The sequence below is a fragment of the Pseudogemmobacter sp. W21_MBD1_M6 genome, from assembly GCF_052119585.1.
Classification (GTDB): Bacteria; Pseudomonadota; Alphaproteobacteria; order Rhodobacterales; family Rhodobacteraceae; genus JBGQOJ01.
Map to the genome: position 1 here is coordinate 732289 of NZ_JBGQOJ010000001.1, position 115343 is coordinate 847631.

The window sequence follows — 115343 nt, forward strand, 5'->3', positions numbered from 1 at the left end:
AAATACAACAACACAAGCGGCAAACAGACCCACCACAACAGCGCATATGCAAAAAGCACAAACCGAAGCCTGATGGACGGGAACCGCTTACGCATCTTGTGCCTCGGTGTCGGGAAGCAAGGACAAAAGCCTTACTGCCAGATCATCCGCCACCGTAAGCCTGCTGACCGCCAGACGCTTCGCGCTCGAACCGGTTTCGACCAAATCAACCGCCCCAAGCGCCTTGATCAAGTCCGGCACGTCATTCACCTGATGCGACGCGCCCGCCTTTGCGAAATCCTCATAGTCCGCCGCAAAATTCGCCACATTCGGACCGTGCAGGATGGCGGCGCCAAAATGCGCAGGCTCCCACGGGTTGTGGCCACTGACCGGACCAAACGACCCACCCATGAAAACCACAGGGCAAAGCCGATACCAAAGCCCCATCTCGCCGAAACTGTCTGCCAGATACACAGCGTCGCCCGGTCCCGGAACCTCGCCCAGTGATCTTGCCGCAACGCCCAGACCCAAGGCGCGTGCCGCGTCTTTGATACTGTCGGCCCTGACCGGATCCCGGGGGGCCAGAACCAGCAGACTGTGTGGGTCCGCTGCGAACAACCGCGCCTGTGCAGCCAACACGACCGCCTCGTCCTCCTGATGGGTAGAGGCCGCGCACCACAACCTGCGCCCCTCGACCGCACGCCCTGTCCGCCCCCGCTCCTCTGGTTGGTCCGCAAGCACTGGCGCAGACGCCTTCAGTGATCCGGTGACAGGAACAGGGGCCACCGCCCCGAGTGCCTCAAGATACCTGGCGCTATCCCGATCCTGGGCAAAAATCATCGAAAATCGCTGGTACAGAGCCGCATATACCGACCGCACGCGTGCCCGCGACGCATAGGCACCGGCGTTCATCCGGCCATTGACCAAAGCCAAAGGAATTCCCCTGCGATGGGTTTCAACCACAAGGCCGGGCCATATATCCTGCTCGGCCCATATCGACAGATCGGGGCGCCAGTGATCCAGAAACGGCCGCACAAACGGCATGGCGTCCAGCGGTAAAAACTGATGCTGCGTGCACGGCGGCGCGTTGCGTGCAAAGACCTGCGCCGAACTTCTGACCGATGACGTTACAAGGAAATGCAGGTCGGGGCGCTGTTTCGCCAGCGCCAGAATAAGCCCGCGCAGGGCAAGAACCTCTCCCAGCCCCACGGCATGCAACCAGATCAAAGGCCCATCGGGGCGCGCCAAACCGGCTTCTCCCAGCTTTTCGCGCCACCGCGCAGGGTCCTCTTTGCCGCGTCCCAACCTGCGCCGCAACGCCACGGGCGCAAGCGGCACAAATGCGTAAGTTGCGGCGATATAGAGACGCAAAAGCCACTCGTCTGGCAGGAGCCTAGCCAATGTCGTGGAACTCTTTCTGCAACCCGCGCCCCCAGAAACCGGGGTCTTGCAGAATTTCGACAAACCGATCCGCCGCCCGCCCTTCGCCAAACGCCGTATGGCTTGGATACCGCTTGCCCCATTGATCGTGCAGGAACGCAGCAATTGCGGCGCGATCGCGCGCCTCGGCGGTAAAGATCGACGGAGCAACCGCGCGGTTTGTCTGCCGCGTCCCGATATCAAGCGACGGAATTCCGATGAATGGTGCCTCGCGCACACCCGCCGAGGAATTCCCCATCATCACTTGTGCGTTCTTCATCAACTCGGAAAAATGCGCGAACCGCATCGAGGGCAAAACCCTGAATTTGTCCGCCGGAAGCGCGTTGATGACAGAAAAAATGCCCTCTGACCCCGGATCATTGTTTGGCGCGATCAGCACAAAATTCCGCCCCGACGCCTCTAGCGCGCCAAAGCAATCCTGCGCCTGCAGCAGCATCGTATCGGCCTCGGATGTGACCGGATGAAACACACAGATCCCGTAGTCCGAAAACGGGATGGAATAGTGGCGGCGCACATCCTCTATGCTGACACCTGACGGTTGCGAATGGAAATCCAGTTCCGGCGAGCCTATGACGTGAATGCTTTCCGCAGGTTCTCCCAACGTCATGACGCGCTGCGCCGCCTGTTCTGACGACACAAAATGATGGCTTGCCAGCTTGGAATTGCAATGCCGGAAAATCTCGTCGATCGTGCCTGAAACCTCGCCGCCCTCGACATGTGCGGACCGAACGTAGTTCGTGGCCGACACCAACGCACAAGCCAACGCCTCGACCCGGTCCCCATGCACAATCACAAGATCAGGACGGTGTTCCGCCAGATAGTCGGAAAACCCGATCACCGTCTTGGCAAGGATCATATCCTGCGGGTCACCGATCCGTTGGTTCAAAAACTCGTGGACCGTTACACCCTGCGTGCGGTGCACCTCGATCTTGGTCAAACCATAGCGATCAAGCATGTGCATGCCCGTGACAAAAAAGGTCACCTGAAAACCGGCGTCGCGTGCGGCCACCGCCAAGGGCTCTAGCTTGCCAAAATCGGCCCGCGTGCCGGTGACGAAAAGAAGGGACTGGGTCATGCTACTCCGCATTTTTTCCCGGACATTAGCCTTGGGGGCCGATGAAGGCAATTGTATCCGCGTGGACATTCCGCATCGGCACATTTAACGTAGCGCGATGATCAAAACGGAGACAGCCAAAGTGACCCAGGACCGTGTCGTAATCTGCATGAAATGGGGCAGCCTTTATCCGGCCTCCTACGTCAACGTCCTGTTCGCGGCCGTAAAACGGAACGTCAGTCATCCGGTGCGTTTTGTCTGCCTGACAGAAGACCCCAGCGGTCTGGCCGAAGGGATCGAACATTTTCCAATCCCCGATATGGGGTTGGACGAAAGCCATTGGAAAAAAGGCGGCTGGGCCAAGCTAAGCGTTTTCGGGAAAGACCTGTATGGTTTGACCGGTCGCGCGCTGTTTCTTGATCTGGATACCGTCGTTTGTAGCAGTCTCGAGCCGTTTTTCGAGGCCGAAGCACCCATCCTGACCATAGATGAAGGCGCGACGTGGAAAAACGATCCGACCGCACCGCAGCTTTCCAACACCAGTGTTTTTGCATTCACTCTGGGGGCAGAGCCTGAAATCCTGGAAAAATTCCTTGGCGACCGGGATGCGATGGTCGCGAAATACCGGATCGAACAAGTCTATCTGCAAAACGAGGCGAAATCGGTGTCCTTTTGGCCCGACCCTTGGGTTGTCAGCTTCAAATACCACCTTCGCAGGCCCGTGGGGCTGGGCTTCTTTCTTGCCCCGTCAAAGCCTGATCCGAAAACAAAGATTGTCGCCTTCCACGGCGTTCCGCGCCCGATCGACCTGGTCCAGCCGGGTTGGTGGGGCCAGTTTCCGCATATGGGACGCGGAAAAGTGGATTGGATGGTGAAATACTGGAACGGCGTAAAAAACTAAGGCCGCAACAATGTTCAGTCCGCGCGCGCTCAATTTCCCACGCAAGTATCTGCTGCAAGCGCCCTTTGGCATTGCGCTGAAACTCACGCGCCGATCAGATCATATGGTTCGCCAAAGGGTTGCGGGCAAGCACATCGCAATTGTTGGAAACGCGCAAAGCCTTCTGCAAAAACAACACGGGGCCGAGATCGACGCCGCAGACATCGTTCTGCGCCTGAACAAGGGGTCTGTCGTCAAACCGCTGGCGCAAGGGACGCGCACCGATATCCTCGGGTTGTCGGTTGATTACACAAGCGCCGAAGTCGACGAACTGTTCAATCCGGACTTCATCATCTGGCTCACGCCGAAACTGCGCCACTTCCGGCTGAAGGCCTGGCACCATCTGCGCAAAACCGCGTTCTACCGTCACTGGTATTTTTTCAGGGACAGAAACCTGTTGGGCCGCCGCCCCTCGTCCGGGTTCATGATCACAAGCTATCTGCTGCGTCTGGATTGCGCCGCCTCTATCACGCTTTACGGGTTCGATTTCGGCGCGACCGACACCTTTTACAATCCCGAAGGTTACGTCACCCCGCACCACTACGACACGGAAGAGCGGCAGATGCGGGCCTTTGAACAAGCCGCCCGCATCACCATTCGCTAGCCGTCCAGATCGGCCCATTTCAACTGGGTGTTCCGCGTCACCGCGCGGGTCAGCCGCTTGCCGATGACCTTGTCGAAATCATAGCCCGCAATCTCTCCCGATCCGGGGCGGCGCGCCCATATATCCGCCTCTTCGATCACATGTCCCGCCGGCAAATCGCGGTCTGCAACCACACTGGCGCGGGCAAAGCGATAGACCGCCTCTTCCGACGCGGTGCGCTGCTTGGGGTTCATCAGCGCCGTGTGGATCTCGCGGCTGCGATCAATCAGGAACCGCAGCTCTGCGGGGTCCATCGAGCAAATGATGTCCGGCCCGATCCGGTAACGGCTGTCTGTGTAATGCCGTTCCAGGATCGACGCGCCCAACGCAACAGAGGCAAGCGCCATTTCCGGCCCGATGGAATGATCCGAAAACCCGACAACAGCCTTTGGAAAGGCGTTCTTCAGGTCGGTCACACCCTGAAGCGACACAATTTCAGGTGGCGACGGGTAAAGATTGGTGCATTCCAGCAGCGCATATTCGATGCCTGCGTCTTCCAGAATGGCGACGCTGGCCCGAACCGAGTCGATGGTCTGCATGCCCGTCGACATGATAACGGGCTTGCCCATCCGTGCGATGTGGCGGATCAGCGGCAGGTTGTCCGCCTCGCCCGATCCGATCTTGAAGGCGGGCACGTCGATCTCGTTCAGGAAATCGGCGGCCGCGCGGGAAAACGGCGTTGAAAGATAGATCATACCAAGGCTCTCGGTATAGGTCTTTAGCGCAATCTCGTCGTCACGCGACAGCGCACAACGCTCCATCACCTCCCAGATCGACACATCGGCGTTCGGGGGAAAGATCTGCTTGGCTTCCTCGGTCATCTCGTCTTCGACGAAATGGGTCTGGTGCTTGACACATTCGCATCCCGCATCGCGTGCGAGGCGAACCATGGTCTTTGCGACCTCCAGATCACCACCGTGGTTGATCCCGATTTCGGCGATAACCAACGGCGCGTGGGCTGGTGAAACGTCTCTGTTTCCGATCCTCATCCTGCTCTCCTGCGGACTGCTTGCAACCCTTCGGGTGTCGCATTGAACCGTCCGATTTGCAACGTCCCTCGATTTTGACCGGGCATAGTATGGATTGCGGCGAACCCGTCGGGCATGACATATAGACGGCAAAGCCAGAACGAGGACGATGTGACCAATTTTCTGTATCAGAACGACCTGCCCGATGACCTTGATCTTGGCCCTGTCGTCGCTATCGATTGCGAAACCATGGGTCTGAACCCGCACCGTGACCGCCTGTGTCTGGTGCAGATGTCTTGCGGCGACGGTCATGCGCATATGGTTCAGGTCGCAAAGGGCCAGACACAGGCGCCGAATCTTTGCCGCATGCTGGCCGATCCCGATGTTCTGAAACTGTTTCACTTCGGCCGTTTCGACATCGCCGCGATGTGCAATGCCTTCGGCACGGTCACGACCCCCGTCTATTGCACAAAAATCGCGTCAAAGATGATCCGCACCTATACAGACCGGCACGGGCTTAAAAACCTGCTGGAAGAACTACTGAAGGTCGACATATCGAAGTATCAGCAAAGCAGCGATTGGGGTGCCAAGACCCTGACGCAGGCGCAACTCGACTATGCCGCCTCTGACGTTCTTTACCTGCACAGGCTGCGCAAAGAGCTGAACATCCGGCTGGAGCGCGAAGGCCGCATGGCGCTTGCCCAGTCCTGCTTCGACTTCCTGCCAACCCGCGCCCTGCTTGACCTCGAAGGCTGGCCGGAAATCGACATTTTTTCTCATTGATCCGCACCAGAAGGCCAGACATGACCAACACTTCGTTCCTGGAAACAGGCCGCGCCGTCATCAACCAAGAGGCGCAGGCACTGACGCGTCTTGCCGAAACGCTGGGCGAAGGTTTTGCCGAGGCGGTGCAGCTGTTGCTGGATGCCAAGGGGCGCGTGATTATCTCTGGCATGGGGAAATCCGGCCATATCGCGCGGAAGATCGCGGCAACTCTGGCCTCCACCGGCACGCCCGCACATTTCGTTCACCCCGCCGAGGCAAGCCATGGTGATCTGGGCATGATGGCGCAGGGCGATGTAACGCTGATGCTGTCCAACTCGGGCGAGACACCGGAACTCGCCGATATGATCGCCTATACCCGCAGGTTCAACATACCGCTGATCGGCGTCGCCAGCCGCAAGGACAGCACACTGATCCGCCAGTCCGACGTCGCACTGATTTTACCCCAGTTTCCAGAGGCCTGCGGGACGGGCGTTGTCCCCACAACCTCCACGACGATGACGCTGGCCCTTGGCGATGCGCTTGCCGTTGCCCTGATGACCCACCGCAAATTCACGCCCGAAAAATTCCGTGATTTCCATCCCGGCGGCAAACTGGGTGCGCAATTGTCCAAGGTCCGCGACCTGATGCACAGCGGCGACAGCCTGCCTGTTGTCACCACAGGCAGCCCGATGAGCGAGGTTCTGCTGACCATCAGCCAAAAGGGCTTTGGCGTGGTTGGCGTGACGGATACGGATGGTAAACTGTCAGGTATCGTGACCGACGGCGATTTGCGTCGGCATATGGATGGCCTTTTGTCGTTGACTGCGGAACAGGTAATGACACCAGATCCCCGCACCATCGGCCCCGACTCTCTGGCCGAGGTGGCGGTTGCACTGATGAACGAGCGAAAGATCACCTGTCTGTTTGTGGTAGAGCCGAAAGGCAGCAAGCTGGCCATCGGCATTCTGCACATCCACGATTGCCTGCGCGCGGGCGTCGTTTAGCGGATGGCGAAATATGACAACGGATATTCGCGGTTTGTGGCTTGGGTAAAGATCATCCTGCCACTGGTCGCGCTTGGCCTGTTGTCTACGATGTTCCTACTGTCACGCAAGGTCGATCAATCCGACGTGATCCCCTTTTCTACTGTCGACGTGGACCAGATTGCGCGGGAACAACGCATCGGATCGCCCAGATACTCGGGTGTCACGCTGGACGGCGCGGCAGTCTCTGTCGGGGCGGACACGGCAAAGCCTGATCCAGACAATTCCCAGATCGTGACCGGCACAAAGATGACTGCAAGGATCCAGACCAAAGAGGGCGTCGAATTCGACCTCAAGGCGCTGAACGGCATCATAAATACCAGCATCGAATCCATCACCCTGCAAGGCGATGTGGAAATGCTGACATCCACCGGTTACGTCATCCAGACTGACGGAATCAATGCAAAGCTGGGCGTCGGATCATTGACCAGCAACAGTTCCGTCAGCGCGACAGGGCCATTGGGCACACTTGACGCGGGCTCTATGTCGCTGACGACGATAACGGGAACAGACGGCGAGTATCTTCTTGTTTTCAAGGACGGCGTGAAGCTGGTATACGATCCGAAAGAATAAAGGAAACCACTGTGCTTGATCCTCGCGCTTATATTTTGGCCGCCATACTGCTGGCAGCGCCGGGTGCAGGTAATGCACAGGGAACCGCAATCGAATTTGGCGGCCTCCAGCAGGACCCCACAGCCCCGATAGAGGTTGTCGCGGACCAGCTTCAGGTCAACCAAACCGACGGAACAGCGATTTTCACCGGAAATGTCGTGATCGGGCAGGGAGAAATGCGTCTTTCCGCCGCCGAGGTGCTTGTGGTCTACGCCAAGGCCGTCGAGGGCGGCGACCAGGGCAAAATCTCGCGGATGGAAGCGACAGGCGGCGTGACGATCGTGAACGGAACCGACGCGGCCGAGGCAGAAAAAGCCAGCTATTCGGTGGAAGATGGCCTGATCTACATGACGGGCGATGTCCTGCTGATGCAGGGCGAAAATGCGCTTACGTCCGAGAAAATGCGCATCGACCTTACGAATGGCGCCGCGATCATGGAAGGGCGCGTGAAAACCGTTCTTCAGTCGGGCGGAAACTGATGTCGCCCAAACCCGAATTGACCCTGTCCGAAGGCGACGTCGGCCTTCGGGTCGTCAACCTGCGCAAAAGCTATCGCAAACGTCCCGTGATCCGCGACGTCAGTCTGTATCTGGGCCGCGGCGAAGTCGTTGCCCTTCTTGGTCCGAACGGGTCAGGGAAAACGACCTGCTTTTATTCGATTGCCGGCCTCGTGTCGCCCGAAGGCGGGCAGGTCGTGATAGACGGGCGTGACGTGTCCCGCCTTCCGATGTATCGCCGCGCAAAGCTGGGGATCGGATATCTTCCCCAAGAAGTGTCGATCTTTCGGGGCATGAACGTCGAGGACAACATCGCCTCGATCCTCGAGATTGCCGTTCCGGACCGACACAAGCGCCGCGAGCGGCTTGAAGAATTGCTGTCCGAATTTTCCATCGGCCACCTGCGGCGTGCCTCTGCGCTTGCCCTGTCAGGAGGCGAGCGCCGTCGCGTCGAGATTGCGCGCTGTCTGGCCGCAGACCCCAAATATGTCCTGTTGGACGAACCTTTTGCCGGCGTGGACCCCATTGCCGTCGGCGAGATCCGATCGCTTGTGGCCGACCTGAAAACGCGCGGCATCGGGGTTCTGATTACCGATCACAACGTCCGCGAAACGCTGGAGATCGTCGACAGGGCCTATATCCTGCACGATGGAACCGTCCTGATGAGCGGAACAACCGACGAGGTCGTTCAAGACGAAAACGTGCGCCGCGTTTACCTTGGGCAAGGCTTCAGAATTTCTTGATAATTCAAGCACCTATGCGCCGAAAAACCACTGAGATTGCCGCCGGGGCACGCCAGAAATCGTCATAGAATTGCGACTTCCAGTTGACATCATACCGGGATTCGACGCCAAATACAAAGAATGGAAAACGACATTCTCATCGTTCGAGCGGTGGAAATCACTACCCGCTCCCCGCGCGCCCGGTGCCTCCGGACTGCACAAAGAACATCAAAGTTTATTCCGGCCTTAAGCTTGCATGTTGCAGGATACACAGGCTTTCCACTCCAGACCCTTAGGGAGGTATGATGCGATACCAGATCAGCGGACGACAAATAGATATTGGCGAAGCTCTGCAAACGCATGTGAAGGATCAGCTTGGTACGGTCATGGCGAAATATGCCGGACGTCCAACCGAGGCTGTGATCATCTTTTCCCGTAACGCGCATGAATATGTGTGCGAGGCGACTGTGCATCTTTCCACCGGCTTGACCGCGCAGGCAAAAGCGCACGCCACGGAAATTTACGCCGCATTCGATTCCTGCGCCGACAAAATGGAAAAGCAATTGCGCCGCTACAAGCGCCGGTTGAAGGACCACCACAAAGACCGGTCACAGCCTGTTGAACTTTCGGGCGCTTCCTCGTATATCCTCGCCGCAAGCGAAGGAATGGAAGAGTCGGACAGCGATACGCTTCAACCCATGATCATCGCAGAGATGGAGACAAAGATACCGTCCATCTCTGTCGGCGAAGCGGTCATGCAGATGGAGATCGGTGGCGCACCGCTTCTTGTGTTCCGGAACGAAAGACATAGCGGTGTGAATGTCGTATACCGTCGCGAAGACGGAAATATCGGCTGGATCGATCCGCGCAATACGAATTAACGACCACGCTGATGGTCGAAAGCGAAAGCAGAGGCCAATGGAACTTTCGAGCATTCTAAAGCCCGACGCGATTAAAGTCATAAGCAATGTGACCAGCAAAAAACGTCTCTTCCAGGAACTGGGAGAGATGGCTGCCCACTGCTACGGAATCAACTCGACAGCCGCAATCGAGGCGCTGTTGGAACGTGAAAGTCTGGGCCCGACGGGAGTAGGTCACGGGATTGCCCTGCCCCACGCCAGAATAGAGGGGTTGGACAATGTTGTCGGGGCCTTCGTCCGGATCGAGAAGCCTCTGGATTTCGATTCTGTTGACCGTTTGCCGGTCGATCTGGTTTTTGCTTTATTCGCGCCCCTGAATTCTGGCGTAGAGCACCTGAAAGCGCTGGCTCTGGTGTCTCGCACCATGCGGAATGCCGCGATTTGCGCAAAGCTACGCGCGAACAACGAACCCGCGACACTGCACGCCGTTTTGACAGACGCGGCAACATCGCAAGCAGCCTAGGCCCAGCGGTTAAATCCCAACATGACATAGTCGCGCTGGTAAACATCGCGCACGGCATCCTCGATTTCTGCGTCATAGAAATGCGCCAGCTCAAATGGATGGCCCGTGGGGACATCCCGCAATTCAGGCGATGCGACCCCGACGTCATGCGCCAGATACGCCAACCCCTCTACCAGCGCATCTTCGCGAAGAACCACATCTGCCGGCGCAAAATTGCCCATACCCTGAAGAACCTGCACCTGATGTGACCATGCGGCATCCACGCGGATATTGGTCTGCCCAGCCAAATTCGCCTTTATGAACGACAGGAAGGCCAGAAAGGCCGCGCGGTGCTGTGCCAGATCATAATCCTCGCCCACGGCTCCGTCGGGAATCGGCAAATCATGTGCACGCCGCAACGTCGCCCGTATCTCGGCAAAGGATCCGGGGCCTGTGTTCAGGATCTGATCGCAAAAAACCGCATGCGCACGCGGGACCGGATGTCTTAGAACGGTAAACCGACGGTGTCCGGGCGATTTGCGCATCCATTGGCGCAGGGTCGCCTGCGTGAAATTGCCCAAAGGCGCTGCCCCCTGCCCGACCTCGGACAACCAGCGATGCACTTGCGCCTCAGGGCCCCCTTTGACCGGCAAGAAAAGCAGCGGCGCCCCCGCCGCCGCAACATATGTCGGAACGGCTGCCCCCCTGCGTGGCTCGAAATTCGGCGTCCGCCCCAGATCGAAATGATCGACGCGCGCCAATGCGGTCTGCATCTCGGCAAAGTTCAAAACCTTGTCTTCCAAGGCTGCCGGATTCTGTTTCTTCAGCTTGGTCGAAGCCGTTTCCAGTTGATGTGTTTCACCCAGATACTTGGCAAGGCCGTTGAGGACCGCGACATCCTGAATATCTTCGTAGGCGACATAGAACGCCGTCTGACCCGTTGTTTGCAGCCCCTGCAGCAACCGCAGTTGAAACCGTTGCAACTGCGCCAGGTGCCCCTGGAACTCCTCGGCATCAAACCGGATCTGCGCCGATTTCTGGTGCTTCATGTTGGTCAGCTTCCACTGACCTGTCGCCGCCGCGATCTTCCACGATACATAGCTTTCGACCGGATTGCGCGTCAGAATGATTTTTGCGCACCGCGGATCGGTCAACAACTGATCCAGAACGCGCGGATCATGGTCGTGGAAAAACCGGAAACCGGGCAATCCTTTCGTGTTGGCCTTCAACACAGACAGCAACCGCACTGGATCGGCATCACGCATGGCCTGTGTAAAGCCGTGGATATCGGTCGTGTTGGGATACCCCATGAAGTGCGGATTATACGCCTCGCCGTGACATTTCAGCCCCGGAAATTGATTGATGTTTTCCTCAAGAAAATTGGAACCCGTCCGCATTTCAGCAAAGACGACAAAGCAATCAAAACGTCGGGTCATAAAATATTACTTCACCAGATAGGGTTTACGCCGCTTCGTCTGTGGCAATTGCAGGTCTGATTCAACCGGGAAATCACCCATCAAATGCGGATGCATACCCTGATTTTTCAAATTCTGCAGGAATTGACCAAAGCCCTTAAGGTCGACCATTTTCGGGGCCTCGGTCAGGCGCCTGAATGTCTTGGGCGCGATTTCATCCATGATAATCTGAAGCGGCTCCATCGGGGCCTCGATAAAGTCCGCCATGCTCCATATCCGGATTCGCGCCTTGGTATAGGGCGACCGCAGAATATCAAGATGGCTGCTTTCAACCTTCTGGTAATAGGCCGCAGCCTTGCGCACCTCAGAGAAATTCTGGTTCCACTTGAAAAGCGACACGGCCCATGCGCCCGTGATCACAGAGATCTGCGCATTCGGGTCCATCGCCATGAACCAGTTGATGTCCTGATTGTCCTTCGGCCCGAACTGAAAGCACTGGCGCTCGCCGCGCGTGTTCCAGATCAGGTTCGACAGGAACACCTTGGGGTCATAGTCGCGCTGCTTCGCGCTATCCGACAACCCCCCGCTGTAAACGGACTGGCGGCCCGCGAACTCTACCTTTTCCGGAGCGAACAAATGCCCGTGCACACGAGAACCGGCAGCCTTTGCCAACCAGGGCTCGAAGTTCTCGAAGATATCGCTGAACCCTTCAAAAACCGAATAGGGTGCGCAGGTCTTGCCATTCTCCCACCCGTCCCTGGGATAACGGCTTTGCATATAAAGCCCGGCACGCCCGCGCGTCCGACGCTCTAGCGCCTTCGCGAAAATGCGGTCAATTTTCCCCGGATTCGGCTCTGTGTTGTTAAGCGAACCATCCGGCCCTGCCAGAAATGTTTCGTACAGTTTGTTGGCCTGCGGCCAGATTTTGCGCGCGACAAAGCAATCCGATCGGCGCAAGAGCTGTAGATGGTCGTCGTAGAAAATATGTGGCTTTCCCTGAAAATCGAACTTTGACAGCGTCAAAGAGCGACTTTCAACATTGGTCGAATACATCCGAACCAATGTCTGGAAATAGGATTCATCGGGAATCCAGACTCTTTTGAAATAGGCATCGTACATCGGCCTGTCCTGGTCTTCCAGAATCGCCGACAGCGTCTGCCGCGTCAGGCACCACCATTGAGAGCCAAGATGTGGAACGATGCCTTTCGGTATCTTCCGCCGGAACCGGACCATACGTTGCAAGGCGACATAGCGGTCAAAGAGATTTCTGTTCTTCTTCCATGAAAACGGAAACCGCAGCGTAAAGCGTTCCGCATCCAGCCCGCCGACCGTCCATGGAACATCGTCGGTGGTCGCACTTTCGATGAAATCCGTGCGCGGGCGGGCCTCAAGATAACTGACCATCTCGTGGACCGGGCGCAGCGGCAAACAAGAGCCGGACGACAAAAAGACATGGCCGACATCAGGAAAGCCCGCCAACATAAGCTCTGAGGCCGCTTGCGCCGCAGCCACCAAAGACCAGGTTCCCCATTCACATTTGAACCGCGTCGAGAATTTGACGTTTGCAAGGTCTGACAGGGATTTGGCAAAAGCGTTATATTGATCCCGAGGCACCCGCCGATCCACATGGATCACAACAGGGCACCCATGCGTCTCCCAATGCCGCGCAACCTGTGCTGCGCGATCCAGGTCCGCATGGACAAGCATGACAATCCCGATCGTCAAAACATCCCCTTCACGCCCAGTTTCCCTTGGACATTAGCCCCAAAATCTCTAGTTGGCGCCAGTTTATATATTTCTCTGACCATTTGCACCAAAGATCGGGGTCGCTTTTCAGTGTCGCATGGTAATTCTTGTATTCATGGCTATTGGCATAGTGCTGCCCGCGATCCAGTTCTTCTGCCGATTTTGCCGCAAAGGTATCCAGAAACTTTGCGTGCAAAAGACAGCCAGACGCCTTTTCCCCGCCCCATTCGTCATAAACCTGATTCAGACCGCGCGGCAAAAGCATATGGGTTGAACTGACATAGGCATAACTGCGGTCCCATTTTACCAACGGGATTTTATTCAGGGCCGGTGCGCGTTCAGGCTCGTCCGCAAAGAAGACGCGCGACCTTGGGCCACCCTGTATCCACAGGTTCCCGAAGCTTGCGTTCCTTTGGATGGTGTAGTTGCCGCTGTCGAACCAGGATGCAATCTCAAGCGGATCCTGGCCTGACCTGTAGGGCACATCGTCCAGCCGCCCCTTGGGATACATATCCAACAGCATCGCGCTGAACGACTTGATCGAGGACGCATCCAGCCAGTCCGTCAGCGCGCGAATGGAACGCGTATCACAAAATGGATAAACAAGAAATTCATCCACATCCACCACAAGGCTCCAATGGCCATGCGCATGCTTCATCTGAAGGTAGTTCAGCCAGTCAACGCCAAAGCGCGACCGCTTGTAGCTGTGGTTAGTCGTGAACAGCGACACATCCGGCTGGTCCGCCAAAAACTCTCTCGACCCGTCGTCAGAGCCGTTATCAACCATCACAAAATGGGTTACACCCTTTTCGCGGTAATAACGCAGGAAATAAGACAGCCGGACCTTTTCATTGCGCAGCGTCGAAAACACAAGAATATCATCGCGTTTGATCTGGCTGGTCCGATCATTGACCGCCGTCAATTCGCGACGCTTGCGTAACGCACGAATGCGCCATCGTTTCCGCTGAATTCTCAGACGATATGAAGTTAAAAGGCCCAATATACTCCCAACTCACGACACGCGGATGTCATGCGGATATCACGTCATCTTTAAGAGCAGGTTGAAATGGTTTTCCCATGTCGGAAGATCAGGCGCAGATCGCGCTTTCAGGTCCGGTTGTTTCACTGCTCGCTTTTTTTTCGCAAAGTCTCTTACGATTGTCTCCCAAAGATACCTGTCGTTTACCTCTGCGTAAACGGGGATATTCCCTAATATCTCCCTGTAAACACAAAGATCACCGCAAATAACGGGCACGCCCGCTGCAACGGCCTCTATCGGAGGCAGGCCAAAGCCCTCGGCAAAGCTTGGAAACAGCGCCCCGGCAGCCCCCGAAAGCAAGGCCGCAACAGCCGCGTCGGGCAGATTGGGCACCTCGAAAACCGTTCGCCCCATAAAGGGCAGGGTATCAAGCCTGTGGAACACATCCTCGTTATTCCACCCCCGCTTACCAAGGATGAACAGCCGTGGAATATCCGCAGGGGCCATCGTGGCCTCGAAGGTGGTCCAGACATCAAGAAGCAGCGCATGGTTCTTTCGCGGCTCTATCGTTCCGACATAGACGAAATAGGGTCTGTCCAAGGGCAATTCGGGCGGGATCAGTGCCGCATTCGCCGACATCACCTCTATCCCCAGATGCGCCGTAATGCCTTCGGGAATGGTCCCGTGATGCCCGAACCAGCGCTCTGCGTCGCGTCGGGTTTCCTTTGAATTATAAATCACCAGGTCGGCGTATCGTGCCGTTGCCTGCATCTTTTGCCGGAATTCTTCCGTGACGCCCGCACGCGTGAATTCGGGGTAATCCAATGGGATGGTATCATGGATCATCACAGAGATCTGACCACCGGGGATTGCCCGGACAGCGGCCAGCACCTCTTCATTCAGGTTGCTATGCCCAACACTGATATACCGCGTCCCCGCTGGCACAGCCCGCTTCAGCATCCCGCCAAGGCGCCAATGGGTAGACCGGGCAACGGCGCGCTTGCGCAGCGCATGGGTGACCTTCCATTTGGGATCGCGCAGAAACCTGAACCATCCGGTGGCAGGGCGTTCACCGCATTCACCAAGCGCGTCTTGCAATACAGCGCCCGCTGTCCGGTCCAGCAACAGAAACCCGAAACTGGTTCGCGCCAACAGGAACAAAGGCTCTGTTTCGGCCAAGAAGGCCCTTAAATACGCAAATTCTACCCGGTCCACACCGGTCATCCGCCCACGTCCAACGCCCGACAACAGCCGCGTCACATCAAGAATACGCGCTGCGGCGCTACCCGTCATAGTGACCGGATTGGTGCCAGCGCCACGCATCGGCGATCATCACCTCCAGCGTTGATCTATGTGGCACCCAGCCCAGCTCTTGCTCGGCGCGGACGCTTCCTGATACCAGTTTGGTGCAATCTCCGGCCCGCCGCTCGCCCTCGACAAAGGGCACCGCGCGGTTGGTCACGATGCGACTGTGGTCCATCACCTCGCGCACCGAAAACCCCTTGCCCGTCCCAAGGTTGAACACCCGGCTCGGCTTGCCGTTTTCCAGCCACTTCAGGCCCAGAACATGCGCATCGACCAGATCCATCACATGGACATAGTCGCGAATACATGTGCCGTCAGGGGTGTCATAATCTGTGCCAAACACCGTCAAGGCCGGTCGCTTCCCCTCAATCGCATCCAGCATTAACGGCACCAGATGCGTTTCCGGTTGGTGAAACTCTCCGACCTCGCCGTCGGGGTCGGCACCGGCCACATTGAAATACCGAAAGATCACATGCCGCAATCCGTGGCTTTGGCCAAAATTAACCAGAATATCCTCAATCGCCCGCTTGGATGCGCCATAGGCATTAATCGGCGCCTGAACACAGCTTTCGTCAAGCAACACATTGTCCTGCTCGCCGTAGGTCGCACAAGTTGATGAAAAGACAAAGTTCAGACACCCCGCCTCGACCGCAGCTTCGATCAAGGTCAGCGACCCCATGACATTGTTGCGCCAGTATTTCCCCGGCTGCTGCATGCTTTCGCCAACCTGACTAAGCGCTGCAAAATGCATCACCGCCACCGGTTCATACACCGCAAACATATCGTCCAGCCACGCGCGATCCAGCAAATCGCCTTTTTCCAGCGGGCCAAACTTAACGGCCTCGACCCAGCCTGTCACAAGACTGTCCAGGGTAACCGGCGTAAACCCCGCCATTTTCAATGCTTTACAGGCGTGCGAACCAATATAGCCCGCCCCGCCTGTCACCAATACATTCGCCAAGTGTCACCCGCCTGTTGCTATTCAGCCGCCTTCTGAACGGACATCATATCGCGCAAATATGCGCCAAATTCCTCGCGCAGATCTTCGCGACCCAGACCGAACGCAACGGTCGCCTGCAAGAAACCCGCCTTCGATCCGCAGTCGAAACGCTGCCCACGAAAGCGATAGCCATACACCGGACGCTCTGCCGCGATTTCCTCGGCGATGGCATCGGTCAACTGGATCTCGCCACCAGCACCACCCTTCATCCGGTTCAAATTCTGCAAAACCTTGGGTGTCAGAATATAGCGGCCAATCACTGCAAGATTGGATGGCGCAGTTCCGGCGGTAGGCTTTTCCACCATGCCCTTCACTGAAACCATCGCCCCCATGTCGTCCTTCACATCCAGAACACCATACGAAGACGCCTTTTCCGGCGGAACCTCCATCGCGGCAACCATACAGCCGCCCGTTTCCTGATAGGCCTCCAGCATCTGCTGCAAGCACGGTTTTTCAGCCGCAATCACATCATCGGGCAGGATCACCGCAAACGGCTCGTTGCCGATCATCCGCCGCGCGCACCACACCGCATGGCCAAGCCCCAGCGCCTTGTGCTGGCGCAGATAGGCGATTGCGCCGCTGTCCATGTTTGTCGATCTCAGCATTTCCAGCAGCTCGTCTTTACCGCTTTTGCGCAGCGAACTCTCCAGTTCGGGCGCGCAGTCGAAATAATCCTCAAGCGCGCTTTTCCCGCGCGAGGTAACAAAAATGAATTCCTTGATACCGGCGGCACGCGCCTCATCAATCGCATATTGAATCAACGGCCGGTCGACCAGGGTCATGATCTCTTTGGGGATTGATTTCGTCGCGGGCAAAAACCGGGTGCCAAGCCCTGCCACCGGGAAAATTGCCTTCGTTACTTTACGCTTCATTACAAATCCTCGGTGCAAAACATTTCACAACACAACACCCATATGGCCACTGCATTTCATGTCGACCGCTCGTTTATAGCCGTCGCCATCCCTTTGTTAGGAGAATATCTCAAATTTTTCCCCTCGCCATTCGTTCTTTACGACCAATCAGCAATCAGTTTCCATCGTTGTTTTCCTGCAACCTGCGCACCGCGCCCACCCGCGCAATTTCGGCTGCAAGCCGCGCGCGAAAACCGCAGAGTCGAAACATCGGCTGCGATCGGTCAGATCGGCCAAACAAACCGCCACGCTGCTCCCAGTATCCGTCAGGGTGAAACCGGACACTGTGGAACAACGCCGTATGACTAAAGATGAAAACAGAGACTAAATCACCGCGATTTACCCTTTCTGCGGCGGTTTTCCGCAGCGCCCGCCTTTGCCAGATGCGTCCCGCCACAACAATCGACGCGCCCGTCGCCCCTGTCCAGTTGAACCGCAGGAACGCGGGCGGCGCACCGGAAAGGGCGGTCAGCGGGGCAAGCGGCCTCTTTTCACCTTCGGAAAACCCGCTCTCAAGACCGGCAAGTATTCGCCGAACGTCGCGCGGCTCCAGCCGTCCATCGACCATGTATCGCACAAGGCGCCTGCGCTGGGTGCTTCGAAATACGGCAAACGCCGCATCGCGTTGATCCGGCGCCGCATGTTTGCGCAGGAATGCGGCAAAACTTGCGCCGATCTCGAACAGATCACGCGGCGCGCGGTTTTCGCGGCGAAACCTATTGGCCGCAAAGCCGTGATGCACCTCTGCCAAAGGCACAATGGCCGTCTTGTGTCGCGCCGCGGCCAACCGAAGATTGACGTCCGTTTCATCCAGATAGAACCGGAAAACAGGGTCAAACCCGCCGATCAGGGCCAGAACAGAACGGCGGAATGCACAATTCGTCCCTTCTGTCTTTATGCCGGAACCGGGCTGGCCCGTGACAACCGTCGCGCCATCGGCCCCGACATCCAGCGGCACCGACGCACCCGTCCCATCGACGCCTTGCGCCCGCCATTGATAGGAAATGCCGTTTCGGCCCCGAACGTAACCGCCTGCGGCCATCACCTCGGGGTCAACAAAGGGCGCGACCAGATACGACAGCCAGGTCGGCTCCGGCACAGCGTCATCATCAAGGAATGCAACAACATCACCCGCAGCAGTCTTGATCCCCGCGTTGCGCGCGGCAGAGATATTGGCCTCGTCAAATGGAACCAGCTTTATCCGCCCGCCAAGCCCCGCATCAATAGCCGCAGCAATACCCTTGGGGTCGGCGACCAGCACAATCTCGAATGACGGATACAATAGTTGCGCGGTCCCGGTCAGACAGCGCGTCAATGCGGCGGGCCTATCCCGACTGACAATGACAACGCTGACCGGGATCGTAGGCGTCACTCGGCCCCCATTTCCGCTAGCATAGTCTCTAGTTTCGGCACATCCTCGGGGTTGTTCAGCTCCCAGAACTGGCGCCCGCGCGCCTCGACCTCGACGCATAGAACCGGGCGCTCCTGTTCCAGAAACCGCAACTGTTCCAACCCTTCAAGCCGCTCCAACGGGCCGGTGGGCCAGCGAGGATAAGCCGCCAGCGCAGAGGGCCTGTAGGCATAGACCCCGACATGGTGGAAAACCGGCGTTTCGGCATCATCGGCATAGGGCTTTCCCGTGTACGGAATCACCTCTTTCGAGAAATACAGCGCCTTTCGGTCCTGCCCGAAAACAGCCGTTGTTCCTCCCACGCGCCCGGCGCGGCGGTCCGACAGAAACCCGTTCAACGCCCGCCCGTCGCAGCGCAGAACCGGCGTCGCCACCTCGGCGGTAGAATGCGACCGCAGCCCCTCGATCAACTCTTCGACAAACCATGGTGGCGTCAGCGGTGCATCGCCCTGAAGGTTCACGATGATATCGAAGCCGCCGCCCAGCGCATCGAACGCTTCTGCGCAACGCTCTGTGCCATTGGCGCAGGTTTCCGATGTCATGACGACCTCTGCGCCGAACGCCTCGGCGGCATCCTTGATCCGCAGATCGTCGGTTGCCACGACAACACGGTCGGCGCCACGCACCTGCATGGCGGCATCCCAGGACCGACGGATCAGGCTTTTCGACTCGCCCGTGGCACCAGTCAATTCAACAAGCGGTTTGCCGGGGTAGCGGGTAGAGGCAAATCGGGCAGGGATGGCGATAAGAACAGGCATCAGGCCTCCTTCAGGGCAACGCCCGGTGCATAGGCGATAAAGAACGGGTTGTCGTACCCCTCTTTGCCATAAGTCAAAGGCATGTGATTATCGAAGCGCACCACATGGCCGCCCGCGCCGCGCAACACGGCATCACCGGCGGCGGTATCCCATTCCATCGTGCGGCCAAGCCGCGGATAAAGGTCCGCCTCGCCCGTCGCGACGAGACAAAACTTCAGCGAAGATCCCGCACTGGTCATGTCCTTGACGTTATATTTCCCGATGTAGTCATCCGTCGCCTGATCGCGGTGCGACTTCGATGCGACGACCATCAGCGCGCCGTTGTCCGGCATCGCCACGGCCATCCGGGCAGTCGTCCCGATCCGATTTTTGTCCAGATCGCCCGTCTCCTCGACTGAGGCGCCACCGGCATCCGTATAGAACAGCCGGCCCCGTGCAGGGGCATAAACCACGCCACGCAGCGGAACGCCGTTCTCGACATAGGCGATATTCACCGTGAAATCGCCGCGCCGCTGCACAAACTCTTTGGTGCCGTCCAACGGGTCCACAATGATAAAGTTCGGTGCCTGCAAACGATGCGATGCCGCCTGCTCTTCGGTAATCAGCACCACATCGGGAAATGCGGCCTTCAGGCCCTGGGTGATCAGCGCATCGGCCGCTTCGTCGGCTGCGGTCACGGGGCTATCATCGGACTTGGACCGGACGTCGAAATCATCAGAGGTATAAATCTCCATGATTTTGTCCCCTGCTTCCAGTGCAAGGCGGCGAAATACCGTCGTCATTTTCTCGAAGTCCAAACCAATTCTCCCGGTACGCTGCAAGATGTTCATGCAGTCATTGAAAAAAACCCAGTTGTTCATTATCATCTGCTACGAACGGAACGGCAAGATTTCCGTCGTAAAAAGCCGTCATTCGAATAGAGTCAGGTGTCGCAGGCCATGTTTCAAAGAACTCCTCGGGTGTCAGGCATCTATGCCGCCGCAAGTCTGGCGGAACTGATTTATCACAGCACCGTCAGAAGCATCCGCAAAAGCAGCGGCAATGCGTTTGTGGGGCTGTTGATGAACGTCAGTCAGACCATCGTTCTGGTTATCACCTTCTATGTCATGTTTACGGTTCTGGGCCTTCGGGGCAACGCGATCCGTGGCGATTTCCTGCTTTACATCATGACTGGCATCTTTCTGTTCATGACACACTCAAAGGCACTGGGGGCCGTCATGGGGTCAGAGGGACCGACCTCGGCGATGATGAAACACGCCCCGATGAACACGGTCATAGCCATATCCTCTGCCGCGCTTGGCTGCCTTTACACACAGCTTTTGTCGGTCTTTGTTGTGCTGTTCCTGTATCACGTCGCCTGGACGCCCGTTCATATCGAAGACCCGATCGGGGCGATCGGCATGATCTTGCTGTCATGGTTCACGGGCGTCGCAATCGGCATGGTCTTTCTTGCCGCAAAGCCCTGGGCTCCGGGCTTTTTCGGTCTCGCCGCCAGCATTTATTCGCGCGCCAACATGATCGCCTCTGGCAAAATGTTTCTTGCGAACACCCTGCCGCACTGGATGCTTGTCATGTTCGACTGGAATCCCCTGTTCCACACAATTGATCAGGCCCGGGGGTTCACCTTTATCAATTACAATCCCCACTACAGCTCTGTCTCCTATCCGGTCTACGTCGGCATCACGCTGTTGATGATCGGGCTGATGGGCGAATTCTTTACGCGCAAACATGTCTCGCTCAGCTGGACTGCGGGGCAATAGATCAAACCGCAACCCTTAGCGTCAGGTTGATCCGCCCGCCCTTCGGCAATAGCTGCGACGAGGCAAATCGTGTCCTGTCAATCCCGTGATAGGCCAGCCTTGCGTCGCCGCCCATGACAACCACATCGCCTGACCCAAGCCAAAGAGACTCTGTCGTGCCGCCCCGCGTCACATTTCCCACACGAAACAGCGCGTCATCCCCCAGGGAAATGGAAACCACGGGCCAACGGAAATCCGCCTCGTCCTTGTCCTGATGCAGACCCATGCGCGCGCCCTCGCCGTAGTAATTGACCAGACAGCAGTCGGGGTCGCGGTCCACACCCGAAACCATCCGCCACACATCAAGCACCGGCTTCGGGATCGGCGGCCAGGCCGTGCCGTTCGGATGGTGCGTCGTATAACGATAGCCGGTTCTATCCGCATGCCAGCCAACGCGCCCCGCCGAGGTCATCCGCACACTCATCGGCTTGCCGTAGGGTGTCTGCGGCGAAAATAAAGGCGCTGCGGCAACGACATCACGCAGGCATTCGACAATCCTCGCTTGCCCCGCCGGATCAATCGCGCCTTTGAAAACGGAAAATCCGCGGATCAGCATATCGGGTCTTTTCGGCAATTCCGGCATATCTGCCCCCAAATAATCCAAAATGATTCAATTTTTATGACCAAAATCCCCCCTTGTTCCCCGAAGGGCGACTTGCAGGCCGCATACCCTCTCCTTATATACCCCAAGAAGCTGGAAAGGGGCGATGCCCCTGACCTTTTTGGGATTGGGTGAGGGGTGCCGTTTATGGGCCCTTTGCCTACAACATCGCCTAAGCAAGAGGGTTTTAAGCATGGCTAAAGTCATTGGCATTGACCTGGGGACCACGAACTCCTGTGTCGCAATCATGGACGGCTCGCAGCCGCGGGTTATCGAAAACGCCGAAGGTGCGCGCACGACGCCGTCGATCGTCGCGTTCAAGGACGGGGAACGTCTGGTCGGTCAACCGGCCAAGCGTCAGGCCGTCACCAACGCCGAAAATACTATTTTCGCAGTAAAACGCCTGATTGGTCGTCGGTATGACGATGCCGATCTGGCAAAAGACAAAAAGAACCTGCCGTTCGAATTGGTCAACGGTGGCAATGGCGATGCGTGGGTTCAGGCATCGGGCGAGAAATACAGCCCCAGCCAGATTTCTGCCTTTATCCTGCAAAAGATGAAAGAAACCGCCGAAAGCTATCTTGGCGAAGAAGTGACACAGGCCGTTATCACGGTGCCTGCCTACTTCAACGACGCACAGCGTCAGGCAACGAAAGACGCGGGCAAGATCGCCGGCCTCGAAGTGCTTCGTATTATCAACGAGCCGACAGCCGCTGCGCTTGCCTATGGCCTGGACAAGAAAGAAACCAAAACCATCGCGGTCTATGACCTTGGCGGCGGCACGTTCGACGTGACCATCCTTGAAATCGACGACGGCCTGTTCGAGGTGAAATCCACCAACGGCGACACCTTCCTCGGTGGCGAAGATTTCGACATGCGCATCGTCAACTATCTGGCCGACGAGTTCAAAAAAGAGAACGGCGTCGATCTGACCAAAGACAAGATGGCCCTTCAGCGTCTGAAAGAAGCCGCTGAAAAAGCCAAGATCGAGCTGTCGTCGGCCAACCAGACCGAAATCAACCAGCCGTTCATCTCAATGGATAGCAAATCCGGTCAACCTCTTCACCTGGTGATGAAGCTGACCCGCGCAAAGCTGGAAAGCCTTGTTGCAGACCTGATCAGGGCCTCGATGAAGCCTTGCGCTGCCGCGTTGAAGGACGCCGGCCTGAAGGTAGGTGACATCGACGAAATCGTTCTGGTCGGCGGGATGACCCGTATGCCGCGCGTCGTCGAAGAGGTGACAAAGTTCTTCGGCAAAGAACCGCACAAGGGTGTGAACCCTGACGAAGTTGTTGCCCTTGGCGCGGCCATTCAGGCCGGCGTTCTTCAGGGCGACGTCAAAGACGTGGTTCTGCTGGACGTGACTCCGCTGTCGTTGGGCATCGAAACGCTGGGTGGCGTGTTCACCCGCCTGATCGACCGAAACACAACGATCCCGACCAAGAAATCACAGATATTCTCGACGGCCGAAGATAACCAGAATGCCGTGACGATCCGGTGTTTCCAGGGCGAGCGCGAGATGGCGCAGGACAACAAGATGCTGGGCCAGTTCAATCTGGAAGACATCCCACCCGCACCGCGCGGCATGCCCCAGATCGAGGTCAGCTTCAACATCGACGCCAACGGCATCGTAGAGGTCAGCGCCAAAGACAAAGGCACAGGCAAGGAGCACCAGATCACCATTCAGGCATCCGGCGGCTTGTCCGATGCGGACATCGAAAAGATGGTACGCGACGCGGAAGAGAACGCAGAGGCCGACAAGGATCGCAAGGAGCTGGTCGAAGCCAAAAACCAGGCTGAAAGCCTGATTCACTCGACCCGCAAATCGATGGAAGAGTATTCCGACAAGGTTGACGCCTCGACCATCGAAGCGATTGATCTGGCCATCGGCGCCCTTGAAGAGACCATGGAAACCAATGATGCCAGCAAGATCAAAAGCGGCATTCAGAACGTGACCGAGGCCGCCATGAAGCTTGGCGAAGCCATCTACAAGGCAAGCCAGGATGACGAGGGCGGCGCCGACGAGCCGCGCGGTGTTGACGACGATATCGTCGATGCCGACTTCGAAGATCTGGGCGACGACACGCGCCGTTAAAAGCGTTCGGAAATAATGTGGTCGGCGCAGGTTTTCCCCTGTGCCGACCGCTGTGTTTCCGCAAGGAGAACGACGGATGGCAAAGCGCGATTATTACGACATCTTGGGCGTCAAAAAGGGCGCCTCGCCGGATGAAATCAAAAAGGCCTATCGCCAGTGCGCAAAGGACTTTCACCCGGACCGCAACGCGGACAACCCGGATGCGGAATCCAAGTTCAAAGAAGCGAACGAGGCATACGAGGTTCTAAAGGACGCCGATAAAAAGGCGGCCTACGACCGATATGGCCATGCTGCCTTCGAGGGCGGAAATGGTGCCAGCGCCGGGCATCGCGGCGGTCAGGGCGATTTTTCCTCCGCCTTTTCCGATGTGTTTGACGACCTGTTCGGCGACTTCATGGGCGGCCAGCGCGGCGGCGGCGGGCGCCAACGCGCCACACGCGGGTCAGACCTGCGCTACAACCTGCGCATCAACCTCGAAGAGGCGTTTGCAGGCCTTCATAAAACCATCAACGTCCCAACGGCGGTCGCCTGCGCCTCGTGCAGCGGCACAGGTGCCGAAAGCGGGGCAGAGCCGACAACCTGCCCCACATGCTCTGGCATGGGCAAGGTCCGCGCGCAGCAGGGCTTTTTCACGGTCGAACGCACCTGCCCCACCTGTAGCGGCAATGGCCAGATCATAAAAAACCCTTGCAAGGCCTGCGGCGGTGCCGGTCGCACAGAAAAAGACCGCGCCCTGTCGGTCAACATCCCGGCCGGCGTCGAAACCGGCACCCGCATCCGCCTGTCCGGCGAGGGAGAAGCCGGCCTGCGAGGCGGTCCAAGCGGCGATCTCTACATCTTCATCGAGGTGTCAGAGCATCAGTTGTTCCAGCGTGACGGTGCCAATCTGTATTGCCGCGTGCCGGTCAGCATGGCCGACGCAGCCTTGGGCGGCGACATAGAGGTGCCGACAATCGACGGCGGTCGCAGCCGAGTCAAAATCCCTTCGGGCAGCCAGTCAGGCCGCCAGATGCGCCTGCGCGCCAAAGGAATGCCCATGCTGCGCGGTGGCGGATCAGGTGACATGTTCATCGAACTCGCGGTTGAGACGCCCGTGAACCTTACCTCGCGCCAAAAAGAAATCCTGCGGGAATTCGACAAGCTGTCAGAAGACAACAACCCCGAATCCTCCAGCTTTTTCTCCAAGGTCAAGAATTTCTGGGAAGGCATGAAAAGCTAATCCCGTTTGCCACGGCGGGATTAACCTTAAATTCAGCGAATCGCGGCACCGTCACCCTATGACACAGCATCGCCATTTCGCCGAAGCCCCCTTTCCCGGGTTTGATATAGCGGGTCCCGCCATCGGGGCCCGCACCGCGCTTTCCCCAGATTTCCACAGCGACCACCGCAAACGCCTGCGCGACCGTTTCATGGACGGGGGCGCACAGGCGATGCCCGACTACGAACTTCTGGAACTGGTCCTGTTTCGGGCCATTCCCCGGCGCGATGTAAAACCGCTTGCCAAAACCCTTATGCAAACCTTCGGTGACTTCAATCGCGTCATCTCTGCGCCCGCCGCGCGGCTGCGCCAGATTTCCGGCGTCGGCGAAGCCGTGGTGCAGGAATTCAAAATTGTCGAGGCCGCCGCACACAGGCTCTCCCGCGCCAAGATCATGCAGCGCAACATCATTTCCAACTGGGATGCCGTTCTGGACTACTGCCACACGACCATGGCGCACCGCGAGACCGAACAGTTCAGGGTGCTTTTTCTTGACCGCAAGAACGTGCTGATCGCGGATGAGGAGCAGGCAAAGGGCACGGTCGATCACGTTCCGGTCTACCCGCGCGAGGTCGTCAAACGCGCATTGGAACTGAACGCATCGGCGATCATCCTTGTCCACAACCACCCCTCTGGCGATCCGACGCCTTCAGATGCGGATATTGCGATGACCGCCCAGATCAACAAAGCCTGCGCGGCGCTTGACCTGACCCTGCATGATCATTTGATCGTTGGAAAATCGGCAGAGCTCAGCTTCCGTAGCGCGGGATACCTTTAACGCACCCAGATCTCCACGCGTCGGTTGATCTGACGCCCCCAGTCGGTATCGTCGCAGGCCATCGGCATCGCCTCGCCAAATGCCTCTGCTGTCAGCGTCAACCGCGCAGGATCAGCCGTTGCCGCCGCAATCCTGACAGCCTCGCGCACAGCTTCGGCGCGTTTCCTTGCAATCCCCAGGTTGGCCGCTGCATCGCCCAGACCGTCGCTAAATCCGACAAAAATCAATTCGCGCTCGTCATAGATCCCCGTCTCCAACGCCTGCGCCAGCAACAGAACATTCGAGCGGGATTGCGCGTCAAGGTCTGTCGCCCCGCCCTCGAACCGGAATGTCGTCGTCAGGCGTTTCGCCGACCTAAGGGTGTCCACCATGCGCTTCAAATCGTCCAGCGACACCTCTGCCCCCGCGCCTTCGATCGCGTTGGCCAACCGCTCTCCTTGTGCGGAAACCGGGATATCCAGCGGGCCCTCGTCGACAAACCCGGCGCGGCGAATGACCAGTTGCGCTGCCGGTGATCGCAGATACTCGAAAAATGCACGGACAATTTGCGGCTGGCGTCGGGCTGGCGTATACAGAAACAGCGGTGCGGTCAGGGGGTAATCCTCTGATTTCAAAGAGGCATAACTTGCCGCAGCCGGAAACCCGCAACTTCCCCGCAATGCCAGAATTCGGGTATTTCCCGTTTCGGAATAGGTGCTGATCCCTATCGCAAAAGGATCGGCCGCAACCGCGTCGGCAAGGTCGGATTGTGTCATGTGCCGAATGACACCCTCGGAACTGGCCAGCCCCGCCGCCCGCATGACCCGCGCATCGAAATCCTGCGCCGTTCCAGAAGTTTCCACCGGAAGGTGCAGCATAATCGGCGCATCCATCGCGCCAAGATCGGCCCAGTTCGAAACTTCGCCAGAAAAGATGCGCCCCAGATCGACCATCGCCATGCTCCGAACGGGATTCCCCGCAGCCACCACCGGAACCAGCCCGTCCAGCGCCACAATCCGCCCGCGTGCGGCTGCCCGCAAGTCGCCCAACCCGGCATCCAGCGCCAGCGCCAGTTCGACCGGGTTAGGCTCGCGCAGCGCCATTGCGATATCAGCCTCGTTTGCAAGAAGGTCGGCAAATCCCTCGTCCGTATTCGTTAACCGAAATCCAAACCGCGCAACATCATGCCCGGACGCCGCGTCTCGCAGAATGTATCTGAACCGGATATCGTCTTGCACGACCCGCCGCACCAATAGCCCTTCTGTTACCGCGAAAGCCTCGATCAGCGCTGGCAAAAGAACCTCGCCCATGGACGCCGCGCCGGACAGGGTCAGTTCGGCCACGAACGCTTGCAGGTTCGGGCATCCGGGTCCGGCACAGACGACTCCGCTGCCGTCCAACGTCAGCTCTCCGTAAACGCTATCGACACGGTAGAATTCCCCGTCATAGCCCAGAAGCGTGCCGTTGATCGAAAGCGAGCCATCGCGCGACGTCAGCGTCACATCCTGCGAGATCGCCGGACACGCAAACGCCGAAAGGAAAAGTACGGCGAAACCCGCCGCACGAAAAATGGCCATACGATTGTCCGAAAATAATTTCAGTTCTGGGCGATCTTCAGATCTCTAAGCACATTTTTCAATACAAGAAAATCACCGATAGCGTCGCACTCTGGCATCGAAAGCGTCAGATCAATCACCGACACCGGGCCATAGCCTGTGGTCTGCAGCGATTGCGCATCGACCTCTCGCGCGCAATTATAGGCCGTAATCTCGGCCTCTATTCTGATCCGCACTGTGCCGTCTTTCCTGATTTTACCCGTGGGAAAGGTATAGACTTCGGCCATGTTCGGGTTCGGTGCCGTCTCGTCGCCAAGCCGCGTCAAGAACCCACCGCGCGCCGTCTCGGCAAACACCGCAGTGCGCGGCGCATTGATCCAGACATGCCCGTCATCCTGATACCCCGCCCCGAATTCCAGTGCGTGCAATTGTAGGCCCGACAAGCCAACCCACTGCACCGCCACTCTGTCGAACAGCGCCAGATCCGGCACATCCACTGTCGCGGTCGCCTCGTCGTCATCCGCAAACCGCGCGACAAACCGTGCCGATGTCGTCAGCGCTGGCATGTCGATAACCAGCATTCCTGCCGCCGAAACCTGCAATGTCGCGTTCAGGCCCGCGTGTGACACCGTCACCCACTCCCCAAGATGGCAAGGCGCAGACAGGGTCAGCGACACCATAGCGGCGCTGGTTTCCCTGGCCGACAATTCTGGTTCACAGGACAGCCCATAGGGGCTTAGCGCCCCCTGAACAAACGGTGCCGTGGCAGCGCCGTCAACACGGGCCAGACGCGCGCCCAGATTGCCCGTGGCGCCAAGCAGCGCTGGCTGCATCGCCTCGGCGGGTGGGCGCGGCAACACCATGGCACCCGGCGCCGTAGCCGGATCAACAGGCGGGACCGCCTCTGTTTTCAGTGCAACCAAGGTAACCGCAGTCACGTTGGCAATCATGCCAGAGTCAGGGTTCGGCTGTGGAACCGGCGAAAGCTCGGCCGACACCACCGGCGCGCTTCCCGACAATCGGGCCGTCAGGACATCGCCATTCTGCATCACATATCCAGTCGAAGCAGCCAGAATAAAGGCGCTTCCGATTGTCATAAGCTTTCGCTTAACTTGCATGATCGCCTCCAGCGCATGGTCAGACATTCGCCAGAGTATGCCTTGGAAAGGTGCCGTGGCGTACATGCCATAGCGGAAATAGATCAATCTGCGGCGCAGCGACCACAGATTTCCAGATATGGGGCATACCAATCAGTTGCCTACTCTATTTAGGGCTAAATCGGCCCTAAGGTGCTGTAATATATGCCTTTTTAAAACCATATTCCACAATAACAAAAAAGCCCCCCAAGATTCGGAGGGCTTTTTCTTAGAGTATTGTAAGGGAGTTAGGCCAAGCGACCGTGGCAATGCTTGAATTTCTCGCCCGAACCGCAGGGGCATGGATCATTGCGGCTGGGGTTGCCCCAGGTCGTATGGTCATGCTCGTCAAAGCCGGGTGCCGCCCCTTCGGGTTGCTGTGCCACCGCCGCCGAAACTGGCTTGCCTTGCGCTGCCTCCTGCTGGGCCAACATCTGGCGCATCATTGCGTCTTGCTCGTCCTGCGTCAGCGGCCGGATCTGCGCCAGCTTGCGGGTCACATCCTCGCGCAGGTCGTTCAGCATGCCCTCGAACAACTGAAAGCTTTCCGTCTTGTATTCGTTCAGCGGATCGCGCTGCGCGTAGCCACGGAACCCGACGACAGACCGAAGATGCTCCAGCGTCACCAGATGCTCGCGCCATTTGCCGTCGATGGTTTGCAGCAGGATCTGCTTTTCGATCATCCGCATGTTCTCGGGGCCGAATTGCGCCGCCTTGGCCGCCATCATCTCGTCCGACGCTTTCTCAAGCCGTTCACGCAGTTCGGTGTCGTCAACGCCCTCTTCTTCGGCCCATGCCAGAACCGGCACGTCGATGCCCAACCGTTCGATGCCCGCAACATACAGGCCCTCGGCGTTCCACTGGTCGGCGTAGGATTTGGCCGGAATATACAGATCGACCAGATCATCGACCACCTGATGGCGCATGTCCTGCACGATTTCAGCCAGATCTTCGGCTTCCATAATCTCGCGACGCTGGCCAAAGATCACCTTACGCTGGTCGTTCATCACATCGTCGAACTTCAGCAATTGCTTGCGAATGTCAAAGTTGCGGCCTTCGACCTTGGCCTGTGCTTTTTCCAGCGATTTGTTTACCCAAGGGTGCACAATCGCCTCGCCCTCTTTCATGCCCAGCGAGGACAGAACCTTGTCCAGACGCTCTGACCCGAAAATCCGCATCAGGTCGTCTTCCAGCGACAAAAAGAACGACGAGCGACCGGGGTCGCCCTGACGGCCAGAACGGCCGCGCAGCTGATTGTCGATCCGGCGGCTTTCGTGACGCTCTGTCGCCAGAACAAACAGGCCACCCGCCGCCAGAACCTTTGCCTTTTCGTCGGCATGTTCCGCCTCGATCCGCGCACGCACCTCGTCGGGGTGCAATGCGGGGTCGGCGGCGATGGCATCCAGAACCTTCATTTCAACGTTGCCGCCCAGCTGAATATCGGTTCCACGACCCGCCATGTTCGTGGCGATGGTCACCGCACCGAACTTGCCGGCATCCGCGACGATCTGTGCTTCTTTCTCGTGCTGGCGCGCGTTCAGAACATTGTGCGGAATCCCCGCATCGGTCAGCAACCCGGCAAGGAATTCCGACTTTTCAATCGACGTCGTACCAACCAGAACCGGTTGACCCTTTTCATGGGCCTTCTGGATCGCCTTGACCACGCCGTCATATTTTTCCTTGGCGGTGCGATACACCTGATCGTGCTCGTCCACGCGGGCAACGGGGCGGTTCGTCGGCACCTCGACAACGCCCAGTTTATATATCTCGGCAAATTCCTCGGCTTCGGTCGTAGCCGTTCCGGTCATCCCGCCCAGTTTGTTATACAGGCGGAAATAGTTCTGGAAGGTCACAGAGGCCAGCGTCACGTTTTCGGGCTGGATATTCACGCCTTCTTTGGCCTCGATCGCCTGATGCAACCCATCCGACAACCGCCGCCCGGCCATCATCCGGCCAGTGAATTCGTCGATCAGCATCACTTCGCCGTCGCGGACAATATAATCCTTGTCCTTATGGAACAGCTTGTGCGCCTTCAGGCCCTGATTGATGTGGTGGACCAAAGTGGTGGATTCAGGATCATACAGCGACTGACCTTCGGGCAGGATACCAAGCGCAGACAGGCGCTGCTCCAAAAACTCGTTGCCCTCTTCGGAATAGGACACGCTGCGGGTCTTTTCATCCATCGTGAAATGTTCGTCCGTCACCTCGGGGATCACGGCATCAATCGTCTTGTAAAGTTCGGACCGGTCCTGCGACGGGCCAGAGATAATCAGCGGCGTCCGCGCCTCGTCGATCAGGATCGAATCCACCTCGTCCACGATCGCAAAATTGTGGCCGCGCTGGTTCATCTCGGACAGGTCAGACTTCATGTTGTCGCGCAGATAATCGAATCCCAGCTCGTTGTTCGTCGCATAGGTGATATCGGCGGCATAGGCGGCCTTCTTTTGGGCCTCTGGCATCTGCGGATACACAACGCCCGTCGTCATCCCCAATGCGCTGTAAACCTTGCTCATCCATTCCGCATCGCGTTTCGCAAGATAGTCGTTGACGGTCACAATGTGCACGCCCGCGCCTGTCAGCGCGTTCAGATAGGCGGGAAAGGTCGCAACAAGGGTCTTGCCCTCGCCGGTTTTCATTTCGGCGATATTGCCCTGATGCAGGAATATGCCGCCCATCAACTGCGTGTCAAAGGCGCGCAAACCCAAAGCGCGGCGCGCAGCCTCGCGGCAGTTGGCAAAGGCCTCCGGCAAAAGTTCGTCCAGGCTCTCGCCGCTTTTCGCCCGCTCGGCCAATGCGGTGGTTCGCTCTATAATCCCGGCGTCCGATAGCGTCTCGAACTCTGGCTCCAGTGCGTTGATCTTTTCAATCAGCGGACGGGTGCTCTTGATCTTGCGATCGTTCGGCGTGCCAAAAACCTTTTTGGCGAGTGTTCCCAGACCCAGCATATTTTCTCCGCTTTTCGCGTATTGACATGATCGTGTGAGAAGGATGCCTTGCTCGCCCCCGCGCCCCGCCGTAAAACAACGGGAAATGGCGGCCCAAGGCATCTTCGGACCCTTTGGCGATGTAAGCGGCTGCCTCCATAGTGTCAACGTCGCGGGGCCTCGCGGCCTTCGGAGGATTAAAAAAGATGTCTAAACGCAATACTTTCGTTCTTGGTGCCACACTTTCGCTTTTTGCCGCATTTCCCGTGTTTGCCGCCGAAATCACCGCGGATACCGTCGTTGCAACCGTCAACGGCGAGGATATCACAGTCGGTCACATGATCGTGGTGCGCAGCCAGCTGCCAGAACAATATCGCGATTTGGCCGATGACGTGCTGTATACCGGTATTCTGGATCAGCTGGTGCAACAGACCGTTCTGGCCCAGTCGCTGGGCAAAGACCTGCCAAAACGCGCTGTCATCGCTCTCGATAATGAGCGCCGCGCACTTTTGGCGGGCGAAGTCATCGACGGCATGGTGTCGCAACCCGTCAGCGACGAGGCCCTGAAGGCCGCCTATGACGAACGCTTTGCCGCCGAGGCACCAACCAAAGAATTCAATGCCTCGCATATCCTTCTGGAAACCGAAGAAGCCGCGAAGGAGGTTCGCACATTGCTGGATGATGGCGCCGATTTCGCCACACTCGCCAAAGAGAAATCGACAGGCCCATCCGGCCCGAATGGCGGCGAACTGGGCTGGTTCGGCCCGGGCATGATGGTCAAGGAATTCGAAGACGCCGTCGTAGCACTGGAACCTGGCCAGTTGTCGCAGCCCGTGCAGACCCAATTCGGCTGGCATATCCTTAAGCTGAACGAGACCCGCATGAAGGACGCGCCCTCGCTGGACGAGATGCGCGAAGAGCTGACGGCAGATATTCAACGCCAGACCGTCGAGTCGTCGATCGCCGCCATGACAGAAAAGGCGACCGTCATCCGCACGGACGCTGCGGAAATTGATGCAGCTGCGCTCAAAAACCTCGATCTTCTGAACAACTGAATTTCAAGAATTGGACTGACGGCCATGGCCAAAGATAAAAAAGTCAAGAAAGACAAGATCAAGGCCGTCAAGACAAAGGACGGAAAGACGGGAAAGACCGTCAAGGTCACCGCGATCAAAGAGAAAATCGTCTCTCCGCTGGCACCCAAGGGCGGCTTTCCCCAAATGCCGATCATCGACGGCGTCTCGTTTTCAGCCGTCGCCGCCGGTGTTCGCTATCAGGGTCGCCGCGATGTTATGATGGTGCGCCTTGCGCCCGGCACCACGATCGCGGGGGTTTTCACCCGCTCGTCCACCCGCTCGGCCCCGGTGCTGGACTGTCAGGCGAAACTGGGCAGCCCCTCCGATCAGGGCGCCGCGATCATCGTGAACTCGGGCAACTCCAACGCCTTCACGGGCGCGGGTGGCGTCAAGGCGGTTCAGGCCATCACCGGAGCCGCGGCAGACATCCTCGGCATCCCCGAAAACCGCGTCTATTCCGCCTCGACCGGCGTTATCGGCGAACCGCTTCCTTTTGACCGGATCACCGCAAAGCTGGCCGAACTGCGCGACACCCTGACCGCCGACAGCATCGCCGATGCCGCTGCGGCCTTCATGACCACAGACACCTTCCCCAAGGGCTGCTGCGCGACGCTGCAGATTGACGGCAAAACCGTCAACATCGCGGGCATCGCCAAAGGCTCCGGCATGATCGCGCCCGACATGGCGACAATGCTGGTCTACATCTTTACCGACGCCGCCATTCCGCAACCGACCTTGCAAAAAATGCTGTCGGCCCTCACCGACACCACCTTCAACTGCATTACCGTCGACAGCGACACATCGACCTCTGACAGCCTGATGCTGGCCGCGACCGGCACCAGCGGGGTCACGATCAAGGACAGCCGTTCCAAGGGCTACAAACCCTTCGTCGAGGCGCTGAACACCGTCATGCTGGACCTGTCCCATCAGGTGATCCGCGACGGCGAGGGGGCCACGAAATTCGTAGAGGTTCAGGTCACCGGCGCCGACACGGCACAGGACGCCCGCAGGATCGCCATGGCCATTGCCAATTCACCGCTGGTGAAAACCGCGATTGCCGGCGAAGATCCCAACTGGGGCCGCATCGTCATGGCCGTGGGCAAGTCCGGCGCAAAGGCCGACCGCGACCTGTTGTCGATCCGGTTCGGCGATGTTCTGGTCGCGGAAAAAGGCTGGCGCGCGGAAAGCTATAGCGAAGAGGCCGCCGCCACGCACATGAAGGGCGACGACATTGTTATCGCGGTCGATATGGGTCTGGGCGAAGGCACATCAACGGTTTGGACCTGCGACCTCACCCACCGCTACATCGACATCAACGCCGACTACCGGTCCTGATCGGTGAGAATTCTCCTTGTTTCGGCGGTTGCCCTGATCGACGTTGACGGAAGGGTGCTGCTCGCGCAGCGCCCCGAAGGCAAGTCGATGGCCGGTCTGTGGGAATTTCCGGGCGGCAAGGTCGAACAAGGCGAATCACCTGAAACTGCCCTTATCCGCGAGCTGCAAGAAGAGCTGGGCATCAACACGTGGTCCAGCTGCCTTGCCCCGCTGACCTTTGCCAGCCACAAATACGACGACTTTCATCTTCTGATGCCGCTGTTCGCCTGCAGGAAGTGGGAAGGCACCCCGCGATCGAACGAGGGGCAGGCCCTGAAATGGGTGCGCGCGGCCGACCTGAAATCTTACCCGATGCCGCCCGCAGACATCCCGCTGATCCCGATTCTACGTGATTGGCTCTAGGCACAAGGCGTACTGGGCCAATCGTCCGCTCACCCATGGCGCGGGCTGCCATATGGTTGCGGTCTCATCCCAATGCCCCACCGCTTATCGTAAGATGATGCGATAACTTCGTGATTGCTGTCTATATTTGCGCTATGGTGGAAGGGTTGATGCTCATCCTGGGGAGGAAAGAGATCATGCTGCGAACGATTCTGATAGGGTCCTGCGTTTCGGTGCAGGGAACCTTCGTAAGAATGCTAGAGAATGGCCGGATGGTCATTCGCGTCGGTGACAAGGAGTTTGTCGGCACAGCAATCGCGCCAAATACGACCAAAGTCGCCTGAACGTTGATCATTAAATAGTTAAGGGGCAACGCCTTTCGGCATTGCCCCCTTTTTTTGTCCAAATGCCACCCGTGTTACAGGTTGCGTTCGACTTCTTCCCGCTCGAAAATCTCGATGACATCACCAGCGCGAACATCGTCGTAGTTCTCGAATGCCATACCGCATTCCTGACCGGACTGGACCTCTTTGACCTCGTCCTTGAAGCGCTTCAGCGTCTTCAGTGTGCCTTCGTGGATCACAACGTTGTCACGCAGCAGGCGCACACCGGCAGAGCGGCGCGCGACGCCTTCGGTCACAAGACACCCGGCAACCTTGCCGACGCCGGAAACCTTGAACACGTCCTTGATCGAGGCATAGCCGATAAAGTTCTCGCGAACCTCGTTCGACAACAGACCGGACGCCGCCGCTTTCACATCGTCCACTAGATCGTAGATGACCGAGTAATAGCGAATTTCGACACCCTTCTGGTTCGCGGTCTGACGGGCAGAGGCGTTGGCCCGAACGTTGAAGCCGAACACAGGCGCACCGGATGCTTCGGCAAGGCCGATATCCGATTCCGTGATCGCGCCCACACCGGAATGCAGGACGCGCACGCGCACCTCGTCGTTGCCGATCTTTTCCATCGCCTGAACGATTGCCTCGGCAGAACCCTGCACGTCGGCCTTCACCAGAATCGGAAGTTCGTTAACGCCTTTGTCAGTCTTGGCTTTCGCCATCAGCTGTTCCAGCGTAGTCGCGGCACCGGCTGCGGCGCGCTTTTCCTTGGCCGCATGCGCACGGTATTCCGCGATTTCGCGCGCTTGTGCTTCGGTTTCGACCACGTTCAGAACGTCACCGGCTTCGGGTGTGCCGTTCAGGCCAAGAACCTCGACCGGAACCGACGGGCCAGCTTCGGCAATTCGGTCGCCCTTATCATTGATCAGCGCACGCACCTTGCCCCACTGTTCGCCCACGACAAAGATGTCGCCTTGGCGAAGTGTGCCGTTCTGAACCAGAACGGTGGCAACGGGGCCACGACCCACGTCAAGCTGCGCTTCGATCACTGCACCCACGGCAGCCCGGTTCGGGTTCGCCTTAAGATCCAGCAGTTCGGCCTGCAGCGCGATGTTTTCCAGCAATATATCAAGGCCCTGACCTGTAACGGCGGACACTTCCACATCCAGAACATCGCCTGACATCGCCTCGACCACAACAGAGTGCTGCAACAGATCTGTCCGCACTTTGGTCGGGTTTGCCGCAGGTTTATCAACCTTGTTGATCGCCACGATCATCGGCACATTCGCCGCTTTCGCGTGGTTGATCGCCTCGATCGTCTGCGGCATCACAGCATCATCTGCAGCCACAACCAGAATGACGATGTCCGTCACCTGCGCACCGCGCGACCGCATCGACGTGAACGCCGCGTGACCGGGGGTGTCAAGGAAGGTCAGCAACGCGCCGTCGTCCGTTGTCACCTGATAGGCGCCAATGTGCTGGGTAATACCGCCCGCTTCGCCGGCAACAACCTTTGCGTTCCGGATCGCATCCAAAAGCGAGGTCTTACCGTGGTCAACGTGACCCATAACGGTAATCACAGGAGGACGCGAAACCAGATCCGCATCCGAATCTTCCTTTAGCGCGATAACATGCTCAACGTCGGCATCCGAAACCCGGACAACCTTGTGGCCGAACTCTTCGATGATCAGCTCGGCAGTATCCGCGTCGATCGCCTGATTCTGTGTCGCCATGATGCCATTCTGCATCAGCGCCTTCACAACATCTGCAACGCGCTCTGCCATCCGGTTGGCCAGCTCCTGCACGACGATTGTCGGCGTCAATTTGACGTCGCGCACAACCTTCTCGCGCTCTTGCGTGCCCATCATCTTGCGGCGTTCGCGATCCTGCTTGCGCTTCATCGCGGCCATCGACCGGTGCCGGCCAGCATTTCCCGTCAGCGCCTCGTTCAGCGTCAGCTTGCCGCCACGGCGGTTGTCTTCGCGTGCCTTGACCGGCTTGGCGGCGCGGTCGCGCGCTTCGGCTTCGCGGTCGGGCTTTCGTGCGACCAAAGCAGGCTTTGCGCTGCGGGGGGCATCGGACATGTCACGGCCCGCAGGGATCGCCACGTCATCCGCCTTCGCAGGGGCATTCGCGCGGGCCACTTTGGCTTTTGCGGCCTCGGCGGCTTCCGCCTCTTTAAGTCGTTGCGCCTCTTCGTCTTCGGCCTTCAGGCGCAGACGCATTTCGCGCTCGCGCTCTTCTGCCTCTTTGGCGTCGATCTCGGCACGGCGATTGGCGCGGTCTTCGGCGCGCTGCGCCTCATCCGCTTCGCGCGCGGCCTGATCTTGTGCTTCGCGCGCTTTCGCGGCTTGCAGCGCCTTCAGGCGACGCTCCATCTCGGCATCGGTGATGCCAGCGGGCCGCTTGGATGGATCACCAAGCGCCGGATTGGATCCAGTTGTTGTTTTCCCCGCACCGGGTTTGGGAACGACAACGCGCTTGCGTTTCGTTTCTACAACAACGCTTTTGGTCCGTCCGTGGCTAAAGCTTTGCTTTACCTGACCGGAACGAGGGCCGCCGCCCAGACCGAGGGGTTTTTTGCCGTCAGTATCACTCATGTGGTCTTCGTACCCTTTCCGGCGGACATTCCGCCGTCGTTCTCGCGCAAACCCGAGAGCTTTGCTGCTTCCTCTACAACACGTGTCGTGAGTCCACCAGCCGCGAGCGCGCCATGTATCACATTTTCCCGCCCAAATGCCAAACCCAATTCTTGCGCCGTCAAAACGCCGATATAGGTCTCTTCGCCATTCGGTGCGCGAAGCTTCGTTTTTCCTCTGTCAGATCCGTCCGAGGCCTGCATCAGCACGACCGCGTCACCCGACACCAACCAACCTTTGACCTTTTCGTAACCGCAAATCGCCAGACCTGCCTTGCGGGCCAATGCGATCAACTCGACAACCCGCCGGGTCATCATCGCCTCGACATCGTCCACCAGACCTTCGGGCACCTTGACCGGCTGCTTGGCCGCGCGGGAAAACAAACCTTTCCCCGCCGCCTTGTCCAACGCTTTGCGGCTCGCCGCGACCCAGATGCCGCGACCTGGCAGTTTGCCCAACAGATCGGGCACAACCTGCCCGTCAGGCCCCACCACGAACCGGATCAGGCCACCCTTCGGCTGAACCTCTCCCGTGGCGATACAACGCCGTTCGGGGTCATCCCGTTCCTTGGTTTGACCACCGCGGGTCAATGCGCGCGCCCGAGACCTGCGATCAGGCCTCGGTCTCCTCGTCGTCTGCGATGTCGTCGACTTCGACGTCAGCGGCTTCCAACTCGGCGGGATCAACCCAGCCCAATTGAATACGGGCCGTCATCACGAGGGTCTGCGCCTCTTCCAAAGACACGTCGAATTTCTCCAACACGCCATCGTCTTTCTTGCGCTCGCCCTTTTCCGTGGTCCAGCCACCGGCAAGTTCCCAATCCGCGCAGGTCGCGAAATCTTCAAGCGTCTTCACGCCATCCTCTGCCAGGGCTTCAATCATTTGGGGTGTCAGGCCGTCGAATTCAATAAGGCTTTCCTCGACACCCATTTCGCGGGCGCGATCCAGTGCCTTCTTGTTTGCGGCTTCCAGATAATCGCGGGCACGGGCCTGCAATTCGCCGGCGGTGCCTTCATCGACACCGTCGATAACCAGCAGTTCATCCGCCTCGACATAGGCCACTTCCTCGAGGCTGGTAAAGCCTTCCGACACCAGAAGCTGGGCAAAGAACTCGTCCAGGTCCAGCGCATCGACGAACAACTGGGTGCGCGATGCGAACTCTGCCTGACGGCGCTCTGATTCTTCGGCCTCTGTAACGATGTCGATGTCCAGACCGGTCAACTGCGATGCAAGGCGCACGTTCTGGCCACGGCGACCAATCGCCAGCGACAGCTGCTCGTCGGGCACAACAACCTCGATCCGGTTGGCTTCTTCGTCAATCACAACCTTGGACACTTCCGCAGGCTGCAACGCGTTCACAAGGAAGGTTGCCGCATCTTCGTTCCATGGAATGATGTCGATTTTCTCGCCCTGAAGCTCGTTCACAACGGCCTGAACGCGGCTGCCGCGCATACCGACGCAGGCACCGACAGGATCAATCGAATTGTCATGCGAGATAACCGCGATCTTGGCGCGCGAACCGGGGTCGCGGGCCACAGCCTTGATCTCGATGATGCCGTCATAAATCTCGGGCACTTCCATTTTGAACAATTCCGCCATGAACTGGGGGTCGGTCCGGCTCAGGAAAATCTGCGGGCCACGGACTTCGCGACGCACATCCTTGATATAGCAACGGATACGGTCGTTCGGGCGATAGCTTTCGCGGCCGATCTTGTCGTTCCGGCGCAGAATCGCCTCGCCACGGCCCACGTCAACGATGACATTGCCATATTCCTCGCGCTTGACCTGACCGTTGATGATCGTGCCCATGCGGTCCTTGAACTCTTCGTATTGACGGTCACGCTCTGCTTCGCGGACCTTTTGCAAGATCACCTGCTTGGCCGACTGCGCAGCGATCCGGCCCATTTCCACGGGTGGGACTTCTTCGGAAATCTCTTCGCCGATCTGTGGATCAGCGCGATAGGCCTTCGCCTCCTTGACGGTCAGCTCTGACTGATGATTCTCGACCTCTTCGACAACCGTGCGCACGCGGGTAAATGTGGCGCGGCCGGTCTTGCGGTCGATGTGAACACGGATATCCAGCTCGGACCCGTAACGCGACTTGGCCGCACGGGCGAGGGATTCTTCCATCGCCTGAACAACCAGTTCGGGGTCGATCATCTTTTCGCGGGCAACAGCCTCGGCTGTTTGCAGCAGTTCAAGCTGGTTTGCACTGGTAATCGCCATGGTCACTCCTCCTCGGAAGCGTCGGTGGTTTCGTCGTTTTCAATCTCGTCGAAGTCGTCTTCGTTCACGATGCCCGCCGCCTTGCGCTGGCGCAGCATTTCCGAAATCAGCTCGTCCGTCAGGACAAGCTTCGCGTCCGACAACCAGTCGAATTTCAGACCTATGGTGCCTTCGGCGATGTTGATCAACACCTCGTCACCCTCGGCGCCGACCAGTTCGCCTTTGAACCGGCGGCGGCCGTCAATCATCTCGCTCGTCTCGATCTTGACCTCATAGCCCTGCCACAGGTCGAAATCCTTCAACCGGGTCAGCGGCCTGTCGATGCCGGGGCTGGACACCTCCAACGTATAGGCATCCGAAATCGGGTCTTCGACATCAAGCGCGGCAGAGACCGCCGTCGAAATCTTTGCGCATTCATCCACCTCGATCCCGCCATCGGGACGCTGTGCCATGATCTGCACGGTTTTATATTCGCCGCCCATCAGACGCACACGCACCAGTTCGAACCCCATGCCCTCGATCACGGGCAACAGGATTTTCGCAAGCTTGCGGTCGACGGCCGCTTTGGCAACTAGATCGTTGTTCATTTTATCCAAACGCAAAAAAACGGGCTCGCGGCCCGTTCATTAAGATCGGTGGAGCATCGGTTGTGGAGGCCGACGCGCCGCTGTTGAAAGGGGATATAGGCTGAAACACCCGAGTCTGCAAGCGTGCAAATAATCTGCACGCCTTGTGCATCGTTTGTGCGTGTGATGTGCGCCCCCGAAACGCAAAAACGCCCCGCCTTGCGACAGGGCGTTTCTTGTAAGGCAAACGGCGTCGGCTTACGCCATCCACCACCGCTCTGCCATCCGGCCATTGTCCATCTGCCACAGGTTTCCGACCGTCTCGTCGTGCCCGATCTTGGTCGACAGCGCCTGCACATAGTTGGCGAACATCGGGATGATCGCGCCGCCGTCATCCCGCAGAATCTGCTGCATCTCGTGGTATTGCTCGCGGCGTTTGTTGGTGTCCAACTCGGCCCGCGCCGACAGCAACAGCTCTTGAAAGCGCGGATGGTCCCACTGCGTATCATTCCAGGGAACGCCCGCTTCGTAGGCCGTCGCGAACATCCAGTCCTCGGTTGCGCGGCCGGAAAAGTAGCTGGCGCAGAACGGCTTTTTCAACCAGACGTTCGACCAGTAGCCATCGGCAGGTTCCTGCACCACATTGATGTTGATACCCGCCCCCTTGGCGCTTGCCTGATACAGTTGCGCACCGTCCACAGCACCATTAAAGGCCGCGTCGGACACGCTCAGATCAACATCAAGCGAGGTCAAACCCGCCTCTTTCAGATAGAATTTGGCCTTATCAAGGTCATAGGTCAGCGGCTCTATGTCCTTGTGATAATACTGGTTTGCCGGTCCGATCGGGGTGTCATTGGCGGCAAGTCCGTGGCCTTGCAGGATCTTGTCGACCAGTTCCTGACGGTTGATCCCGTATTTCAGCGCACGACGCACATTCACATCGTCGAACGGCGCGACCTTGGTCAGCATCGGAAAGGTGTAGTGCTGGTTGCCGGTCACCTCTTGAATGACGATCATCGGATTGGCCTTCATCAAAGGCTCTGTCTTGAAATCAATGCGATTCACCGTATCGACCTGACCCGTCATCAGCGCATTCATCCGCGCCGTGGAATCGTTGATCGCGATGTATTCCAGCTCGTCGAACCAACCGGCGGTGCCGTCCTTGTAGTGGCTTGCAACCCGCTTGCCGACAAAACGAACACCGGGATCGAACGAGACGGTTTCATACAGACCCGTGCCGATGCCCTTGGCAATCGCCTCTTCGATCATGCCGGCCGGATACATCAGGATGTGATAATCCGACATCAGATAGGGAAAGTCGGCGTTGCCAGCGGACAGGGTGAACTGCACCTGATGGTCGGTGATCTTTTTCATCTCCGAGATCGCCGCGACAATCGGCTGCGCCGCAGATTTCGACCCTTCGGCGGTGTGCATCGCCAGCGATTCCAGCACGTCATCCGCACCGAATGGCTTGCCGTTATGGAATGTCACGCCCTGCCGCAGGTTGAATGTCCAGGTCTTGGCATCCGGCGTCGCCTCCCAGCTTTCGGCCAGCTCGCCCTTCAGCGCACCATCCGCGCCAACCTCTGTCAGGCAGTCGAACACAGCGCCAAGTGAGCAGGCGATCATGAAGATGTCGGAATGGGTGCGACCGTCAAAACTGTCCGACGTGTTTGCCCCGTTCAGACCCGCCCGCAGGCGTCCACCCTTTTTGGCCTGCGCCCGCAACGGCAGTCCCGTCATGGCCAAAACGCCCGCAGCGGCACCTGATTTCAATAGTCCGCGTCTGCTAATCTGTGACATATGATCTCTCCCGTGTTGGTTGCTGTGTCGCGGGTTTGCCCCGCTTTTCGTTGACCCCGTTCGGGGGCGTTCGTTCTACATCCTGTTCAAAGCCGCGTCGCCGATGTTGTCTGCGCCGCGCTCATTTAACAGATTTGTCAGCCAGTCGGGGTCCATCTCGGGGACCGAGCTAAGCAACAATTCCGTGTAGGGGTGATGCGGCGGCGTAAACATCTCGCGCTTTTCACCCAGCTCTATCACTTTACCATCCTTCATCACGACGACCTCGTCTGCAATGGCTTTGACGGTCGCAAGATCGTGAGTGATGAACATATAGCTTAGGCCCAGCGTGTCCTGAAGCCGCGCCAGCAGCTTCAGAATACCCTCGGCAACCAGCTGGTCCAGCGCCGATGTCACCTCGTCGCAGATGATGAATTTAGGTTCCGCCGCCAATGCACGGGCGATGCCGATGCGTTGCTTCTGGCCGCCGGACAATTCCGAAGGCAGGCGATCAAAATACACCGACGGTTCCAGCTCGATCTCCTCCAGCAGGCTCTCGACCCGCCTGCGCCGCGCCGCGCCGGTCAACCCCATGTAGAACTGAACCGGACGCCCGATAATTTCGCCGATCGTCTTGCGCGGGTTCAGGGCGGTGTCGGCCATCTGGTAAATCATCTGGATCTGGCGCAGCTGCATCTTGGACCGTTTGCGGTAATCCAGCGGCAGAACCTGACCCTCGAACTCTATCACGCCCTGCGATGGCGGCAACAGGCCGGTGATACACCGCGCCGCCGTGGATTTGCCCGATCCGCTTTCGCCCACAACCGCAACAGTCCGCCCCGCATGCATGTCGAAACTGACATCATGCAACACGGGTACGCGGCCATAGGCGGCGGTCACATTGCGCACCGAAACCACCGGCGTGGCGTTCGTTGCCACATGTGGTTTCCGGGGTCGCTCGAAGCTGCGCACAGCCCAAAGCGATCTGGTGTAATCCTCTTTCGGTGCCGAAAGCATCGTGCGGGTGTCGGCCTCTTCCACCTCGTCGCCGCGCAACAGCACTTTGATCCGGTCCGCCATCTGCGCCACCACCGCCAGATCATGGGTGATATAGATCGCTGCGGTGTCGAACTGCTCTACAATATCGCGGATCGCGGCCAGAACTTCGATTTGTGTGGTCACGTCCAGCGCGGTCGTCGGTTCGTCGAAAATGATCAGATCGGGGCGGCAGGACATCGCCATTGCCGTCATCGCACGCTGCAATTGCCCGCCTGATACCTGATGCGGATAGCGAAAGCCGATGTCATCGGGGTTGGGCAGGCGCAGGCGACGATACAGTTCGATCGCGTCCTGTTCGCTTTCGGCGCGCCCCATGACATGGTGCTGAACCGGCCCTTCGGTATGCTGGTCGATGATCCGGTGGGCGGGATTGAAACTGGCCGCCGCAGATTGCGCGACATAGGCGATGCGCTTGCCCAACAGCCCGCGCTTGACCGAGGCAGAGGCCTTGACCAGATCGACGCCCTCGAACTCGACCGAGCCGCCAGAGATCCGACAGCCATCGCGGGTAAAGCCCATTGCCGCCAGACCCATCGTCGATTTGCCCGCGCCGCTTTCCCCTATAAGCCCCAGCACCTCACCCTTGCGCAGGTCCAGATCGACGCCCTTGATGATGGGCGACCATGTCTCGTCGCTGCGCCCCTCGATCTTCAGGCCCCGGATTCTCAGCAAGACATCGGTCATTCTTTCAACCCCGAGGATCGTTGCAGCATCCAGTCGACAACAAAGTTCACTGCGACCGTAAGCAGGGCAATCGCCCCCGCCGCCATCAGCGGAAGCGCGGCGGTTAACGGGGAAAACTGGGCGAAATTTACGAACTGGCTAAGATCCTTTACCATCGTGCCCCAATCGGCCAGCGGGGGCTGGATGCCGACGCCAAGAAACGACAGGGATGCGATGGTCAGGAACACAAAGCAGAACCGCAAACCGAACTCTGCCAGAAGCGGCGCTGTGGCGTTCGGCAGGATTTCCCTGAAGATCAGATAAATCAGCCCCTCTCCGCGCAGCTTGGCCGCCTCGATGTAGTCCATCACCACAATGCTGCTGCCCACGGCGCGCGCCAGCCGGAACACCCGCGTGCTGTCGATCACCGCGATGATCAGGATCATGTAAAGCGTCAGCAATTCACGGTGCGACCCTGCCCAGGCGCTGGCGATTGTCATCAGCAAAAGCGCGAAGATCAGCGAAGGGATCGCCATCAGAACATCTACCATCCGCGACAGAATCTGATCGAACCAGCCCCCCAATGTCGCCGCCAGAAAACCCAGCGTGCCGCCAAGAAAGAACGCCAGAAGCGTTGTCGCAAAGGCAATACCGACGGTGTTCTGCGCGCCATAGATCAGACGCGACAACAGATCGCGACCGATCTGGTCGGTGCCCAACGGAAACGCGGGATCCCCCCCCATCGCAGGGTCACCCCCCGGCAGGACGTTGACGCGGGCAAAGATGTCTTCCTGACCATGTGGCGCGATCCAGACCGCAAAAATCGCAAAGACGGCGTAGATTAGGATTGTCAGAACGCCGAAACTTGCCGTTAGGGGCATCTGACGAAACAGCCTGCGTGTGCCCTGCGTTCCAACAGTTCGGCCAAACAGCCGGAACAGCCAGGCCGCAATCGCAAACAGGGCAAAGCCCTGCACAGCCCAGCGGAAAAACACGCCCTGATCGACGAAATAGAATTTCACGGCGAACAAAAGTGCTGCGAATGCCACGACATACCCATAGGCGACACCGAATGGCATATCGCGGAAATAGGGCGTGTTGCCCGACACCATCTGACCGGCCTTGCGTGCGCCCCAGGCAATCACTCCCATACCGACAACGGCCAGAACAAGGATCAGCCAAACATTCATTTCGGATGCCTCAGGCGTGGGTTTGACAGGATCGACATGATATCCGCCGTCAGATTCAACAGGATGTAGGCCGCCGCAAAAATCAGACAGCAGGCCTGAACCACAGGAATATCGCGGGTTTTCACGCTATCCACGAACAATTGCCCGATACCGGGATAAACGAACACAACCTCGACCACGACGACACCGGTGATCAGATAGGCAAGGTTCAGCGCAACGACGTTGATGATCGGGGCAAGCGCATTGGGCAGCGCATGGCGCACGATCACGCGCATCGGCGACAGACCTTTCAGGCGGGCCATCTCGATATAGGGGCTTGCCAACAGATTGATGATCGCCGCCCGCGTCATCCGCATCATATGGGCTGTGACAACAAGGGTCAGCGTCAGCGCGGGCAGCAGGGTTTTTTCCAGCCGCTCGCCAAAGCCCATGCCGGCATAAATGTTCGACAACGACGGCAGCACCGGATTCAGAACCGCAAGAAACAGGATCAGGACGTAGGCCAGAAAAAATTCGGGGCTGGAGATCGACGTGAGGGTAAAGATATTCGCCGCCCGGTCAAAAATCGTGCCCCGATACAGCGCCGCCAGTATGCCCAGCAGGATTGACACAGGCACCGCGATGGCCGCCGTGACACCGGCAAGGAAGATGGTGTTTTCAAACCTTGGCGCAATCTGCGCCGCAACGGTTGTCAGCCCGGAGCCGGAGTTCGCGCCGACAAAGGACGCAAAGTTGGCCTGTGCAAAGCTGGTTCCCAGATCGCCACGAACAGCACCGCCCAGCCATTCGAAATACCGGGTGACCGGCGGTTTATCCAACCCAAGGTCAGCGCGGATTGCGGCGACGGCTTCGGGTGTGGCGCCTTGCCCTAGGATCGCCTGGGCAAAGTCACCGGGTAGCATGTTCACCGCAGTAAAGATCACAATCGACACAACAAGAAGGGTCAGTACACCCAGCGCAAGCCGTTGAAGTATGATCTTGAACACAGATCCCAAAGTGCCGAGTTCCCCGATTTATGATCGGTACACGTTAACGGCTCCGGTCTTGAAGTCAAAAGAAGAACGCAGCCTTGATTTGCGCCAGACACCGCTAAAGGCCCAGCGCGCGCCTCATATCGACAAGCGCATCGGTTGTCCGCACGAGTTCGGCGCTGATACCGGTTTCGGACAGGGCATGCCCGGCCTTGTTCACAATGCGCAGCGTTGCATTCGGCCAGACCTGCGCCAATGACCAGGCAGAGGCCGGAGGGCAGATCATGTCGTATCGACCCTGAACGATCATTGCAGGGATATGCGAAATGGCCGGCATATTTTCCAAAATTTGGCCGTCTTTTTCCAGAAACCCACCATTGATGAAATAATGGTTTTCCAGACGGGCAAAGGCGCGGGCATAGTCTGCGGGGCTTTCACCGGTCGCGCCGTCATTCTCTATCGACGCCAGCGCATTTTCCCACGCCGACCAGGCCCGTGCATATCGCGTTTCCAGCATCATATCGCCGGAAAACAGTCGGCGGTTGTAGGCGCCGATCATGTCGTGCTGCTCGTCCTCGGGAACCAGTTTTGCAAAGCGGTGCCAGACGTCGGGAAAGAAATGGCCCGCACCGCCGCCATAAAACCACTTCAATTCCGACTGAGTCATAAGAAAGACGCCGCGCAACACCAGATAAGCCACCCGCGCGGGGTGCGACTGTGCGTAAATCAGCGACAGCGTCGCGCCCCAGCTGCCACCGAAGACAACCCAGCGGTCGATCCCGCAGGCCTCTCGGATGCGCTCTATATCGGCGACAAGATGCCATGTGGTATTCGCCTCGACCGACGCATGAGGCCGTGACCGGCCACACCCGCGTTGGTCAAACAGGATGATGCGGTAAACCGAAGGGTCGAAATAGCGCCGCATCGAGGGGCTACAGCCACCGCCGGGCCCACCATGAAGAACGACAACGGGCATCCCGTCAGGGTTGCCGCACTGTTCAACATAAATGCGATGTCCATCGCCCACATCCAGCATCCGCTGGTCAAACGGGTCGATGGGGGGGTAAAGAAAATGCGCTGCGCGCTTTTGGTCTGCGATTTTGTCCATTTTCGACCTATATAGCGCGAGAGGCCTCGCTTACAGGGTGTCATCCCACAAGAGCACATGGAGTTTAGAATGCAAGCCGCCCAGACAACAGTAAACCCCGCCGAAATAGCTAAGTTCGAAGCAATGGCGGCGGAATGGTGGGATCCGAAGGGCAAATTCAAGCCGCTGCACATGCTGAACCCATGCCGATTGGACTATATCACATCGCAGATCGCCGCCGAATACAATCGCGACCTGACCGGCGATCTGCCGTTCAAGGGCCTGCGCATTCTGGATATCGGCTGCGGCGGCGGGCTATTGTCGGAACCGATGGCGCGCCTGGGCGCCACGGTTGTCGGTGCCGACGCGGCGGAACGGAACATTCCCGTCGCGCAGGTACATGCGGCGCAGCAGGGTCTGACGATCGACTATCGCCACACCACCGCCGAGGCGATGGCAGCCGCCGGCGAACAATTCGATGTCGTTCTGAACATGGAAGTGGTCGAACATGTCGAGGGCCCGCTGGGGTATCTGACAGCCTGTCAGCAATTGCTGGTGCCCGGTGGTCTGATGGTCTGTTCGACCATCAACCGGAACCCGAAAAGCTTTGTCATGGCGATTGTCGGCGCTGAATATGTCATGCGCTGGCTGCCCAAGGGCACCCATGAATGGAACAAGTTCATCACACCGGACGAGCTTTACTCCCTGATCCGCAATGCGGGTCTGGAACCGGTCGACCGCAAGGGGTTCGTGTTCAACCCGCTTGGCTTTACCTGGTCGCTGTCAGACCGCGACCTTTCGGTCAACTATGTGACGACCAGCATCAAGCGCGGCTAATGATCCTCGGCCAGACGCGCGCGCAGCTCTCTTAGCACGGGAATAGCGGCGCGCACCTTCTCGGCCCCGACGGCATTTACGACCTCGACGATAATCGGCGTGATCGCATGCAGGGCGGCATCGCGGGCCCGTTGCCCCGCCGGGCTGATCGCGACCTGCTTGCTGCGGGCGTCTTCCCAATCTGGACGGATGTGGATGTATCCCGCCCATTCCAGTTTGTTCAATGTGTTGGTCATGGCGCCCCGTGTCACGTTGAACGACTTTGCCAGCTGCGCGGGCGTGCGTTCATCTTTCAGGTGGGCCAGATGGTTCAGCACCGAAAAATGCGAAAGCTCCATCCCTTTTGGCAAGACTTTGGTCAGCCGCGTCCGCGCCAGTTGATCTGCCGAAAACAGCTCACTGAACAATGCGGCGGCAAGGGGATCTGCAACTTCGGGCATCAGGGTCCTTCGAACGGGCGGTCATGCAACAAGGATGGAACCTTCTTACGGCAAACCTCCACCTCGGCAAGGTCTAGATCAACCAAAGAGAACCCCGGGGCCTCGCCGCTATCATGAATGACTTCGCCCCAGGGCGACACGACCAGCGAATGACCGTAGGTGTGCCGTTGTGTATCATCCCCCGCAAGATGAAGCCCGGTCTGCGCCGGTGCCAAAACGAAACAACCGGTTTCAATTGCGCGGGCGCGCAGCAGGCTATGCCAATGCCCGGCACCCGTGGTGGGCGAAAACGCAGCCGGCACAGTCAGTATCCTTGCGCCAGCTTTGGCCAGGCTGCGATAAAGTGCGGCAAAGCGGACATCGTAACAAATGGTCATCCCAACCCCGCCGAACGGCGTATCCGCGACAACAGCGCGGTTTCCGGGGCGATAGCCTTTTGATTCCTGATATTGTTCGTCCGCCGAAATCACGACATCGAACATATGGATCTTGTCATATCGCGCGACGATTTCGCCGGTCGGGTCAATCAGGAACGACCGGTTCGCAAACCGCCCGTCTTCATCGTTCGTCTTCAACCCCAGCGACCCGATCAACAGCCATATCCCCAGCGCGGCCGCCTCTTGGCGCAACCCCGCAAGGGTCGGGTCATCGGCTTCGTGGTGCAAAACAGCATTCTGATGGGCGCGGCTGGACGAAATGCAATTCGTCACCTCGGGGGTCAGAACAAACTTTGCCCCGCCGCTTGATGCCTGACGGATATAGTTGCGCGTCACGGCAAGGTTCACCTCAGGCATGTCCGACACGTTCAATTGGATCAGGCCCACGCGCATCGGATTTCTATCCCACCAGCAGCGGGTCAAGTTTGCCCTGGCGGTCCAGCGCGTAAAGATCATCACAGCCACCGACATGGGTTGCGCCAACGAAAATCTGCGGAACGGTATACTTGCCGCTCGAACGGCCCAGCATTTCTTGCCGCTTGGCCGGATCGCGTGAAATGTCATATTCTGCAAAGGACACGCCTTTGTCTTTCAGCAGCTTCTTGGCTGCGTGGCAAAAGCCACAGAGGGGTGACGTGTAGATTTCGACGTTTTGCATGACATGTTTCCTAGAGTTTCGCGAACTATAGGCATTTAGTCATCCTTCGCAACGCGCGCGAGGGTCAGAATGCATACCTCACTCGCGTGTGATGCCAGACAGGCCTCTGCCGCAGCGGCCAGCGTAGCCCCGGATGTCATCACATCGTCGATCAGCAACACCGGGCGCCCGGCCATGCGATGCTTGCGTTTCGGGTGCGCCTGAATCGCGCCCGCCATGTTCTGGAACCGGGCATCGCGCCCCATTCCGTCCTGCGTCTTCGTTCTGCGAGGCCGAACCAGAAGATCGGGACAAAACGAAAGCCCCGCCTGTTTCGCAAGCGCACCGCCAAGAAGCGCGGATTGATTGTAGCGACGTTTCAGCAATCGCATCCAGTGCAGCGGGATCGGCGCGACAAGCATATTCGGCTGGAAGAGGTCGGCACCTGCCTTGGCCAGCCAGCCCGCAGCGGGACGAACCAGATCAAGCCTGTCCCCGTGTTTCAGCGCCAGAACAAGATGACGCGCGTTGTCCTTGTACAGCATCGCCGCACGCCCCCGCGACCAAGGGCGCGCGATCGTCATGCAATCGTCGCACAACACGCCTGCCTCAGCCTCTGACCCGTGCAGGGGAACACCGCATTTATCGCAGGCCAGACCGGAAATGAACGGCGTGTCCCGCCAACAGGTGCCGCAAAGGCCAAAATCACTGGCGACAAGCGCATCGCAGGTCAGGCACCGGGACGGATAAATCAGCTGTAGTGCGCTTTGCATTTTCGACAAACACTCCTAAGTAGCGGCATCAGCCAAGGGAACACTCATGCACAATCAGCCGAACCTGACAGACCGCGCCACCCTGACGCGCTTTCGGGAGCGCGCGCGCAGAATGGGCAATGCGGCGATGTTTCTTCAGGAAGATGCCGCCGACGAGATCAAGGAAAGACTGAACGAGGTTAACAGGGCGTTTACAGCACCTGCAATTGTGACTCCGTTCCCCGAAATCTGGCTAAAAAGATTTCCCGATGCCACCGTCACACCCGACGAGGACACCCTGAATCTGGAAGCATGCGCCTTCGATCTGGTGATTCACGCCATGTCACTGCATTGGGCGAATGATCCGGTCGGGCAACTGGTGCAATGCAGGCGGGCGCTGCGCCCGGACGGGATGTTCATAGGCGCGTTGTTCGGTGGCCAGACCCTTGCCGAACTGCGGGTAGCCTTGGCCGAGGCAGAGGTTGCCCTGACCGGCGGGTTGTCGCCCCGCGTCGTGCCCATGGGAGAGATCAGGGACTTGGGCGGTTTGCTGCAACGCGCGGGCTTTGCCCTTCCCGTGGCGGACAGCGCCCTTAAAACGGTCAGTTATCGCGACTTGCCCCACCTCATGTCCGACCTGCGGGCAATGGCAGAAGGGAACGCGCTTGCATCGCGGCGCAAAACAATCCCGTGCCGCGCCCTGTTCAAAACAGCGGCTGAAATCTACACAAACAGTTTTGGCACCGACGACCAAAGGATAAACGCAAGTTTCGAGGTGATATTCCTGACCGGATGGGCCCCTGCGGAAAATCAACAAAAGCCCTTACGCCCAGGTTCTGCCACGGCGCGCCTTGCCGATATTTTGGGTGCGACCGAGCACCCCATCGACAATAAATCATAATTTCTGAACAATTGACTGCGGTCGCAAATAATCTATGTCGCGCTACTTGACACGCAGATCTGTAAAACGACGGGAAAGACGAACATGCTGGACACCAAAACATCCGGGCCCGATTTTGGCGATGCGCCCGGCCAAGGTCGACTGCTGCATGCCCCTGCGGATCATCCCCGCGTTCCGCCAGCCAAAGTCGGGGTTTTGCTTTCGAATCTGGGAACGCCGGACAACTATGACTACTGGTCGATGCGCCGGTATCTGAACGAGTTTCTGTCAGATCGCCGCGTCATCGACTACAGCCCGTGGCTTTGGCAGCCATTGCTGCAACTGATAATTTTGACGAAACGCCCGTTTACGTCCGGCAAGAATTACAAAAGCATTTGGAATCACGAGGCGAACGAAAGCCCCCTGATGACCATCACCAAAGCACAGACAGCCAAAATCAAGGCAGAGATGCAAAAACGCTATGGCGACGATGTCATCGTGGATTTTTGTATGCGCTACGGAAATCCGTCGACAAAATCCAAGGTCCGCTCATTGATTGATCAGGGCTGCCAGAAGATCCTGTTCTTTCCGCTTTATCCTCAATACGCGGGCGCAACATCAGCCACCGCCAATGATGAACTTTTCCGTGTGCTGATGGCCGAGAAATGGCAGCCCCCGGTTCGCACGGTTCCGGCCTATTTCGATCAACCCGAATACATCGAGGCTCTGGCCCAGTCGGTAGAGCGGGCCTATGCAAAACTGGAAAAGAAGCCGGATATCCTTGTCTGCTCCTACCACGGGGTTCCGCGCCGATATCTGATGGAGGGCGACCCCTATCATTGCCAGTGCCAAAAAACGACGCGTCTTTTGAAGGAACGGCTGGGCTGGGATGACACCCGCATCAAAACCACATTCCAATCGAAATTCGGACCAGAGGAATGGTTGCAGCCTTATACCGTCGAAGAAGTCGCAAGACTGGCAAAAGACGGAAAGAAAAACATTGCCGTGATTGCCCCCGCGTTTTCGGCAGATTGCATTGAAACGTTGGAGGAAATTAACGAGGAAATCCACGAAAGCTTTTCGCACGCCGGCGGCGAGGATTTCACATATATCCCGTGCCTGAACGACGACGATGCGCATATCGCCGCGCTGTCAAAGGTCATTCAAGACAATCTGGCAGGCTGGTTGCCATAGTAATTCTGCCCCGACGACCACAATCAGGACATAAAAAAAGACGGTGGATCGCTCCACCGTCTTTTCTTTAGTAGATCGCGCTGTGCTTAGTTAGAAGCAGCAACAGCAGCGATTGCCAGAACCAGCATCAGTGGAACGAGCAGGCCACCAGCAGAAGACGAAGAAGTTTCTTCGACAACTACAACTGGCTCCATCACTGGCTCAGCCATGTTACCAGCAAAAGCGTTTGTTGCGGCTGCCGAAAGAACGGCTGCGAGTGCAAGTTTCTTCATATTAAAACCTCCAGATATTGCTAAGCGTCGTTTAATTATGTGAGGACTACGCAAAGCGCCCAAGACTGTACCTCGTATTAATGTCTAACCAGCAAATTTAAGCAAATGCAAATGCAACTTGAGGTTCCGGCGCACCGCTCGGGCCGAATGTCGTCAAATTAGCAACACTTGAGTGCCCACTTTGGTAAGCGCGAAAAGCTCGGCAATGTGCTCGTTATACAGACCGATACACCCGTTCGATGACCTGCGGCCGATCTTGCGCGTGTCATGCGTTCCGTGAATGCGGTAATATGTCCAGGACAGGTACAAGGCATGGGTGCCAAGCGGGTTATCTGGACCTGCGGGAACAAAATCGGGCCACTCAGGGTTTCTTTTCTTCATCGACGGTGTGGGGCGCCACTCCGGCCCTTCGATTTTGCGGACAACCGACGTGCGACCGCGCCGCGTCATTTCCTCTGACAGGGGAACACTTGTCGGGAAAAGCTTGTAAACGGATTGGTCTTCCGACCAGTAATGCAACGCTCGGGACGTTGTATCGACAAGAACTGCGCCCTTGGACAACGTATCGAAATACGGCCGCCATTCCAACGAGCGGAAGCTGGAAATGTTGCGCCGGATAACGGTCGAAATATCCCCCTCGATTTCCGCATCCGTGACAGCGTAAGCGGGAACAGCAGAGCCGCCAAGCGCTGCAGCGCCAATCGCGGTTGCCGTCGTTCCAAGAAAGGCCCGACGATTCAAGTGCTTCGATGAACCACCACTCATGTATGAACTCCAATTCAAACGACGCATAAATCTACCGCATATTATGTCTTCAATGTCTCACTCGCAATTCAAACCAGCATAGGTCCGCCGGTTGGTCTATATGTGGGTTTGAACACTTCGTCACAACGATATAGAGGTGGATCTGTTTTTGAAACATGGGTGATTGCAAATGGCGCGTCTGTCTATTCTTCTCTTTGCACTGATTTTTGCCTTATCTGCCTGCGAATCAAGCGCGCCACGGCTTGGATCGGATGGCAAACCGTTGCCTCAGGTCTACAAAATTGCGGCGCGGGATGCCGACAAGATCCAATTCAGGATGCTTGATTCGGTCAATGCGTTGCGACAGGCCGCCGGTGTATCGCAGGTCACACTGAACGCGCAGTTGAACGCGGCGGCTGCGACCCACTCTCGGGATATGTCGGTCCAGAACCGCCCGTGGCATTTCGGGTCCGACGGGTCTTCGCCATTGGATCGCGTGCGTCGGGCCGGCTATTCCGGCAGCAACATCGGCGAAAACATATCTGAGACCTATGAGACAGAGCTAGAGACGCTGGCCGCCTGGATGGAACTGAAAGACACGCGCGACGTGATCCTTGCGCCTGCCGCGCGTGATCTCGGGGTTGCCTGGTATCAAGAGTCCAACGGAAAAATCTGGTGGACGGTCATTCTGGGCGGGTGATCCCCGCCCGGCCATTTACGGAAGAAGAACAATCGCCGTTCCGTCACGAACCATCGCATAGATGTCTTCCATCTGCTTGTCGGTGACAGCGATACATCCCGCTGTCCAATCGCGCCGCTTCTTGGCACCGCGCGGCTGGTCGCCATGGATAAAAATGTCACCACCAGGGGTTTTGCCCAGCAATGCAGCCTCGGCGCGATCCACGTCGTTTGGATAGGAAATACCCAGCGACAGGTGAAACGCGCTGTCCGGGTTGCGACGGTTGACGTAATAAATGCCCTCTGGCGTTTTCCCGTCTGCCTCGATCTTTTTGTCCCCCACAGGGGCAAATCCAAGATTAATTTTGTATGTTTTCAAAACCTTATCGTGATGCATCAAGTGCAGCTTACGATCGGATTTCATCACATACAGACGCGTCACTTCCGGACCGTCATAGCTTTTGAATTTAGAGGAACACGCCGACAGGGCCAAAAACAGCACCACGACGCAACATGCCTTAACCGCTCTCATTTAACTGCCGCCTCTTACGTTTGTTTTTTATTTTTCTTATCCGAAAATATAGGTTTTTCATAGATGTTTTCGGCGCATGGGTAGCCTGGCCCGATCTTTGATCTTGGGGCAGGCTACCGGTTGGCGCGCTGATCTTTGCTGAACGATGCGACCAGTTCGACATGCGACGACCAGCGGAACTGATCGACAACCTGCACCCAGTTCAACGCATAACCGGCGTCCAGCAGAATTCTGGCGTCCCGCCCAAAGGTCACAGGATTGCAGGACACAGCCGCAATAACCGGCACCGATGATCGGGCAAGCTGTTCGATCTGCGCCTCGGCCCCCGCACGCGGCGGGTCGATCACAACGGCATCGAACCGCTTCAACTCGTCTGGGTAAAGTGGGCGGCGGAACAGGTCGCGGGTTTCGGTCATGACCCGCTTCAACCCGCTCGCCATGCGCCAACCATGATCAAGCGCGGCAACCATCGGCGCCTCGCTCTCGATTGCCAGAACCTCGGCCTTGGCGGCAAGGGGCAGCGCGAATGTTCCACATCCCGCGAACAGGTCGGCAACCCGACGGGCGTCACCAACGATTTCGACAACCGCCGCCAACAATGCGGCCTCCCCCTGCTCAGTGGCCTGAAGAAAGGCACCGGGCGGCGGCACAACAGACGCTTTTCCAAACCGCTGCGCCGGCGGCATATGCTGGGCCACCAGTTCCCCGTCCCACTCAAGCCGCGCAAGCCCGAAACGTTCGGCCATGGCGGCAAGCTCTATCCGCAAGGAGCCGTCCAGCGGTTTTCCGGCAGTTGCCAGAACATCAAGCCCCTCGGCAGAGCGTGTGACAGAAAAGGAAATCTCTCCCTTGCGAGAGCCACCGGTCACCGTCAGCTGTTCCAGCGCGGGAATGGCCGCCATAAGATCAGGATGCAGCAATTTGCACGCCGGGATCGGTACAATCGTGCCCGAAGCACGGCCATGAAAGCCAACAGTCGCGCCTTTTTTGGTGCGTGTTCCGGACAGGCTTGCGCGACGGCGGGATTGGGGCGGCGAGGTTTGGATCTCTCTGAAAACAGTCTCTATTCCCTGCGCTTTCAGCGCTGTTCGCACGATGTCCTGTTTCCAGACCGCCACAAACCCGTCAGAGGTATGCTGCATCAGACACCCGCCGCAGGCCTTGAAATGGGGGCATGGCGCGCGAACGCGGTCCGGTGAGGGCGTTAGGATGCGGGGACTAAGCATCTGGTCACCCTCGATGTCGCCCTCGACCACTTCGCCGGGCAATGTCATCGGGACAAAAATCGGGCCTTCGGCAATTCCATCACCTAAGTGCCCCAACCGTTCGATTGTAAGTTTCATTCGGCGGCCTCTGCTGTTCCGATAAATCCGCCCGACTGACGGTTCCAGTAGCGTTCATAAAGCCCGCCACGCGCAAGAAGGTCATCATGCGTGCCCTGCTCTACAACACGACCCTGCTCCATGACAATGATCCGATCCATCGTCGCGATGGTGGACAGACGGTGCGCGATGGCCAAAACCGTCTTGCCCTGCATGACGCGCACAAGCGCTGTTTGAATGGCCGCTTCTACCTCGCTGTCCAACGCGCTTGTCGCCTCGTCCAGAACAAGGATCGGCGCATCTTTCAGGAACGCGCGGGCCAGAGCTATTCTCTGGCGTTGTCCGCCGGACAATTTCACCCCGCGCTCGCCCAGATGGGCGTCATAGCCGGTGCGCCCTTTATAATCTTCCAGCCCCAGAATGAAATCATGCGCCTCGGCACGCTTCGCCGCCTCGATCACTTCATCCTGGGTCGCGTCCGGCTTGCCATAGATGATGTTGTCGCGTGCAGAACGATTGAACATCGCCGTCTCTTGCGTGACCATTGCAATCTGCCGTCTCAGGCTTTCCTGCGTGATCTGGCGAACATCTGTTCCATCTATCAGAATTCGGCCCTTTTCGGTGTCATAGAGCCGTAAAAGCAGCGCCACCAAGGTGGATTTCCCAGCACCAGAAGCGCCGACAATGCCCAGCTTTTCACCCGCCTCGATGCAGATCGAAACGTCTTCCAGACCGCCTGCCTGTCGTCCGTAGGCAAAACTGATCACGTCGAACGTCACCTCGCCGCGGGCGTGGTCCATCGTGATCGCATCGGCGCTGTCCGTCAGCGTATGGGCCGGCGTCAGCGTGTGCATTCCGTCCTCGACCTCTCCGACGGACCCCCAGATGCCCATAAGCGCCATTGAAACCCAGCCGGTCATTTGCGAAATCCGCATCGCAATCGCGCCGGACGCCGCAATGTCACCGGCTGTGGCGGCCCCCTTGCTCCAAAGCAAAATCGCCCCGCCAACCAACAAGACCGGCAAAACACCAGCCAGCGTCATCAAGGCAAACCGGAAGCTGGCAGAGACACGGCCGAAATCAAGCGCCCTTTCACGGAAGCCCGCCATCGCGGACAGCGCCGCGCGATCCTCATAATCCGCATGAGCGAACAATTTGACCGTTTTTATATTGGTGATCGTGTCAACAACCTGCCCTGTTACCATCGCACGCGCGGATGCACGCGCCGCCGATCTGCCACGGATGCGCGGTAGAAACCAACGGATCAGGGCGAAATAGGCAACCAGCCAAACCACAAGCGCCAGCGCGACCCACCCGTCTATCGCCATCAGAAACAGGGCGGAACCAACAAGCGACGCCAGCGCAAAGGCCACGACATTGATTGATTCGAACGCAACGTCGGTGACCGACCGCGCGGTCTGCATCTGCTTTTGCGCGATGCGTCCTGCAAAATCATTGTCGAAAAACGTAACGGCCTGCCCCATTGTCCAACGGTGCAACCGCGACAGCACCAAGGGCAGAACATTGGGCATAACCGTGATCGAACTGCTGGCGGACGAAATGCCGAACACCACCGGCCTGACGATCAGATAGAACAGCGCAAAGCCAAAAAGAAACCGCCAGTTGTCGGAAAAAACCTGCGCGGGCGGGCTTGCCAGAACGCTGTCTATCACCTGACCCAACAAAAGCGCTGACAGCACATCAATCGTGCCGGCCAACGCGGAAAAGAACGCCGCAAACCACATGGCTGGCCACGCGCCGGACAGGCACCACCTGAAGAACGCCCCAAGTCGATCGGGCGGCGGCCCCTCTGCCTTGCGGAAGGGTTCGATCATGTCATCGTACCAACTCATTCCGCGGCCTCGCTTATATCGATAAACCCGCCCGATTGGCGCAACCAGAAACGGGAATAAAGCCCACCCTGTTCCAGAAGTGCGGCGTGGCTACCCTCTTCGACAATGCGGCCTGCATCCAGCACCAGAATCCTGTCCATCGCGGCGATGGTTGATAGCCGGTGCGCAATCGCGATCACCGTCTTGCCCTCCATCATACCATAAAGCGTATCCTGAATCGCCGCCTCGACTTCGCTGTCCAGCGCACTGGTCGCCTCGTCCAGCAGCAGGATCGGCGCGTCCTTCAGAATAACACGGGCCAGCGCGACACGTTGTCTTTGCCCGCCAGACAGCTTCACGCCACGCTCTCCCACCCGCGCATCATAGCCCTGCCGCCCTTCTGGGTCGGTCAGTTCCTGAATAAAATCATGTGCTTCGGCGCGTTTTGCCGCCTCGGTCATTTCATCCTCGGTGGCGTCGGGCCGCCCATAAAGGATGTTATCCCGAACAGACCGATGCAACAGCGAACTGTCTTGCTGCACCATCCCGATCACAGACCGCAAACTGTCCTGCGTCACATCGCGGATATCCTGACCATCAATTCGGATCGTTCCGGATTCGGCATCGTAGAACCGCAGCAAAAGCTTAACGAGCGTCGTCTTGCCAGCCCCCGAACGACCAACAAGACCAACCTTTTCCCCTGCCGCGATGGTCAGGCTGATTTGATCCAAGCCGCCCGAACCGCGCCCGTAATGATGCGACAGGTTCTTGATCTCCAGCCTGCCATTCGTCAGCACAAGCGGCTTTGCGCGGGCCCGATCAACAAGGGAAACAGGCTGCGCAATCGTCTCCATCCCTTCGGCAACAACCCCAAGCGACCGAAAGAATGACGACAACGCCCACATGATCCAACCAGTCATTGCGTTCAGCCTGAGGGTCAGCGCCGTCGCCGATGCAACCACACCCACCGTCGCGCTTCCCCCTATCCAAAGGCCCAGCGCCCAGCCAACGACCGACACAATCAGGAACCCGTTCAGCGCCACAAGGGTCACGTCCATGATGGTGAAAATGCGCATTTCCTTGGCAAAGGTCGTGCGGGCGTTTTCAATCGCCTCTTTTGCGTATTCGATTTCGGTATCGTGGTGCGCGAACAGCTTGACGGAATGGATATTGGTGTAGCTGTCCACAACGCGCCCCGTCACCTGACTGCGGGCATCGGATGCCGCCTTGGAGGCAGGCCCGACGCGTCGCATCGTCCACCGCACCAAAAGCCCGTAAAGGACGAACCAACACAACAACGGGATCGCCAGCCGCAAATCTGCCTCGGATAGAACGATTGCCGCGCCGATGAAATACGCCAAGGCAAAGGTGATTGCGTCAAAGACCTGAAACACCGCCTCGCCCGCCGCAGGGGGTGTCTGCATGATGCGGTTTGCGATGCGTCCGGCGAAGTCGTTCTCGAACCAGCCAACCGACTGGCGCAGAACCTGGCGGTGCGCCCGCCACCGGATCAAGGTTCCGAAATTGGGCAGGATCGTATTGTTCAGCAATGCAACGTTCAGGCCCTGCAATGCCGGACGGACCAAAAGGATGAACGCCGCGACCCATAGAAATTCGGACCCGTAGGTTGCCTGGACGAACTGCGGTGTATTGCCGTTCAGAATATCCACCATGCGGCCCATGTAGAAAATCAACCAGATTTCTACAGTCGCCACGGCAACGGACGAGATTGCCGCATAGATAAAGACTGTTTTGAACGGGCGGGAGTAGTCGCGCAGAAATGGCCACAGACGCCGCGGCGGCGCGTCTGTTTCCTCATACGGAGTATAGGGGTCTACGAGTTGTTCGAAAAAGCGAAACACAGGCCAAAACCTTTACGACGTCTGTTTCAGGATATAGCGCTTTAGGCGCCAAGGGAAAACGACAGAATGAATTCCCGGCTAGTAGTCTTTTTCAAAAAAGACCCCCAACCCGGAATTCCCATCTGACCCTAGCATGCCCTTTGCCGTTACGCTGGGTGTGACAGTCAGATTGAGGTTAATCTCGCTTGTTCCATCCGCACCAACGGTGACATCTGTATAGATCTTTTCCGTCAGATATTTACCGGCGCGCAACCCGACATTTCCGGCCTCGTCGGTGGTGACATCAAAGTCGTCCAAACCGAACCCTTCACGCAACTTGCCAATGATGCCGACCCCGCCCTTACCCGCCAGGGTTCCAACGGCAGCGGCCAGTTGTGCCGCCTGAAGTGGTGAAATTTGGCTTAGGCCGCGACCAAACAAAAGCCGCGCAAGGACTTCGTCTTGCGGTAGTTCCGGGGAGGACAGGAAAGAAATATCGGGCGCGTCGGCGGTGCCCTCGATCACGATCCGGACGGTGACATCGCCGCTGTCCGTTTCGGCAACAAGCCGAAGATAAGGTGAAAACTGCCCCAAAAGCTGTGCATATCCTTCGGACAGCACCAAGCGCTTGCCCAGAATATCAAGCCGCCCGCGGATCAGGTCAAACCGACCCTGCGGAACAAGCGCCGCCGTTGTTCCGACAAGGCGAAGCCGCCCGCCAAGCTCTGCGTCAAGCCCGCGCCCGCGAATGAAAATCCTGCTTGGCGCGCGGATCAAAAGATCGACAGGAAAGGCCACACCGGCCTCGTCCCGCGTTTTGCCGGACTGACCATCCAGTCCCGCGCGCGATCTTGTCTGCTTGCTTGCTGCGCTTTCGCCCTTATGCGTGATCTCGGGGACTTCGGCGCCGACTCCGAAACCGGTCGACGGAATCTGAATATCAACCTGACCAAGATTCAGCGCGCCGGAAATCTTTGCGCCGCCGGTCAGGGGGCCGACGACCGTGACGCGCCCGTCCACAGTCGTTTTGTAAAGCGCGGGATCAATCAAACCAACGCCACCCAATACAATTGCCAGATCGGCGTTGAACGGCGCGGAGAGCGCCATTGGCCCGCTAACGGTAATCTGCCCGCCCGTATCAACCGGCGATGTAAGCGAGATCGCCGCCCCGCCGCCGGTCAGTGCGATCTGCGCATTCACATCCGTCAGCGCCATTCGAAGCGTCGGCGCGGAAAGGCGCCCGCCATTTGTCGCCACCGTGCCGGATACCGATGACAAGGCCAGCGGCCCGTTCACCGAAAGGTCAAACCGCGCAATGCCGTCCATCGTTCGCGGGCGGATAAAACGGTTGGCCAGCGCCAGTGGCGCCTGCCCTGCAATATCCAGATTTGCCTGTCTCATATCATTGGCAAGACTGCCGGACACGCGCGCCGTTGTTCCCCCCGGCCCTTCGGCGGATGTATCGACAGTCCACCGCCCTGATTGCTGACCGATGCTGCCTTGTGCGGCAAGCGGGCCACTGAAATCGGGGGTAAACAGCCCAATATCCCTCAGGCGCGCCTCGAACCGGATATCACTGGCATCCGCCGCGCCGGTCCCGTTGGCACTGGCGGTGATTTCCGGCGTTTTGACATCGAATTCAGCGATCTTGAACGCACCGCCCTTGCCCGACGCAACCAAAGACAGGGTGCTATTGCCACGCAAAAGCTGATCAACATCCGCCTGCCCGACCGACAGGTTCTGTCCCGTCAAGGCGGCATCGACATTGAATGACTGATCCGCAATCCCTCCGCCGCCCGTCAGCTTCAGCTTGGCCGCACCACCCAGCTTGCGCTTTGCCAGGCCGGAATAGGGTGCGATATTGGCGATGACCGCGTCAAGATCACCCGAAACGACGACCCCTTCGGTTCCCGTTGTAAGGGTTGCGTCCAAATCTGCGCTGGCATTTCCGGGCGCGGTCATGGCCGTTTTCACCGTCCAGGCCTGCCCCGATTGCGCGGCTGTCCCGTCCAGCGTGACTTCGCCATCAAACGCGTCGGTCACCACCCCAACATCGGCCAGCGCGGCCTTGAACACAAGATCGCTACTGCCGGTTCGCAAGGTGCCACTTGCCGTCGCGGTCAGCGCTGTGGCCTCTACTTTCAGCGTTTCAAGATATGTGCCCGTTTCGTCGCGGCGGGCCTTTGCCGACAGTTTTGCCCGCCCCGCCAACAGTCGGTCAACTTCGGCTTGCCCAATTCCAAGATCCTGCCCCATAACATCGACCGAAAGATCGAAAGACCCGCCAAGCGGCGCGCCTTGTCCGGCGAGATCGACCGTCGCACCACCCCTTAAGGGGCGTCCCGCCAATCCGGAAAAACGCCCCAGATCCCTGGCGGTGACACGTGCGTCACCATTGGTTTGAAACCCGTCAGACAGACCCTGAACCATGACATTCGCGGTCAAGGCATAGTCGTCACCATTGATCCGAAGGTCAGAAATTTCTACCGGTTGCTTTTCCGCCCACCTGACAGAGGCCGCCCCGGTGATGTTTTCGCCCAGCGCCTGCATCAGGTCCTTGTTGTCGAGGTCAATACCGTCGGCGACAAAGTCAAAATCCGCAGTGACACGCCCCACCGCAGTGCCTTCGCCCCGCATGATGCGCCCCCCGCCAACCAATTGCGCAGAGCCAAGCGCAACTCCATCGCGCCGCAACCGTTCCAGCATCACAAGACCCGTCCAACCATCACTTTTGGCAATGTCATAGGCGACGGACAAATCCGCGGTTCCGATGCTGGTTTTGGGCCCGCTGAGCGGCAGGATCACCGGCTGTTTGTCCGCGCTTTCGATCCGGCCCGTCAACGAAAGGGACTCTGGCCAGCCATCGGGGCCCAAGGCCAGTTTTCCCTCCAGATCAATGGCCTGCGCCGTAAGACGCAGCTTATCCAACTGCAACCGCCCGGACGCGTCACGCTGTCCGGCGGCGACCAGACGAATTTCAGGACCAAAGAACGGCCGATAGACGGGGGCGAACACAGGCGCGATATCACCACCGATATCCGCACTAAAAACCTGCAAGACCTCGCCTTCGGTTTCGCCGTCGACGGGGCGCGCGGCAAATGACACGGTCCCCGCCAACCGCTTCTGGCCGTCGGTCGAAAGCTGCACGTCGGCAGTGAAATCCGAAAGCGGCGCCGCGCCCGTCACAGACAAATCAATTTCGGGCCGCCCCGGAAGATCAATCAGGTTTGCGACGATCCCGTCAGCGCCCTCTGACAGTTGCATATTCAAATCCAAATGCTTTGTTTCGTTCTGGTACCCCGCAGCCAGGGTCAACACCCCGCGCGATCCGTCTATCCGCGTGACCGAAATATCGGCCCGCCCCGCCCCGCCGGCAAGATTGACGGCACCGGATAAAGAGACCTCGGCGGCCTGCCCGAACAGGGCCTCACCCAAAACCACGCGTGCCACTTGTAGTTTTTCGATGTTCACCGAAACCGGCAGTTCCGGCAGGCTGAAAACCGTGGCTTCGGGCGAGGGTGCGGATTGGCCGGAATTTGGAAGGCGGGGAATTATGATTTCATCGGCCGTCAGCTCGCGCACCTCGATGCGCCCCGACAAAAGCGCGGACCTGCTCCAGTCCAGCACCACCCCGCGCATCGTCAACCACACGCCGTCAGCGTCTGCGATTGTCATCTCGTCCAACATGGCGCGGGAACTTAACGCGCCCGAAAACCCGACGATCCGCACGTCGCGGCCGGCCCCTGAAAGGTTATCCTCGATCAGGGCCGTCAGGAAATCACGATCAGCGTTTCCTGACTGTGCAAAGGCAACAGCGGGCAAAAACAGATAAAAGATCAACGCAAAAAGATGTCTCAAAACGACTGACCTATCCCGACATAGATTTGCACTTCTTTTCCGGCATTCGAGCCGCTGGTTGGCGTCGCAACGTCGAACCGGATAGGGCCTATTCCCGTATTGTAACGCAAACCAAGACCTGCGCCGCTGTGCCAGCCGCCGGTGTTATCCGGCGTGGAATTCGCGCCGACGTAGCCCGCATCGGCAAACCCAACGACCCCGTAGGCATCATTGATTCCGGCGCGCACTTCGAACGATGTTCCGATAAATGACCGACCCCCCAATGTGCGTCCGCCGCCAAGGTCGATATCCAGCGATTGGTAGGGTTGACCACGCACCGTTCCGCCGCCACCGGAATAGAACAGATAATCTGGTGCCGCATCAATGATGGCGGGGCCATAAAGCGATCCGAACTGAAGCCGCCCGGCCAGAACAAACCGGTCTTTTTCCCCGAACCCCTTGTAGGCGCGGCTATCGACATACAACCGCGCCCCCGAGGCAGAGCCGTTGATGCCTGCAAACGGGGTAAGGTCCGCCTTGATATAAGTGCCCTCCGTCGGGTTCAGCGTATCGTTGCGCCGATCGAATGTGACGCCAAGGGGCAATGTCAGCAGCGTTAGATCACGACTGCCGAAGGGATCGTCGATCTGAGCATAACGAGACCCGAGTCCCGCCTCGGCCTGTAGTGTGTCGGAAATGATCCGCGTCGCGCCAACGCCCAGCGTGATCTGCCGAGATGAGTAGTCGGGTTCGTCAAGAACCTCAATCTGGGCCAAAATGTACAGCGTCGTGTCCGCGCCAAAGGTCGCGGGCCGCCCGAAACGCGCCGCAAGATCGTAGTCGATACCGCCCGTGCCGCCGTTTATGCCGCTTACCGCGGCGTCTATCCGAAGGTTCTCTGCCCCGCCAAGCAGGTTGCGGTGCATCCAGAACCCCGACAACGCAACCCCGTCAAGCGTGGAAACCTCGGCGCCAAAACCAAACCGCCTTGGCTTTTGTTCCGAGATCGCCGCATTGATGTCCAGCGTATCCCCGTCCCGAACGACGTCCGCCTCGGTCAAGGCAACAGACCGGAACGCACCCGTCCGTCGCAGCCGGTCAGCAGATTTCTTCAGCTCTTCCGGGGAAAACACCTCTCCCGTGGGCAGGCCCGCGATTTGCCTGATCCGCTCTGGCCGGACGGCCGTTTCGCCGGGCAGTTTCAGATCGCCGAATTTAACACGCGGTCCCGTGATAATGCCGATGCGCGCCGCAAGGGTCGCCGCGCGATGGTCTGCTGTAATGGCCTGTGTGCCCGGAACCGCCTTTGCATATCCGTCACCCCGCCACCCCTCAATCGCCGCAGTGACCGCAGACTGTATCACCGGCGACCGCGCAGGTTCACCGATCTTGAAATCAGCGGGCAATTCGGTTTGGGGGACAAGCGGCAAAATTTCCGTCTTCGAGAATTTGAACAGTGGCCCTGCTGTGACGCTGATCTTGATGGTGCGGATAGTCGCAGGCGCACCAAAGGGTGAGATATCCGCGGCCTCTGCTCCGTCGATTTTTATGGAAATAACACCGCTATAATAGCCGTTCTCGTAAAGCGTTCCCAATAGCTTTCGATAGTCGGCAAGCGCTGCGGCGACCAGATCCTGAGACTCGCTTTGGCCCTGCTGCTGCGCAGATAGCGTAAGTGAGGCAGTTCTTAATTTCGCGGCAAGTTCCTCGTTATTGTCACTGACAGAAATATCGACAGCTTCCAGCGCCATCGCCCGCGAAAACGGGGCAAAGACGGAACCGCACAGGGCCGCAGTCACAACAAGCATTCTAATTGAATTAAATTGCACAGCATTCCCTCTTCGCTGGCCATTAATGCAGAACTCGGCCCAAGGTTCCAAACCCTAATCCGAATAGTATTCCTCACATGTTAGTGTAAGCGGGGCCTTGCCAACAGGCATTCATGTCTGTTTGTGAATAAGCTGATCCAGCGTCATGGAAAATTTCGAAGCGATCCAGATCTGTTCGATTTCCCTAAGCTTGCGACCCAGTTCCGGCCCTTGAAATTCAGGCATAAGATGCGCCGCACTGACCGGACAAACGGCCTGCGCCCCGTATCTGGCTGATTCAAGGTCTGCTGGTTCGACATTCCGCCCGAACATCGCCGCGCGCAAAACCAAAACACTTGCAGCGGCATCAAAGCCAATGCGGTATCCCAGTTCTGATGCTTGCCGGCCGGATCCGATCGACTCGGTCAAAAGGGTCAGATCGCGCATTTCAGCCCGGCTCAGGCGAAGTCCATTTTCAACATCATCACCGCCCAGAATGGCGAGCCGCCGGATAGGGTCCGGACCGATACCTGCCTGATTTTCCGCAAAAACCAGCATTGGCAGATACCTTGCGCTTGCACCCGGTAATACCTGTCCAAGCACGCCTGCATGCTGCATCGCGGCAACGCTTGGCGCGGGGTCGCGCGCAGACAGAAGCTTTCGCATCTCCGAACCGACGCGCTCCTTCGAAAGCGTCACTATTTCACCGCAATACATTGCACAGGCCGCCAAACCGTCCCGATCAAGACCGGCATCGGGGTTGCCATAAAGGGCATGAAACCTGAAAAACCGCAGAATACGAAGGTAATCCTCCTTTATTCGCGCTTCGGGGTCGTCGATAAACCGCACCCGCCGGGCAAGCAAATCGGGATATCCACCCAATGGGTCCATGACCCCGCCATCCGCATCGCAATACATGGCGTTCATCGTAAAGTCGCGGCGGTGTGCGTCCTCTTCGATAGTGTCAGAGAATGCCACGATGGCATGTCGGCCATCTGTGTCCACATCTTTGCGAAACGTCGTAATCTCGTGCGGTATGCCGGATGAAACTACCGTCACAGTTCCATGGTCAATGCCGGTCGGAACAGCCCGAAAACCAGCATTTTCTGCCAGTTTAGTGACGACATCCGGCAAAGCATCTGTTGCGATATCGACGTCATCAACCGGCACGCCTATCAGGTCATTTCGCACGCATCCACCTACGGCATAGGCCTTGTATCCTGACTCTGTCAGCATCTTGAACACGGCTTGTGTTGCCCTCGCACTAAGCCAGGATCCGTCGACTTTCCTCATTTACCTACCCGTTCCGCCAACCCGCGCAGAATACCCGCAGTCGCACCCCAGATATAATAGGGGCCATAAGGCACCGTATAATAGCGCCGCAAGCTGCCGCGCCACCACCGCGCCTGAATGACAAAGTTGTCGGGATTGACGAGATGCGCCAGCGGAACCTGAAAAATCTCGTCAACCTCTCCGGGTTCTGGCGCACCTCTGAATTCGGCTCTAACCCAGCCCAAAATGGGTGTCATTGTAAAACCTGTGACCGTCTCGTGATCCGGCAATCGCCCCAGTATCTCGACGTGATCCTCTGGAAGCCCGATTTCTTCACGCGCCTCGCGCAGCGCTGCTGCCTCGATACTGGCGTCGATCGCATCGACCTTTCCGCCAGGAAACGCAATCTGTCCGGGGTGGTGTTTCAGGGCCGACGATCGCTTCGTCAGAATAATCTGCACACCGTGTCGCGTTTCAATAAGGGGAACGAGCACGGCAGCCTGCCTTAATACACGGCCTTCGGGCAAAATAATCTGGGGATTAAGGTCGAAATCCGAAGAGGCGGCGCTGGTTTTACCCAACGCCGCTATGATTTCGTGAAAGGGATCAGCCTTTTTCACCCACCGCGTCCTCAGCCTCGAACCCCAGTGTCTTGGGGTCAAATTCGTAGTGTGCACTACAGAACTGGCAGTCGGCAGTAACAATGCCTGCGTCCGTCGTCATGTAGGCAATATCTTTCGCCGAATAGATCGACAGGCTTTCCCGCACACGATCCCCCGAACATGTGCAACCGAACTCGACCGACTGGGGGTCGTAGACTCGCGGCGCTTCCTCGTGGAACAAACGAACCAACAGCTCGGTCGGCTGCACGACCGGCCCGATCAACTCCAGCTCTTCGACCGTATCAAGCAGTAGATTTGCACGGCTCCAGTTCTCATGCTCGTCGCCCTGCAAAAGATCCTGCGCATCAAGCAGCCCCTGTTCGGCTGATCCGCCCTCGCCCGTCGCAAAGGGAGAGGCCTTTGGCATGTGTTGCAACATAACACCACCCGCACGCCATCCGGCAATTCCCTTTGGTTGCTGATGCTGACCAAACGTGAGCGAAAACCGGGTTGGAAGTTGCTCTGATTGAGCGAAATAGGTCTCGGCACAGGACGATAGCGATGCGCCCGCAATGGGTGTAATCCCTTGATAGGGCACCATTCCTTCGCCCTGATCAATGAGAATGGCAAAATATCCCTTGCCGATCTGACCGAACCCGTCGCCCGCCAGATCAAGTTGCTCCGCATCATAGCTGGCATAGGCGCGCATACGCGCCGGCTGGCCGTCATCCGTTGGGCCATAATAATCGGTCGCAATCAGGCGCACAGGGCCATCGCCCCTTATCTGAATGGACAATTTCCAGCGCAATTTTATTGTCTGCCCGATCAGTGCGGTCAGCGTCACGGCTTCAGCCACCAAAGCTTCGATCATTGGTGGATACTTATGCTGGGACAACACCTGCTGAAGCACGCCATCAAGACGCGCGACGCGGCCACGGATATCCGAGCGGTCAAGTTGAAAGGGCAGGACTGTATCGTCCCAAGCGATTTGCGAACCAATGGTCATGGGGTTTCCTTACGCGTTCCGCGTTGGCATATCTGGTGTATATATAGGGGCGGCAACCTGTCGTCCAAGAGGTAAATCCAAGATGATAAGACGCTTTGGCGATCCGAAAGTCCAAAATCAAACCTACATTCACCGGCCTGGCGTCTATGCTGTTCTGGTTCTGGGTGACAGCGTTCTTTTGACATTTCAAGCGGAACCTCTTCCCGAGGTCCAGCTTCCCGGTGGCGGCATAGACGCTGGCGAATCGCCCTTGGCCGCGCTTCATCGCGAGGTTTTCGAAGAGACCGGTTGGAGCATTGCCCGCCCCCGGCGCCTGGGGGCATTTCGTCGGTTCGCGTTTATGCCTGACTACGACATGTGGGCTGAAAAGCTTTGCCATATCTACCTTGCGCGCCCAATCCGGCCCCATGGGCCGCCGCGCGAAAAAGGGCACACGCCAATCTGGACGCACCGCAGCAAAGCAGCGTCCATGCTTGAAAACGACGGCGACCGGCATTTTGTGAATCAGTTATTCCGCTGAAACCTCGCCTGAGTATTCAAATAAAACTGCGGAAATATCGTCTGGAAATTCCTGCCCGTTCGCATGTTCGCCCAGATCCCAAATCATCGCCTCGAAAAAGGCGGTTTTTCTGACTTCCGAATTGCGGTGCAAAAGGCTCTCGAAGCCTTGCTCGTCCAGAAGTCTGCCATTGCCGTCCGGGCATTCCGTCACCCCGTCGGATGCCAGGATCAGACGGTCACCCGGCATCAGACGCACCTCGAACTGTTGGTAGGTCGCATCAGCGATAAGGCCGATCGGCAGGCCGCCAGTCCCGTGAAACTCTACTTCACCGGTGCCGCGCTGGACGGCAGGGTGTGGGTGTCCTGCCTGCGTAATCGTCGCCAATCCGGTGATCAAATCAATGTCTGCAAGGATCAAGGTAAAATAGTGATCCGTTTCCATTTCGTCGAAAATGAGTCTGTTCAAATGCTCCGCCACCTCGGCCGGAGGGCGGCCGGTGTAGCCATTGTCGGTCTTCAAAAGCGCAATATTCTGGTCCGGCGTCGCCCCCGACAGATAGCCCGCCAACCGCGCCGTCATAAGAGCAGACGAAACTCCATGTCCCGACACGTCAATCCCGTAGATGCCGATGCGTGACGGGGAAATATCATAAAATCCGACAAGATCGCCGCCAACATGCCCGCAGGGCCGTAAGAAAAGAGAAACCTGCGCCAAGCCAAAGTCGCGAAATTTCTCGCGGACAAGTGATTGCTGCAATTTGCGCGCCTCGATCAGGTCGCGATCAAGCGAGTCGTAAAGCCTCTGGATTTTGGCAAGGGTCGACGAGACCAAGCGGTTCTTTTCCGTTAGCTCCCTCTCGATCCGCAAGATCCGTTCACCCGCAGCAATGCGCGCCCGCAATTCCGCCGAATGAACCGGTTTCGTCAGAAAATCATCGGCACCAACATCAAGCCCCTGCGCCACTTCCCCCTTGTCGCTTTTTGACGAGAGAAGAATGAAATACCCGTAGCGGTCAGAATGAAGCGTTCTGAATATCCGGCAAAAATCCAGCCCCGACATTCCCGGCATCATCCAGTCACTGAAAATCAGATCCATGGATGTCACCGCGCACAGATCCAGCGCACGCTCGCCACTTTCCGCCTCGAAGACGGAATACCCCCATCGCAACAGGGACGACGCCAGAATCTTTCGCTGCACCTCGCTGTCATCGACGATCAGAACATTTTGAACGGCTCCGCCCCCACCCGGCGATTGCGGCAATGCCTCTTGGCGAAGATATGCAGGACTGGCGGTCATATAAAATCCGGGATGCACAGAATTGTCATCCCCTGCTTTGCCAGACCCACCTTAACGCAGTGTGAACGCTAAAATTCGAATGATCCCACCAAATTTCTAGACGGATTCTTAAGATAACCCATCTAAGTCTGACACATAAAGGCAAGTCGAGAGAGGGGAAAATGATCGATTGGCAACGCGTTCAAGACCTTTTGGAGGAGGTGGGAGAGGAGGACTTTGGGACCATCGCCGCATTGTTTCTTGACGAGGTCGAGGGGGTTCTGGACCACCTCCGCATCACGTCTGACCCCGGCGCGGTGGCCACAGACTTTCACTTTCTGAAGGGCAGCGCTGCGAATCTTGGGTTCACCGCTCTTGGGGATTTCTGCACAAAAGGAGAAGTGATGGCGAAAAACGGGAACGCGGACAGTATTGATGTCTCAGGCATCTTTGACATCTACGCCCGGTCGAAGGCAGAGTTCGCAACAAAAATCGGCGCGCTATAGATGGCAGGTCAGATCAGGAATTCGGCCAGGGTCTCGTCATTGGTGATATCCCTGTACGCAAACCCTGCCGCATCCAACTTGCCGAATAATTCTGCAAAGTTTCCGGCCGCTTTTGTTTCGATCCCGATCAGAACTGAACCAAAGTTTCTGGCGGACTTCTTGAGATATTCAAATCGTGCGATATCGTCGTCAGGACCAAGCATCGACAGAAAATCTTTCAGTGCGCCGGGCCGTTGCGGCAGTCGCAAGATGAAATACTTTTTAACACCGGAAAAGCGCTGTGCGCGCTCCTTGACCTCTGGCAATCGTTCAAAGTCAAAGTTTCCACCCGACGTCACACAAACAACGGTTTTACCCCTGATCTGCTCCGACAATTCAGGCAATACATCAACAGAAAGGGCACCCGCGGGCTCCAGAACAATGCCTTCTATGTTCAACATCTCCAGAATGGTTGTGCAAATCCGGTCCTCTGGCGCCGCAAGAACATGATCCGGCGATACCGTCTTCAGCACAGCGAATGTGCTGACCCCGATCCGGGCCACCGCTGCGCCATCGACAAACGTGTTAACCTTGGGCAGGGAAACGGGGTGACCCGCAGCCAACGCGGCCGCAAGGCTTGCACCGCCCAGGGGTTCCACAAACCATAAATCCGTTTCGGGGGCATCTTCTGCCATGTACAGGCGAACGCCAGACGACAACCCGCCGCCACCAACCGGCAAAATGACCATATCTGGCGCGTTTGGCATTTCAGCCAAAATCTCGACGGCGACAGAGGCCTGCCCCTCGATCACATCCGGATCGTCAAAGGGCGACAGGAAATGCGCCCCGACCATTGCGCAATACTCCTGCGCGGATTTTAGCGTGTCATCGAAATAATCGCCGACCAATCGTATCTCGATCGCGTCGCCGCCAAATACGCGTGTCTTGTCGATTTTTTGCTGCGGCGTGGTAACCGGCATAAAGATGACGCCATTGACGCCAAAATGCCGGCACACAAACGCGACGCCCTGCGCATGATTGCCAGCACTTGCGCATACAAAACGGGACTGGTCCGGCGAGCGCTCCAAAACCTTGCGCATCGCATTGAACGCGCCCCGGATCTTGTAGGACCGGACAGGCGACAAATCTTCGCGTTTCAGCCAGATGTCAGCGCCATGGCGTTCGGACAAATGGTCGTTACGCTGCAACGGCGTGGCCGGAAAAAGGGTGCGCATCTGTGCCTCTGCGGCACGGGCTTTTTGTGCAAAACTGGTCATCGGGCAACGCTAGCGCCGGTCAATCGCCGCGTCCATGGCAAAGCTGACTTGCCCACCCCGTAAAAACGCAATAAACGCAGCGATTAATTGCAGCAAATTGACGGAGCCGTCTCATGTTAGCGCCCAAAAAAGTAGTTCTGGCCTATTCCGGCGGCCTTGATACCTCGATCATCCTGAAATGGCTGCAAACGGAATACGGATGTGAGGTCGTAACCTTCACCGCCGACCTTGGTCAGGGCGAAGAGCTGGAGCCAGCGCGCGCCAAGGCAGAGATGATGGGCGCAAGCGCGATCTACATCGAGGATCTGCGGGAAGAGTTCGTTCGCGATTTTGTATTCCCGATGTTCCGCGCGAATGCTTTGTACGAAGGGCTGTATTTGCTGGGCACGTCGATCGCCCGCCCGCTGATTTCCAAGCGTCTTGTTGAAATCGCCGCCGAAGTTGGTGCCGATGCCGTCGCCCACGGCGCAACCGGCAAGGGCAACGATCAGGTTCGTTTTGAACTGGCCGCCTATGCGCTGAACCCCGACATCAAGGTCATCGCGCCCTGGCGTGAATGGGACTTGTCCAGCCGGACCAAATTGTTGGAATTTGCAGAAAAGAACCAGATTCCCGTTGCGAAAGACAAGCGTGGCGAGGCCCCGTTCAGCGTTGACGCCAACCTGCTGCACACCTCTTCCGAAGGTAAGGTTTTGGAAAACCCCGCCGACGAGGCACCCGATTACGTCTACCAGCGCACCGTCAATCCTGAGGATGCACCGAACACACCGGAATTCATTGAAATCTCGTTCGAGCGCGGCGATGCCGTCGCAATCAACGGCGAGGCAATGTCGCCCGCGACGATCCTGACCCAGCTTAATGAGATCGGCGGCCGTCATGGCGTTGGCCGTCTTGATCTGGTCGAGGGTCGATTTGTCGGGATGAAGTCGCGCGGAATTTACGAAACCCCCGGCGGCACACTGTTGCTAGAGGCGCACCGTGGGATCGAACAGATTACGCTGGATCGCGGTCAGGCGCATCTGAAAGACGAGCTGATGCCAAAATATGCAGAGCTAATCTACAATGGCTTCTGGTTCAGCCCGGAGCGTGAAATGCTGCAAGCCCTGATCGACAAGTCACAAGAGCACGTCACAGGAACCGTTCGCCTGAAGCTTTACAAAGGGATGGCCCGCACCGTTGCGCGCTGGTCGGATCACTCGCTTTATTCCGAGGCGCATGTGACCTTCGAAGATGACGCGGGCGCATACGATCAGAAAGACGCGGCTGGCTTTATCAAACTGAACGCATTGCGGCTCAAACTGATTGCCATGCGCAATCGTCGCCTCAGCAAATAGCGTCAAAGCTTCTTCGCGGCGAGCCTGTCATAGAACGGCAGGGCCGCCGCGACGATTGCTGCATCCCGCCCGTCAAGCTGTGGCAAGGGCCCCTCTGGCCCGGAAAACCCTGTGCTGCGATGCACGGCACCATACCAATGCGTTGCCCATACGCCGTCAGCAGGATGCCCGCCTTCAGGCCAGGACAGCATTGCACGATCAAAGCGCAAGCCAATCGCATCACACAGTCTGGTCAGCATACGTTCCGGATCATTGCGTATATCGGCACTGTCGATAACCAGACCACCGATCCTGTCGAAAAGCTGTGCTTGTTGCCGGAACCCAAGGTCCTCTAGGGCCACCTGTTCCCGCTTGATCCCGTAGCTTGCAACAACCCGTGCAGGATGGCGGATAAGATGAACGTTCACACAGTCACCGGACCAGTCCATCGGAAAGCCGTCAATCATGTGGTGCGGCATATGTTTCATATAGAAATTTGGCTTTTGGGCGGGAATAGTGCCTGAACAACGCGCCGCCACCTTGATCGGATCCGATTCGTGTGCGGCTATAATCTGCTCCTTCATCGGATGGTCCGCACCCGACGCGGCAAGATAGGGCGCATAGAACGGTTCATCCCACACGGCAAAATCCGATCTGGCCCCAAAGGAATACATCATCGCAGTCGACAGGTTCCGTGGGCCGGACCACATTGCAATCCGCACTACCGCACCTCGCGCGCAACAAGATCTTTGTAAAGCTGACGGATGCGCACCGTGATCGCCCCCATCTGGCCATCCCCGATCATGCGCCCGTCAATGTCGCCGACCGGGGTTTGCGCCCCGAAAGTCCCGGTCAGAAACGCCTCTTGTGCCCCGTAGGCGTCAACCAGCGAGTAATTCCTCTCGAACACCGGAATTCCGTCAGCCCGACACACGTCGATCACCTTTTGGCGGGTAATGCCGTTCATGCAGTAATCACCAGTCGACGTCCAAACCGCGCCCTTACGGACAATGAAGAAATTGCATGCGTTGGTCGTGTTCACAAATCCATGCACATCCAGCATCAACGCCTCGTCAGCGCCTGCCTTTTCCGCCGCAATACAGGCCAGAATGCAGTTCAGCTTGGAATGAGAGTTCAGCTTGGGGTCTTGTGTCATAGGAAGCCCGCGCAAATGCGGCACGGTTGCCAGCCGGATCGGGCGCGGAATTTCGGGCTTTGAATGCTCCATGATGATAACCATCGTCGGGCCGGACCGCGACAGCGACGGATGCTGGAACGGGCGTATCTTTACCCCGCGCGTGACCATCAACCGGGCGTGCACATCCTGTGTCATGCCGTTCGCTGCTCTCGTCGCTTCAAGCGCGGCGATGACTCCGGCCCGGTCAAGCGACATCGTCAGGTCAATAGCCTTGGCTGCCTCGAACAACCGGTCGATATGCTCATCCAGAAACGCCCAGTGGCCATTATACAGGCGCAGCCCCTCCCATACTCCGTCACCCAGCATAAAGCCGGAGTCATAGACACTGACCACCGCCTCGGATTTCGGAACGATCCGCCCGTCGACATAGATCAGGATCGCATCGTTGCGGATGTCATCGGCGGTCTGGTGTGTTGTCACGACGTCTGGCATTCGGCCCCCCTGTTTGCCGGAACGATAACAAACGCAGCCGCACCGCCAAGCGGTAAATTCCCGTCACCATATCGTGACATCGACGCTGCGCACTTGTCGCATCGGCGTCGGGTGGGCATCGTGCCTAAAAAGGAGCCTTCATGATGTCCATTCTGTCACGCAACGCCAAACCCGCCGTCCTGTTTCTGGCAATCCTTTTGGGACTGGCAGCACAAGGAACAAGAAGCCACGCCGCCAATGTCGAAACCCTGACCGTCGCCGGGGGATGTTTTTGGTGCGTAGAAGCCGACTTTGAAAAGGTGGACGGCGTGATAGAGGCCATATCCGGATACACCGGAGGGTCCAAAGAAAACCCGACATACAAACAGGTCACTGCTGGCGGCACAGGTCACTTTGAGGCCGTGCAGATCAAGTTCGACCCGTCAAAGGTCAGCTATGAGTCATTGCTGCAAAAGTTCTTGCGCTCGGTCGATGTAACCGACGCCGGGGGGCAGTTCTGTGATCGGGGCGACAGTTACAGAACGGCGATATTCGTCTCTAACCCCGCGCAAAAGGCCGCTGCCTTGGCCGCGAAAACCGAAGCGGAATCAGCGCTTGGGCAGAAAATCGTGACGCCGGTTCTGGATGCGAAAAAATTCTATCCCGCCGAGGACTATCATCAGAACTATTACAAAGGCACAAATCTTGTTTTGACCCGCTTTGGCCCAAAACGGCAATCAGAGGCCTACAAAGCCTATCGAAATGCCTGCGGTCGCGACGCTCGGGTGCAGCAATTGTGGGGCAAGGCAGCGGCGTTTACCCACTAGCCCCCCGACAACTCCTGGTCGACAATGGATCTTTCGGGTATTGCATCCGCTGCGCCAAGAGTCCGGATTTTGATAGCGGACGCCATGGCGCCAAGCGCCATGGATTGCTCCATGCCAAGGCCCTCGCTCAATCCGGCGGCGACATATCCAAGGAAGGTGTCGCCTGCACTGGTTGTGTCGACAACGGTGGTCGGTACGGCAGCAACATGGCGTTTTTGGCCGGAACGATTATCATACCAATCGGCACCATCGCCGCCCAGAGTAACCACTATTTCCGGCACATCCATCTTTTCCAGGGTTGTGGACAACGCGGCGCAAAGCTGCTGCGCCTCGACCTCGTTCAGAACCAGCAGGCTGACATGGGGCAAAACATCGACAACCGCGCCGATTTCAAACGGTGCTGCGGAATAGACAACCGTCATTTTCTTTTGCCGGCCCAGCGCCGCCGCAAACGCCTGCTGTGATGTTTCGTTCTGCAAAAGCAGCAAGTCGCCCGCCGTGGCATCGTTCAGCGCCTCGGTGATCCTTTGTTGTGACTGCTTGGCGTTCGCGCCGGAAAAAATCACGATCGAATTCTCGCCCGATGCGTCGACGTTGATAATCGCGTGGCCCGTTGGCCCGTCAATTCCGGCAATATGGGCGACATCAACCCCATAACCCGCCATCCGCCTGACCGCCCACTGCCCGTCATCCCCCACCGCACCGATGTGGATCACGCGCCCACCGGCCTTTGCTGCCGCGACGGACTGATTTGCCCCCTTGCCGCCCAAACCGATGGAATGCGCGGACGCCGACAGCGTTTCACCGGGCGCCGGAAGATGCGGAACATCATAGACATGGTCCGCATTTATGGACCCCAGAACATAGATCGTCATGGATTATTCCCCTAACCGATCTTGCACGCAGCCATGACTGCCATATTCAGAATGTCGTTCACCGTCGAAACCGTAGAGCAAATCTGAATCGGCTTATTCACGCCGGTCAAGATCGGACCAATCACGGTCGCGCCCCCCATCTCTTGCATCAACTTGACCGAAATCGAGGCAGAGTGCCGTGCAGGAACAACCAGAATATTGGCAGGGCCCGTCAAACGAGAGAACGGATACTGCGCCATAGCAACCGGATTAAGCGCCACATCCACCGTCATTTCACCTTCGTATTCAAAGTCGACGTTGCGTTGATCCAGAACCTTGGGGGCCTGATGCATCTTCTCGGCACGTTCCGACACCGGATAGCCAAAAGTCGAGAAACTGACAAAGGCCACACGCGGCTCTAGCCCCAAAGTGCGCGCAACACCTGCAGCGCGTTGTGCAATCGTTGCCAGATCCTCTTGATCGGGCCATTCATGCACAAGAGTGTCGGCGATCAAAACAATCCGCCCCTTTACCAACAGCGCAGTCACACCAACTGCCCCGTCTTTTGCCGAGGCATCGAAAACATTGTTGATCAACTCCATCACATGCGCCGATTTCCGCGTTGCACCTGTGACCAACCCGTCACCATGCCCATGCGCCAACATAAGAGCCGAGAAAACATGGCGGTCGCGGGTCGCAAGCCGATGGATGTCGCGGTGATCATAGCCTTTGCGCTGAAGCCGCTCGTACAGAAAGTCCTTGTAGACATCGAGATGGGGGGAATTCGCTGCGTTCACAATTTCAAGCTCGGAGACAGCGTCGCCCAGACCCTCTGTTTGCAGCTTTTCCCTCACATCGGCATCGCGACCAACAACCAGCGCCTTACCAAGACCAGCACGCTGGTAGGCAACCGCCGCCCGCAGAACACGCGGATCATCGCCCTCTGCAAAGATCATGCGCGCCTGCGCAATCTTGGCCCGCGCGTGAATCCCCTGCAAAATGCTTGCCGTTGGGTCCATCCGCGCCTTAAGGCTTTGCGTATAGGCCTGCATATCCACAATAGGCCGCCGCGCCACGCCGGTATCCATGCCCGCTTTGGCAACTTTTGGCGGAATGACATAGATCAGCCGCGGATCAAAAGGCGTCGGAATAATGTAATCGCGGCCAAACGCCAGCTTGCGACCATAGGCCATTGCCACTTCGTCTGGCACATCTTCCCGCGCCAGTTCGGCCAGCGCGTTCGCACAGGCAATCTTCATCTCGTCATTGATGGCCCGCGCGCGTATATCCAACGCCCCCCGGAACAAGTAGGGAAAGCCTAGAACATTGTTCACCTGGTTCGGATAGTCGGACCGGCCTGTCGCCACAATCGCATCCGGACGCACGGCGTGCGCCTCCTCCGGCGTGATCTCGGGGTCCGGGTTTGCCATTGCGAAAATCACCGGATTTGGCGCCATTGACGCGACCATTTCCGCAGTCACGGCGCCCTTGGCAGAAACACCCAGAAAAACATCCGCATCTTTCATGGCGTCATCCAGGCTGCGCGCGTCGGTTTTGGCGGCGTGGGCCGATTTCCACTGGTTCATACCCTCGGAACGACCCTGATAGATCACACCCTTCGTATCGCACATGATGCAATTGTCATGGCGGGCCCCCATCGCTTTCAACAACTCGAGACAGGCAATGCCCGCGGCACCAGCACCATTCAGGACTATTTTGCAGTCCTCGATCTTTTTCCCGGAAATCTTTAGCGCGTTGATCAGACCGGCGGCGCAGATCACTGCCGTGCCATGTTGGTCATCATGGAAAACGGGAATATCCATTTCCTCTTTCAGGCGCTGCTCGATGATAAAACATTCGGGTGCTTTGATGTCTTCAAGATTGATCCCGCCAAATGTCGGCCCCATCAACTTGACCGCTGCAATGATCGCCTCGGGGTCTTCTGTGTCCAGTTCGATGTCGATGGAATTCACATCAGCAAATCTTTTGAACAGAACCGCCTTGCCTTCCATCACCGGCTTTGAGGCCAGCGCACCAAGGTTGCCAAGGCCAAGAACCGCAGTGCCGTTGGAAATGACAGCCACAAGGTTACCCTTGTTCGTGTAATCATAGGCCGTATCGGGCGCGGCGGCGATCGCCTCGCACGGCACCGCTACCCCAGGGGAATAGGCAAGCGACAGATCGCGCTGCGTTGTCATTGGCACGGATGCCGTGATCTCGAACTTACCCGGCGTGGGGTTCAAGTGATAGGCAAGCGCCTCTTCGCGGGTAATCCGTGCTTTAGACATGTTGGTTCTCTCCTCCAGAAGTCCGACAGTCTTAGCGTCCTTAATGCGGGCTCACAACATTCCTGTTATTTCCGCCTTTCGCGGGCAGCGCGAGGTTTGTAAGGTCCGACAAAATACACCTTGGGGGTTCTGAGTGACAACGGACGTGGCAAACACGACGCCCATGATGGCGCAATATCTGGACATCAAAACCGCGCACAAGGACGCCTTGCTGTTCTACCGCATGGGCGACTTCTACGAGATGTTCTTTGACGATGCTGTCGCCGCCTCTGCGGCGCTGGATATTGCGCTTACAAAACGCGGCAAGCATCTGGGAGAAGATATTCCCATGTGCGGGGTGCCGGTTCATGCCGCGGAAAACTATTTGCTGACGCTGATCCGCAAAGGGTTTCGCGTTGGCGTCTGCGAGCAACTGGAAGACCCTGCCGAGGCCAAGAAACGCGGGTCGAAATCCGTCGTGCACCGCGGGGTCGTGCGGCTGGTGACCCCCGGCACCCTGACCGAAGATTCCCTGCTGGAAGCACGGCGTCACAATTACCTTGCCGCCTTTTCCGAAGTGAGGGACGAGGCCGCCCTGGCCTGGGTCGACATCTCTACCGGAGAGTTCAGGGTCATGCCCTGCCCCCCTGTCCGGCTTTTGCCGGAATTGGCGCGACTGGCCCCGAGTGAGCTGATCGTATCCGAGGCGGATGAGTTGAATTTGGCTGAGTTAGTCTCTGAATCAGGGGCCGCCTTGACGCCGTTGGCGCGCAGCAGCTTTGACAGCACCTCTGCCGAAAAGCGGCTGATGGACGTGTTCAATGTCGGCTCTCTGGATGCCTATGGCCAGTTTTCGCGGGCAGAGCTTTCGGCAATGGGCGCGATTGTCGAATATCTGGACATCACACAAAAAGGGAACCTTCCCCTGCTTCGCCCGCCCCTGCGCGAGTCTGCAAACCGGCAAATGCAGATCGACGCAGCGACACGGCGCAATCTTGAACTGACGCAAAGCCTGTCAGGCGGGCGCGATGGCTCTTTGATCGCCGCAATTGATCGCACGGTGACAAGCGGTGGCGGTCGGTTGCTGGATCGCCGCCTGTCCAGCCCCTCGCGGGATCTGGAGGTGATACATGCGCGACAGGATGCCGTGACGTTCATGGTAACGAACCCACGGTTGACGTCCGAGCTGCGCAGCACTCTTCGGCGCGCCCCCGACCTTGACCGCGCCCTATCGCGTCTGGCGCTTGACCGCGGCGGCCCGCGCGATCTTGTCGCGATCAGGAACGGCTTGGCAGAGGCGGGGCAAATCCTTTCGCAATTCTCGAATCACGACCTTCCTGCGCTTCTTGGTCGGGAAAGCCGGGCGTTGACCGGCCACAACACGCTGATCAGCGTTCTTGACGAGGCACTGGTGGCCGAACCGCCTTTGCTGCTGCGGGACGGCGGCTTTATTGCGCCGGGATACGACACCGACCTTGACGAAGCGCGAAGCCTTCGCGACGATGGTCGGCAGGTGATCGCCGCGATGCAGACCGATTATATCGGTCAGACAGGTATTTCGGGGCTTAAAATCAAGCACAACAATGTTCTGGGTTATTTCATAGAAACGACAGTAACCCATGCCGAAAAGATGCTGTCGGACCCCTTGAACCAGACCTTCATCCACCGCCAGACAACCGCCAATGCGGTGCGGTTCACAACGGTGCCCCTGTCCGAGATGGAAACAAAGATTCTGAACGCCGGAAACCGGGCGCTGGAAATCGAAAAGCGGCTCTATATTGGCCTGAAACAGAAAATTCTTGACCACGCGGCACCGATCAACGCCGCAGCACAGGCGCTGGCGGAAATTGATCTGTCAGCCTCTTTGGCTGATCTGGCGACCGGCGAGAGCTGGGTTGCGCCAACGGTTGACCGCAGTCGGGCATTCGACATCCAAAATGGCCGGCATCCTGTGGTGGAACGGGCACTGCGCAAACAATCCGGCGCACCCTTCGTTCCCAACGACTGCATGTTGTCCAAGGGTGCGGACGGCGCGGCGATCTGGTTGCTGACCGGCCCGAATATGGCAGGTAAGTCCACCTTTCTGCGGCAAAATGCGGTCATCGCGATTCTGGCGCAGATGGGATCCTTTGTTCCCGCCTCGTCAGCGCATATCGGTCTGGTATCGCAGCTGTTCAGCCGCGTCGGCGCGTCGGACGATCTGGCGCGGGGGCGATCTACCTTTATGGTCGAAATGGTCGAAACCGCCGCAATCCTGAATCAGGCCGACGATCACGCCCTGGTCATTCTGGATGAAATCGGACGCGGCACAGCGACCTACGACGGCCTGTCCATCGCCTGGGCCACGCTGGAACATCTTCACGACACCAACGGCTGCCGCGCGTTGTTTGCCACGCACTATCACGAACTGACCGCATTGTCCGGCAAGCTTTCAGGGGTCGAGAACGCAACCGTCACGGTAAAAGAGTGGGAGGGCGATGTCATTTTCCTGCACGAGGTCAAAATGGGCGCCGCAGACCGGTCCTACGGTGTGCAGGTCGCGCGACTGGCCGGATTGCCCGCGACCGTGGTTGACCGGGCCCGCATCGTTCTTGAGGCCCTTGAAAAGGGCGAGCGCGAAGGCGGGACACGGCAGAAAGCCCTGATTGACGATTTACCGTTGTTTTCGGCGGCACCGATGGTCGCACCCCGACCCGTCGCCAAGACAAGCGCCGTGCAGGACCGCCTGAACGATGTGCACCCGGACGAGCTCTCTCCGAAGGATGCGCTTGCCTTGATTTACGAACTGAAAGAGATCGCGAAAAAATAAAGCCCCGGCAAGGCGGGGCTTTATTTGTTATTTCGGGCTGGAAGAAACGCCAACCTGAGCAGGCCGCAGCAACCTGTCGTGCAACATGAAGCCATCGGCCATCACCTGGATGATGTCGCCGGCTTTGGTTCCGGGCACGGGTGCCTCGAACATCGCCTGATGCAGTTGCGGGTCGAACTTTGAACCGATTTCCGGCGTGATCGGGTCGATGCCGTGCTTTTTAAACACATTGATAAGCTCGCGCATGGTCAGGTCGATGCCGTCCATCACGGCACCGGCCGCCGCCCGCTGCTCGTCCGTCATTGCTTCCAGCGCGCGCTTCAGGCTGTCAAAAACCGGAAGCATGTCGCGCGACAGTTTTGATCCGCCATACTGCTCCGCCTCGCGGCGATCACGGTCGCTGCGTTTGCGGGCATTTTCGGCGTCGGCCAAGGCGCGCATGAACCGGTCACGCATGTCGTCGCGTTCCGCACGCAGTTGATCAAGCTCGTTCACCTGCTCTTCAAACCCAAGCTCGTCTTCGGCAAAGCCTTCGGCCTCGGTCAATTCAATTTCGTCGATCGTGTCTTTGTTAGCGTCTGCCATCTCTCTACCCTTTGCCCTGATCTGAAATCAGCTTTCCGACCAGTTGCGCCGTATAGTCTACAATTGGGACGATCCGACCATAGTTCAATCGTGTCGGCCCAATGACGCCTACGGCACCAATAATCTTTCGGTCAGCGTTCATATATGGACTGACAACCAAAGAGGAACCCGAAAGTGAAAAGAGTTTGTTCTCTGAGCCAATAAAAATGCGAACGCCTTCGCCATCTTCGGCCAATTCCAGAAATTCGGCGATATCGCGCTTACGCTCCAGATCATCGAACAACTGCCGGATGCGTTCCAGTTCTGCTGGTTCGACGTCTTTATCCAGAAGATTGGACCGCCCCCGAACGATCAACCGCTCATAGCTTTGACCTTCGTTTTCCCAAACGGCAAGGCCGCTCTCGACCATTTCATGCGCGAGACTGTCGATCTCTTGCCGCCGCGCCTTCACCTCGTGTTCCATCACGCGGCGCAATTCGGAAAGAGTGCGCCCCTCGGCCAGCGCATTCAGAAAATTGGCAGCCTCTCTCATGGAGGATGGCGTTTGTCCGGCAGGCGGGTTGAACACGCGGTTTTCGACATGCCCGTTCGCAAAGACCAGAACGACAAGGGCGCGGTCGGGCGCAAGGCTTACAAATTCGATATGCTTGATCGGCGCCTCTTGCTTTGGCGCAAGTACCAGACTGGCCCCCTGCGTCAGACCAGACAACGCAGACCCGATACGGTCCAGCATTGTTCCCACTCCCCGCTCGTTCGACCCAAGCGTCGCGTCGATCTTTTCCTGATCGTCGCGGGTCATATTGCCGACCTCCATCAGGCCATCGACAAACATTCGCAGACCCAATTGGGTCGGAATCCGCCCGGCAGAGACATGCGGACTGTCCAGCAGGCCCAGAAATTCCAGATCCTGCATCACATTCCGGATCGTTGCCGCGCTGATCTTTTCGTTCAGGGTCCGCGACAGGGTCCGCGACCCGACAGGATCACCGGTTTCAAGGTAACCTTCGACGACACGCCGGAAAACCTCTCGGCTGCGATCGTTCATCTCGGTAAACATCTTGGAGCGGTCGTTCATAAACTTGCGGTTCCCAAAGGTGACGCCATTAAAGAGCATATGGGGTTGGCGTCAATCGGGGTTGCCTTTCAAAGGGCCCCAAGGGTATTTGGGCGCAATCCAACAAAGGAAATCCATATGCGCCCCTCCGGTAGAAAAATAGACGAAATGCGTCTCATTTCAATTGAAACCAACGTGACCAAGCATGCCGAAGGCTCTTGCCTGATCAAATGTGGCGATACCCACGTCCTTTGCACCGCAACACTGGACGAGCGGGTGCCGCCCTTCCTGAAGAACTCCGGCCTTGGGTGGGTCACCGCAGAATACGGGATGCTGCCCCGCGCCACCAATACCCGCATGCGCCGTGAGGCCAAGAACGGCCAATCCGGCCGGACACAGGAAATTCAGCGCCTGATTGGTCGCGCCCTGCGCGCTGGTGTGGACCGTGTGGCATTGGGCGAGCGTCAGATCACCATAGATTGCGACGTCATTCAGGCGGACGGCGGCACACGTTGCGCCTCGATCACCGGCGGATGGGTCGCTCTTCGTCTGGCTGTGAACAAGCTTATGAAGACGGGCGAAATCATTTCCGACCCGATGACCGATCCCGTTGCCGCCATCAGCTGCGGCATCTACGCCGGTCAGCCGGTTCTGGATCTGGACTACCCCGAGGACAGCGAAGCCGGCGTAGATGCCAACTTTGTCATGACAGGCAGCGGTCGTCTGATTGAAATTCAGATGGCAGCCGAAGGCGCAACATTCTCTAGGGCTGAAATGTCGGAACTGCTTGATCTGGCAGAAAAAGGCACAGCGCAGCTTGTGGCAGCACAAAGGGCAGCGGTGTAATGCGCAAACTGGATGGCGACACACTTCTGGTGGCAACCCACAACAAGGGCAAGCTGGACGAGATCGCAGATCTTTTGTCGCCATTCGGGATCACCGTAGTTTCAGCTGCCGACTTCGACCTGCCCGAGCCTGAAGAAACCGAAACCACCTTTGTCGGGAATGCGCGGATCAAGGCGCATTTCGCCGCAAAGGCCACGGGGCTGCCCGCCCTTGCCGACGACAGCGGCATAGAGGTCGATGCCCTGAATAAAGCGCCCGGTGTCTATACCGCAGATTGGGCCGAAACCCCCAATGGCCGCGATTTCGTTATGGCCATGACCAAGGTAAACGACCTGCTAAATGCCAAATCGGCGCCGGAACCACGGACGGCGCGGTTCTGCTGCACGCTTGTACTGGCCTGGCCCGATGGCCATGACGAGGTGTTCGCGGGCAAGATGGAAGGCAAGGTTGTCTGGCCTATGAACGGCACCCTTGGCCACGGCTATGACCCCATGTTTCAGCCTGATGGCTATGACGTGACCTTCGGCGAAATGGATCGGTGGGAAAAGAACAAGATAAGCCACCGCGCCGACGCATTTGCGAAACTGGTCGCTGGCTGTTTTGGCTGACGATTGGGAAAATGGCGGTTTCGGCCTTTATATTCACTGGCCCTTTTGTATGGCTAAGTGCCCCTACTGCGACTTCAATTCGCATGTTTCGGCAACGATTGATCAGCACCGCTGGTTAAGGGCCTATCTGTCAGAGCTTGACCGTGTCGGCGTTGAGACATCTGGGCGCGTCCTGCGTTCCATTTTCTTTGGCGGTGGCACACCCAGCCTGATGGACCCCGAAATCGTTGCCGCCATTCTGGGAAAAATCCGCCGCCTTTGGCCCGCAGCCAATGACCTCGAGGTGACGCTGGAGGCCAATCCAACCTCGATCGAGGCGGGGCGTTTTCGTGGGTATCGCGATGGCGGTGTCAACCGGATCTCGATGGGGGCGCAGGCCCTGAATGACGAAGATTTGCGGAAACTGGGCCGCCTTCACACCGTCGCCGAGGCGCGCAAAGCATTCGACATCGCCCGCGCGACATTTGATCGGGTTAGTTTCGATCTGATTTATGCCCGTCAGGATCAAACGATAGACGCATGGCGCGCTGAATTGTCAGAGGCGCTGGCGATGGCTGTCGACCACCTGTCCCTGTATCAGCTTACAATCGAAGACGGCACAGCCTTTGGTGACAGATACGCCAGGGGAAGACTGCGCGGCTTGCCTCAGGATGATCTGTCGGCAGACATGTATGCCCTGACGCAAGACCTGTGCGATGCGGCTGGCTTTAACGGCTATGAAGTCTCTAATCATGCCAAAATCGGTGAAGAATCTCGACACAACCAGATCTATTGGCGCTATGGCGACTATGCCGGAATTGGCCCGGGTGCCCATGGGCGACTTACGCTGGACGGGCACCGCTATGCGACAGAGGCGCTGCGCCAGCCAGGCGCCTGGCTGAACGCAGTGGAAAAAAACGGCACTGGGGAAAATCCAATGGACGCCATCAGCGGACCCGATCAGGCCTGTGAGTTTTTGATGATGGGACTTCGATTGCGCGAAGGTGTCGATATGAGCAGATACCAAAACCTTGCTGGTTTCCCGCTGAGTTCACGTAAAATCAATGACTTAACTGATATTGGCGTTATATCTGTGTCGGATGGCAGGCTTCGGACAACAGATCGAGGTCGCGTCCTTTTGAACGCAGTCATTCGCGACCTGCTGCCCGACTAAGCATCAATAATTAGGATTGCCCTTCGGCATGGATGTCAGAATACGGCAAAGTTCGTCCAACTGCTCCAGCGTGTCATACTGAATCGCAAGCTGCCCCGCCTCTTGCCCGGGCTTGTGGTCAATCCGGACCTTCATTCCCAAATTGGCTGACAGGTCACCCTCAAGCGCCTTGCTGTCGGCGTCTTTTTCCGTCGAAACGCGTGGTTTAGTCTCTTTCTTGGACTGTGGTTGCTTTGCCAGACGCTCCGTCTCTCGAACTGACAGCCCGTTGACGACAACAAGCCGTGCCAACGCGACCGGATCATCAGTCGTGATCAACGCCCTTGCATGGCCCGCCGAAAGACGGCCATCGCGCAGCATTTCCAGAACCTCTTCCGGCAACTGCAGCAAACGCAACAGATTCGCGATATGACTGCGGCTTTTGCTCAAAGCCTCGCCCAGCTTTTCTTGCGTGTGGCCGAATCGGTCCATCAATTGACGATACCCCATCGCCTCTTCAACCGGGTTAAGATCGGCGCGCTGGATATTCTCGATGATCGCGACTTCCAGAACTTCGGAATCTGTAAACTCGCGGATAAGCGCAGGAACGGCATGTAATTGCGCCATTTGTGCAGCGCGCCAGCGACGCTCGCCAGCAACAATCTCGTAAGTTCCTGTTTTTCTCGGGTTTTCTCGCAGAATTAGGGGTTGGATTATTCCCTTTTCGCGGATCGACGCCGCAAGGCTCTCCAAATCATCTGCCGTAAAACTGCGGCGTGGCTGATCGGGGTTCGGATATATCATTTCTACCGGAATAAATTGATCCAACCGTTTTTGAGGCGCATTTTCAGAAACTTGCGGTTCCGGACTGACGTCGGCCATAAGCGCAGACAATCCCCGGCCTAGGCCCCGCCGCTCTGTTTTTGGTTTGTCTGACATCTTTTGGTGCTCCTCTTACGCTAATTCTGCTTGGCGACTGATCAATTCCAACCCCAATGACCGATACGCCTGACTGCCCTTGGATAACGAGTCATAGTTCAGCACCGGCATCGAAAATGATGGCGCCTCGCTCACCCTTACGTTTCTCGGAATGACGGTTCGAAATACCAAATCGCCAAGATTGTCACGCGCGTCTTTTTCTACCTGCTGAGATAGATTGTTTCGACTATCATACATCGTCAGCACAACGCCCTCTATCCTCAAGCCCTTGTTCGCAGTCTGGCGAATTTCACGAATAGTCAGCATAAGCTGTGACAGTCCCTCAAGGGCAAAGAACTCGCTTTGCAGCGGAACGAGTACCGAATGCGCCGCAACCATTGCATTGACGGTCAAAAGGTTAAGCGAGGGCGGGCAGTCGATCAGGATATAGTCAAATTTGAAGCGATCAATGCCCGGATGTCGCAATGCGTCGTGGAGTAAGTGACTGCGCTTCTCGTTTGAAACCAATTCGATATCCGCAGAACTAAGGTCTGTTGTGGCGGGCGCGATCATCAGCCCCTCGACATTGGTCTTGACGATGACTTCTTCTAACGGGGCCTCATCCAACAGCAAATCATACGTCGTCAGCCCACGATCCTCTGAAAATATACCCAATCCTGTCGAGGCATTGCCCTGAGGGTCCAGATCGATCAGCAGAACATTCAGTCCCTCCTCGGCCAAGGCGGCTCCCAGATTAATCGCCGTCGTTGTTTTACCGACGCCGCCCTTCTGATTCGCAATCGCGATAATCTTAGGCCCACTTGGGCGAAAAAGGTCAGACACGCGCAATATCTCCAATTTCAAGAATAACGGCATTTGCATCGGTCGTGCTTGCGTGGGCATCGCATTTGAAATTCCAAACCTCAGAAGCCGCCCGCAACTCAGCCTCGTACATCGCGCCCTTCTGGAATAAAGCAGTTCCACCACATCGTAAGTGACGTTCCGCGAACGACAAGAGCACCGCCAACGGGGCAAGCGCCCGAGCGGACACAATGTCTGCCTTCAAGGGTTCAATATTTTCCACTCTCTCGGCAAGAATCGCAACGTTCACACCCGTTTCACGCGCAACTGTGGATAAAAACGCCGCTTTTCTGACGTCGCTCTCGACAAGTGTAACTTTCAACTGCGGGGAGGCTTCCTTTGCCAGGATGGCGACAATAAGGCCGGGAAAACCGCCGCCGCTTCCAAAATCCACCCAGCTTTCCACGTCGCTTGATGCAAGGTCGAAAACCTGAGCCGAGTCATGAAAGTGCCTGCCCCAAGCTGCATCAATCGTTGATTTTGAAACGAGATTGATTGCGGGGTTCCATTTACGCAAAAGTCCGGCATAGCAATCCAGCCGTTCCAATGTTTCACGTGAAACATTATTTTGTTCAAGAAATTCGTCGCGCGCTTGATCGGTCATCCCTACGCCTGTCGCTTTCGCTCACCCTGCCGAATCCTGGCAAGGATTAGCGTCAGCGCAGCTGGTGTCATGCCGTCAATTCGACCGGCCTGTGCCAAAGTCCGCGGACGAACGCGCTCAAGTTTCATCTTCAGTTCATTTGAAAGACCGTCCAGCGGCGCATATTCAAAAGAAACGGGAATTTCATGCGCTTCATCGCGTTTCATAGCATCCACATCTCGACGCTGCCGGTCTAGATAGTTCACATAAAGCGCATCACGTTCGATCTGATCGCGGGTCTCTTCGCCTATATCGTCAAGCGATGCATCAAAATCGATCAGGTTGTTGAAACTGACATCAGGGAACGACAAAAGCTCTAGACCATTCCTGCGCTGGCCATCCTGATTTATCCGAACACCTGTCGCTGCAACCTGTTTAGGTGTCAAAGAAAGCGAAGTCAGACGGGATTTTGCCTTATCAAGCTCATCCAATTTTCTTGAAAAACTTTGCCACCTTGCATCACCAACGCAGCCCACTTCACGGCCAATTGCAGTTAATCGCTGATCTGCGTTGTCAGCCCGTAAAGACAATCGGAATTCTGCACGCGACGTGAACATGCGGTAAGGCTCTGTCACACCCCGCGTTACAAGATCATCAATCATCACGCCAATGTAACTTTCAGAGCGATCAAAGACGTAAGACCCGCGATCAATCGCGCGCATTGCAGCGTTCAGTCCAGCCACCACTCCTTGAGCAGCGGCCTCTTCGTAGCCGGTCGTGCCGTTGATTTGCCCCGCAAGGAACAACCCCGCAACCGACTTCACTTCTAACGAAGAGGTCAGGTTTCGGGGGTCGACATAATCGTATTCTATGGCATAGCCAGGCTGAATAATCCTAGCGTTTTCAAGTCCATAGATCGATTGAACGTAGTCTTCCTGAACGTCCTGAGGCAGGGATGTTGAAATCCCGTTTGGATAAATCGTATCATCATCCAGACCCTCTGGTTCAAGAAAAACCTGATGAGACGTCTTATCAGAAAAACGAACGACTTTGTCTTCGATAGATGGGCAGTAACGCGGCCCGACGCCCTCGATATGACCACCATACATCGCAGAACGCGCCAAATTGTTGCGGATGATGTCATGCGTCTTTTCATTTGTATGGGTAATCCCGCACGAAACCTGCCTTGGCAGCGGAAGCCGGGCAAGAAACGAGAAACGAACCGGGTCGTCGTCGCCCGGTTGCTCATCCAGAACATCCCAATTGATCGTTTTTCCATCAAGTCTGGGCGGTGTGCCTGTTTTCAAGCGCCCAAGCGTCAATCCAAAAGAGTCCATACGCTGCGCCAGCAGGACGGACGGATTGTCGCCCATGCGCCCGCCCGGTTTTGTAACATCCCCTATATGAATGACGCCGCGCAAAAAGGTTCCTGTCGTCAGCACAACAGACTTCGCAGACAGGTGGGATCCGTCTTGCAGAATAACGCCTGCTACATCGCCAGCGTTCATGATAAAATCGACGGCCTCCCCCTCAATAACTGATAGGTTCGGGGTCGAAAAAATCTCCGACTGCATTGCTTCACGGTACAATTTGCGATCGGCCTGCGCCCGCGGCCCCTGCACAGCCGGACCCTTTCTCCGGTTCAAAAGACGAAATTGAATACCGGACCGGTCCGCAACGCGCCCCATCAAGCCATCAAGCGCATCAATCTCGCGCACCAGATGGCCTTTTCCAAGGCCGCCAATTGCAGGATTACAGGACATGACCCCGATCGCATCGCGTTTCAACGTCACCAATGCCGTGCGCGCACCCATCCGCGCTGCGACATGCGCAGCGTCAGAACCCGCGTGGCCCCCCCCAATAACGACGACATCAAAGTCCAAATGTTTCACGTGAAACACTCCCTACTTCCCAAGGCAAAAGCTTGCGAAGATTTCATCCAGAATATTCTCAACATCAACTCGGCCGACCAAAGCATCCATTGCGCGAATCGCGGCGCGCAAATCCTCTGCTGCCAATTCAGCTCTGTCAGGCCCGTTCATTACTTCGATTCGGGCGATTTCTAAAGCACTTATCCCTTTATTGATCGCAATACGATGGCGCTCTCGTGTGGCGGTTGCCGCCCTGCCGGCGCGCTCTAGCAAAACCGCAGCAATCCGGTCCACAAGAATCGAGACACCCTGCCCCGTCACACCAGAAATTCCATCTTTAGTATCAGGCCTCAAGTCGGCCTTTCCAATCAATTCGATATCACCATCAACAGGTGTCAGGTCAATCTCTGTCTGCTCCGGATCCCTTAGGAACACGCGCAGATCTGCCGCTTTTGCGCGCTCGATCGCACGGCCGATGCCAATATTTTCGACAACATCGTCTGTTTCCCGCAAGCCAGCTGTATCCAATACTGTCACAGCAAGCCCGCGCAGATCCATCCGCACTTCGATCACATCACGGGTTGTTCCCGCATATTCCGAGGTAATCGCTGCCTCACGCCCCGCAAGAGCGTTCAGCAATGTCGACTTTCCGGCATTCGGCGGCCCAACAATCGCAACCTCAAACCCGTCTCGAATTCGTTCGGATATTTTCGTGCCCTCGGATTCGACCCGCAACTCATCCACCACACTATCCAGCAATTCCAGAACTTCGGGCGAAACATCAACCGGAACATCTTCATCAACAAAGTCTATCGTTGCTTCCAGTAATGCCGCCGCCCTGATCAAACGCTTGCGCCACCGCTCTGCCTTGTCACCAAGCGCCCCGGAAAGCACCCTAAGCGCTTGCCGTCTTTGTGATTCAGTCTCGGCCTCAACCAGATCGGCCAAGCCTTCAACCTGTGCCAGATCAAGACGCCCGTTTTCCAATGCGCGCCGTGTGAATTCCCCCGGGTCCGCCAACCGCAATGTCTCTATATCTGAGAGCGTCCTTAGGACAGCGGCAACCGTTGCCTGGCTGCCATGAAGCTGCAGTTCCGCCGTATCTTCGCCGGTGAAACTATGTGGCCCCTTGAACGTCAGCACGAGCGCGTCATCAAGGTGGATACCTTGGCTGTCTGTCAACTTGCGAAGCCCGGCGACCCGATCCAGCGGCAGACTTCCCGCCAGCCGGGCCACAGCTGCCAGTGCCGAAGGGCCGGACAAGCGAACAATCGCAACACCTGCTTTTCCACGCGCGGTCGCCAGGGCGTAAATCGTATCCATAGGATTTAACCCACTGTTTTAAAACAATAAGTTATGTGTTCATCGAATCGAAGAACTCTGCGTTGCTCTTGGTTTGCTTCAGCTTGGAAATCAGGAACTCAATTGCATCCGTAGTGCCCATCGGGTTCAGAATTCTGCGCAGAACATAGGTCTTTTGCAGATCCATCTTTTCAATCAACAGCTCTTCTTTCCGGGTGCCCGACTTCAGAATATCCATCGCAGGGAACACGCGCTTATCGGCGACCTTGCGATCCAGAACGATCTCGCAGTTGCCGGTGCCCTTGAATTCTTCAAAGATGACCTCGTCCATGCGGCTACCCGTGTCGATCAATGCCGTGGCGATGATTGTCAGGCTTCCGCCCTCTTCGATGTTACGCGCCGCACCAAAGAAACGTTTTGGGCGCTGCAGGGCGTTCGCATCAACGCCGCCAGTCAGAACCTTACCCGACGACGGCACGACAGTGTTGAACGCGCGGCCCAGTCGCGTGATGGAATCAAGCAAAATGACAACGTCCCGCTTATGCTCTACCAGGCGCTTGGCCTTTTCAATCACCATTTCCGCAACCGCGACGTGACGTGTTGCGGGTTCATCAAAGGTAGACGACACCACCTCGCCTTTCACGCTGCGCTGCATGTCGGTGACTTCTTCTGGCCGCTCGTCGATCAGCAAAACGATCAGATAGCATTCCGGGTGGTTCTTCTCGATCGAGTTCGCAATATTTTGCAACAACACGGTTTTACCTGTCCGCGGTGGCGCAACAATCAACGCACGCTGGCCTTTGCCGATTGGCGACACAAGGTCGATGATGCGGGCGGACCGGTCTTTGATCGTTGGATCTTCGACTTCCATCTTCAGCCGCTCGTCGGGATAAAGAGGCGTCAGATTGTCGAACGCGACTTTATGACGGGCCTTTTCAGGGTCCTCGAAGTTGATCGAGGTCACACTGGTCATACCGAAATAACGCTCGTTCTCGCGCGGGGCGATGATGACGCCGTCGATTGTATCTCCCGTGCGCAACGAAAACTGCCGGATCATTTCAGGCGAGACGTAGATATCGTCCGGTCCGGGCAGATAGTTTGCCTCTGGCGACCGCAGAAATCCAAAACCGTCCTGCATGACCTCAAGCACGCCGTCGCCGGAAATCTCCCAGTCATCATCCGCGCGTTCCCGCAGGATGGAAAACATCATCTCGCCTTTGCGCATGGTTGATGCGTTTTCAATCTCCAGCTCTTCGGCCATCGACAGAAGGTTGGCAGGGGTGTTTGCCTTTAGCTCGGCAAGAGACAAGCGCTCTTTGGTCATTGGATATGCCCCGGACCGGCCATAAGGGCCATGTGGTCTATATGATATGGAAACAGGATAAGCCGGACGGCGTCCTTTGCATGTTCACTATGGCGAAACCTGATTTTTGTCAACGATGCTTAGAACGGCCGCGCGATCACTGAAATAACGATAACAAGCAGCAAGATCGTTGGAACCTCGTTCATCAGTCGGTATTGCCTGCCGGTGCGGGTGTTTGCACCTGCGATAAACTCTTTCCTGCGAAGACCAAGCCAATGATGGAACCATGTCATTGCAAGAACTGAAATGGCTTTTGTCCATGGCCAGACGGCAGTCCAGTCGACAATTCCGGGCGTCATCACCAACATCAAACCAAAAACCCAGGTCGCGATCATCGAGGGATTCATGATGAATCGAAGCAGCTTGTATTCCATGGTCTGGAACAGACTGTCTGTTTCTGTGCCGATCTTAACCTGTTCTACATGATAAACGAACAATCTCGGCAGATAGAACAGACCAGCCATCCAGGTGATGACAGAGATCACATGCAAGGATTTCACCCAGGGATACAGGCTCGCCAACAGATCACTCATGCGTTTTGTCCTTGTCCCCAGATCACCCGCTCTCTTTCTAAATAAATATATATAGAAAAGAAAAGGATGATGATTTTGTAGGCATGGGGATATCAGTGGATTATCGAGATATCCATGGGGTTACGCACAGAGAACGGGAATGTGTATAACTGAACGCGCGCCGCGTTTTGATCTCTGTGTTCTATAATTTACCATTTATTTTCATATACTTATATTTTATCAGTTTGTGAATAATGCAGTGGATAGTTTTCAGGAACCTGCCGGATTTACACTTCATACATCAAGATGAAGTTGTTCTTATCCACTGTTGATAAGACAGTCCCGGATTTGGCGGAACTGACCGATATTGACCCGCCCCGCGCCTTCATCCACAAAACGCGTAATTTCCGCGGTTCCTCTCGAAACTTATCCACAGGGATACCTACATGACCGACCGCCTTGTTCTCGCATCGGGTTCTGCCATCAGGCAGCAGCTTTTACGCAACGCGGGCGTGTCGTTCGAGGTTGTCGTGGCCCGGGTGGACGAAGATGCCATTCGCGCCTCTCTTGTTGCAGAGGGTGCCGGCCCGCGGGATATTGCCGATGCTTTGGCAGAGTATAAAGCCAGGCGCGTGGCTGAAAAGCACCCCGACGCGCTGGTCATCGGATGTGATCAAATTCTAGAGGTGAACGGCAAGATCCTGTCAAAACCTGAAACCCCCCTGCAAGCACGCGAACAGCTCGAAGCGCTTCGCAATACCCGTCACCAGCTTTTGTCCGCGGCGGTGATCTATGAGGACGCCAAGCCGGTATGGCGCCATACCGGCATGGCCAGATTGCAGATGAGACAGTTTTCCGACGCTTTTATGGACGACTATATAGACCGCAATTGGGACAGTATCCGCCACTCTGTCGGCTGCTATAAGCTGGAAGAAGAAGGTGTTCGGCTTTTTTCCCGGATCGAAGGTGACTATTTTACGATCCTTGGCCTGCCTTTGCTGGAAATGCTTTCCTACCTGACATTACGAGGAACCTTGACGACATGACCAAGACGCGAATTCCGTTGGCCGGACTGCTGGGCAGCCCTGTGTCGCATAGTAAATCCCCGATTTTGCACGGCTATTGGTTGAAACGCTACGGGATTGCGGGCCATTATATCCCGATGGATGTGGCCCATGACGATCTTCCGCAGGTCTTGAATACATTGCCAAAACTGGGCTTTGTCGGGGTTAACGTCACGATTCCACACAAAGAGGCGGTTCTTGCGATTGCCGATCTGGTCACCGACCGTGCATCGCTGATCGGCGCCGCCAATACGCTGATCTTCCGCGAAGACGGGAAAATCCATGCGGACAACACCGATGGCTACGGGTTCATAGAGAACCTGCGTCATGGCGCACCCGATTGGCAGCCAAAGGCCGGTCCCGCCGTTGTTTTTGGTGCTGGTGGTGCGTCGCGCGCTGTCATCGCGTCGCTTCTGGATGTGGGCGTAACCGAAATCCGGCTGGCAAACCGGACCCGACAAAGAGCCGAGGCCTTGCGTCAGGAATTTGGGCCGAAGATCATCGTCGTGGATTGGGTTCAGGCCGGAAATGTGATCGAGGATGCGGCGACCGTCGTGAATACCACATCTCTGGGAATGGTCGGCAAGCCAGAGTTCCGTGTTCCGCTTGATGCTTTGAGCCCTGCATCCGTAGTGACCGATCTGGTCTATACCCCGCTGCGCACCGGGTTTCTTGACGCAGCAGAGCGGGCAGGTTGCACCACGGTCGATGGCCTTGGCATGCTTTTGCATCAGGGCGCACCGGGGTTTGAACGGTGGTTCGGCGTCAGGCCAGAGGTGGACGAAGACACCCGCCGGGCGGTTCTGGGCGCATGAGCCGCAAAAGGCCGTTCCTGATCGGGTTGACCGGATCAATCGGCATGGGAAAATCGACAACGGCGGCGCTGTTCGCGAATGAGGGCATTCCCGTTTGGGATGCAGATAAGGTCGTTCACCGGCTTTATGAAAAGGACGGCGCGGGCGTCGCGGCGATCAGGCGGCTTTATCCGGATGCCGTGATTGACGACATGGTCAGCCGTGCGGTTCTGCGGGACCGGATCGCAAAAGACCCGAATGCGCTTGGCCGGATTGAGGCGGCCATTTTGCCCCTTCTTGCGAAGGATCGCGCCCGTTTTATCGACAATTGCGCGTCACCGATTGCGGTTCTGGATATGCCGACCCTGCTGGAGACGGGCGCTGACAAGCTGGTTGATCTGGTTGTCGTTGTCTCTGTGCCGCCGGATGTTCAGCGTGCGCGCGTCATGGAACGCCCCGGCATGACTGAGACGCAGCTCAACGTGATGCTGGCAAGGCAGATGCCTGACGCTGAAAAACGCGCCCGCGCTGACCATGTTATTCAAACGCTGACCCTTGAAGGGGCCAGAGCCTCTGTGCAATCCTTGGTGGACCAGATCAAAAGGCAGCTTTCCGATGCGTGAAATCGTTCTTGATACCGAAACCACCGGGTTCGAGCCGAATGACGGCGACCGCATCGTCGAAATTGGCGCGGTCGAGTTGTGGAACCACGTCCCGACCGGAGAGACCTATCACCAGTATATCAACCCTGAACGCATGATGCCGCAGGCCGCGTTCGAGGTTCACGGCCTAGGCGACGATTTTCTGCGCGACAAGCCGGTTTTCAAACATATCGGTCAGGCGTTTCTGGATTTCATCCGCGATTCAAAACTGATCATCCACAACGCCGCCTTTGACATGAAGTTTTTGAATGCGGAATTGAAATGGATGAACCTTCCGGCAATTCCGATGGATCAGGCGCTGGACACATTGATGATCGCGCGGAAAAAGTTCCCGGGTTCTCCGGCGTCGCTGGATGCGTTGTGCCGCCGGTTCGGTGTGAACAACTCTGCCCGCGAAAAACACGGGGCGTTGCTCGATTCCGAAATTCTGGCAGAGGTCTATCTGGAACTTATTGGCGGCCGGCAACCCGACTTTGCCTTGTCATCGGTGGCTGAAAACCGCCAGACGGACGCCCCGGATACGCAATGGCGGGCACGAACGCGCGCGGCCCCCCTGCCCTCAAGGCTGACAAATGAAGAAGCCGCAGCCCATTCTGCCTTTGTAGACAAAATGGGCGACGGCGCTTTGTGGAAAAAACTGGCCTCGTCCTAAGACAGCGTCGGCTTTTCGGCTTCGCCTTCGGCGCGACGGGCCATTTCCTGCCGATACAAGTTCAGGAAATCGACATTGTCGATGTTCAGCGGCGGGAAACCCCCGTCGCGGGTCACATCGCTGATGATCCGGCGAACGAACGGGAACAGCATCCGTGGGCATTCGATCAGCAAAAAGGGGTGAATCTGCTCTTCCGGCACGCCCTCGACGTGAAAAATGCCACCGTAATCCAGCTCCAGCAAGAACAACGAGGCACCCGTGCCCTTGTTCGTCGATGTCACTTTGAACTTTGTGACAATCTCGTATTGATGGTCTGTCGGGCGCTTTTTCGCATCCAGACTGACCTGCACCTGAATATCTGGCTGAACATCGCCATCAATCCCTTTTTGGACCAGAATATTCTCAAACGACAAATCACGAATGAATTGTCCCAGAACCTGCATTTTTACCTGAGGTGCCGCAGCTGGTGCGTCATTGCCGTTTTCGGCCATCGTCATACTCCCGATCGAAAAATAATTGTTCAGGTTCTAGCAGTTCGGGTGCAGGCCCTCAATGCTTTGTCCAACCTGATGGCTGCCGGGGTTCATTTTTATCGGGGGTCACATCTTCATACTCGGCGTCGATGACGGTAGAATCAGCGCGCGGCCGCGCCTGCGGCCGATCCCCCATCTCAAACGACTTCATCTGAACGCGGGCCCGCAGATATTTGTACACCGCCATCCGGACCGGTGGAAAAAGCAGAAGAAACCCAAGTGTGTCGGTGAAAAACCCCGGCGTGACCAGCAATGCGCCTGACAGCAGGATCATCGCGCCATGGGCCAAAGGCTCTGTCGGGTCCTTCAGCTCTTCGAACGATCTGCGCAATTGGTTCAGAGCCAAAGCACCCTGTGCCCTGACAAGAATAGTGCCAATCAAGGCGGTTGCGACGACGATTCCCAGTGTCGGCCATAGTCCCAAAAGCCCGCCGACCTGTATAAACAGGGCGATTTCGATCAGGGGGACGGCAACAAAGATCAAAAACAACACCATATCAGCCTCTTTTAATGTCCTTTGGCCGCAGTGGACTTGATCGCGACCCTGACTTACATATGTCCCTTAAGTACATGTTACCATATTTACTCTGAAACGAGGTTCGAATGAGCTCTGCCGTAGTCCAACTTCTGGTTCTGGCTGGAATCGCAATATTTCTGATTCTTCGTTTGAAGAATGTTCTTGGCACGCGCGAGGGTTTTGAAAAACCTCCCGTGGTGAAAGACAAGGACGAGGCAAGCTCTCGCGGGGGGCGCCGTGATTTCGAGGTGATCGAAGGCGGGCCTGACAGAGACATCACAGATCACGCCGCCGAGGGTAGCAATGCCGAAAAGGCATTGACGAAAATGAAGGCGGTAGATCCGTCTTTCAATGTAGGCTCGTTTCTTGAAGGTGCCCGTGGGGCATATGAAATGATCCTGATGGCATTCGAGCGTGGTGATCTGGCCGCGATCAAGCCGTTCCTGTCCGAAGATGTCTATGACACTTTCGCCGAGGTCGTGGCGGACCGTGAAATGCGGGGGCTGACCATAAAGACCGAATTCATCGGTATTCGTGAACTTGCGCTGTCCGACGCCGATTTTGACAGCACCACGTTCGAGGCCGAAATCACGGTAAAGTTCGTGGCCGAACTGACTACCGTTGTCCGCAATGCCGAAGGCGAGATCGTCGAGGGCAACCCCAACGCGATCAAACGCCAGAAAGACGTTTGGACATTTGCGCGTCAGATGGGCACCAACGACCCCAACTGGCAGCTGGTCGCAACGGGCGGATGAAGCGTGTCGCCTGGGCAGCAGCCGTCGTGGCAATATTCGCCATGACAGGGCCGTCCCAGGCTGCGCAATCAAGCATATCCGTTTTGCGTTTTCCCGACCTTAACGGCTGGGAAAGTGATGACCATCAGGCGGCTTTGGATGCATTCATGGAGACCTGCATTGATCTGAAAGACCCCGACTGGGCGTCTCTTTGTGCGTTGGCAGGCCAGCAATCAAGCCCCAGGGCTTTCTTTGAATTATTCTTTCGTCCCGTGTTGGTCGATGACGGCGCACCTGCCCTGTTCACCGGATATTTCGAACCTGAACTGACGGGGTCACTGACACAGACACCCCGCTTTCGGTATCCTTTATACCGCAAACCACCCGAGGCGAATTCAACCTCTCCCTGGCTGTCCCGCGCCGAGATCGAACAAAGTGATGCTTTGTCGGGGCGCGGGTTGGAAATTGTCTGGGTCGATGACCCGGTTGATGTGTTTTTTCTACAAATTCAGGGATCGGGGCGGGTGCGCCTGCAAGACGGACAAAGTCTGCGGGTCGGATATGGCGGGGCAAACGGTCAGCCCTATCGGTCTGTCGGGCAAGAGCTGATCCGGCGCGGCGTTTACCAGCCGCATCAGGTGTCTGCGCAGGTGATCCGGAACTGGGTCAAACGAAACCCGCAGGAGGGCGCCGATCTGTTGCGGCATAATCCGTCCTTCGTGTTTTTCCGCGAGGTCAGCGAGATTCCGGCACATAAGGGGCCGCTTGGGGCGATGAACCGGTCGGTTACACCGATGCGGACGATTGCCGTAGATCCTGCATTTACCCCGCTTGGCGCGCCGGTTTGGGTGGAAAAGGGCGGCGCGGGTGCGTTTCGGCGCCTTATGGTTGCGCAAGATACCGGATCGGCGATCAAGGGGGCGCAGCGCGCGGATATTTTCTTTGGCACGGGGGCGCAGGCCGGTCGCAAAGCCGGGCGGGTTCGTGACCCTGGCCGAATGATTGTTCTTCTGCCAATACAACGCGCCTATGCCATGCTGCCCGAGGAATAAAGATGTGCCGCAAGAAACCACGAGGCCTGCGCCCTGACGAGGCAGAGCTGTGGCAACGTGTGACCGAACGCGCTGTGCCCATGCACCCGCAACGCCCGATGCAGCCAGAGTCAATTGTGCTACCGGCCGGATTACCGACTGCGCGGCCTGCGAAAAAGCTTAAGGGTATCAAGACCTTTCAGTTGGGCCAATCCGCAATGGAAACCGCTCCGCCGCACAACTTTGCCCCAACCGTGTCGGAAAGGCTTGCGTCGGACCCGATCAGCATGGACGCCAAGGCCTTCACAAAGCTGAAGCGCGGCAAACTGCTGCCAGAGCGGCGCATTGACCTTCACGGAATGACAATCGCGCAAGCGCACCCTGTGCTGATCCGGTTTATTCTGGATGCGCATAGTGGCGGAACCCGGCTGGCCCTGGTGATCACCGGGAAAGGGAAGGACCGTGATGACAACGGCCCAATTCCGACCCGTCGGGGCATTCTGAAACAGCAGGTTCCACACTGGCTGTCGCTGCCGCCCCTTAGATCCGTTGTTCTTCAGGTGACAGAGGCGCATTTGCGGCACGGTGGCACGGGCGCCTATTATGTGTATTTGCGGCGGCAAAAGTAGAAAGCACCTGGGAAAAGGCCATACTCCCTTTGCTAGGGATCATGGCCCTGATGGCCCTTCTACAGGACGTAACGGCTCAAGTCGGTCGATCTGCTCAGCGCACCGATGTTTTTCTCGACAAAATCAGCATCGACGTTCACCTCTTCGCCTGATCGGTCTGGCGCGGAAAAGCTCAACTCCTCGAACACACGCTCAATCACCGTATACAGCCGGCGGGCACCGATATTTTCGACGGATTGGTTCACGTCGGCGGCGATTTTCGCCAGCGCCTTGATCCCGTCCTCGGTGAAATGAACGATGACGCCTTCTGTCGCCAGCATCGCGGAATATTGCAGCGTCAACGCATTGTCGGTTTCTGTCAGGATGCGAACAAAGTCGCCCTCTGTCAGGGCACGCAGCTCGACCCGGATCGGAAGACGCCCCTGAAGCTCTGGCAGCAGGTCGGATGGCTTGGCAATATGGAACGCACCCGAGGCGATGAACAGGATATGGTCGGTTTTGACTGGCCCGTATTTTGTCGACACGACCGTGCCTTCGATCAGCGGCAGCAGGTCGCGCTGCACACCTTCGCGGCTGACATCTGCGCCACGGGCATCCGATCGGGCGCAGACCTTGTCGATTTCGTCCAGAAAGACGATGCCGTTTTCCTGCACGGCCTCCAGCGCGGCGCGATGGACCGTTTCATCATCCAGCAGCTTGTCAGCCTCTTCACCCAGAAGCACATCATAGCTTTCCAGCACCGTCATTCTGCGTCGCACCGTGCGCCCGCCAAATGCTTTCCCGAAAATATCGCCAAGGTTCATCATGCCCATATCGCCGCCGGGTTGACCGGGAATGTTCATCATCGAGATCGGGTTTGCGGTGTCGGCAACGTCCAGCTCTATCATGGTTGCATCAAGATCGCCGCTGCGCAGTTTCTTGCGGAACATGTCACGGGTTGCCTCGCGCGCGTCTTTGCCTGCGATCGCTTCAAGAACGCGATCCTCGGCGGCGGCCTTGGCTGCGGCGGTGACATCTTCGCGCATGTGTTCGCGGGTCATGGAAATCGCGCTATCCACCAGATCGCGGATGATCTGTTCCACGTCGCGGCCAACATAGCCCACTTCGGTAAACTTGGTGGCTTCGACCTTGATAAAGGGCGCACGGGCAAGTTTGGCCAGCCGGCGGCTGATTTCCGTTTTGCCCACACCGGTTGGACCGATCATCAGGATGTTCTTGGGGTATACCTCGTCCCGCAGATCATCGCCCAACTGCTTGCGCCGCCAACGGTTGCGCAGGGCAACGGCGACCGCGCGTTTTGCGTCGGATTGGCCAATAATAAAACGATCAAGCTCGGATACGATTTCGCGCGGGGTCAGTTCGCTCATGTTTTGATCTTCTCTACGGTCAGGTTTCCGTTTGTGTAGACGCAAATGTCTGCGGCAATGGCCATCGCGCGGCGCGCAATTTCTTCGGCGGACAGGTCGGTGCCCATCAATGCCCGCGCGGCCGCAAGGGCATAGTTGCCGCCCGATCCTATCGCCGCAACATGATGTTCCGGTTCCAGCACGTCGCCCGCGCCGGTAATCACAAGCATATCCGTGCCGTCCGTGACGATCAGCATTGCTTCCAGCTTTTGCAGGTATTTGTCCGTGCGCCAGTCTTTTGCCAGCTCAACGCTTGCACGTGCCAGTTGTCCGGGGGTTGCCTCCAGCTTGACCTCAAGGCGCTCCAGCAGGGTGAACGCATCGGCGGTGGATCCTGCAAAACCGGCAATCACATCGTACCCGCCGGGGGAAAGTCGCCGCACCTTACGCGCGGTTCCTTTGATTACCGTCTGGCCAAGGCTGACCTGCCCGTCACCAGCGATAACAACCTCGCCACCCTTCTTAACGCCGATGATGGTCGTGCCGTGCCATCCCGGAAATCTGTCGTCTGCCATCTGTGCCTCCGTGTTCATGAATTATATGGACATCCCGGCGCGCAACAACAACCCGCTTTGCCTTGTCCCGCGCGGAACCCTTGGATAGCGTGCAGGCCATGGATCAGAAAAAAACCCTTTGCATCTATCTGGATGACGGCATGAAAGAGCGGGCAGAGACCGGCCAGCACAACTTCATGAAACGGATCAGGGCAGCGTTTGAAACGCAGGGGTTTTCTGTTGGATATTCCTTGAACACGGTCGAGAACCGACTTCGGTCCGCATCCGATCAGGGCTATTCCCTGTTTCATATGGATGACCCCTTTCATCCCCGCGCACTGACAACCCGGCGGGCGTATTTCTATCCATTCTGGCGGATCGAAAGCTCTGCAAAGCGGTGGGAGTGGGTCGTGGCACATGCCGCATTCGACGCGGCGGCGATAAACCGGAAACAGGCGGCCCAATTTGCGAACTTCTGGAAAAAGCGCCTGTTCAACGACGGGCCGGACCGGGCAACGCAGGACGGGTTTGTCTATATCCCGTTGCAGGGTCGCGTCCTTGATCACCGCAGCTTTCAGGTCTGTAGCCCGCTGGACATGATCAAGGCGACGCTGAAGCATGACGTTGCACGCAAGGTGATCGTCACATTTCATCCGAACGAGGTTTACTCTGGCGCCGAGCGGCAGGCGGTGCAGAAACTGGCCGACACAACGCCGCGCCTTAGGGTCATCGAGGGACAAATGGCAGAGCTGTTGCGGGGCTGCGATTACGTCGTCACCCAGAATTCCTCTGTCGCGCTAGCGGGGTTTTTCCATCATAAGCCAGCGATTTTGTTCGGGCAGATCGATTTCCACCATATTGCCGCGAATGTCGGCCGGACCGGTGTCGAGGCGGCATTCGCGCAAGTCACCGAAATAAAGCCCGATTATGACCGGTATTTGTTCTGGTTTCTGAAAAAGATGTCGATCAACGCCGGAAACCCGGACGCGGAAGCGCAGATTTTGACCATGGTCCAAAACCGGGGTTGGGTCGTTTGAAATTAAGAAGGGGCGCCAAGGCGCCCCGAATTCGTCTATTCCGATCCGCTAGATCGCGTCTTCGATCCAGCTTTGCAATGCGGCTTTCGGGGCCGCGCCGACCTTGTTGGACACAACCTGACCGTCCTTGAACAGGAACAGCGCCGGAATGCCGCGCACACCCATCTGGGCTGGCGAATTCGGGTTTTCGTCCACGTTCACTTTGACGATTTTGACTTTTCCGTCGAACTGGGCGGAAAGCTCTTCCAGCGCCGGGCCGATCTGCTTGCATGGGCCGCACCATTCGGCCCAGAAATCCACCACAACAGGGATGGTGGATTGTTTGACTTCGGCATCGAACGTGGCGTCTGTGACTGCAACGGTGGCCATTGTAATTCTCCTTGGGATGTCTGTTGTCAGGAACGTATGGACGCGCCCCGCCAAGGTCAAGGTGTCGCGGAAGACCGCAATGCCGCACTCACCATATTGTGGGGCAAAGGCATAAGGGTGGCCGAGGTCGTCCAAAGAATGGCCGTCTGGACCTCTCTTTCGGGAAAGATCTGAGACAGTGCTGCGGCATAGGCCCCCATCTGTGCCAGAATCCCATGCGGCACGTCGCCTGCGGTTGCGGGGACCGATTGGTTGGACTTGTAGTCAATCGCAAGCACGCGATCATCCCCGATGATCAGCCTGTCTATGGCCCCGAGAATGCGGGCGCCGGCCAGTTCCGGCAGCGCAGCGGAAATGTCGACTTCGGTCAGGGCGTCGGGCGTAAAGAGGTGGGCAAGCCCTGTGTCGGTCAGAACGCGCGTTGCCTCGACCATCAGTTGACCGGCTTCGGTCGGGTCAGAGATGTCTTCGCCCGTCGACAGGATATCCTGCGCCAGACGCGGCCAGTCGGGTTGCGGATAGGCCGCAAGATGCTCCAGCAGGCGGTGTAATTGCCGTCCGCGACGCAGCGCTGTCTCGTCATCCTGACCGCCGGCGCCTTGCCCCAGTGATTTCGCCCCGCCCAAACCGGATGGCGCCAGCGGCTTGTCCGACGGCGCGGGCGCGGGGGCTGCGCACAGGGCCCAGGCTGGAATCGGGGGTAATGGCCCGTCAGCCTGCGGCTTGATTTCAGTTGCGGGCAGCGCCCAGTCGCCCTGTTCCAGCCGCCTGCCCTGCCCGAAGCCGAATTTGAAATCTACAGCGCCGGAATGGTCCATTCCCTGACGGATAATGTCATACCAACTGTCACTATTCTTGCCCAAGTCGCCGGCAGCGCAAACGATCAGCCATTTTTCTGCCCGCGTCATAGCGACATACAAAAGCCGCATGCTTTCGTCTTCCTGCGCGGCTTTCAGCTGGTCGCGGGCATCGCCCAGTATTTTCGGGCTTTCCGCCGCGGCACTTTTCCAGACGGGCGTTTCGCCGATCTTGTAGATTTCGTCGTTCAATCGGATGTCACGTTTTGCCGTATCCGGAAGGATGACAATCGGGGCCTCCAGCCCCTTGGCGCCGTGGACCGTCATCACCCGAATTCTGTCCCCGGCCGTATCCATCTGGCGCTTGATATCGACCTCGTCAGTGTCCAGCCACGTCAGGAAACCCGTCAGACTTGGAACCTCGGTTCGCTCATAGGCAAGTGCCTGGGTCAAAAGCGCGTCGATCCCGTCTTCGGCCTCTGTTCCAAGGCGTGCCAGCAGCTTTTTCCGACCGTCGTGGCGGGTCAGAATGCGTTCCAACAGGTCGTAGGGGCGCAAAAAATCGGCAGAATTGCGCAGTTCGTTTATGATTTTGACGCTCGACTCAAACTCTGCTTTCCGGTCGCGAAGGGCTGCGGATAAATAGGCTTTGCCCCGCTTATGGGCCAAATCATACAGCGCCCCCTCGGACCAACCGAACAAAGGCGATCGCAATGCGGTTGCCAGCGACAGGTCATCCTCTGGCGTCGCCAGAAACCGAAGAAGCGCGGCCAGATCCTTGACTGCCAGCTCTGCCCCGACGCGCAACCGATCGGCACCGGCAATCGACAAGCTCCGGCTTTTGCAGGCGCGAATGATTTCATGGAATAGCTCTGAACGGCGCTGTACCAGAATAAGGAAGTCACCCGCGGTCACGCGGCGTGCTGCCATCCGGGGCTTGCCGGTCGGATCGTCTATTTCAGCCGGAATAGTGACGCCTTCATCAATCATCCGTTTGATTTCATCAGCGATCTGGTTTGCCAGCTTTGATGAATGATGGCTTTCCGAAACCCGATCAACCGGATCGAACCAGTCGCGTGTATCTTTGTCGTCGATCTTTTCGACGGGCGGCCACAAATCGACCCGTCCCGGCAGCGCGGTTTTGAACGCGATGTGTTTGAACCCTTCGCCGACACCCTTGCCGCCGCGCTGTTGGAATGTGGTGTCAACCAGCGTCAGGATGGGCTGCGCGGACCGAAAGGAATAATCAAGCGACAGCGATTGCAGGCCGCGACCCGCCTCTGACAAGCGGTCGTTGAAATACTCCTGCATGCGATCGAACGATCGCGGGTCCGCACCCTGGAACGAATAGATCGACTGCTTCTTATCACCGACGACAAAAATCGTCCGCTCTGTGCTGCTGCGCGCACCTTCACCGGATGTAAACTCCTGCGCCAGCAACCGGATCACGTCCCATTGCGCAGGGCTTGTGTCTTGTGCCTCGTCGACAAGGATGTGGTCGATCCCGCCATCAAGCCGGTACAGCACCCATTGCGCGACGGCAGGATCGGTCAAAAGTTGCCGCGCTTTCAGGATCAGATCGTCGAAATCCAACCAGCCGTGACGCATCTTTCCGGCATCATACGCCGGAAGGAACTCTGCTGCGAACTGATGCAGTGCAAGCGTTTTTCTGGCGGAATAGAGCCGCAAACGGGTGTCTCTTGCCTGCTCTACGCGCATCATCAACTGATTTAGCGGTTCTATCCGGTCGCCAAGGGCGATGCGGGTTGCCTTGGTCGGAAATTTGTCGATCTTGGCGCAGAACGGCTCTGTTGCGGTGGCCCCCGTCAAAAACACTGACTCAAGAACGGGCAGGTCGCTGGCGATCAGATTGGCGGTGTCGAGTGTGGAAAGTTTCGCCGCATCCTTTTTGTCTGTGGGTAGCCCATCGTGCAGCGCGACAAGCAAATCCGCCAGAAGGGACGCTTCGTTTCCCAAAAATACATCCGACACCAGATCTGCGTCGGTAAACCCGGGATCCAGCCCGAACAACGCCCATATCGCCGCGGCATCCTGCCCGAACTTCGTCTGATGTTTGGTGACCTCTTGTGTCAGCGCGCCGAAATCCTCGCCGCTATAATATCGCGCGATCCCGTCGATAAGACCGACATGCGTGCCGTCGGCCATGCCTTCGACGATCTCCTCTCGCAGCAGTTTGGCGGCGCGGTCGTCCATTTCAACGAAGGTCGGCGACACCCTCGCCTCCAGTGGAAAGCGGCGCAACAGGGATGCACAAAAAGAGTGGATAGTCTGAATTTTCAGCCCGCCGGGGGTTTCGATTGCACGCGCGAACAGCGTGCGGGCATCTCTCAGCTTTTCGGGTGTGATCGCGCTGCGACCACCCAGATCGGTCAGTTGGCCCAGAAGACGGTCGTCTTCCATCATCGCCCATTCGCCCAAACGCCTGAACAACCGGTTCTGCATCTCGCTTGCGGCGGCTTTTGTGTATGTCAGGCACAGGATGTTCTGGGGCATTACGCCCTCTAGCAACAGCCGCGCAACGCGGTCGGTCAGAACCCGTGTTTTGCCCGATCCGGCATTGGCCGACAGCCATGTTGATGCGGATGGGTCCGCCGCCGCAATCTGGCGCAGTGTCGCGTCATCGGGGCGGGTCATTCCACATCCTCGCCTTTGGGTTCGTTGGTGGCATCCCATTCCCCGAACCGCGCAAGTTGATCATAGTCGCCGCCGAACCGCTCTTTTTGCATGGCGCGGCGCGAGGTGAAGCCCTGTTGCGGCTCCATATAGCGACCGATCAGTTCCTCGAACTCGTCCCAGACCCTGGCGGGCGGAAACTCGGTCAAGGGGGCATCGACAATTTTTGGCGCGCTTCCAAGGCCAATAAAACTGGCCCCGCGAACGTCCGAGTAGCCAAGCCCCTCAAAGGCGTTTCGTTCGATCATCGCGGCCTCCAGCAACAGCTGTTTGTCGAAATACAGTTGTTCGTCTTTGGACGGCGGCACGCCGGTTTTGTAATCGTAAACGAAGATACTGCCATCTTCGGCGCGGTCGATCCGGTCCGCCTTAGCGGTCAACGTGAAATCGACAGTGTCCAACGGAGCAGCCCCTTTTCGTTCCAGCAGGCTTTCAGGCGCACGAGCCATTCGGGTGACCTCGCCCTCAAGAAACCAATCCACCACGCGTTCCAGCTTGGCCCGCCAGATGCGGCGGGCAGTTGGCCACGGGGCCTCTGCCGCAAGCACCTCGTCGGCAATGGCCATCAGACGGCGACGGGCCTGCACCTGAGTCTCGACTGGTCTTTCGCGCACAAAACGCTCGAAAACGCCGTGCAGGATTGTGCCCCGCAGGGGTGCGTCGGGGGCTTGCCGTAAAGGGTCCAGCGGGCGCAACCGCAAAACATATGCGGCATAGATTGCATAGGGATCGCGGATCAGGGTCTTTATGCGCGTGACGGACAGCTGTTTAGGCCGCGCCGCGACAGGTGGGCGGGGCGAGGGCCGCGGCGCAGAGGACACAGCCTCATCCGGCATCTCGATTGCAGTGGCCAGCCCAAGCCAGTATTGGCCCTTTTCGCGCATGGTTTTCAGCGCATCTGATCCGCCCTGTGGCTTTAGCCCGTCCAGAAGGTTCACCAACCGGTTCAACCATCTGGATGCAACGGTCTCTGCCTCGGCGCTGCGGATAGAGCGGGTCAACCACACCTCTTTCGCGCCAACGGCCTGTTGAAAATCGTGCGCGGACAGCCCGATCCGCCTTTCGGGCAACAGCAGGCCCGCCTCCAGGCGCATCCGCCGGTTCATCCATGGGTCCGGTTTTGCACTTTCGGGCCATGTTCCGTCATTCAATCCGCCCAGAATAACCAGATCCGCACCTTGAACGCGGGCCTCCATCGTGCCCCAGATCATGATGTTCGGATGGGTGCCAACCGCATCCCGCACCACGCCGCGTTCCAGAACCGCGCGAAACAGGCTGTTGTAGTCGGCGGCGGACATGTCGCCGCCGATCCCGGCCTCGCGTTGCAATTCGCCGATCAGTTTTGTTGTCTCGCGACCGGCGGATTCTGCCCATAATTCGGAATCGTCATCGCTTTTGGGGCCTGCAGCCAATGCAGAAGCAATGCACAAGTGATGCGCAACATGGTCCGATAGGGGCCGCGTTCCGACCTCTTCCACACCGCGCAGGACGTCACCCAGCCATTGCGCCCAAACGTCGCGCCCGTCTTCCGGCTTATGCGCGGCCCAGGCGATCAGGCTGCTTGCGGTTGGAAACGGCGGGCCATCACGGCGCAAGGAAAGCTCAAGCTCTCGCGTCCAGCGCAAATGGTTTCCCCGCTCTCCGGCGCCTGTATTGGCAAGGGGATGCTTGAGAAGGGTCAGCAGATCCTCTGCCGTCAGTTTTTGTCCGAAAAGAGACGAGACATGGCGCAGGAAACGGCCCGGTGGGGAAAGGGGCAACGGTTGCCCGGCACTGTCATCGGGGCGGATGCCCCAACGGTCCAGCGCCGCCGTGACCTGTCGCGTCAACATGCGATCGGGCGTTATAAGCGCGGCCATGGTTCCATCCTCTGCGGCCTGCCGCAGACGCAGCGCAATTGCCAGCGCTTCCAGGCGTGACGACGCCGCCTCGACCAAGGTGACATCGGCAAGAGCGGTCTGAAGATTCGAAAGCGTTCGCCCTTCGATCATCCATTGGTCCGTGACCGGCGCGGGCCGCAAGGCCAGTGAAACGATCTTGTTGCGTGCTGGATTGGGGGCCTCTGTCATGGTCCAGTTTTGCACGTCGACGGGGTTCGCCCCTAGCGCGTCCAGCAGGTGACGAAACCGGAATTGCGGGTGATCTTCGGTGGTCAGGGCGCTGTCCAGCCGGCCCCAGACGTGGTCGGGAAGATCAAAGTCATAGCCGGGCAACACAAGCGCCCCCTGAGGAAGTGCGGCGACCGCCTTCATGAACATCTGTGTCGCGCCACGCGATCCGGTCGATCCCGCAACGATCACCGGATGCGTCGGCGGCGCGATGGCCCAGCGCGCAACCAGCCGTTCGATCACCAGCCTTTGTCGGGCCTCTTTGTCGGGCGCGTTTCGCGCCTCTTCGCCAAAATACCGCTGCACGATGCGGATAAAGGTCAGGCTGCGATCCCAGTGGCCTGACTGATCCGGAATTTCGAGGTTTTCGATCACCTCGGGGCTGACGCCTTCGCCCTGCATCTCGTCCATAAGGGTTGCAAGGCTATCGGCCAGATCATGGATCGCGGCGCGTGGGGCCAGATCGGGCTGGGCCTCCAGAAGCTGTCCGATCAGAACGCCAAGTTCCAGCCGTCGCCGCAGCGGGGGAACGCCGGGCGGAAGATCTGCCATCGCCACGTCCTGCCCCAGATCGGTCAGAAGCCTGATCTGGGGCAAAAGGGACGCCGGCCCTTGTGCCAGAACGTCTTTTAATCGCCGCTGCATCCTGCGGGTGTTCACATAGATTTCGACGCGGGCGATCGCCTCGGGGGGTAGGCCCGCCATCCGTTCGTTCAGCCCTTCGATCAGGGAAACGGGAAAGTCGGCCCCCAGGGGAAGTCCGAAAATACGGGGCTTGTCTGACGGATCAAACATCGGGCGTGCCGTTCAGCATGGCCTCGGCGATAGCAATGCCTTCGGGTCGGCCGACATCGCACCAAGTGCCGTCGTGCACCGCGCCAAACAGGCGCCCCTGCGCGATTATGCTGTCCCACAGCAGATTAAGCGAGAATCCGCGATCTGGAAACGCCGCCAGACCTTCGGTTTTGATGATCTGCACTCCGGTGTAGATATAGCCTGCCCCGCGCCTGATTTCGCCGGTATCCGAGCGCAGAAAGTCGCCCTTGCCGCTGTGCCCGAAGGCGCGATGTGGATCGACAAGCAGCAAAAGCGCGTCCATTTCGTCTGGTTGCCACAGGTCGCGCAGCTGCGCGATTGCGTTTTTGCCGGTCCAGACCGCATCAGTGTTCATTGTGAAAACCGGACCATCCCCCAGTAACGGCAGCGCATGACGCAACCCGCCGCCGGTTTCCAGAATGTCGGGCGTTTCGATTGAAAAAGCGATGTCGCGCCCCGCCAGATGTGTTTGCAGGGGATCGGGAAGATAGTGCAAATTGGCGACCTTCCGGTTGATGCCCGCCGTTTCAATCTGGTCCAGCGCATGATCAATCAGCGCCCGACCGGCGACCTTGATCAACGGTTTGGGTTGTGAGGCGGTCAGTGTGCCCATTCGCGTGCCTAAACCGGCGGCAAATAGCATTACAGCGTCGGGATGGTCGCGCATTTGTCTTTCAACCTTTTCAGGACGTCGTTGGTTGGCGCGGGAAGCTTTGCAAGCACCATGTCGCGAAGGCCCGACAGGGCGGGGTGATCCAGATCTTGCAGAAGATGGCCCCAGACCCGTGGGATCAGGTCAATGTAGTGCGGTTTCCCGAAGTGCATAGACAACCGGGCGAAGACGCCAAGGATACGCAGGTTTCGCTGGGCGCCAAGGCAGGCATAAGCGGTCTGGAATGCGTCGGCATCCATACCGGATTGCGCGATATACCGCGCCTTCATGGCGTGCTGAAGGGACGGGGGCACATCGCGGCGGGCATCCTCTAGCAGCGACACAAGGTCATAGGCGGGGTGGCCCGACATGGCGTCCTGAAAGTCCAAAAGGCCAACCCGCGCCGCGCCGGCCCTGTCAGGCAACCAAAGCAGGTTTTCAGCATGATAGTCCCGTTGAATCAAAACCGGCGTGGCATTGGTGTGTCGGTTCAGAACTGCCTGAAGCGTTGTTTGAAATGCGGTGCAGGCGTCGGCGTCAGCCATGTCTGTGGCCCCCGGCAAATACCAATCGAAGGCAAGTGCCGCGACCTTTGCCATAACCACAGGGCTGTAGGGTGCAAGGGTGTCGGGCATGGGGGCTGCGTGCAGCTGCACCAGTGCGTCGACAGCGGTTTCATAAAGAATTTGCTCTCGCTCTGGTGATTTGACGACGACACGCGCGAACAGGTCATCGCCCAGATCCTCGATGATCAAAAGGCCCGCGTCGATATCTTCGGCAAAGATATGTGGCGCGCTAAGCCCGATGCCGGTCAAGTGACGTGCAATCGCAAGAAAGGGGCGAACATTCTCGCCTTTGGCGGGCGGGGCATCCATCAGCACGGCGGTTTTTCCGCTGTCGTTGGACAAAATCCGTTCATAGTGCCGGTTCGAGGCATCGCCCGCGAGAGGGGAGCGGGTGCTTCCCGCCCAGTCTGTTTTCGCAATGAAGGCGTCGATCAGCGCGTTTCTGTCAGTCATTCAGCCTCTCCAGCCGGGCGCGCCATTGTGGCGATTCGGAACGTGCTATCACCCGGCGCGACTCGTCGGTGGACCCTTGTGAAAACGACAGGACCAGCGCATCCGCGGGCAAAAGATCACCCAGCCGATCCGGCCATTCAACAAGGCATAGTGCCGTTTCGAAGGCGTCCGTCAGGCCAAGTTCCACCGCTTCGTCGGGATGTGTAAGGCGGTAAAGGTCGCTGTGCCATATGTCCAGATCGCCCTCGTTATAGACCTGAACCAATGTGAAGGTCGGCGAGGGGATATCCTCTGGCTCTGATAGCTTTGCCTTGATCAGGCTTCTGGCAAAATGTGTTTTCCCGGCACCGATCGATCCTTCGAGCAGGATAACGTCACCGGCGCCGACGCGTCCGGCAAGGCGTCTGGCAAAATCGGTGGTTTCGGCCTCTGAGGAAAAGGTAATGTCGAATAGCTGTTGGGTCATTGCCCGACATTAGCCTGCCCAGTTCTGCCCGCAAGCGGCATCACGCATCGATATTGACACGATCCGGCCACGCAGCGGTTTTTTCAACGGGTTCGGGGGAAAGAGTGGCGAATGAAACCATGCTGAACCCGCCCGAAAGGGGCCGTAGCCGGCATTGCAGGTTTTGCCCGTTCGACAGCATGACGTCCTTGCTGCAGTCGATCCTGCCATCCTGGCCGGTGACAAAGCGTAGTGCGAGATCCCAAAAGGCGGAGGGAAGGCTTTTGTTTTTCCAATGCGCGATGACATCGGAAATGACCATGTCGCCGAAGGTTGTATCCGGGTCCAGCCCCCACAGCCGCACAAAGGCCGCGTTTGTTGTCGCGACAACGCCATTTGGCGAAAAGACTATGATCGCCTCTGCAAGACTGTCGATGATGGCTTGTCCCAGCTCCAGGTCGGATCTGAACCGGCGCGTCAGCGAAATTTCGGCTGTGATGTCCTCGAACAGAAACGCGACGGCCCCGTCGGGGTGTGGTCTGCCGGTGACATGGTAGGTCTGCCCTGTCGGCAAGGCCCAGTTTTCCTCAAATGTGCCATTGGTTGCGCCGACTTCCAGTTCTGCCATTTGGTCGCGCCAGGTTTTGTAGTCTTTAGGCTCTGGCACCATTCGTTTCTCGCGCAGCCGATCCAGAAATGAATAAAGCGTTGGTTTTGAAATCAGAAACTCGGCGGGCAAAGACGAAAGATCGGTAAGGGCAGGGTTGAAAAGCACCAGTTGGCGTTTGCGGTCGAAGATCGCCAACCCGATGGGCAGTTGCGCAAAGGTCTTTGTCAGGGTCTGGACAAAACTGCGAAGGGCGTCTTCGGCGCGAACGGTTCCGTTCACAAGATCGGCAAAGCAAAGCGTCTCGTTGCCAATCTGGCGCGCGGAAATCTCGTACCAACTGACCGTCTTGTCGGGTATGTCCAACGCGATGCGCCTTGGGCCCTCGGCTGGCGGATCACCCTTGACGGCGGCGGGAGGGAAGATGACGCGGGGCGGCCATGTCGGCACGTCCTCATCGGGGTAAAAACGGGCGGCGAGTGTCAGATAGGCCTGGTTGGCCCAGGTGATCTGACCATTCACGGCCTGCTTCCAGACAAGAAATGGCGCGTGGTCGGTCGTGCCGCGCAATGTATCCAATTCTTCTTCCATTGCAGCAAGGCTTTGCCTGTCTATGTCCACCAGAGGCCCGTCGCTTATCCGCTCATCAAGAACAATCCGGGCCAATCCGTCCCACCATTCGGCGTAAAGTTTCACAACAGGCGAATCTGCGCTTGTCCATTGCAGTTGCCCCGCTTCCGCAAGGCCACCTATCTTGTCGCTGAGGTCTGGAAAGCGCGGGCCGAAGATGACGCCAAAGCGAGCCCAGTCCGACATGCCCCTTGGCCCCGTGGCAAGGATGCGCCGCGCACGAGGCGTGGCGTCAATCAGGGTTTCGTCGTCGAAGATGAAAACGCATTCGTTCATCGCCTCTGACAAAAGCGCCCGCGCGGTCTTTTTGGCAGGTGCGGTCAGTGCTGACAAAAGAAGCAGGGCAAAGGTTGTCGCAGCGAAGGACACGACAATAACGAGCAAGACGATTTTATAGTCCGGCAATTGCATATACCGCTTCCCCGTTCTGAAGACATTCCTGTTGCTTCAGTCTTGGGCAAGAAACGTTAATGCGTGGTTAAGTCAGATTTCGAACGGAACATTCAGCCCAAGCGGCGTGCCATCGGCCATGGACGCCGGCGCAATCGCATCGCGTGGCCAAACGACCTCGACAATCGCGCCGCTTCGCAAGGGACGCTCGTCGGCAATAAGGAACGGATCAGAGCCGTTGGCAAAGGTCAGTTCTGCGCCGGAGCGTTCCAAAAGGGTTTTGGCGATGAACAGGCCCAGCCCCATGCCTTCGTATTCGGGGCGCTGGGCGCGCTCGGTGTCGGACTTGCGCCGCCGCAGGAACGGGTCGCCGATGCGGCCAAGCATATGGGGCGGAAAGCCTGCGCCATCGTCCGCGATCCGCAGCAGGATAAGGTCACTTGTCCACTCGATTTCGATCCAGACAGTGTGTTCTGCAAAATCGACCGCGTTCTGCACAAGGTTCCGGACGCCGTGGATGATTTCAGGACGCCGCAATATGGTTGGCTGGCGCGGGTTGCTGCCCTCGATTGGCGCTGCGCTGAACTTGATGACCTTTCCGCGTCCCAAATGCGGTTCTGCCGCTTCGCTGATGACCGTCGCCACAGGGGCGCTTCTCATGTGCAGGTCATCTTTTCCCGCCCGCCCCATAGAGCGAAGAATATCGCGGCAGCGGTCTGCCTGATCGTGGATCAGTTGCGCGTCTTCCTGAAGGTCGGGGCGGTCAGCCAGATCGTCTATCAGTTCGGCGCTGGCGAGTTTGATTGTGGCAAGGGGCGTTCCCAGTTCATGCGCGGCTGCGGCGACCACGCCACCTAGGTCGGTCAGCTTCTGCTCGCGGGCCAATGCCATCTGGGTTGCAAGCAGGGCCTGCGACATCGAGTGCATTTCAGATGTGACGCGACGGGCGTAAAGGCTGATGAACACAATGCCGATGACAATCGCCAGCCACGACCCGAACACAAAGACATCCGGCACCTTCAGAATATACCCCAGTTCGTTGCGCAGCGGGATATGAACCCGGGCGACAAGCGTGGTCATTCCGATCGCGACCAGAGCCAGCAAGACGGTTGACCGTAACTGCAACGCGGTCGCGGAAATGATAACCGGCGCCACGATCAGCATCGCAAAAGGATTGCTGAGACCGCCTGTCAAAAAAAGCAAAAGTGAAAGCTGCAGGATGTCGAACAGCAATAGAAGCGAGGCACCGTTTTGTGAAAGCCGCTTGTTTTGCGGGAAAACGAAGAACGCGATCAGGTTGATGACGACGGATGTGCCGACAGCGAAGGCGCAATATCCCAACTCCAGCCGGATGTGATAGACCTGATGCGCGACGGCGATTGTCGTTATTTGCCCGATGATCGCCATCCAGCGCAGCAAGATAAGGGTGCGCAGACGCAACCAATCGCTGCGGGCTTCTTGATTGAATAACTTTGTCGTGGGGTTTGCCATCTGCGCGCCTTGGTCCAATTGCATCTGCCAAAACAACTGCTACTGCTGCACCTGACATCGTTCAACGGGCTTTGGACCACGCTAAGGGATTGCGACACAAAATGACAAAAATTTTTGCATGGGCCGCGGGTGCCGCGATTGCCGGTCTGCTGGCCTCGACCTATCTGATGACGCGTTCGTCGGGAAGCGACCCTTTCGCAAGCTGCCGCACAGCGCAGGTTGCGGGCGGGACGGGTGCGATTGGCGGGCCGTTCACGCTGGTCGATGAAACGGGCAAAACCGTTACGGACAAGGATGTGATCACCAAGCCGTCGCTGGTTTATTTCGGCTATACCTTCTGTCCCGATGTCTGCCCGCTGGACAATGCCCGCAATGCCGAGGCCGTCAGTATTCTTGAGGATCTCGGGCTGGAGGTAACGCCGGTGTTCATCTCTATCGACCCGAAACGCGACACGCCCGAGGTCATGGCAGAGTTCACCGACCAGATGCACCCCCGAATGATCGGCCTGACCGGAAGCCCCGAACAGGTAAAGGCGGCATCGCAGGCATATAAGACCTACTACCGTGCCCAAAACCCCGACGAGGAATATTACCTGGTGGACCATTCGACCTTCACCTATCTGGTTCTCCCAGAGCAGGGTTTTGTCGAGTTCTTTCGCCGCGACGCCACAGCCGAACAGATGGCGGAACAGGTCGCCTGTTTTGTGAAGAACAGTTGAAAAATTGACCACCGTGGCATCTCGCCCTAGAACATAGTGTATAAACACAAAAACGGGGAAGTGTTGCGCATGGCCGACCGTGAGTTGCCAGACATCGGGGACGACAAATCGCTTCTGCTGGTCGATGATGACGAACCGTTTCTAAAGCGTTTGGCGCGGGCCATGGAAAAGCGTGGTTTCGAGGTGGAAACAGCCGAGACCGTCGCGGCGGGCAAGGCGATTGCCAAGGCGCGCCCGCCTGCGTTTGCCGTGGTTGACCTGCGGCTGGAAGATGGCAACGGGCTGGAT

The 115343-nt window shown here is 57.7% G+C and carries 107 protein-coding genes (2 of these 107 only partly in view); 39 read left to right on the forward strand and 68 right to left on the reverse strand.

Annotated features, from left to right (window positions below; genetic code table 11):
* The 3 genes in view from ACEN2R_RS03490 to neuC are tightly spaced (each overlapping or abutting the next) and all read right to left on the reverse strand, a layout consistent with a single transcriptional unit that may run on beyond the window.
* A protein-coding gene (locus ACEN2R_RS03490; protein ID WP_442039220.1) for a 3-deoxy-D-manno-octulosonic acid transferase crosses the window boundary here: on the reverse strand, positions 1 to 95 show its 5' portion. It extends 1225 nt beyond the left edge of the window; 95 of the gene's 1320 nt are visible here — the first part of the coding sequence; the start codon lies at positions 93 to 95; the stop codon falls past the left edge of the window.
* On the reverse strand, positions 88 to 1380 hold the full coding sequence (locus ACEN2R_RS03495; RefSeq protein WP_442039222.1) for a 3-deoxy-D-manno-octulosonic acid transferase: 1293 nt from the start codon (positions 1378 to 1380) through the stop codon (positions 88 to 90). Before ACEN2R_RS03495 ends, ACEN2R_RS03490 begins: the two co-directional genes overlap by 8 nt.
* Positions 1373 to 2494: a UDP-N-acetylglucosamine 2-epimerase gene (gene neuC / locus ACEN2R_RS03500; RefSeq protein WP_442039224.1), complete on the reverse strand. Its 1122-nt coding sequence runs from the start codon at positions 2492 to 2494 to the stop codon at positions 1373 to 1375. Before neuC ends, ACEN2R_RS03495 begins: the two co-directional genes overlap by 8 nt.
* Before the next feature lie 121 nt (positions 2495 to 2615).
* On the opposite strand from neuC, the gene ACEN2R_RS03505 reads away from it, so the two are divergent.
* Positions 2616 to 3374 (forward strand): hypothetical protein, encoded by a 759-nt coding sequence (locus ACEN2R_RS03505; RefSeq protein ID WP_442039226.1) that lies wholly within the window; start codon positions 2616 to 2618, stop codon positions 3372 to 3374.
* A 10-nt stretch (positions 3375 to 3384) separates the two neighbouring features.
* Positions 3385 to 4017 carry a glycosyltransferase family 29 protein gene (locus ACEN2R_RS03510; protein ID WP_442039228.1) on the forward strand — a complete coding sequence of 211 codons (633 nt, stop codon included), beginning with the start codon at positions 3385 to 3387 and terminating at the stop codon, positions 4015 to 4017.
* On the opposite strand, the gene ACEN2R_RS03515 is transcribed toward ACEN2R_RS03510, so the two are convergent.
* Positions 4014 to 5045 (reverse strand): N-acetylneuraminate synthase family protein, encoded by a 1032-nt coding sequence (locus ACEN2R_RS03515; RefSeq protein ID WP_442039230.1) that lies wholly within the window; start codon positions 5043 to 5045, stop codon positions 4014 to 4016. The two genes, ACEN2R_RS03510 and ACEN2R_RS03515, sit on opposite strands and share 4 nt — an antisense overlap.
* A gap of 150 nt (positions 5046 to 5195) precedes the next feature.
* Between ACEN2R_RS03515 and ACEN2R_RS03520 the strand changes: the two genes are divergently transcribed.
* The 7 genes from ACEN2R_RS03520 to ACEN2R_RS03550 all read left to right on the forward strand — a co-directional run bounded on the left by ACEN2R_RS03520 (position 5196) and on the right by ACEN2R_RS03550 (position 10046).
* Positions 5196 to 5807: a ribonuclease D gene (locus ACEN2R_RS03520; RefSeq protein WP_442039497.1), complete on the forward strand. Its 612-nt coding sequence runs from the start codon at positions 5196 to 5198 to the stop codon at positions 5805 to 5807.
* Between the two features lie 20 nt (positions 5808 to 5827).
* Positions 5828 to 6793 carry a KpsF/GutQ family sugar-phosphate isomerase gene (locus ACEN2R_RS03525; protein ID WP_442039232.1) on the forward strand — a complete coding sequence of 322 codons (966 nt, stop codon included), beginning with the start codon at positions 5828 to 5830 and terminating at the stop codon, positions 6791 to 6793.
* Positions 6794 to 6796: 3 nt separating this feature from the next.
* A complete protein-coding gene (locus ACEN2R_RS03530) occupies positions 6797 to 7405 on the forward strand; it encodes a hypothetical protein (protein ID WP_442039234.1) in 609 nt (202 codons plus the stop codon).
* Between the two features lie 11 nt (positions 7406 to 7416).
* Complete coding sequence (locus tag ACEN2R_RS03535; protein ID WP_442039236.1) at positions 7417 to 7923, forward strand: LptA/OstA family protein; 507 nt, start codon at positions 7417 to 7419, stop codon at positions 7921 to 7923.
* On the forward strand, positions 7923 to 8684 hold the full coding sequence (gene lptB, locus ACEN2R_RS03540) for an LPS export ABC transporter ATP-binding protein (RefSeq protein WP_442039238.1): 762 nt from the start codon (positions 7923 to 7925) through the stop codon (positions 8682 to 8684). The genes ACEN2R_RS03535 and lptB overlap by 1 nt, the downstream gene beginning before the upstream one ends.
* 284 nt (positions 8685 to 8968) lie before the next feature.
* Positions 8969 to 9544: a ribosome hibernation-promoting factor, HPF/YfiA family gene (gene hpf, locus ACEN2R_RS03545; protein WP_442039499.1), complete on the forward strand. Its 576-nt coding sequence runs from the start codon at positions 8969 to 8971 to the stop codon at positions 9542 to 9544.
* A 37-nt stretch (positions 9545 to 9581) separates the two neighbouring features.
* Complete coding sequence (locus ACEN2R_RS03550) at positions 9582 to 10046, forward strand: PTS sugar transporter subunit IIA (RefSeq protein WP_442039240.1); 465 nt, start codon at positions 9582 to 9584, stop codon at positions 10044 to 10046.
* Here the strand turns inward: ACEN2R_RS03550 and ACEN2R_RS03555 are convergent.
* From ACEN2R_RS03555 to cysQ, 9 genes are all read right to left on the reverse strand, one after another.
* Positions 10043 to 11461 carry a nodulation protein NodH gene (locus tag ACEN2R_RS03555; RefSeq protein WP_442039242.1) on the reverse strand — a complete coding sequence of 473 codons (1419 nt, stop codon included), beginning with the start codon at positions 11459 to 11461 and terminating at the stop codon, positions 10043 to 10045. The two genes, ACEN2R_RS03550 and ACEN2R_RS03555, sit on opposite strands and share 4 nt — an antisense overlap.
* A 6-nt stretch (positions 11462 to 11467) precedes the next feature.
* On the reverse strand, positions 11468 to 13165 hold the full coding sequence (locus ACEN2R_RS03560; RefSeq protein WP_442039243.1) for a DUF5927 domain-containing protein: 1698 nt from the start codon (positions 13163 to 13165) through the stop codon (positions 11468 to 11470).
* Between the two features lie 10 nt (positions 13166 to 13175).
* The gene (locus tag ACEN2R_RS03565) at positions 13176 to 14186 is read right to left on the reverse strand and encodes a glycosyltransferase family 2 protein (RefSeq protein WP_442039245.1); all 1011 of its coding nucleotides are present in this window, start codon (positions 14184 to 14186) and stop codon (positions 13176 to 13178) included.
* A gap of 39 nt (positions 14187 to 14225) precedes the next feature.
* The gene (locus ACEN2R_RS03570) at positions 14226 to 15488 is read right to left on the reverse strand and encodes a glycosyltransferase family 4 protein (protein WP_442039247.1); all 1263 of its coding nucleotides are present in this window, start codon (positions 15486 to 15488) and stop codon (positions 14226 to 14228) included.
* Complete coding sequence (gene galE / locus ACEN2R_RS03575; RefSeq protein ID WP_442039249.1) at positions 15448 to 16431, reverse strand: UDP-glucose 4-epimerase GalE; 984 nt, start codon at positions 16429 to 16431, stop codon at positions 15448 to 15450. The genes ACEN2R_RS03570 and galE overlap by 41 nt, the downstream gene beginning before the upstream one ends.
* 17 nt (positions 16432 to 16448) lie before the next feature.
* Complete coding sequence (gene galU / locus ACEN2R_RS03580; RefSeq protein WP_442039250.1) at positions 16449 to 17342, reverse strand: UTP--glucose-1-phosphate uridylyltransferase GalU; 894 nt, start codon at positions 17340 to 17342, stop codon at positions 16449 to 16451.
* Between the two features lie 154 nt (positions 17343 to 17496).
* Positions 17497 to 18753: a glycosyltransferase family 2 protein gene (locus tag ACEN2R_RS03585; RefSeq protein WP_442039251.1), complete on the reverse strand. Its 1257-nt coding sequence runs from the start codon at positions 18751 to 18753 to the stop codon at positions 17497 to 17499.
* Complete coding sequence (locus ACEN2R_RS03590) at positions 18750 to 19550, reverse strand: 3-deoxy-manno-octulosonate cytidylyltransferase family protein (protein WP_442039253.1); 801 nt, start codon at positions 19548 to 19550, stop codon at positions 18750 to 18752. The genes ACEN2R_RS03585 and ACEN2R_RS03590 overlap by 4 nt, the downstream gene beginning before the upstream one ends.
* Positions 19550 to 20332, reverse strand: coding sequence for a 3'(2'),5'-bisphosphate nucleotidase CysQ (cysQ, locus tag ACEN2R_RS03595; protein ID WP_442039255.1), 783 nt, complete (start codon positions 20330 to 20332; stop codon positions 19550 to 19552). Before cysQ ends, ACEN2R_RS03590 begins: the two co-directional genes overlap by 1 nt.
* 156 nt (positions 20333 to 20488) lie before the next feature.
* Between cysQ and ACEN2R_RS03600 the strand changes: the two genes are divergently transcribed.
* Complete coding sequence (locus tag ACEN2R_RS03600; RefSeq protein ID WP_442039256.1) at positions 20489 to 21310, forward strand: ABC transporter permease; 822 nt, start codon at positions 20489 to 20491, stop codon at positions 21308 to 21310.
* A gap of 1 nt (position 21311) precedes the next feature.
* Here the strand turns inward: ACEN2R_RS03600 and ACEN2R_RS03605 are convergent, their stop codons facing one another.
* Positions 21312 to 21932 carry an alpha-ketoglutarate-dependent dioxygenase AlkB family protein gene (locus ACEN2R_RS03605; protein ID WP_442039258.1) on the reverse strand — a complete coding sequence of 207 codons (621 nt, stop codon included), beginning with the start codon at positions 21930 to 21932 and terminating at the stop codon, positions 21312 to 21314.
* Positions 21933 to 22143: 211 nt separating this feature from the next.
* Between ACEN2R_RS03605 and dnaK the strand changes: the two genes are divergently transcribed.
* The 3 genes from dnaK to radC all read left to right on the forward strand — a co-directional run bounded on the left by dnaK (position 22144) and on the right by radC (position 26081).
* On the forward strand, positions 22144 to 24045 hold the full coding sequence (gene dnaK / locus ACEN2R_RS03610; RefSeq protein ID WP_442039259.1) for a molecular chaperone DnaK: 1902 nt from the start codon (positions 22144 to 22146) through the stop codon (positions 24043 to 24045).
* 76 nt (positions 24046 to 24121) lie between these two features.
* The gene (dnaJ, locus tag ACEN2R_RS03615) at positions 24122 to 25264 is read left to right on the forward strand and encodes a molecular chaperone DnaJ (protein ID WP_442039261.1); all 1143 of its coding nucleotides are present in this window, start codon (positions 24122 to 24124) and stop codon (positions 25262 to 25264) included.
* 58 nt (positions 25265 to 25322) lie between these two features.
* Positions 25323 to 26081 (forward strand): RadC family protein, encoded by a 759-nt coding sequence (gene radC, locus ACEN2R_RS03620; RefSeq protein WP_442039263.1) that lies wholly within the window; start codon positions 25323 to 25325, stop codon positions 26079 to 26081.
* Here radC and ACEN2R_RS03625 read toward each other — a convergent pair.
* The 3 genes from ACEN2R_RS03625 to secA all read right to left on the reverse strand — a co-directional run bounded on the left by ACEN2R_RS03625 (position 26078) and on the right by secA (position 31697).
* A complete protein-coding gene (locus tag ACEN2R_RS03625; RefSeq protein WP_442039265.1) occupies positions 26078 to 27637 on the reverse strand; it encodes a phosphate ABC transporter substrate-binding/OmpA family protein in 1560 nt (519 codons plus the stop codon). The genes radC and ACEN2R_RS03625 overlap by 4 nt on opposite strands.
* 20 nt (positions 27638 to 27657) lie before the next feature.
* A complete protein-coding gene (locus ACEN2R_RS03630) occupies positions 27658 to 28713 on the reverse strand; it encodes a translocase (RefSeq protein ID WP_442039267.1) in 1056 nt (351 codons plus the stop codon).
* A gap of 287 nt (positions 28714 to 29000) precedes the next feature.
* Positions 29001 to 31697 (reverse strand): preprotein translocase subunit SecA, encoded by a 2697-nt coding sequence (secA, locus tag ACEN2R_RS03635; protein WP_442039268.1) that lies wholly within the window; start codon positions 31695 to 31697, stop codon positions 29001 to 29003.
* A gap of 185 nt (positions 31698 to 31882) precedes the next feature.
* Between secA and ACEN2R_RS03640 the strand changes: the two genes are divergently transcribed.
* The 4 genes from ACEN2R_RS03640 (at position 31883) to ACEN2R_RS03655 (ending at position 34812) form a co-directional block, all read left to right on the forward strand.
* On the forward strand, positions 31883 to 32731 hold the full coding sequence (locus ACEN2R_RS03640) for a peptidylprolyl isomerase (protein ID WP_442039270.1): 849 nt from the start codon (positions 31883 to 31885) through the stop codon (positions 32729 to 32731).
* Between the two features lie 9 nt (positions 32732 to 32740).
* Complete coding sequence (argJ, locus tag ACEN2R_RS03645) at positions 32741 to 34087, forward strand: bifunctional glutamate N-acetyltransferase/amino-acid acetyltransferase ArgJ (RefSeq protein ID WP_442039501.1); 1347 nt, start codon at positions 32741 to 32743, stop codon at positions 34085 to 34087.
* Positions 34088 to 34090: 3 nt separating this feature from the next.
* Positions 34091 to 34489, forward strand: coding sequence for a (deoxy)nucleoside triphosphate pyrophosphohydrolase (locus tag ACEN2R_RS03650; protein WP_442039272.1), 399 nt, complete (start codon positions 34091 to 34093; stop codon positions 34487 to 34489).
* A gap of 176 nt (positions 34490 to 34665) precedes the next feature.
* Positions 34666 to 34812, forward strand: a complete 147-nt coding sequence (locus tag ACEN2R_RS03655; RefSeq protein ID WP_442039274.1) for a hypothetical protein — start codon at positions 34666 to 34668, stop codon at positions 34810 to 34812.
* A gap of 74 nt (positions 34813 to 34886) precedes the next feature.
* Here ACEN2R_RS03655 and infB read toward each other — a convergent pair whose 3' ends face one another.
* The 9 genes from infB to pip all read right to left on the reverse strand — a co-directional run bounded on the left by infB (position 34887) and on the right by pip (position 47010).
* Complete coding sequence (gene infB / locus ACEN2R_RS03660) at positions 34887 to 37406, reverse strand: translation initiation factor IF-2 (RefSeq protein ID WP_442039276.1); 2520 nt, start codon at positions 37404 to 37406, stop codon at positions 34887 to 34889.
* Positions 37403 to 38035 carry an RNA-binding protein gene (locus ACEN2R_RS03665; RefSeq protein ID WP_442039278.1) on the reverse strand — a complete coding sequence of 211 codons (633 nt, stop codon included), beginning with the start codon at positions 38033 to 38035 and terminating at the stop codon, positions 37403 to 37405. Before ACEN2R_RS03665 ends, infB begins: the two co-directional genes overlap by 4 nt.
* A 22-nt stretch (positions 38036 to 38057) precedes the next feature.
* Positions 38058 to 39671: a transcription termination factor NusA gene (gene nusA, locus ACEN2R_RS03670; RefSeq protein ID WP_442039280.1), complete on the reverse strand. Its 1614-nt coding sequence runs from the start codon at positions 39669 to 39671 to the stop codon at positions 38058 to 38060.
* Between the two features lie 2 nt (positions 39672 to 39673).
* Positions 39674 to 40258: a ribosome maturation factor RimP gene (rimP, locus tag ACEN2R_RS03675; RefSeq protein WP_442039282.1), complete on the reverse strand. Its 585-nt coding sequence runs from the start codon at positions 40256 to 40258 to the stop codon at positions 39674 to 39676.
* Positions 40259 to 40495: 237 nt separating this feature from the next.
* Positions 40496 to 42040, reverse strand: coding sequence for an ABC transporter substrate-binding protein (locus ACEN2R_RS03680; RefSeq protein ID WP_442039284.1), 1545 nt, complete (start codon positions 42038 to 42040; stop codon positions 40496 to 40498).
* Between the two features lie 75 nt (positions 42041 to 42115).
* The gene (locus tag ACEN2R_RS03685) at positions 42116 to 43762 is read right to left on the reverse strand and encodes an ABC transporter ATP-binding protein (protein WP_442039286.1); all 1647 of its coding nucleotides are present in this window, start codon (positions 43760 to 43762) and stop codon (positions 42116 to 42118) included.
* The gene (locus tag ACEN2R_RS03690) at positions 43759 to 44931 is read right to left on the reverse strand and encodes an ABC transporter permease (RefSeq protein WP_442039288.1); all 1173 of its coding nucleotides are present in this window, start codon (positions 44929 to 44931) and stop codon (positions 43759 to 43761) included. The genes ACEN2R_RS03685 and ACEN2R_RS03690 overlap by 4 nt, the downstream gene beginning before the upstream one ends.
* Positions 44928 to 45926, reverse strand: coding sequence for an ABC transporter permease (locus ACEN2R_RS03695; RefSeq protein WP_442039290.1), 999 nt, complete (start codon positions 45924 to 45926; stop codon positions 44928 to 44930). Before ACEN2R_RS03695 ends, ACEN2R_RS03690 begins: the two co-directional genes overlap by 4 nt.
* Before the next feature lie 94 nt (positions 45927 to 46020).
* The gene (gene pip / locus ACEN2R_RS03700; RefSeq protein WP_442039292.1) at positions 46021 to 47010 is read right to left on the reverse strand and encodes a prolyl aminopeptidase; all 990 of its coding nucleotides are present in this window, start codon (positions 47008 to 47010) and stop codon (positions 46021 to 46023) included.
* Between the two features lie 69 nt (positions 47011 to 47079).
* Between pip and ubiG the strand changes: the two genes are divergently transcribed.
* A complete protein-coding gene (ubiG, locus tag ACEN2R_RS03705; protein WP_442039294.1) occupies positions 47080 to 47826 on the forward strand; it encodes a bifunctional 2-polyprenyl-6-hydroxyphenol methylase/3-demethylubiquinol 3-O-methyltransferase UbiG in 747 nt (248 codons plus the stop codon).
* Here ubiG and ACEN2R_RS03710 read toward each other — a convergent pair.
* Genes ACEN2R_RS03710 through ACEN2R_RS03725 form a run of 4 tightly spaced genes read right to left on the reverse strand, consistent with a single transcriptional unit; the run spans position 47823 to position 50113 of the window.
* Positions 47823 to 48266 (reverse strand): MarR family winged helix-turn-helix transcriptional regulator, encoded by a 444-nt coding sequence (locus ACEN2R_RS03710; RefSeq protein ID WP_442039296.1) that lies wholly within the window; start codon positions 48264 to 48266, stop codon positions 47823 to 47825. The two genes, ubiG and ACEN2R_RS03710, sit on opposite strands and share 4 nt — an antisense overlap.
* On the reverse strand, positions 48266 to 49096 hold the full coding sequence (locus tag ACEN2R_RS03715) for a carbon-nitrogen hydrolase family protein (protein WP_442039298.1): 831 nt from the start codon (positions 49094 to 49096) through the stop codon (positions 48266 to 48268). The genes ACEN2R_RS03710 and ACEN2R_RS03715 overlap by 1 nt, the downstream gene beginning before the upstream one ends.
* 7 nt (positions 49097 to 49103) lie before the next feature.
* Positions 49104 to 49361, reverse strand: coding sequence for a glutaredoxin 3 (grxC, locus tag ACEN2R_RS03720; RefSeq protein ID WP_442039300.1), 258 nt, complete (start codon positions 49359 to 49361; stop codon positions 49104 to 49106).
* A gap of 35 nt (positions 49362 to 49396) precedes the next feature.
* Complete coding sequence (locus ACEN2R_RS03725) at positions 49397 to 50113, reverse strand: double zinc ribbon domain-containing protein (protein WP_442039302.1); 717 nt, start codon at positions 50111 to 50113, stop codon at positions 49397 to 49399.
* A 46-nt stretch (positions 50114 to 50159) separates the two neighbouring features.
* On the opposite strand from ACEN2R_RS03725, the gene ACEN2R_RS03730 reads away from it, so the two are divergent.
* Both ACEN2R_RS03730 and hemH read left to right on the forward strand, forming a co-directional pair.
* Positions 50160 to 50993: a methyltransferase domain-containing protein gene (locus ACEN2R_RS03730; RefSeq protein ID WP_442039304.1), complete on the forward strand. Its 834-nt coding sequence runs from the start codon at positions 50160 to 50162 to the stop codon at positions 50991 to 50993.
* An 84-nt stretch (positions 50994 to 51077) separates the two neighbouring features.
* On the forward strand, positions 51078 to 52166 hold the full coding sequence (gene hemH, locus ACEN2R_RS03735; protein ID WP_442039306.1) for a ferrochelatase: 1089 nt from the start codon (positions 51078 to 51080) through the stop codon (positions 52164 to 52166).
* An 86-nt stretch (positions 52167 to 52252) separates the two neighbouring features.
* On the opposite strand, the gene ACEN2R_RS03740 is transcribed toward hemH, so the two are convergent.
* Positions 52253 to 52438, reverse strand: a complete 186-nt coding sequence (locus tag ACEN2R_RS03740; RefSeq protein WP_442039308.1) for a hypothetical protein — start codon at positions 52436 to 52438, stop codon at positions 52253 to 52255.
* 153 nt (positions 52439 to 52591) lie between these two features.
* Positions 52592 to 53203, reverse strand: coding sequence for a L,D-transpeptidase (locus ACEN2R_RS03745; protein WP_442039309.1), 612 nt, complete (start codon positions 53201 to 53203; stop codon positions 52592 to 52594).
* A 169-nt stretch (positions 53204 to 53372) separates the two neighbouring features.
* On the opposite strand from ACEN2R_RS03745, the gene ACEN2R_RS03750 reads away from it, so the two are divergent.
* Positions 53373 to 53882 (forward strand): CAP domain-containing protein, encoded by a 510-nt coding sequence (locus tag ACEN2R_RS03750; RefSeq protein WP_442039311.1) that lies wholly within the window; start codon positions 53373 to 53375, stop codon positions 53880 to 53882.
* Between the two features lie 15 nt (positions 53883 to 53897).
* On the opposite strand, the gene ACEN2R_RS03755 is transcribed toward ACEN2R_RS03750, so the two are convergent.
* The 9 genes from ACEN2R_RS03755 to hslO form a co-directional block, all read right to left on the reverse strand.
* Positions 53898 to 54392, reverse strand: a complete 495-nt coding sequence (locus ACEN2R_RS03755) for a L,D-transpeptidase family protein (protein ID WP_442039313.1) — start codon at positions 54390 to 54392, stop codon at positions 53898 to 53900.
* A 113-nt stretch (positions 54393 to 54505) separates the two neighbouring features.
* The gene (locus tag ACEN2R_RS03760; RefSeq protein ID WP_442039315.1) at positions 54506 to 55735 is read right to left on the reverse strand and encodes a class I SAM-dependent RNA methyltransferase; all 1230 of its coding nucleotides are present in this window, start codon (positions 55733 to 55735) and stop codon (positions 54506 to 54508) included.
* Positions 55732 to 57567, reverse strand: coding sequence for an ABC transporter ATP-binding protein (locus ACEN2R_RS03765; RefSeq protein WP_442039317.1), 1836 nt, complete (start codon positions 57565 to 57567; stop codon positions 55732 to 55734). Before ACEN2R_RS03765 ends, ACEN2R_RS03760 begins: the two co-directional genes overlap by 4 nt.
* Complete coding sequence (locus ACEN2R_RS03770; protein ID WP_442039319.1) at positions 57564 to 59408, reverse strand: ABC transporter ATP-binding protein; 1845 nt, start codon at positions 59406 to 59408, stop codon at positions 57564 to 57566. Before ACEN2R_RS03770 ends, ACEN2R_RS03765 begins: the two co-directional genes overlap by 4 nt.
* Positions 59409 to 59486: 78 nt before the next feature.
* Complete coding sequence (locus tag ACEN2R_RS03775; RefSeq protein WP_442039321.1) at positions 59487 to 63245, reverse strand: translocation/assembly module TamB domain-containing protein; 3759 nt, start codon at positions 63243 to 63245, stop codon at positions 59487 to 59489.
* Positions 63242 to 65032, reverse strand: a complete 1791-nt coding sequence (locus ACEN2R_RS03780; protein WP_442039323.1) for an autotransporter assembly complex protein TamA — start codon at positions 65030 to 65032, stop codon at positions 63242 to 63244. The genes ACEN2R_RS03775 and ACEN2R_RS03780 overlap by 4 nt, the downstream gene beginning before the upstream one ends.
* A gap of 132 nt (positions 65033 to 65164) precedes the next feature.
* Positions 65165 to 66325, reverse strand: coding sequence for a CCA tRNA nucleotidyltransferase (locus ACEN2R_RS03785; protein WP_442039325.1), 1161 nt, complete (start codon positions 66323 to 66325; stop codon positions 65165 to 65167).
* Complete coding sequence (locus tag ACEN2R_RS03790; RefSeq protein WP_442039327.1) at positions 66322 to 66924, reverse strand: CoA pyrophosphatase; 603 nt, start codon at positions 66922 to 66924, stop codon at positions 66322 to 66324. Before ACEN2R_RS03790 ends, ACEN2R_RS03785 begins: the two co-directional genes overlap by 4 nt.
* On the reverse strand, positions 66911 to 67912 hold the full coding sequence (gene hslO, locus ACEN2R_RS03795; RefSeq protein WP_442039329.1) for an Hsp33 family molecular chaperone HslO: 1002 nt from the start codon (positions 67910 to 67912) through the stop codon (positions 66911 to 66913). Before hslO ends, ACEN2R_RS03790 begins: the two co-directional genes overlap by 14 nt.
* An 82-nt stretch (positions 67913 to 67994) precedes the next feature.
* On the opposite strand from hslO, the gene ACEN2R_RS03800 reads away from it, so the two are divergent.
* Positions 67995 to 68432 (forward strand): NUDIX domain-containing protein, encoded by a 438-nt coding sequence (locus ACEN2R_RS03800; protein ID WP_442039503.1) that lies wholly within the window; start codon positions 67995 to 67997, stop codon positions 68430 to 68432.
* Here the strand turns inward: ACEN2R_RS03800 and ACEN2R_RS03805 are convergent.
* Positions 68421 to 69710 (reverse strand): PP2C family protein-serine/threonine phosphatase, encoded by a 1290-nt coding sequence (locus tag ACEN2R_RS03805; protein ID WP_442039331.1) that lies wholly within the window; start codon positions 69708 to 69710, stop codon positions 68421 to 68423. The genes ACEN2R_RS03800 and ACEN2R_RS03805 overlap by 12 nt on opposite strands.
* Before the next feature lie 161 nt (positions 69711 to 69871).
* On the opposite strand from ACEN2R_RS03805, the gene ACEN2R_RS03810 reads away from it, so the two are divergent.
* Positions 69872 to 70195: an Hpt domain-containing protein gene (locus ACEN2R_RS03810; protein ID WP_442039333.1), complete on the forward strand. Its 324-nt coding sequence runs from the start codon at positions 69872 to 69874 to the stop codon at positions 70193 to 70195.
* An 8-nt stretch (positions 70196 to 70203) separates the two neighbouring features.
* Here ACEN2R_RS03810 and ilvA read toward each other — a convergent pair whose 3' ends face one another.
* Entirely contained in the window at positions 70204 to 71451 is a 1248-nt protein-coding gene (gene ilvA, locus ACEN2R_RS03815; protein WP_442039335.1) for a threonine ammonia-lyase IlvA, read from the reverse strand.
* A 113-nt stretch (positions 71452 to 71564) separates the two neighbouring features.
* Between ilvA and ACEN2R_RS03820 the strand changes: the two genes are divergently transcribed.
* Entirely contained in the window at positions 71565 to 72785 is a 1221-nt protein-coding gene (locus ACEN2R_RS03820) for an argininosuccinate synthase (RefSeq protein ID WP_442039337.1), read from the forward strand.
* 2 nt (positions 72786 to 72787) lie between these two features.
* Here ACEN2R_RS03820 and ACEN2R_RS03825 read toward each other — a convergent pair whose 3' ends face one another.
* Both ACEN2R_RS03825 and ACEN2R_RS03830 read right to left on the reverse strand, forming a co-directional pair.
* The gene (locus tag ACEN2R_RS03825; RefSeq protein WP_442039338.1) at positions 72788 to 73486 is read right to left on the reverse strand and encodes an HAD family hydrolase; all 699 of its coding nucleotides are present in this window, start codon (positions 73484 to 73486) and stop codon (positions 72788 to 72790) included.
* Complete coding sequence (locus ACEN2R_RS03830; protein ID WP_442039340.1) at positions 73486 to 74394, reverse strand: D-amino acid aminotransferase; 909 nt, start codon at positions 74392 to 74394, stop codon at positions 73486 to 73488. Before ACEN2R_RS03830 ends, ACEN2R_RS03825 begins: the two co-directional genes overlap by 1 nt.
* Positions 74395 to 74534: 140 nt before the next feature.
* Here ACEN2R_RS03830 and msrA point away from each other — a divergent pair, with 140 nt between their 5' ends.
* Complete coding sequence (msrA, locus tag ACEN2R_RS03835) at positions 74535 to 75200, forward strand: peptide-methionine (S)-S-oxide reductase MsrA (protein ID WP_442039341.1); 666 nt, start codon at positions 74535 to 74537, stop codon at positions 75198 to 75200.
* On the opposite strand, the gene ACEN2R_RS03840 is transcribed toward msrA, so the two are convergent.
* A complete protein-coding gene (locus ACEN2R_RS03840) occupies positions 75197 to 76075 on the reverse strand; it encodes a ribokinase (protein WP_442039343.1) in 879 nt (292 codons plus the stop codon). The two genes, msrA and ACEN2R_RS03840, sit on opposite strands and share 4 nt — an antisense overlap.
* Before the next feature lie 11 nt (positions 76076 to 76086).
* The gene (locus ACEN2R_RS03845) at positions 76087 to 78342 is read right to left on the reverse strand and encodes an NADP-dependent malic enzyme (RefSeq protein WP_442039345.1); all 2256 of its coding nucleotides are present in this window, start codon (positions 78340 to 78342) and stop codon (positions 76087 to 76089) included.
* Between the two features lie 163 nt (positions 78343 to 78505).
* On the opposite strand from ACEN2R_RS03845, the gene mutS reads away from it, so the two are divergent.
* Positions 78506 to 81130, forward strand: a complete 2625-nt coding sequence (gene mutS / locus ACEN2R_RS03850; RefSeq protein ID WP_442039505.1) for a DNA mismatch repair protein MutS — start codon at positions 78506 to 78508, stop codon at positions 81128 to 81130.
* A gap of 27 nt (positions 81131 to 81157) precedes the next feature.
* Here mutS and ACEN2R_RS03855 read toward each other — a convergent pair whose 3' ends face one another.
* Together ACEN2R_RS03855 and hrcA are read right to left on the reverse strand one after the other, a co-directional pair.
* Positions 81158 to 81715: a nucleotide exchange factor GrpE gene (locus tag ACEN2R_RS03855; protein WP_442039347.1), complete on the reverse strand. Its 558-nt coding sequence runs from the start codon at positions 81713 to 81715 to the stop codon at positions 81158 to 81160.
* A 4-nt stretch (positions 81716 to 81719) separates the two neighbouring features.
* Positions 81720 to 82790 carry a heat-inducible transcriptional repressor HrcA gene (gene hrcA / locus ACEN2R_RS03860; RefSeq protein WP_442039349.1) on the reverse strand — a complete coding sequence of 357 codons (1071 nt, stop codon included), beginning with the start codon at positions 82788 to 82790 and terminating at the stop codon, positions 81720 to 81722.
* A 117-nt stretch (positions 82791 to 82907) separates the two neighbouring features.
* Between hrcA and rph the strand changes: the two genes are divergently transcribed.
* From rph to hemW, 3 genes are read left to right on the forward strand one after another with little or no spacing between them, the layout of a single operon-like run.
* Entirely contained in the window at positions 82908 to 83615 is a 708-nt protein-coding gene (rph, locus tag ACEN2R_RS03865; RefSeq protein WP_442039351.1) for a ribonuclease PH, read from the forward strand.
* Positions 83615 to 84223, forward strand: a complete 609-nt coding sequence (rdgB, locus tag ACEN2R_RS03870) for an RdgB/HAM1 family non-canonical purine NTP pyrophosphatase (protein ID WP_442039353.1) — start codon at positions 83615 to 83617, stop codon at positions 84221 to 84223. Before rph ends, rdgB begins: the two co-directional genes overlap by 1 nt.
* Before the next feature lie 49 nt (positions 84224 to 84272).
* Complete coding sequence (hemW, locus tag ACEN2R_RS03875) at positions 84273 to 85376, forward strand: radical SAM family heme chaperone HemW (RefSeq protein ID WP_442039355.1); 1104 nt, start codon at positions 84273 to 84275, stop codon at positions 85374 to 85376.
* Between the two features lie 3 nt (positions 85377 to 85379).
* Here hemW and ACEN2R_RS03880 read toward each other — a convergent pair whose 3' ends face one another.
* From ACEN2R_RS03880 to hemJ, 7 genes are all read right to left on the reverse strand, one after another.
* Positions 85380 to 86294, reverse strand: a complete 915-nt coding sequence (locus ACEN2R_RS03880; RefSeq protein ID WP_442039357.1) for a ParB/RepB/Spo0J family partition protein — start codon at positions 86292 to 86294, stop codon at positions 85380 to 85382.
* 15 nt (positions 86295 to 86309) lie between these two features.
* Positions 86310 to 87116, reverse strand: a complete 807-nt coding sequence (locus ACEN2R_RS03885) for a ParA family protein (RefSeq protein WP_442039359.1) — start codon at positions 87114 to 87116, stop codon at positions 86310 to 86312.
* The gene (gene rsmG / locus ACEN2R_RS03890; protein ID WP_442039361.1) at positions 87109 to 87738 is read right to left on the reverse strand and encodes a 16S rRNA (guanine(527)-N(7))-methyltransferase RsmG; all 630 of its coding nucleotides are present in this window, start codon (positions 87736 to 87738) and stop codon (positions 87109 to 87111) included. Before rsmG ends, ACEN2R_RS03885 begins: the two co-directional genes overlap by 8 nt.
* 2 nt (positions 87739 to 87740) lie before the next feature.
* A complete protein-coding gene (gene mnmG / locus ACEN2R_RS03895; RefSeq protein WP_442039363.1) occupies positions 87741 to 89609 on the reverse strand; it encodes a tRNA uridine-5-carboxymethylaminomethyl(34) synthesis enzyme MnmG in 1869 nt (622 codons plus the stop codon).
* A 12-nt stretch (positions 89610 to 89621) separates the two neighbouring features.
* Positions 89622 to 90911, reverse strand: a complete 1290-nt coding sequence (gene mnmE, locus ACEN2R_RS03900) for a tRNA uridine-5-carboxymethylaminomethyl(34) synthesis GTPase MnmE (protein ID WP_442039365.1) — start codon at positions 90909 to 90911, stop codon at positions 89622 to 89624.
* Between the two features lie 31 nt (positions 90912 to 90942).
* Complete coding sequence (rho, locus tag ACEN2R_RS03905; protein ID WP_442039367.1) at positions 90943 to 92214, reverse strand: transcription termination factor Rho; 1272 nt, start codon at positions 92212 to 92214, stop codon at positions 90943 to 90945.
* 119 nt (positions 92215 to 92333) lie between these two features.
* Positions 92334 to 92786 (reverse strand): protoporphyrinogen oxidase HemJ, encoded by a 453-nt coding sequence (gene hemJ / locus ACEN2R_RS03910; protein ID WP_442039369.1) that lies wholly within the window; start codon positions 92784 to 92786, stop codon positions 92334 to 92336.
* Positions 92787 to 93211: 425 nt separating this feature from the next.
* On the opposite strand from hemJ, the gene ACEN2R_RS03915 reads away from it, so the two are divergent.
* From ACEN2R_RS03915 to dnaQ, 4 genes are read left to right on the forward strand one after another with little or no spacing between them, the layout of a single operon-like run.
* Complete coding sequence (locus ACEN2R_RS03915; protein ID WP_442039371.1) at positions 93212 to 93811, forward strand: Maf family protein; 600 nt, start codon at positions 93212 to 93214, stop codon at positions 93809 to 93811.
* Entirely contained in the window at positions 93808 to 94644 is an 837-nt protein-coding gene (locus ACEN2R_RS03920) for a shikimate dehydrogenase (protein WP_442039373.1), read from the forward strand. Before ACEN2R_RS03915 ends, ACEN2R_RS03920 begins: the two co-directional genes overlap by 4 nt.
* Positions 94641 to 95246, forward strand: coding sequence for a dephospho-CoA kinase (gene coaE, locus ACEN2R_RS03925; RefSeq protein WP_442039375.1), 606 nt, complete (start codon positions 94641 to 94643; stop codon positions 95244 to 95246). Before ACEN2R_RS03920 ends, coaE begins: the two co-directional genes overlap by 4 nt.
* Entirely contained in the window at positions 95239 to 95937 is a 699-nt protein-coding gene (dnaQ, locus tag ACEN2R_RS03930) for a DNA polymerase III subunit epsilon (protein WP_442039377.1), read from the forward strand. The genes coaE and dnaQ overlap by 8 nt, the downstream gene beginning before the upstream one ends.
* On the opposite strand, the gene secB is transcribed toward dnaQ, so the two are convergent.
* Both secB and ACEN2R_RS03940 read right to left on the reverse strand, forming a co-directional pair.
* Positions 95934 to 96428 carry a protein-export chaperone SecB gene (gene secB, locus ACEN2R_RS03935; RefSeq protein WP_442039379.1) on the reverse strand — a complete coding sequence of 165 codons (495 nt, stop codon included), beginning with the start codon at positions 96426 to 96428 and terminating at the stop codon, positions 95934 to 95936. The two genes, dnaQ and secB, sit on opposite strands and share 4 nt — an antisense overlap.
* A gap of 58 nt (positions 96429 to 96486) precedes the next feature.
* The gene (locus ACEN2R_RS03940; protein ID WP_442039381.1) at positions 96487 to 96966 is read right to left on the reverse strand and encodes an FxsA family protein; all 480 of its coding nucleotides are present in this window, start codon (positions 96964 to 96966) and stop codon (positions 96487 to 96489) included.
* A gap of 107 nt (positions 96967 to 97073) precedes the next feature.
* On the opposite strand from ACEN2R_RS03940, the gene ACEN2R_RS03945 reads away from it, so the two are divergent.
* From ACEN2R_RS03945 to ACEN2R_RS03955, 3 genes are read left to right on the forward strand one after another with little or no spacing between them, the layout of a single operon-like run.
* Complete coding sequence (locus tag ACEN2R_RS03945) at positions 97074 to 97742, forward strand: Tim44/TimA family putative adaptor protein (protein WP_442039382.1); 669 nt, start codon at positions 97074 to 97076, stop codon at positions 97740 to 97742.
* A complete protein-coding gene (gene mltA / locus ACEN2R_RS03950; protein WP_442039383.1) occupies positions 97739 to 98773 on the forward strand; it encodes a murein transglycosylase A in 1035 nt (344 codons plus the stop codon). The genes ACEN2R_RS03945 and mltA overlap by 4 nt, the downstream gene beginning before the upstream one ends.
* A gap of 2 nt (positions 98774 to 98775) precedes the next feature.
* Entirely contained in the window at positions 98776 to 99381 is a 606-nt protein-coding gene (locus tag ACEN2R_RS03955; RefSeq protein ID WP_442039384.1) for a Smr/MutS family protein, read from the forward strand.
* 59 nt (positions 99382 to 99440) lie between these two features.
* Here the strand turns inward: ACEN2R_RS03955 and hslU are convergent, their stop codons facing one another.
* The gene (gene hslU / locus ACEN2R_RS03960) at positions 99441 to 100748 is read right to left on the reverse strand and encodes an ATP-dependent protease ATPase subunit HslU (RefSeq protein WP_442039385.1); all 1308 of its coding nucleotides are present in this window, start codon (positions 100746 to 100748) and stop codon (positions 99441 to 99443) included.
* Positions 100745 to 101302 (reverse strand): ATP-dependent protease subunit HslV, encoded by a 558-nt coding sequence (gene hslV / locus ACEN2R_RS03965; RefSeq protein ID WP_442039386.1) that lies wholly within the window; start codon positions 101300 to 101302, stop codon positions 100745 to 100747. Before hslV ends, hslU begins: the two co-directional genes overlap by 4 nt.
* 98 nt (positions 101303 to 101400) lie before the next feature.
* Here hslV and ACEN2R_RS03970 point away from each other — a divergent pair, with 98 nt between their 5' ends.
* Positions 101401 to 102318 carry a hypothetical protein gene (locus ACEN2R_RS03970; RefSeq protein WP_442039388.1) on the forward strand — a complete coding sequence of 306 codons (918 nt, stop codon included), beginning with the start codon at positions 101401 to 101403 and terminating at the stop codon, positions 102316 to 102318.
* A 48-nt stretch (positions 102319 to 102366) separates the two neighbouring features.
* Here the strand turns inward: ACEN2R_RS03970 and trxA are convergent, their stop codons facing one another.
* The 8 genes from trxA to regB all read right to left on the reverse strand — a co-directional run bounded on the left by trxA (position 102367) and on the right by regB (position 114336).
* Positions 102367 to 102687, reverse strand: a complete 321-nt coding sequence (gene trxA, locus ACEN2R_RS03975) for a thioredoxin (RefSeq protein ID WP_442039389.1) — start codon at positions 102685 to 102687, stop codon at positions 102367 to 102369.
* Between the two features lie 56 nt (positions 102688 to 102743).
* The gene (gene addA / locus ACEN2R_RS03980; RefSeq protein WP_442039390.1) at positions 102744 to 106139 is read right to left on the reverse strand and encodes a double-strand break repair helicase AddA; all 3396 of its coding nucleotides are present in this window, start codon (positions 106137 to 106139) and stop codon (positions 102744 to 102746) included.
* Positions 106136 to 109081 (reverse strand): double-strand break repair protein AddB, encoded by a 2946-nt coding sequence (addB, locus tag ACEN2R_RS03985; RefSeq protein WP_442039392.1) that lies wholly within the window; start codon positions 109079 to 109081, stop codon positions 106136 to 106138. Before addB ends, addA begins: the two co-directional genes overlap by 4 nt.
* Positions 109074 to 109769 carry a nucleotidyltransferase family protein gene (locus ACEN2R_RS03990; protein ID WP_442039394.1) on the reverse strand — a complete coding sequence of 232 codons (696 nt, stop codon included), beginning with the start codon at positions 109767 to 109769 and terminating at the stop codon, positions 109074 to 109076. The genes addB and ACEN2R_RS03990 overlap by 8 nt, the downstream gene beginning before the upstream one ends.
* Positions 109745 to 110773, reverse strand: a complete 1029-nt coding sequence (locus ACEN2R_RS03995; protein WP_442039396.1) for an aminoglycoside phosphotransferase family protein — start codon at positions 110771 to 110773, stop codon at positions 109745 to 109747. Before ACEN2R_RS03995 ends, ACEN2R_RS03990 begins: the two co-directional genes overlap by 25 nt.
* Positions 110766 to 111239 carry a tRNA (adenosine(37)-N6)-threonylcarbamoyltransferase complex ATPase subunit type 1 TsaE gene (gene tsaE, locus ACEN2R_RS04000; protein ID WP_442039398.1) on the reverse strand — a complete coding sequence of 158 codons (474 nt, stop codon included), beginning with the start codon at positions 111237 to 111239 and terminating at the stop codon, positions 110766 to 110768. The genes ACEN2R_RS03995 and tsaE overlap by 8 nt, the downstream gene beginning before the upstream one ends.
* A 40-nt stretch (positions 111240 to 111279) precedes the next feature.
* Positions 111280 to 112866, reverse strand: a complete 1587-nt coding sequence (locus tag ACEN2R_RS04005) for a PAS-domain containing protein (RefSeq protein WP_442039400.1) — start codon at positions 112864 to 112866, stop codon at positions 111280 to 111282.
* A 72-nt stretch (positions 112867 to 112938) separates the two neighbouring features.
* A complete protein-coding gene (gene regB / locus ACEN2R_RS04010; RefSeq protein WP_442039402.1) occupies positions 112939 to 114336 on the reverse strand; it encodes a sensor histidine kinase RegB in 1398 nt (465 codons plus the stop codon).
* Between the two features lie 101 nt (positions 114337 to 114437).
* Between regB and ACEN2R_RS04015 the strand changes: the two genes are divergently transcribed.
* Both ACEN2R_RS04015 and ACEN2R_RS04020 read left to right on the forward strand, forming a co-directional pair.
* Positions 114438 to 115055 (forward strand): SCO family protein, encoded by a 618-nt coding sequence (locus ACEN2R_RS04015; RefSeq protein WP_442039404.1) that lies wholly within the window; start codon positions 114438 to 114440, stop codon positions 115053 to 115055.
* 69 nt (positions 115056 to 115124) lie between these two features.
* Positions 115125 to 115343: the start of an ActR/PrrA/RegA family redox response regulator transcription factor gene (locus ACEN2R_RS04020; protein WP_442039406.1), read on the forward strand. 336 nt of this gene lie beyond the right edge of the window; 219 of the gene's 555 nt are visible here — the first part of the coding sequence; it begins with the start codon at positions 115125 to 115127; the stop codon falls past the right edge of the window.

Coding starts and splice junctions, on each gene's coding strand:
- neuC (WP_442039224.1), bottom strand. CDS start 2,494: ATGACCCAGTCCCTTCTTTTCGTCACCGGCACGCGGGCCGATTTTGGC.
- ACEN2R_RS03510 (WP_442039228.1), top strand. CDS start 3,385: ATGTTCAGTCCGCGCGCGCTCAATTTCCCACGCAAGTATCTGCTGCAA.
- ACEN2R_RS03515 (WP_442039230.1), bottom strand. CDS start 5,045: ATGAGGATCGGAAACAGAGACGTTTCACCAGCCCACGCGCCGTTGGTT.
- ACEN2R_RS03525 (WP_442039232.1), top strand. CDS start 5,828: ATGACCAACACTTCGTTCCTGGAAACAGGCCGCGCCGTCATCAACCAA.
- ACEN2R_RS03530 (WP_442039234.1), top strand. CDS start 6,797: ATGGCGAAATATGACAACGGATATTCGCGGTTTGTGGCTTGGGTAAAG.
- lptB (WP_442039238.1), top strand. CDS start 7,923: ATGTCGCCCAAACCCGAATTGACCCTGTCCGAAGGCGACGTCGGCCTT.
- hpf (WP_442039499.1), top strand. CDS start 8,969: ATGCGATACCAGATCAGCGGACGACAAATAGATATTGGCGAAGCTCTG.
- ACEN2R_RS03550 (WP_442039240.1), top strand. CDS start 9,582: ATGGAACTTTCGAGCATTCTAAAGCCCGACGCGATTAAAGTCATAAGC.
- ACEN2R_RS03555 (WP_442039242.1), bottom strand. CDS start 11,461: ATGACCCGACGTTTTGATTGCTTTGTCGTCTTTGCTGAAATGCGGACG.
- ACEN2R_RS03570 (WP_442039247.1), bottom strand. CDS start 15,488: ATGCGTGGCGCTGGCACCAATCCGGTCACTATGACGGGTAGCGCCGCA.
- galU (WP_442039250.1), bottom strand. CDS start 17,342: ATGAAGCGTAAAGTAACGAAGGCAATTTTCCCGGTGGCAGGGCTTGGC.
- ACEN2R_RS03590 (WP_442039253.1), bottom strand. CDS start 19,550: ATGCCTGTTCTTATCGCCATCCCTGCCCGATTTGCCTCTACCCGCTAC.
- cysQ (WP_442039255.1), bottom strand. CDS start 20,332: ATGACGACGGTATTTCGCCGCCTTGCACTGGAAGCAGGGGACAAAATC.
- ACEN2R_RS03600 (WP_442039256.1), top strand. CDS start 20,489: ATGTTTCAAAGAACTCCTCGGGTGTCAGGCATCTATGCCGCCGCAAGT.
- ACEN2R_RS03605 (WP_442039258.1), bottom strand. CDS start 21,932: ATGCCGGAATTGCCGAAAAGACCCGATATGCTGATCCGCGGATTTTCC.
- dnaK (WP_442039259.1), top strand. CDS start 22,144: ATGGCTAAAGTCATTGGCATTGACCTGGGGACCACGAACTCCTGTGTC.
- dnaJ (WP_442039261.1), top strand. CDS start 24,122: ATGGCAAAGCGCGATTATTACGACATCTTGGGCGTCAAAAAGGGCGCC.
- radC (WP_442039263.1), top strand. CDS start 25,323: ATGACACAGCATCGCCATTTCGCCGAAGCCCCCTTTCCCGGGTTTGAT.
- ACEN2R_RS03625 (WP_442039265.1), bottom strand. CDS start 27,637: ATGGCCATTTTTCGTGCGGCGGGTTTCGCCGTACTTTTCCTTTCGGCG.
- ACEN2R_RS03630 (WP_442039267.1), bottom strand. CDS start 28,713: ATGACAATCGGAAGCGCCTTTATTCTGGCTGCTTCGACTGGATATGTG.
- secA (WP_442039268.1), bottom strand. CDS start 31,697: ATGCTGGGTCTGGGAACACTCGCCAAAAAGGTTTTTGGCACGCCGAAC.
- ACEN2R_RS03640 (WP_442039270.1), top strand. CDS start 31,883: ATGTCTAAACGCAATACTTTCGTTCTTGGTGCCACACTTTCGCTTTTT.
- ACEN2R_RS03655 (WP_442039274.1), top strand. CDS start 34,666: ATGCTGCGAACGATTCTGATAGGGTCCTGCGTTTCGGTGCAGGGAACC.
- infB (WP_442039276.1), bottom strand. CDS start 37,406: ATGAGTGATACTGACGGCAAAAAACCCCTCGGTCTGGGCGGCGGCCCT.
- nusA (WP_442039280.1), bottom strand. CDS start 39,671: ATGGCGATTACCAGTGCAAACCAGCTTGAACTGCTGCAAACAGCCGAG.
- rimP (WP_442039282.1), bottom strand. CDS start 40,258: ATGAACAACGATCTAGTTGCCAAAGCGGCCGTCGACCGCAAGCTTGCG.
- ACEN2R_RS03680 (WP_442039284.1), bottom strand. CDS start 42,040: ATGTCACAGATTAGCAGACGCGGACTATTGAAATCAGGTGCCGCTGCG.
- ACEN2R_RS03685 (WP_442039286.1), bottom strand. CDS start 43,762: ATGACCGATGTCTTGCTGAGAATCCGGGGCCTGAAGATCGAGGGGCGC.
- ACEN2R_RS03690 (WP_442039288.1), bottom strand. CDS start 44,931: ATGAATGTTTGGCTGATCCTTGTTCTGGCCGTTGTCGGTATGGGAGTG.
- pip (WP_442039292.1), bottom strand. CDS start 47,010: ATGGACAAAATCGCAGACCAAAAGCGCGCAGCGCATTTTCTTTACCCC.
- ubiG (WP_442039294.1), top strand. CDS start 47,080: ATGCAAGCCGCCCAGACAACAGTAAACCCCGCCGAAATAGCTAAGTTC.
- ACEN2R_RS03710 (WP_442039296.1), bottom strand. CDS start 48,266: ATGCCCGAAGTTGCAGATCCCCTTGCCGCCGCATTGTTCAGTGAGCTG.
- ACEN2R_RS03715 (WP_442039298.1), bottom strand. CDS start 49,096: ATGCGCGTGGGCCTGATCCAATTGAACGTGTCGGACATGCCTGAGGTG.
- grxC (WP_442039300.1), bottom strand. CDS start 49,361: ATGCAAAACGTCGAAATCTACACGTCACCCCTCTGTGGCTTTTGCCAC.
- ACEN2R_RS03725 (WP_442039302.1), bottom strand. CDS start 50,113: ATGCAAAGCGCACTACAGCTGATTTATCCGTCCCGGTGCCTGACCTGC.
- ACEN2R_RS03730 (WP_442039304.1), top strand. CDS start 50,160: ATGCACAATCAGCCGAACCTGACAGACCGCGCCACCCTGACGCGCTTT.
- hemH (WP_442039306.1), top strand. CDS start 51,078: ATGCTGGACACCAAAACATCCGGGCCCGATTTTGGCGATGCGCCCGGC.
- ACEN2R_RS03740 (WP_442039308.1), bottom strand. CDS start 52,438: ATGAAGAAACTTGCACTCGCAGCCGTTCTTTCGGCAGCCGCAACAAAC.
- ACEN2R_RS03745 (WP_442039309.1), bottom strand. CDS start 53,203: ATGAGTGGTGGTTCATCGAAGCACTTGAATCGTCGGGCCTTTCTTGGA.
- ACEN2R_RS03750 (WP_442039311.1), top strand. CDS start 53,373: ATGGCGCGTCTGTCTATTCTTCTCTTTGCACTGATTTTTGCCTTATCT.
- ACEN2R_RS03755 (WP_442039313.1), bottom strand. CDS start 54,392: ATGAGAGCGGTTAAGGCATGTTGCGTCGTGGTGCTGTTTTTGGCCCTG.
- ACEN2R_RS03760 (WP_442039315.1), bottom strand. CDS start 55,735: ATGAAACTTACAATCGAACGGTTGGGGCACTTAGGTGATGGAATTGCC.
- ACEN2R_RS03765 (WP_442039317.1), bottom strand. CDS start 57,567: ATGAGTTGGTACGATGACATGATCGAACCCTTCCGCAAGGCAGAGGGG.
- ACEN2R_RS03780 (WP_442039323.1), bottom strand. CDS start 65,032: ATGCTTGTTGTGACTGCGGCCCTGTGCGGTTCCGTCTTTGCCCCGTTT.
- ACEN2R_RS03785 (WP_442039325.1), bottom strand. CDS start 66,325: ATGAGGAAAGTCGACGGATCCTGGCTTAGTGCGAGGGCAACACAAGCC.
- hslO (WP_442039329.1), bottom strand. CDS start 67,912: ATGACCATTGGTTCGCAAATCGCTTGGGACGATACAGTCCTGCCCTTT.
- ACEN2R_RS03800 (WP_442039503.1), top strand. CDS start 67,995: ATGATAAGACGCTTTGGCGATCCGAAAGTCCAAAATCAAACCTACATT.
- ACEN2R_RS03805 (WP_442039331.1), bottom strand. CDS start 69,710: ATGACCGCCAGTCCTGCATATCTTCGCCAAGAGGCATTGCCGCAATCG.
- ACEN2R_RS03810 (WP_442039333.1), top strand. CDS start 69,872: ATGATCGATTGGCAACGCGTTCAAGACCTTTTGGAGGAGGTGGGAGAG.
- ilvA (WP_442039335.1), bottom strand. CDS start 71,451: ATGACCAGTTTTGCACAAAAAGCCCGTGCCGCAGAGGCACAGATGCGC.
- ACEN2R_RS03820 (WP_442039337.1), top strand. CDS start 71,565: ATGTTAGCGCCCAAAAAAGTAGTTCTGGCCTATTCCGGCGGCCTTGAT.
- ACEN2R_RS03830 (WP_442039340.1), bottom strand. CDS start 74,394: ATGCCAGACGTCGTGACAACACACCAGACCGCCGATGACATCCGCAAC.
- msrA (WP_442039341.1), top strand. CDS start 74,535: ATGATGTCCATTCTGTCACGCAACGCCAAACCCGCCGTCCTGTTTCTG.
- ACEN2R_RS03840 (WP_442039343.1), bottom strand. CDS start 76,075: ATGACGATCTATGTTCTGGGGTCCATAAATGCGGACCATGTCTATGAT.
- ACEN2R_RS03845 (WP_442039345.1), bottom strand. CDS start 78,342: ATGTCTAAAGCACGGATTACCCGCGAAGAGGCGCTTGCCTATCACTTG.
- mutS (WP_442039505.1), top strand. CDS start 78,506: ATGATGGCGCAATATCTGGACATCAAAACCGCGCACAAGGACGCCTTG.
- ACEN2R_RS03855 (WP_442039347.1), bottom strand. CDS start 81,715: ATGGCAGACGCTAACAAAGACACGATCGACGAAATTGAATTGACCGAG.
- hrcA (WP_442039349.1), bottom strand. CDS start 82,790: ATGAACGACCGCTCCAAGATGTTTACCGAGATGAACGATCGCAGCCGA.
- rph (WP_442039351.1), top strand. CDS start 82,908: ATGCGCCCCTCCGGTAGAAAAATAGACGAAATGCGTCTCATTTCAATT.
- rdgB (WP_442039353.1), top strand. CDS start 83,615: ATGCGCAAACTGGATGGCGACACACTTCTGGTGGCAACCCACAACAAG.
- hemW (WP_442039355.1), top strand. CDS start 84,273: ATGGCTAAGTGCCCCTACTGCGACTTCAATTCGCATGTTTCGGCAACG.
- ACEN2R_RS03880 (WP_442039357.1), bottom strand. CDS start 86,294: ATGTCAGACAAACCAAAAACAGAGCGGCGGGGCCTAGGCCGGGGATTG.
- rsmG (WP_442039361.1), bottom strand. CDS start 87,738: ATGACCGATCAAGCGCGCGACGAATTTCTTGAACAAAATAATGTTTCA.
- mnmE (WP_442039365.1), bottom strand. CDS start 90,911: ATGGATACGATTTACGCCCTGGCGACCGCGCGTGGAAAAGCAGGTGTT.
- rho (WP_442039367.1), bottom strand. CDS start 92,214: ATGACCAAAGAGCGCTTGTCTCTTGCCGAGCTAAAGGCAAACACCCCT.
- hemJ (WP_442039369.1), bottom strand. CDS start 92,786: ATGAGTGATCTGTTGGCGAGCCTGTATCCCTGGGTGAAATCCTTGCAT.
- ACEN2R_RS03915 (WP_442039371.1), top strand. CDS start 93,212: ATGACCGACCGCCTTGTTCTCGCATCGGGTTCTGCCATCAGGCAGCAG.
- ACEN2R_RS03920 (WP_442039373.1), top strand. CDS start 93,808: ATGACCAAGACGCGAATTCCGTTGGCCGGACTGCTGGGCAGCCCTGTG.
- coaE (WP_442039375.1), top strand. CDS start 94,641: ATGAGCCGCAAAAGGCCGTTCCTGATCGGGTTGACCGGATCAATCGGC.
- dnaQ (WP_442039377.1), top strand. CDS start 95,239: ATGCGTGAAATCGTTCTTGATACCGAAACCACCGGGTTCGAGCCGAAT.
- secB (WP_442039379.1), bottom strand. CDS start 96,428: ATGGCCGAAAACGGCAATGACGCACCAGCTGCGGCACCTCAGGTAAAA.
- ACEN2R_RS03940 (WP_442039381.1), bottom strand. CDS start 96,966: ATGGTGTTGTTTTTGATCTTTGTTGCCGTCCCCCTGATCGAAATCGCC.
- ACEN2R_RS03945 (WP_442039382.1), top strand. CDS start 97,074: ATGAGCTCTGCCGTAGTCCAACTTCTGGTTCTGGCTGGAATCGCAATA.
- mltA (WP_442039383.1), top strand. CDS start 97,739: ATGAAGCGTGTCGCCTGGGCAGCAGCCGTCGTGGCAATATTCGCCATG.
- ACEN2R_RS03955 (WP_442039384.1), top strand. CDS start 98,776: ATGTGCCGCAAGAAACCACGAGGCCTGCGCCCTGACGAGGCAGAGCTG.
- hslU (WP_442039385.1), bottom strand. CDS start 100,748: ATGAGCGAACTGACCCCGCGCGAAATCGTATCCGAGCTTGATCGTTTT.
- hslV (WP_442039386.1), bottom strand. CDS start 101,302: ATGGCAGACGACAGATTTCCGGGATGGCACGGCACGACCATCATCGGC.
- ACEN2R_RS03970 (WP_442039388.1), top strand. CDS start 101,401: ATGGATCAGAAAAAAACCCTTTGCATCTATCTGGATGACGGCATGAAA.
- trxA (WP_442039389.1), bottom strand. CDS start 102,687: ATGGCCACCGTTGCAGTCACAGACGCCACGTTCGATGCCGAAGTCAAA.
- addA (WP_442039390.1), bottom strand. CDS start 106,139: ATGACCCGCCCCGATGACGCGACACTGCGCCAGATTGCGGCGGCGGAC.
- addB (WP_442039392.1), bottom strand. CDS start 109,081: ATGTTTGATCCGTCAGACAAGCCCCGTATTTTCGGACTTCCCCTGGGG.
- ACEN2R_RS03990 (WP_442039394.1), bottom strand. CDS start 109,769: ATGCGCGACCATCCCGACGCTGTAATGCTATTTGCCGCCGGTTTAGGC.
- ACEN2R_RS03995 (WP_442039396.1), bottom strand. CDS start 110,773: ATGACTGACAGAAACGCGCTGATCGACGCCTTCATTGCGAAAACAGAC.
- tsaE (WP_442039398.1), bottom strand. CDS start 111,239: ATGACCCAACAGCTATTCGACATTACCTTTTCCTCAGAGGCCGAAACC.
- ACEN2R_RS04005 (WP_442039400.1), bottom strand. CDS start 112,866: ATGCAATTGCCGGACTATAAAATCGTCTTGCTCGTTATTGTCGTGTCC.
- regB (WP_442039402.1), bottom strand. CDS start 114,336: ATGGCAAACCCCACGACAAAGTTATTCAATCAAGAAGCCCGCAGCGAT.
- ACEN2R_RS04015 (WP_442039404.1), top strand. CDS start 114,438: ATGACAAAAATTTTTGCATGGGCCGCGGGTGCCGCGATTGCCGGTCTG.